Raw genomic sequence first — 115,343 nt, 5'->3', positions numbered from 1 at the left:
GTGAGAATCTTCTAGCGTGAGGTGACGCTCTTCAGTTGCGACACCTACCACTGCGTAAGGTGCACGCTCGCGCTTACAGATTGCATCGAATGCTTCCATGTTTTCTGGTGCTACTGCAAGAACATAACGCTCCTGAGATTCATTACACCAGATTTCCAGAGGACTCATGCTCAATTCATCATTTGGTACATCACGTAGCTGGAACTTACCGCCACGCTCGCCGTCGTCACAAAGCTCAGGAAGTGCGTTAGAGATACCGCCCGCACCCACATCGTGGATAAACGCGATTGGGTTCTCTTCACCTAGCTGCCAACAACGGTCGATCACTTCCTGACAACGACGCTCCATCTCTGGGTTTTCACGTTGTACTGAAGCGAAGTCCAGATCTTCTGCAGATTGGCCAGACGCCATTGAAGACGCCGCACCGCCACCAAGACCGATATTCATTGCCGGACCACCAAGTACGATTAGGCTCGCACCCACAGGGATCTCTTTCTTCTGTACGTGTTCGTCACGGATGTTACCCATACCACCAGCAATCATGATTGGCTTGTGGTAACCACGCACTTCTTCACCCGCGTGAGAAGTCACTTTCTCTTCGTAGGTACGGAAGTAACCTAATAGGTTTGGGCGACCAAACTCGTTGTTGAATGCCGCGCCGCCTAGTGGGCCTTCAAGCATGATGTCTAATGCGTTTACGATGCGGCCAGGCTTACCGAAGTCTGTTTCCCACGGCTGTTCAAATCCTGGGATACGTAAGTTAGAAGTTGTGAAACCAACCAGACCCGCTTTTGGTTTACCACCGATACCTGTTGCGCCTTCATCTCGGATTTCACCACCAGAACCGGTTGAAGCTCCTGGCCATGGAGAAATAGCGGTTGGGTGGTTGTGCGTCTCTACCTTCATCAAGATGTGTGCATCTTCATGGTGGTAAGTATATTGGCGAGATTTCGGATCTGGGAAGAAACGACCCACTTTAGAGCCCGTCATTACCGCTGCGTTATCTTTGTAAGCAGACAGAACGTGGTCTGGTGTCGTTTCGAATGTATTTTTGATCATCTTAAACAGAGACTTCTCTTGGTCGACGCCATCGATAGTCCAGTCTGCATTAAAGATCTTATGGCGACAGTGCTCTGAGTTTGCCTGAGCAAACATCATCAGCTCGATGTCGTTTGGGTTACGACCTAACTTAGTGAAGTTCTCTACTAAGTAATCAATTTCATCTTCTGCTAGCGCTAAGCCAAGTGAAACGTTTGCTTCTTCAAGCGCAAGACGGCCACCAGCTAAGATATCAACGTAAGCTACTGGCGCTGGCTCTGCCACCGTAAATAGTGCAGAAGCGGCTTCAAGTTCCGTGAACACGGTTTCCATCATACGGTCATGGATTAGCGCTTTCACTGCATCAACTTGAACAGGAGAAAGCTCTGACGTAGCTTCAACGTAGTAAGCCGTACCGCGCTCCAGACGCTTAACATTGTCCAGACCACAGTTAATAGCAATATCGGTAGATTTAGAAGACCAAGGCGAAATAGTGCCAGGACGAGGAGTAACAAGAAGTAGAAGACCTTCAGGCTCATGCTCTTCGATCGTTGGACCGTAAGTCAGCAACTTTTCTAGTTTTTCTAACTCTTGTTCATCAAGGTCAGATTTTAGATCCGCAAAGTGCATAAACTCGGCGTAAATGCCAGTTACAGGCAGATCTTGTTCACGACAAAGTTCCAGTAGTTTATTTACACGAAACTCAGAAAGAGCTGGGGAGCCACGCAAAATTCTCATGTGCTTAGGTCTCTTATGCAATTGATTGAGGTAATATTGGAATAAATTCAGTAACTTATCAGAAAAAATTCGAACTTATACCAATTCCACCTCTCCTTTGCGAGCGCATTATATAGCAATTGTTTTTGTGATGTAACACCAAAAGCAACCGTTTGCGTCAATTTTTTTGTCAATTTTGAGCTCGGCCAAAAGGAAGAAGTGTCTCCGATTACGAATTCCCTGTCTTGCCATGTCTTCTCACTTTGATATAAATGCTCTACTGGATTATGAGATTGTCATTGAATGAAAAAGCATTACTTAAATTACTTTCGCTATTTAGGCTCAATTCTGTTGGCGGCGATCACGCTGACAGGGTGTCAAATCGAGTCAGAACCTAAGAGCGAACTCGAACAAATTCGCGAACGCGGTGTACTGCGTGTCGGGACGCTCAACAATCAGCTTTCTTACTACATTGGCCCAGATGGTCAAGCAGGTTTGGATTATGAACTTGCGCGTGAATTCGCCGATGAACTTGGCGTGAAATTAGAAATGAAACCTGCATACCGCATCTCGAGTCTTTACCCAGCGCTACGTAACGGTGAAATCGACATCATTGCGGCGGGTTTGACCCAATCACCGGAACGCTTGAAAAGCTTCAGACCAGGCCCTGCTTACTACTACGTCAGCCAACAGCTGGTGTATAAAAAAGGCCAGTGGCGCCCACGGAACCTTAAACAGCTTTTAGAAAAACAAGATGAGCTGATTGAGCAAAACGATGGCAATGCCATTATTCAGATCATCGGAGACTCCCACTTTAATCAGACCCTTGCCGATATCAAACAGCAGAATCCTGAGTTTTCTTACCAAGTCGACAATAACTCTGATGTCAACGACCTGCTAAAGAAAGTCGCGACTGGCGAGCTGGCGTTTACTGTGGCCGACTCGGTTGAAGTGCATTTATCTCAGCGTATCTACCCTGATATCGCTTTGGCGTTCGAGTTAACCGAAGACCAACCTATCTCATGGTTCTTGCGCCGCTCACAAGATGAAAGCCTTTACGCCATGCTGATCGAGTTCTTCGGTCAAACTAAACAATCGGGTCAGTTAGCGTCGCTAGAAGAAAAGTACATTGGCCATATCGACACATTTGATTATGTTGATACCCGCGCCTTTATCCGTGCACTGGACTCCAAACTGCCTAAGTGGTCACCACTATTTAAGAAATACTCTGATGAGTTTGATTGGCGCTTAGTGGCGGCATTGGCGTACCAAGAATCACATTGGAACCCGAGAGCCAAATCGCCAACAGGCGTACGCGGTATGATGATGTTGACGCTGCCAACCGCGAAAAGCGTCGGCGTGACCAATCGTTTAAATCCGGAACAGTCGGTCAAAGGCGGCGTTGAATACTTACGACGTATGGTTGAGCGAGTGCCTGACTCTGTTGAAACTCACGAGAAGATCTGGTTTGCGCTTGCCTCATACAACGTCGGTTACGGGCACGTAATGGATGCTCGCCGCCTAACGAAAAAACAAGGTGGTAATCCAGACGCATGGTCTGACGTAAAAGAAAGATTGCCGTTGCTGCGTCAACAGAAATACTTTAGCCAAACGCGTTATGGCTATGCTCGTGGTGATGAAGCGAAAAACTATGTTGAAAACATCCGACGTTATTACCAAAGCATCATCGGACACGTGGAGCAGCAAACTGTCGAGAACAATGACCTCGACAACAGCGATTTCACCGTGATTCAGGTGCCTGATTCTGCCCTTTCAGATGCAGAGTCCACATTTGAAGATGACACAGAGTCAGAATCCGATCCAGAAGAGTAACCTCAGTTAAATCCAAGTGCGTGTCTTTAATTCATCACAAAGAATTTCTGGCACGTACTTGAGTTGCCCACTGACCACCCACAGATAGTGCTAGTATCTAAACGTAGGTTTGCATTTATAAAACAGTAACAATTGGATGCTATAAAACGACAAGTCGTGAACGCTATACGCTGCTCACGATTGTCAAATATAGTCGGTACGTAGTTTCCTAGAGGAGGTTGTTTTATGCGTCGACACAAGATGCCATCAAAACGAGTAAATAAAACTGTTGCTTCAAACCGCCGCAAGCGAAGACTGAGCAACAACAAGAAAAAAGTCATTGCGCGTCACCGCGCGTTCATGCAGTTAATTTCCGAGTAATCCCAGTGAGCAAACATCTAGTTTAGGATGTTTGCTTAAAATCTTACGACTCATTCCCTTGCTCCAACTGCAGCGCCTTTCTTTCCGCCTTCTTTTCTTTTCGACGACGCTTAAAGAAGCTTTGTAACTGTTCTCGGCATTCTTGTTCTAGTAAACCATGTTCCACGTCGGCGTAGTGATAAGCTGCTTGGTGCTCAAACAGGTTCAACACTGTCCCTGCTGCCCCGGCTTTCAAATCAGGTGCGCCAAACACAATCCGTTTCACGCGGCTATGTAGCAAAGCCCCCGCACACATTGGACAAGGTTCTAATGTCACGTACAAAGTGGTATCCAGCAAGCGGTAGTTTTGTAGTACTTCTCCCGCTTTACGTAAGGTTTGAATCTCAGCGTGCGCAGTCGCATCATGCGCACCAATAGAGCGGTTCCACCCTTCAGCAATCACTTCACCATCTTTGACTAATAGTGCTCCTACAGGGACCTCTCCCTCTGATTCTGCGATATGGGCAAGCTCTATCGCTCGGCGCATAAACTGTTCATCTTCTGGAGTAAATGACGATTGTGACAAGGGAGTATCCTAATGCATTTGGAGTAGTTCATTGCCGCTAAGGATAGCCGAAAATGGATCGGAGAAAAACAAAAAGGCCCGCGATAATGCGAGCCTTGAACTTAAAGCGACCAACGGTTACATCGTGTAAGTATAAGGTGCTTGGATGCCTAGTGGGATACCCAGCGCCCAGTAACCTAGCAGGAAGATAGACCAACCAATCAGCATCGCGATTGAGAATGGCATCATCAGTGATGCGAGTGTACCGATACCCGTCGATTTCACGTAGCGTTGGCAGTAAACCACAACCAACGGGAAGAACACCATCAATGGCGAGATGATGTTAGATACTGAATCGCCCACACGATATGCCGCTTGAGACAGTTCCGGCGAGATGCCTACTGCCATTAACATTGGCACTAGGATCGGACCAATCAATGCCCATTTGGCTGATGCAGAGCCGATCAACAGGTTTACCGCCGCTGTCAGCAGAATCATACCAATGATTGTTGCTTCACCTGGCAGATTCATCGCTTTCAAACCTTGTGCGCCGTAGAGCGCCAGCATAGTGCCGATGTTTGACTGAGCAAATGCAGACAAGAACTGAGCACAGAAGAATGCCATTACGATGTAAGCACCCATCGTCGACATTGTATCTGCCATTGCTTTAACGATATCGTTGCTGGTTTTAAATGTGCCAGACACTTTACCGTAAACGTAACCCGGGATAATGAACAGGATAAAGATCAGCGGCACAATCGACTTCATGATCGGCGCTGAGAACGCGGTGATTTCACCTTCTGGAGAGCGCAGAGCTGACGTCTCTGGAATCAGTGCAGCCACTAATGCTGCAATACCCGCTAGCATTGACCAACCCGCGTAACGGAAGGCTTTTGACTCAAGCTCAGTGAAAGAACCCAGATCCGGAGCTTTTTCTGCGTCTTCATCAATTGGCGTGTTCGCTAAGCGTGGTTCGATGATTTTCTCTGTTACATACCAGCCGATAGCCACGATGATGATTGAAGACAGACCAGTAAAGAAGATATTCGCTAATGGGTTTACAACGTATTCAGGATCAAGAACCTGTGCCGCAGTTTGAGTAAAACCAGCCAATAGAGGGTCAATACCCGACGGGATAAAGTTTGCTGAGAAACCACCCGACACACCGGCAAACGCTGCCGCAATACCCGCTAATGGGTGACGACCTGCTGCGTGGAAGATAATACCGCCAAGAGGAATAACCAGAACGTAGCCTGCATCTGCCGCAGTGTGTGATACGATCGCGACAAGAATCAGCATTGGCGTAAGAAGTTTCGCTGGCGTAAAGTTCAGCATCTTCTTGAGACCAGTGGTGATGAAACCTGAAGAATCAGCGACGCCCACACCTAGCATCGCAACCAGTACGATACCGAGAGGGGCAAAACCAGTGAACGTTTTCACCATGTTGGCTAGGAAGCTTGCTAAAGAGTCGCCGGTAAGAAGGTTGTTGATCGCAAGCACATCGCCAGTTCGAGGGTTAACTAAGTCAAACGATACGTTTGAAAGTAGCGCTGACGCGCCCCAAGTGATCAGTAATGCCCAAAAGAACAAAATCGCAGGATCTGGGATCTTGTTACCCGCGCGCTCAATAAAATTTAAAAATCTATCCATACCACTCGGCTTAGTGGCTGGAGTTGTATTTACAGCTTGGTTACTCATCGTAACTCCATAATGTGATGTTGTTGACCTAGACTTTTATGAATTATTATTTCAGTCGTCTTTCAGCCAAACATTCTATTAAAATCACATTATGAAAGCACAGCATTCCAAAGGTTTTTCCATATTTGGAGATATATTTTGCAAAAATACCATTCCGTCACAACAGCACGTAAACAATACCCTTTATGTCTAAAAACAATCTCGATACAAATGTGCAATGTATAGAATAAAGCACTAGCGTACCTCACCACTCTCTTAAGCACTGTTTGTATCCATTAGTTATCAAATTCGCTGTATTTCGATAGCATCGTTTGTAGCCGAACTTTTTGTGTTTGCCCAAACCTATCCTCCCAATAAGCGTCAATCACCACTGTTTTAACCGCACCAGATAAGGTTGTACTCGGTACTGACCAACTCAACGAATACAGTGGATGAGTGGTGTCATTACCATCAACAATGCTGGTATTAAAATCGGCAACCGCAATGCTAGAGGCAGCGGCAGAAGCTCCGCGAGTCCGAAACCACTCCAGTTTTTTTTCTGCTAGGTGCAGAGCTTGGATGCTGTGAGCCGCATAGTCGGCACGCTGCTCAACGTAAGTTTGCAGTTTTATCAATCCTAGTGCGCCAATACCTATCAAAACAAAGGCAATCAGAACCTCAATTAAGCTAAAGCCTTGTTGTTTGGATGCGCCCATAGCGCGATTTGGTTTGACAAGATTATTTCGCATACCAACTCCCCTTTCTCCAACGAGGCACAACATTGGCATTGCGCGAGTTATCAATGATGTCTTTGTTGTATCTAAAGTCTAAGGAGTCAAAAAATACGGCTGCTTGACCATCAGAATCAAAATACTGTCCGCCAGAGACTAAGAAGGCACCATGCTGGTAATAAGAAGCTATGGTGCGGTAACTATCCTCGACAACTGACGGTACGTGGTTCAAATATGCATTTGCCGCTAACTCAGACCAGTCTCCAACTGATGGGGTGTAGGCATAGTTAAAGTGGAATAATACGCCTTTAAACTTATTGGTTGTTGCGCCCGTTGCTGGAGTACCCATCACCGAGAACAAACCATCGTGAACCATAACGGTCACACCATTCGTCCCCTGCGTCGCATTCACCAAATCGTTGTATTCTGTTTGGGTAATTTCACAACTGCCTTCTACCCAGAGATGATGATTTCCACTCAGTATCTGAGTTGTCAGTTGGGTTCCACAGCTAGGTAGGAGTGCACCAGAGCCACCCGCATCCAGAACGGTAAATGTTCCGTTGTCTCGCACTTTGTCGTGGTCCGCTTCTTCTACACCAAAAAATGACTCAAACGGCTTCAGATGCGTATTCTGTGGGAAGTCTTTTCCTGCACCTGCACCACCTGTCGCAGATGACAAATAGTTGTTGGTCGCAGTGTTGGCACAATCAAGACTGCTCGGGTTGGAGAAGTCAGCAAAAGGCGAATCACCGTGAACAACGCCTTTGTTGTCGACCACTGAATAGTAGAATCGGTTTTTATAGGTTAAAGCAATGCACTCCCAACCGTCGGTGCCCAAAGCGCCGGGGTCTGGAGTCGAGAATGTGGCACTGGAGCGAAAATAGACATCAGCACTGGATTGCATCGCCCCATACCCCAAATTACCACCCATTTGGATCTCTTTTTTCAGCGATGCAAAACCAACGTCAGCCTTGACCATATATCCCGCTGCGGTTGCCTCAAATGAAGGAACGACCGCTAAGCCCGAACCACAATCTGTCACTGTTGCGGGAATCGATTTGATGGGCTTAAATTGCGCCCAACCACATTCCAATGCGCCTTCCGCTAGCCAGTGCTGTTGTCTACTTGTGACTTCATTTTGCGCTCGTTTAATTTGATAAAAGACATTGCGGTAAGAAGTTAAAACGATCACTAGCGAGGCAGCGAGCAACAAACAGGTCACCAATAGCGCAGCCACGCCGGCTTGATACTTTCTCATTGCCAATTCCTGTGTTTGATTTCAACGCTCATCGTTTGGTTGACTAAAGCGTTGTTGGTTAGCTGAGCGGTCATCGAGACAGTCGTCACCGCGCTACTCACCTTACCCCCCCCTACCGAATGGGTTACAGCTGAGAACGCGGTAACGTCGATTTGCTTAGGGTCAAAAACAGAAAAACACACTCCGTGGTAACCCGAATCTGCAGCCGAAGCGACCAACATCGGCGAAGACTGAGTTTTTTCGCATATCTTCAGAGAACTCGCGCTACCTGAAACCGGAGCATGTCGATAGACGACACTGCGCAAGCTTGCAGAACCAGATGACGCAATACGGTAAATGTACCCCAACATGTCCGGTGAGTTTTGTACGTGAATGGTGTCAGTTGCGCCGGAGAGCTTTAATGATCCTGTGTCGACACCATCATATCCCGCTCTCTGGGCGTCCTCTTTTATCTGTTGTAACGTACCCGCCATGTTCTGCAGCAATAACAATTCCTGACCACGTTTGCTTGCCGTACGTTGTGACGAAATAAACAGCGAGCCGATAATGCCAATCGCAATCACGCCGATCACCGAAGCGATCATAAATTCAATCAACGATGCACCTTTCTGCTTTTTAGCAAGCTGGGTAACCATAGCGGCTTCCCCCTTCTCCACAGACTACAATACGACTCGCCCCATACGATGATTTAAGAACCAGCTCTTCGCTACTGTCGTCTGCCGGATGAAACGAAATGGAACCTCCGGTGATCTTCCCACGTACGCCATCAAGCTTTATTTGGTCTGAAGCGTAGTTAGGAGCAACGCTAATGTTGATATAAGGTGAGCCAGAAAAGACCTTAAATGTGGTCCCCACTCCTGGGGCATCCGCATCTGTCAAAACAATCCGCCACGAGCCGGTGGAATCCGGGTTAGTCGGCATCTCAATATGTGCCCACAAATCTTGATTGCGAAATACCGCTTCTGATTTTGCTTGGTGGAGAAACGTCTGCAAGGAGCTTGCTAACTGGGTCATTTTTGTTTGCCCCGACAAAGCTGAAAAGCTCGGGACAGCAAACGCCATCATCGCTGTGAGAACGACGATAGTGATGAGTAATTCCAATAGAGTAAACCCGCGAGGCATTTCCCAAATTCCTTTGAAAACAATGTGATTTATACGAATCCGCTTGCACCGATGCTATCAGCTACCAAAAATAGATTGACGGCAGAGGTGGAACAAATGGAAATGATTCGAAAAATTAGATGCAAAAGAATGACTTGCAATGAGAAAGGTATGAGTCTGATCGAAATAATGATCGCAGTAGTGATACTCGGAATCCTTGCGGCGATCGCACTACCGAGCTACACCGCATATGTAGTAGAGGGACACAGAAGCCAAGCGCTCGCTGACATGGCAAAAATACAACTTAAGTTAGAAGAAAATTATAACGCGGGCTATTCAGCGACAGGCATCATATCTGGCGGTGTTTGTATAATCTGCGACAGTGATACGGACCGATACGCGATGAGTCTTACCACCACCTCCACGGGCTACACGATCACAGCGACACCGCAGTCAACCAAAGGGCAAAACAGCGATAAGTGTGACGGTACAAGTTACACCAGCCTGACCTTAACTCAAACAGGCGAAGGAACACCATCAGCGTGTTGGAAATAACAGATTAAACCGATCAAAAAAGCCTGCATTACTGCAGGCTTTTTTATTGAACTCAGACCGAACTTAGCTGGTTAGGTCATCAAAGAACTTCTTCACGCCGTTAAAGAAACCTTCAGACTTTGGCTTGTGCTTCGTTGCCGCTTCGCCGCCACAAGATTCTTCAAACTCTTTCAGTAAGTCTTTTTGACGAGAGCTTAGGTTCACTGGCGTTTCAACAACCAATTTAACGATTAAGTCGCCGATACCGCCACCACGAACGCCTTTCACGCCTTTGCCACGCATACGGAACATACGGCCAGTTTGCGTTTCAGAAGGCACTTTCAGGTTTACACGACCATCGAGTGTCGGGACTTCAACTTCCCCACCCAGAGCTGCCATTGCAAAACTTACTGGAACTTCACAGTACAGGTTGTTTCCGTCACGTTCGAAGATATGGTGGTCTTTCACGTGTACCTGAACATATAGGTCACCGGCTGGTGCGCCCATTTCGCCGGCTTCACCTTCGCCAGATAGACGAATACGGTCACCAGTATCCACGCCCGCAGGGATCTTAACGTTAAGTGTTTTGGTTTTCTGCTTACGACCTTGACCATGACACACATTACATGGGTCTTTAATGATCTTACCTTTACCATGACAGGTAGGACAGGTCTGCTGAACAGCAAAGAAACCTTGGCGCATCTGCACTTGGCCGTGACCATGACAGGTACCACAAGTTTCCGCTGACGTGCCTTTCTTCGCGCCGCTACCGTCACAGCTATCACAGTGAACCAGTGTTGGTACTTCGATTTCTTTTGACACACCGCGAACGGCTTCTTCAAGCGTCAGTTCCATGTTGTAACGCAGGTCTGCTCCGCGTTGTGCGCGGGCATGACCGCCGCCACGACGACCGCCGCCGAAGATATCACCAAATACATCGCCAAAGATGTCACCGAAATCAGCGCTGCCACCACCGAAGCCGCCACCGCCCATACCGCCTTGTTCAAAGGCTGCGTGACCGTATTGGTCGTACGCGGCTTTCTTCTGAGGGTCGGTTAGGATTTCGTACGCTTCTTTTACTTCTTTAAACTTATCCGCAGCAGATTCATCACCCTGGTTACGGTCCGGGTGGAATTTCATTGCAAGGCGTTTGTACGCCTTCTTGATATCGCGCTCTGATGCATCACGGCTTACGCCTAATACTTCGTAAAAATCACGTTTTGACATGTTCTTCGTCACCAATGTAGTACTGCAAACGGCCACTGCCGCTTGGTGTTTGTATCGTTTTAGGTAAAGGCTTTCATCAGAAAAGCGCTTAGCTAGAAAGACATTCTTATCTACAAACATGCGGGCGTTAGAGTTACCTCAAACGCCCGCAAAGAGATTCCAATAAGGAGCTTCAACCCGAGTAGACGTTTCAGTCTACTCGGCAATTGAATTACTTCTTATCGTCTTTAACTTCTTCAAACTCTGCGTCTACAACATCGTCTTGTGCAGACTCTTGTTGAGCGCCAGCTTCAGCACCTTGTTGTGCTTGAGCTTGTTGCTGAGCGATTTCCATTAGCTTTTGAGCAGCAGTCATTAGAGCTTGAACTTTTGCATCAATCGCTTCTTTGTCTTCGCCTTTACGAGCTTCTTCAAGTTCTGTAATTGCAGCTTCGATCTTCTCTTTCTCGTCCGCTGGAAGAGCATCACCTGCTTCTTCGATTTGCTTACGAGTACCGTGGATCATTTGGTCAGCTTGGTTACGTGCAGCTGCTAGCTCTTCGAACTTCTTGTCCGCTTCTTTGTTAGCTTCTGCTTCTTGAACCATTTTCTCGATTTCATCGTCGCTTAGACCGCCAGATGCCTGGATAGTGATCTTCTGCTCTTTACCAGTCTGCTTGTCTTTCGCTGATACGTGTAGGATACCGTCCGCATCAAGGTCGAAAGTGACTTCAATTTGTGGCATGCCACGTGGTGCAGGCTGGATGCCTTCTAGGTTGAATTGACCTAGAGACTTGTTGTACATCGCTTGCTTACGCTCACCTTGTAGAACGTGGATAGTTACCGCGCTCTGGTTGTCTTCTGCAGTAGAGAAAACTTGGTTCGCTTTAGTTGGGATCGTTGTGTTCTTCTCAACTAGCTTAGTCATTACGCCACCCATTGTCTCGATACCTAGAGACAGTGGAGTTACGTCTAGTAGTAGAACGTCTTTAACTTCACCAGCAAGTACACCACCCTGAACTGCAGCACCCATTGCTACTGCTTCGTCTGGGTTCACGTCACGACGCGCTTCTTTACCAAAGAACTCAGCTACTTTCGCTTGAACCATAGGCATACGAGTCTGACCACCCACTAGGATTACGTCAGTGATGTCGTTTACTGATAGATCAGCGTCAGCTAGAGCAACTTTTAGTGGCTCAAGAGAACGTTGTACTAGGTCTTCAACTAGAGATTCTAGTTTCGCACGAGTCACTTTTACGTTCATGTGCTTAGGACCAGTCGCATCTGCAGTCACGTAAGGTAGGTTTACGTCTGTTTGCGAAGTAGAAGAAAGCTCGATTTTCGCTTTTTCTGCTGCTTCTTTAACACGCTGCATTGCTAGTGGATCGTTCTTAAGATCGATACCTTGTTCTTTCTTGAACTCTTCAACCAAGTAGTTGATTAGACGGTTATCAAAGTCTTCACCACCTAGGTGAGTGTCACCGTTAGTTGCTAGTACTTCGAACGTTTTCTCGCCTTCAACTTCGTCAATCTCGATGATTGAGATATCGAATGTACCACCACCAAGGTCGTAAACAGCGATAGTGCGGTCACCGCCTTTCTTGTCTAGGCCGTAAGCCAGCGCTGCCGCTGTTGGTTCGTTGATGATACGTTTAACTTCTAGACCTGCAATACGGCCAGCATCTTTAGTTGCTTGACGCTGAGCATCGTTAAAGTAAGCAGGAACTGTGATAACTGCGCCAGTTACTTCCTCACCAAGGAAGTCTTCAGCAGTTTTCTTCATTTTCTTAAGTACTTCAGCAGAAACCTGAGGAGCAGCCATTTTTTGGCCTTTCGCTTCTACCCATGCATCACCGTTGTCTGCCTTAACGATTTTGTAAGGCATGATTTCGATGTCACGCTGAACTTCTTCGTCTTCGAAACGACGACCGATTAGACGCTTAATTGCAAATAGCGTGTTTTCTGGGTTTGTTACTGCTTGACGTTTTGCAGGCTGACCTACTAGCGTCTCACCATCTGTGTATGCAATAACTGATGCTGTTGTACGCTCACCTTCCGCATTTTCGATTACGCGTGGTTTGTCACCGTCTAGTACGGCAACACAAGAGTTAGTAGTACCTAAGTCAATACCAATGATTTTACCCATCAGGCTATCTCCGAATAAATTCTATTTTCGTTTTGCTATATCCCCTATGTGGGGATGGAGAATCGGGTTTCAACCCTTGCTCACAAACAAAAATAATTATGTTTGCTTCTCTATGCCCCATAGATAAGGGCGTCGAATAGGTTTTCAAGGGACAAAGTAAAAAAAAACGCATTTTTTTCTTTAAACCCATCGTATGTGTCAATTTATGGGGACTAAAATGGCTAGTTCAATTTGAACAAGGTTATTTATGACCAATGAAAAAGCGAGACACTTGGCCTCGCTTTTAAACTACTAGTGAAAGAATAAGTCGCTTACGCGTTTGCTTGCGCTGGCTTTGCCTCGACTTCGGTTTCCACTTCCGCTTTATCAATTTCGCCTTCGGTTTTCGCTACGATTGTGTTCACCGCTGTATCGCCTACCACGTTTGACGAGGTACAGAACATATCGTTAATACGGTCAACCGCAGCAACAATCGCCAAACCTTCTGGTGGTAGACCGAGTTGGTGAAGCAACACACCGACCATAACGATACCGCCGCCCGGAACGCCACCCGCACCAACCGATAGCAGTAGGATAGTTAGACCAAGAGTAAATACATCCGCTGAGTTAATTGGTTGACCAAATGCGTTCGCGACAAAAATTGTTGCTAGCGTAATGTAAATAGAGACACCAGACATGTTCATTGTTGCGCCAAGTGGCACACCGAAACCCGCCACCGACTTAGACACTTTCAGCTTGTCTGTCAGCGTACGCATGGTTACTGGAATAGTTGCGTTAGAGCTTGCCGTCGATAACGAGAACAAGATCTGTTCACGAGTTGCACGCAAGAAAGTTTTTGGAGAAGTACCTGTTGCTAGGCCTACCGCTGTTGGGTAGAACACGAAAATCCAGAACACCAACATGGCAATAACCAATGCGACGTAGCCAGCTACTGACAGTAGCGTGTGCGCATCAAGCGTTGCACCCAACTGAATCATCAGCGCAAGAACACCGTATGGTGCTAGGCTCATCACAAGGCCCACCAGCTTCATCATGATCTCATTCGCCATCTTAAAGGTACGAATGGCAGGACCACCACGAGAATCAAGCGCTTGAATCGCTAGACCAGTCAAAATCGCCATAAAGATGATTTGTAACATGTCGCCGTTGGCAAATGCTTGGACAGGGTTGCTAGGTACGATGTTAACCACTAGAGAGAAAATATCTGGGGTTTCAGTCGTTGTCAGTTGAATCGACTCTGAAATTGTCCCTGCCAGATGCGCGTCAGCACCCGGTTGAACAATCATGCCGATAGTTAACGCTGCAGTGATGGCGATGATGGTGTTGATAATGTAAAGAGCAAAAGTTTTTCCACCAAGACGACCAAATGCAGTGATGTCTTTTAGATCAACAATACCGCAGACGATAGATACGTAAACCAGAGGCACAACCAATAGTTTGATCAGTGATACAAACATACCACCTACCCCTTCTGCCGCACCTAGTAAGTACGTATCAAAAATCGCAATACCGCTAAATAAGTACTGAATCGCGGTACCGATGAGTAAGCCAGCAAATAGACCGACAAAAATCTTACTCGAAAGCGATTTATCCATGCCTCAATCTCCAAAATGTTGTGTTAGATATTTATAGTTTTGTAGCTTATCTACCTAGAATCTTCGGCAGACACCACGCACAATACACAAAAAAATTACAAATCAAAGCATTTATTTACAATAATGTTACATATATCGTATTGGAAACTTATTTTCAAAATAAACTCATAGGGAAACTTTTTCCCCAAACCAACGCCTTATACCGAACCTAATAAACTGGTCTGACAGGATCAAAAAAAGAGAGGCTTTTGGCCTCTCTTTTACAAAATTTGAACGGGTTGTCGTCAGTTGCTTATTTAGCAACCATCACCATTGCAGGACGAATCACACGACCATTCAGCTCGTAACCTTTTTGCATCACGAACATCACAGTGTTTGATTCGTGATCTGGGCTCTCTTGAATTGACATCGCTTGGTGCAATTCTGGGTTGAAAGTTTCACCTTCTGGGTTGATTTCTTTCAGACCAAACTTCGCCAGCGTATCAACGAAAGTTTTGTGAGTCAGTTCCACACCTTCCAGAATTGGCTTCACCGCTTCAACTTCACTATCTGCTGCTTGAATCGCACGTTCTAAGTTATCGATAACCGGAAGAAGCTCTTCAGCAAATTTGTTTAGTGCGTATTTACGCGCTTTGTCGATCTCTTGCTCGGTACGACGACGCATGTTCTCAACTTCTGCCTTCGCACGAAGAACAGAGTCTTGCTGTTCTTGCACTTTTGCTTCGCTGGTCAGCAGTGCCGCTTCTAGTTGAGCAATTTTAGCGTCTTTCTCATCGCCAATTTCTTCAAGTTCAGCTTCTGCTTCTTGTGCAGCTGCTTCCACCTTCTCAGCTTCCTCGATGATTTGATCTAGCTCTTCTTCAGTAACTTTGTTTTCTTCGTTGCTCATGATATCTCCAGAATTCAACTATATTTGGCTCCCAGCAAATCACATTTATCGCGCTGGGGGACACAAAAATTCGCATAAATAGCTAACTTGCCATTATTATGGGGATGAAGATTATTGATTCAAGCCTATTTAGTGCGGAAAACCTATGAAAAAACCTTTTGAAGTGATCGCCATCATTGGTAAACCACGAGATCAGCAGGCAATTCAGACTCACAGGGAGCTTTATACCTGGCTAAAGTCTGAAGGTTATCAGGTTTTTATCGACGATAGATTGATCGAGATTCTAGACGATGTTCCTCAGGAAGATTTTGCTAGCCTGATCCAATTGGGCAAAGTCGCAGATTTGGCGATCGTCGTCGGCGGCGATGGCAATATGCTCGGCGCGGCACGAGTGCTTTCACGCTTTAATGTCTCTGTTATCGGCGTAAACCGTGGCAATTTAGGTTTCTTAACCGACCTTAACCCAGAAGACTTTCAATCTGCACTCGAAGCGGTATTAAAAGGTGAGTTTATCGAAGAGCAACGCTTTCTACTCGAAGCAGAAGTTCACCGTCACGGCCAAGTGAAAAGCCACAACGCAGCGTTAAATGAGGCCGTTTTGCACCCAGGTCAAGTCGCACACATGATCGAGTTCGAAGTCTACATTGACGACAGCTTTGCGTTTTCCTTGCGAGCAGACGGCATCATTGTGTCCACGCCGACAGGTTCTACCGCTTATTCGCTCTCGGGTGGCGGTCCCATTCTATCACCTAGCCTAAACGCAATTTCGCTCGTACCGATGTTCCCGCATACGCTGTCGAGCCGTCCATTGGTTGTTGATAGTAAACGCCGTATTAAATTGATTGTCTCGCCAGACAACCGTGGCACGCAAGAAATCAGTTGTGACGGACAAGTCTCGTTACCTGTGTCACCGGGCGACGAGGTTCACATCTATCAAAGTCCAAATGTTTTGAAGCTGATCCACCCTAAAGACTATAGCTACTACCATGTGTTAAGAAACAAGCTTGGCTGGTCTAGCCGTTTGTTTTAACTCTCAAAAGAGATTCGAGATCCCAAGGTTGATGCACAAACATCAACCTTTTTTATTGCCTACGCCCTACCAACCTTTGCCTGCCCCTTGTGACCAATATATCCTCCTTGTTATTTAAAAGACGCTCTACCAGCGACAATTTGAACCCAGCCACAAAAATTTTCACCGCCATCTTTACTGTATAAAGAAACAGTATATACTGCACTTATATACAGTATTGTTCATTTAAACAGGTACAACAAAATGCTGGCTCATCTAAGTGTTAATAATTTTGCTATTGTTAAATCTCTACAGCTGGAGCTATCTCAGGGCATGACCACCATTACGGGTGAAACGGGTGCAGGTAAATCTATCGCCATCGACGCACTTGGTTTATGTCTTGGCGGACGCGCAGAAGCCAGCATGGTACGCCAAGGGGAAGAAAAAACCGAAGTCAGTGCGGCTTTCTCCCTCGATAACAATATTCACGCAACACGTTGGCTAGAAGACAACGACCTATTGGATGGCAGTGACTGCATCCTACGTCGAATTGTCAGCAAAGAAGGCCGCTCAAGAGCCTTTATCAACGGCAGCCCAGTGCCTTTGTCTCAGTTAAAAGCACTTGGGCAATTGCTGATCAATATCCACGGTCAGCATGCTCACCACCATTTGATGAAATCGGAATATCAAATGGCCATGCTTGATCAATATGCTGGTCATACTAACTTGCTAAAAAGTACCCGCAACGCTTATCAAAGTTGGCGTCAAGCCGACAATAACCTTAAGCAGCTAAAAGAGAATAGCGCGGCGAATCTTGCGCAAAAGCAGTTGCTCGAATACCAAATTAAAGAGCTCAACGAGCTATCACTTGGTGAGGAAGAATATGCAGAGCTTGAACAAGAGCACAAACGGCTGTCCAACAGTGGCGAACTCGCCTCTACCTGCCAACAAGCGATCGAGCTTATTTACGAAGGCGAAGAAGTTAATGCGCTTGGTATTTTGCAATCAGCCAATCACTCCTTAATTCAATTGGCTGAGTTGGATGAAAGATTAGCTGAGCTACCAAACATGATGGCAGAGGCAATCATCCAAATAGAAGAAGCCAACAGTGAGCTAAGAAGTTACTTAGACAGTATTGACGTTGACCCCGCTCGAATGGCTTACGTGGAAGAGCGTTTTTCCAAAGTAATGTCGATCGCAAGAAAGCACCATGTGTTACCCGATGAGCTATATCAGCACCATCAAGACCTGTTAGCACAAATAGAAGCCTTGGATTGTTCAGACGAGCGCCTTGGTGAGTTAGAACAAGATGTAGAAGCAAAATATCAGGCGTTCTTGAATGCAGCAGAGAAGCTGCACAAGTCGCGCTGCCGCTATGCAAAAGAGTTAAACAAGCTGATCACCGAAAGCATGCACGAATTGAGCATGGAAAAAGCTAAGTTCTGTATTGAAGTGGAAAATCAAGGGACTCACCCTTCACCGCTGGGTATGGATGACGTCTGCTTTGTTGTATCGACTAACCCGGGTCAACCGATGCAACCGATCGCTAAGGTCGCCTCTGGTGGTGAACTGTCTCGAATCTCACTTGCTATCCAAGTGATCACTGCACAGAAAGTTGACACACCAAGCCTGATCTTTGATGAAGTCGATGTCGGTATCAGTGGCCCAACAGCCGCGGTTGTCGGTAAGATGCTGCGTAAACTGGGTGAGTCGACTCAAGTACTGTGTGTCACTCACTTGCCTCAAGTTGCAGGTTGTGGTCATCAGCAACTGTTTGTTGCCAAACAAACCAAAGCGGGCAAAACAGAAACACAAATGAACAGACTCGATAACGACCAACGCGTTTCGGAGCTCGCTCGCCTGCTGGGTGGTAGTCAAATTACCGAATCCACCTTGGCCAATGCACGCGAACTGCTTATCGCCGCCTAAGCTTCTCGAGATAAAGTCGAGTTAAAATCACTTTCTGAACGGTTTTTAACTCGACTTTGCAACTTAATTCAAAATTCGCAGTCTCAATCAATTCAAAACATCACGAGCTTTTTACATTAACGCTCAGCTTGTTTATTATCGGCAAAGATTTAAAAATACCTGAACAAGAATTTAAGTATGCAACTAACAAAGTGGCTTATCGCAGTGCCTCTGGCTATGTCTACTCTGACAGGCTGCTCATTGCTCGAAAAATTGGTTTATCGCATCGATATCAATCAAGGCAACTACATCGAACAAGAAGCAGTTGATACCCTGAAATTCGGTATGACAAAAGAGCAAGTACGTTATGTAATGGGCTCACCTATGCTGGTTGAAAATGGCTACCCTGATACGTGGTACTACATTTACCACCGCACAGAAGGTCATAACGACCCAGAACAGAAGAATCTCATTGTAAACTTCAACAGCAATGGTCAATTAGTTGAGGTTTCTGGTGACTACCAGCCTAGTGCCGAGTTTTTCGAAAGCATCAACTAAGCCTGGCTTAGTCACGGCAATAACGTATTACAGCTGAACACACAAACAAAAAGCCCATCACCTGATGGGCTTTTTCTATTTTTAATCCTAACGTTATTTACGTAGCGGATTCTTCTTACCGCCAGTGACAGGGTCTGCCGCCCCAGCCGCTTTGGCTTGCTCTGCTCGTTTGCGGCGAATCTCTTTCGGATCAGCCAGCAACGGTCGGTAAATTTCGATCCGGTCTTTGTCTCTCACCGTCGCGTCCAGTTTCACGTTACGGCTAAAGACCCCAACCTTGTTCTTCTTCAGGTCGATCTCAGGGTATTGTTCCAACACACCTGATTGTTTGATGATCTCTTCAACCGACATTTCTTTGTTCACGACTAACGTGAATACTCGTTGCTCGTCTGGAAGCGCATACACCACTTCGACATGAATCATGTCAGATTCAATACTCATGACACTAATACACCTGTTTTGCGCGTTGAGTAAACGCATTCACCATGTTGTTGGTGAGCTCGTTAAAAATCTTGCCGAAGGCCATTTCAATCATCTTGCTAGAGAACTCAAACTCCAGTTTTAGTTCTACTTTACACGCTTGCTCATCTAACGCAGTAAAGAACCAACCGCCTTTAAGCATTTTGAACGGACCGTCGACGAGGTTCATCACAATCGACTCGCCTGGGCTAAGTTCGTTAGAGGTTGTAAAAGTTTTGCTGATGCCCGCTTTTGAAACATCAACAGAAGCAACCATTGCACCTGTACTCGACTCCAGAACGCGCGAGCCTGAACATCCAGGTAAAAATTCTGGATAGCTGGCGACATCATTGACCAGATTGTACATCTGCTCTGCACTAAACGATACCAAGGCAGAACGGCTGACTTGCTTCATATTGACTCCTAAATAGCAACTGCTTGAACCTCAAGCTGAATGCAATTTTACTTTTATTTGCACTCAGCGCAAATAAAGGGATTTCATAACGTCATGACTGACCGTATAATGCAGCCATTATGGCAAAGAAAAAATCCAAACAAAAAGCGGGTAGCAATACCATCGCGCTAAACAAAAAAGCTCGCCACGAGTATTTTATCGAAGATGAAATCGAAGCTGGCATGGAGCTACAAGGGTGGGAAGTGAAAGCCCTTCGCCAAGGTAAAGCCAATATTTCTGAAAGTTACGTATTTATGCGTGACGGTGAAGCCTTTGTGAGTGGCATGACAATCACTCCTCTAAATCAGGCATCGACACACGTAGTCGCGAATCCGACACGCGTGCGTAAACTACTTATGAGCCGTCGTGAGCTCGACAACTTGTTAGGTCGCATCAACCGTGAAGGTATGACGCTAACAGCTCTTTCCCTGTACTGGTCTCGCTCTTGGGTGAAGATAAAAATTGGTGTAGCGAAAGGTAAGAAACTGCACGACAAACGTACAGACATTAAAGATCGAGATTGGCAACGTCAGAAAGCTCGCGTAATGAAGAGCAACAACCTGCGTTAATCTTAACCACTTAGACGCATAGTACTAGACAGCGTAGTCTTTTCTGATACTATGCCGTTAATACCTTTGGGGCTGATTTAGGATTCGACGGGAATTTTGAAGTCCAAGGTGCATGCCGAGGTGCGGTAGGCCTCGTTAACAAACCGCAAAAAAATAGTCGCAAACGACGAAAACTACGCACTAGCAGCTTAATAACCTGCCAAGAGCTCTCTCGCCCTAGCTTCCGCACGTAAGACGGGGACCAACGAGGGATCAAACCCAAACGCGCTAGCCCGGATTCTCCCGCCTGAGAGATGAACGGCGAATTATAATTCAGGATAGCCATTCATTAGCGTGTCGGTTCGCAGGTGGGTGGTGAATTTAAAGATCGACTAAGCATGTAGTACCAAAGATGAATGGTTTTCGGACGCGGGTTCAACTCCCGCCAGCTCCACCAAACGTTTGGAAAGGGCAATAACTCTTTGAGTTATTGCCCTTTTTGTATTTTGTCCCTCAATAACTTGGTTGTTAGTACTAAAACAAGGTACTAAACTAAATCAGGTTACTCGCCTTTCCGATATCTACTTCCTTGCGAACAACGCTATTTATTTGAAAGCATATCAGCAATATAAAGGCTAACTCAAAGAGTTAGCCTTTATTTAGTCTCTTCTATTTTCCGTAAACCTTATTGCTCAAGGTAGCGCTGGGCGGCTTCCTTGCCCATATATTTAGCTAACGTTTTCAGCGGTACTTGTTTCAAGTTCACCACAATCAAACCGTCCAGCGCGTGATTAAAGGCAGGGTCCACGTTAAAACACACCAGTTTCCCCTTCATGCCTAAATACTGGCGCAGCAATACTGGTAGGCCAGGGCCTTTTTCCAAACGCGAAATCACTTTAGATAGCGCTGAAACACTGGCTAATGCCGAGAGCAAATTTTTGTGCCAAAAAGGCGATGTACTTGTTTTTAATGGTGTAGTGGGTGTCACTAATAGCGCTTTTTCTTGATCGTAATGATGAATCGAAAGCGTGGCCGCCATCAGTTGTCTAGCCACTGAACTGTAGTCATTACTGATACTGACAGGGCCAAACAAATGGGTGTATTGAGGATGTTGCGACACAAACGCAGCGATGCCTTTCCACAAGAGCAGCAAAGCATTCAAGCTGCGCTGGTATTTGATTGCAACAACTGAGCGTCCCAGTTCAATACTTTTATCCAGCGTATTGAGAAATGCTTCGTCGTATTGAAACAAGCTTCGCGAATAGAGCCCATCAAGGCCTTTATCTATGGTAAGTTCATCCACCAGCCCTAATCGATAAGCCCCTACCAACTCGCCTTCACTGTGATTCCAAACAAACAATTGTCGATAACTGGCATCAAAGGGATCCAAATCGCACGCCAAGCCACTGCCCTCTCCCACTTCTCGAAAACTTTCTTCTCGAACTCGGCCAATTTCCCTGAGCATATTAGGGATCGCTGTCGATTCCACGCAGTAGACGGCGTAGTCACCTTGCTCTAGTAGTAACGCGTTTGAAGGCAGAGCCGCCAGATCGCGCTCCAACAAAGCTTTCTCAACCGGTTGGATGAGCGGTTGCGTGTACACTGGCGAGCAAAAGGCAAACGGTGGATCTTGCTCTGCGCCCATGAGATACGTATTGAGCCGTAAGTAATGGACAATATCTCGCTCATGTTCAAACTCTTTCACCTCGGAATAAGGAATGGGATTTCCGATCGAAATGGCGATCGTAGAAGTACTCTTGTTCAGCAACTCTCGACCAAGTAAAGCGGTGCGCAGCAGAGGGTGTACTTTTCCTGCTTTGTAAAACAGCGCACTATTTTGGCCATTGATGTAAATGGGGATTGTCGTGGCTTTGGCGCGAGTGACAAACTTCGCCACCGATTGGCTCCATTCAATATCGGATAGGGTTTCACTCCCCTCTCGATAGGTGGAAACTTCTCCGGCAGGAAAGACAATCAACACGCCTCCTTGCGCCAAATGACGATGAGCTTCTCGCACGGCGTTGGCATTCGTACGCATTGCACTGCGTCCAGCAAAAACATCGATGCCGATAAACAAGTCATCAATTTCAGGCAAACGCTTGAGCAGTTGATTGGCCAGCACCTTCACATCTGAACGCACTGCGCCGACCAAGTCAGCTAAGATTACACCTTCAATTGCCCCAAGCGGATGATTGGCCACGATCACAACAGGTCCTTGCTCAGGAATGTGCGTGACTAAGCCCTGCTCGACACGATAATCAATATTCAGCGCAGAGAGGGTATAGCTCATAAATTCAAAACTGCTTTGAGTGTTCGGACGAGCTTGATAAAAGCCATCAAGCTTTGCTAAACCTGTCATCCACTCAACCAGTGATTCTCCCAAGCCAAAAGGCGTATGTCTGGGTAATCGAAATGGACTGGTTAACATACTTCTCTCTCCACGCGCGTTAAAACCAACATCAAGCGACTATCACTTCAGCATCGCTGGCCAATTCGCATCGGCTTGTGTGATGTGTCGCTGCGGTGCTTCGTCCCACCATTGCTTAATTTTTTGGTCGTAATTGAGGTAAAGCTTGCCATCAACAATCGCCCAGTATTGTGGGTCTCCCGGAGCAAAATCGCTCTTTTCGGAAACGGCCCAAGCACAATAACCGCCGTATTGAGGGGCGTATTTCTCTGGATTAGCGAGAAACAAATCAAGATGCGCTTGCGATGCAAACAACCAATCTGCACCTTTGTATTGCGTTTTGAATTTGGCCTCTCCTTTCACTGGCTTGTTTTGTGTGAAGTAAGCAACGGTGTCATACCCATCCAAAGCCTTGTTGCTAAAAAAGCCCGTGTAGATTTCATCAGCGGCATAGCTCGTCGCGCTCACCAGCATCAATAAAACAGCAAACCATTTTTTCATTGTGAGCTCCTTACTCAATGATCATTTGCCGCTGCAGCGGCAGGATTAATGTGATAACCGTGTTCCTCGAGTGCGCGTTCTGAAAGCTGTAAAACAGGCAACCCAGGGAGATAACTCATGCGCTTGTGCTGACGATTGACGCTGATCGCGGTGAAGCTCACGGTATGCGCGTCTTCTCGTACCATGCACGGGGAGAGATGCGGCTCTTTTGCCTCAAAGGCACGATGAAATGCCAACAGAGACTCGCGCGTTTTCTCTTTTGCTGTGCATTCACGGTAAAGTTGCTGACGATAATGCTGCACAGCATCGAAATGCACAGCGGAAGAAAACAGCGGACTATCTACAGGAAAGATCCGTAGTGTTTCCCCATTCCATTCAAATGCCATGACATCACCAAAACGCGCCGTCAACGATGGTTCAAACGCCAGCAAAGTAAAAGGCGCTAAGCGTTTCAACTGAATGGTTCGAAACACTTTCACAATGTCCCCAACTCGCTGATGGGGCGAAAGATGACGCAACAATAAACCGCGACTAACCAACTCCCCGGCAGGCACCTTTCCTTGATAGTAATTAAGCAGACACAAGGAAAGCCCATGCTCATTGAGCGAGATCCAACTGCCTCGTCCTTTGGGATCAATCGGCATGAGAACCGATGTTTGTTGAATGCAAACTTGCTGAGGGGGCAACGCCAGTGGCCTTGCCTTTTGCTCATCACGATTAAAAAACAGTTGATAGCCATCAGGCTCTATAAGCCAAGTCACCGAACACATGCTATTCGCCTCGGATGTAAGTCGCGGTGGCTGGTGCAATGCCAAACGCGCTATTGGTTTCAACTTGCATCACCTGCGCCGCCACTTTGGCCATAGCGAAATGATGATTGGCGTGTAGCGCCGCGAAAGCCAACTCTCGCTCAAGGGTTGATTGCATCTCTGCAATCCGTGTTTGATAGAGTGTCACTTCACTGGTCACGGAGACTTTCATCACTGCCGCTTCGTCGCTCAAATTCCCTAGCCACGTCGTGAGTTGCGCGATTTCTGCTTGCGCCTGTTCGATAGAGTGCTCAACAGCGTGACCACGGCGACGTTGGTTGTAGTCAATCTCTTCGCTGGCTAAGCGAATAGCATGAAAAATATCTAACCAATGACGAAAATGTTCTCCAATACTGCTGCTTACGTAAGGGGCCGCGGGTGTCACATAATGACGATCTTCAATATCGAGTAAAAACTGCTGTGCTTGTTCAAGTGTTTCTAAACACCCCTGCACAACCGCGGGATAACTCATCACCATTCTGGCTTGTTGGTTGTCTGATTTGGCAATCATTAACATAAGGAAATTCCTAACAATGGGGGCTAATCGGTAGCGGGATACTGACGAACTAATTGACGCTCAGTTTGCCAAGCGCGAAGCAATTCACGGATTTTCGGCGTTCGGTGGCCCAGTTTTTTCTGTTGGGCTCCAATTTGGAAAAGCAGTCGGTATTGCAAAAGCAACGTAGAAAAGATCTCCAGCAAAGGCGTTTCACTGTCCCAAATATGGGCAGCCTCACTGCTGGCACCATTCACTTCCAAAATGGTGAAATTTTCTCCAGCCATAAACTGTTCAATGTCTGCGAACTTGATATCCAGCCGTCCATAATGAAAGCCGTTGAAATCATCAAAAATGGCATCTAAACGCTGAGTCAGCTCAGGGGTGATGTATTGGTTACCATTGCGAAATATCGAACCGCGACTGTGGCTTCCCGCAAACGCTAGCTGTACTTCTTCACCAGCGCTAGGCACCCAATCCAACTTGTTGCTGTGCCTTGGGAAATACAAATGCGTCAACTTACCTGCTCGAGGCGAGTCTTCAATTAATGCTTTCAGTGTTCGCTGACCATCACCCACCACCGATGGCGCGTACTTCAGCGTGATCGAAATAATCCGCCCCTGCTTTTCTTGTGGATGACGAACGTAAAACACCCCCGCCTCTGCCGAAAAAGGCGCTTTTTGCTGCAACAGAAACCGCGCTTGCTGCGGAAAAGTGTGCAAATATTGACGGAGTTGCGGTTCGGTTTCGATAAGCTTCACGCCCGCACCACGGCAGCCAAGATCGGGTTTTGCCACCAAGGGATAAGTCAATCCGGCATCAAGCAGCGATTGCTCGATCTCGACCAACAGAGTCTCAATATCCTGCCCATGCTTGCTGACGGTGATGAAAGGAGAAATCCAGCGCTGCGCCTCTTTGCCCGCTAAGGTCAAAATATCATGCTTGGACTCCCCCACCATGCCGCTGAGATGTATGGCGGGATTCGCAATTAATGGCAGCGTGATGTCTCGATGCCACAAACCTTGCACGACACTCTGAACCACCACCGGAGTATAAAAAAACCAGCTCGGCAGAAATTCATAAGGCGAAATCTCACGTTTGGGTGATTGACTTAACAACGGCATGCCCGCATTCACTCGGCCTTGCTCAATCATTTCAATGGCTCGATTCATGTTGATATTTTTCCTTTTGACCAAGACTGGCTCACTACACGATTCATAACGGTCAGCAGTAAAAATGCGCCTAACACCCACCACCAAAGCCACGAGCTTTGTGCCAAGAAAGCTTGACTACCTAACCAGTACACCGACCCAAACACGCCTCCGACCCAGAGCGCGCTGGCGAGCATGACCGCCAACAAAAAAACACGCATCGGCACCAGGCAATAGCCACTTAGGGTGTAACCTAAGGTGCGCAATCCAGGGATAAAGCGAATCACAAACAAACTCACAAAAGCCTTACTTTGAATACGCCCTCTCACCTGGCGAAACGCTTTATGCTTGAGCGTGTGATAACGCAAAAAACGAACACTATGACCATATTTGCCCAACCAATAGAGCGCTAAATCGCCAGTAGTAATACCGACAAAAATGGCAACGATGGCAACCAAAGAAGGGAGGTAACCTTCCACGGCTAACCCTGCGGCCAGCACGATGGCAAGATCTTCCAAGAGATAGGAAATCAGCACGATGCCAATAAACAGCCACAGCGGCGAGCTCAGATGTAAGCTCAATATTTCTTGGATACAGGCGGCCAACATTTCCCCTCCATGAAGTCAAATGTCATATTTGAAATGCATACGCTGCTTGAATAGACCGGAAGTGGATGAAAAAAATTACGCATTGAAGAGAAATACACTAATGATAAGGCAGAGTGAGGTCGGCAGTTTTGCTCTGCTAACCATTTATCAATAGCTTAATGAAGGAATCGACGAGGCAATTTTGCGCGAACAGAGCACAGTACTGCTAGTGCTCGCATCTTCACACTAGTTGAGTATAATGTCGCCTTCGTTTTGAACCGCACGGCGCGGGCTCGGATAACGCAGCACATCGGTCTCTCGTGACCAATTCTGAGGAAGTAACATTGAACACGCTTTATCTTTCTGCCCTAGAGCAAAAAGACATTGATCAAGCCAAAGAGATTCTCGCCAGCGGTGAGCTCGTGGCGATCCCCACTGAAACGGTTTACGGCTTAGCCGCAGATGCCACCAATCCAGACGCTGTGAAAAAGATATTTGCCGCGAAAGGAAGACCAGCCGATCACCCTTTGATTGTGCATATTGGCCGTGTGGAGCAATTGACCGATTGGGCGATCGATATTCCTGAAGAAGCGTATACTTTGGCACAAGCCTACTGGCCTGGCCCCGTTACCTTGCTGTTGAAAAAAGCGCCTCATGTTACTCCTGTGGTTACGGGTGGCTTAGACACCATTGGCATTCGTATGCCTGCGCATGATGTGTTCAGTACGCTGCTACAATCTTCCGGTATGGCGGTCGCGGCTCCTTCGGCAAACCCATATAAAAAGCTCAGCCCGACTTCCGCCGAGCATGTTTTGAACTCTCTGGGTGGTAAGATCGCAGCAGTATTGGATGGTGGTGATTGTGCCCACGGTTTGGAGTCAACCATTATCGACCTGACGCAAAAGCCATTTCGAATTCTACGCACCGGACCGATTACCGCGGCGCAATTGTCAGAAACTCTGGGAGAGGAAGTGCTGTCTCCGAAAGCCCACTCGGTTGCCGTACCGGGCAATGTGACCAGTCACTACCAGCCGAATACCAAAGTCCGTTTGGTGGATGCTGAGAACTTGCCAGAGACTAACGGTAACAAAATTGCGTACCTGCACCTAACGGCTATAGCGGCAAACGCCGAGTTTACCGCCAAGCAGATGCCCAGCGACGTCGCGCAGTACTCGCACGACCTCTACCGCTCACTAGACGACGCGGACAAATTGCAATGTGACGAGATTTGGGTAGAGCGCCCACCGGTCACTGAAGAGTGGTTTGCGGTGCACGACCGTTTGAATCGCGCTCAGTCAAAAATCTAATATAAAAAAACAAAAAGCCGGGAGACATTTGCTCCCGGCTTTTCGTTTTCGTGACTTAAACTAGCATTCGTTTTCAGCGTAGATTTCCACTCGGTTACGCCCACTGCGTTTTGCTTGCAATAACGCGTGATCCGCTTGCTTCACCACTTGTTCGTAATTGTCTGAGCCTTGATTCGTCGATACACCGATACTCACAGTCAGTACTAAGTCCTCGGCAACGTGTGAAAAATCACTTTGCTCGATGCGTTGCCTCAAAGCATCAAAGTAGTCATAGACATATTTGCCGTTGTACATGATGGTAAATTCTTCACCGCCCCAACGAGCCACTTTGGACCTATCCCCAACGTACTCGGCTAAAGTCTCAGCTATTGCGACCACCGCCTTGTCACCAATAATATGCGAGTACCTATCATTGATTTTTTTGAAGTAATCGATATCCAAAATCGCAACATAGAACTCTTCTCTATTACTTCGAGCACGGTTAAACGTCTCATTGAGATGGATATCGAAAGCGCGCCGGTTGGGTAATCGGCTCAACGCGTCTTCTTTCGAAAGTCGCTCATAATCTTTAGCTTGTTTTCTCAGCTCTTTGGTTTGAGCTTCCACCAGCGCTTTTAGTTTATGTTCGTTCTTTTCAAGCTTGTGGATTCTAAAGCGCACCAGCAAAGCAATCGCAAATATGATAACGACGAATGTCGCCAGTCTAACATCGAGCCGCTGCCAAAAATGCGGCGCCACCGTAAAGCGGTATAAGGGTTTGTTGTCTTGCCATTCGCTGTATGGGTAGCGAGCGCTTAGCATCAATTGGTAGTCACCCGGAGGTAGGTTGGTGTATTCCGCTATCGTCGCGTTGCCCCGGTACACCCAGTCGCTATCAAATCCTTGCAGTTTGGTTCGATATTGCAGGCGATCGGGCATCACAAAACCCAAGCCGACATAATCAAACACTACACGATGCGTTCCTGCGGGCGCCTGCCCTAATTCATCTCGGTTAACATTTTGCGAATCAAACGATACCGATTCCAGCACCACCGGAAAGCGGTACTGGCTAGCGCTAGTCAAACGCTCTGAGTTAATCGCTGCGACACCATTAGCGGTAGCAAAATACAGCGTCCCATCTTGAGTTTTTACTGCCGCCGGATTTGAGCCGCCGTTGGCTTGGCTACTCGCCATTCCATCGTTTTGATCATAGTGTTCAAATTCAATTGGCGTCGTGTCGCCGTCTGCTATCTGATGGGCGGCTTGGTAGCTTATTCGCCAAATTCCTCGGTTACTCGTCAACCAGAAATAGCCTTTATCGTCTTTTACCACTTGGAAAAACTTATCAATTGGTAATCCTTGAGGACGACCAACTAATGCCATTTCACCGTTACTTTGTCGATAGCGAATGATTCCACGGTCTGTCGCGATCCAGACAAAACCCGCTTCGACATAGAAGCCGAATGCGTACTGCGCTTGTTCTAGTTCCGCTAAATTAAGTGAGACAAATTGCTCACCGTCAAAATAGCTAACGCCGGTACCCGTTCCGACCCATATGTTGCCAAACTCGTCTTCGGTAAGAGACATCACGTAACTGCCATTTAACCCGCCTTGCTCGTTGGTGAAATGGTCGATTATGTTGTCTGGGGAAACTCGTACCAACCCAACAGGTGTACCGAACCAAAGATTCCCTTTGCTGTCTTGCAAAATAGCTCTGACTTCATTCACCGGTAAACCATTGCGTTGATCGAACTCTGGCGTTAGTTCACCGTCGTGATAACGCAGCACACCGTGTTGGTATGTGCCGACCAGAATTTGCTTTGATTGCATGGCAGCAAGACTGAGTACCGAAATCGAATCTGAAATCACTTCTGCGCTGTAGCCAGTTTGACTATTCACTACGCTTAGGCCATTGCTACTGCCTACCAGTAGGTGCTGCGCGTCCAAATCCAACACACTGCGAACATAGTTACCAGCTAACCCCTGACGAGTGGTGATCGCGACGACTGGCGCTTCTCGCAAACGTATTACGCCACCATTGGTTCCGATCCAAATCCCGCCTTCCATATCTTGAAACCAAGAGATAATGCGGTTGTTTGGTAGCCCCTTACTGGCGTCAAAAAACTCTAGGCCAACCTGACTGTATCGAGCGACACCATTGTTTACCGTGCCGATCCACACGCAACCTGAGCTATCTTCTTCAATTACGGTTACACTGATATTGCGTAACGCACTATCAATTTCATTTAAACTTTGCCCGTCCCAACGCCAAGCACCATTGTCTGTGCCCAGTAATAAGTCACCGTTGTTCGCTCTCGATAAGTACTGCACGCGCTTAAACTCTGGGGTGGTAATCAATTCAGGCGTCATACCTTGTAAGCGATACAAACCTTGTTCTGTCGCCACCAAGATCTTTCCTGAGCGACCTTGAGTGATCCGAAAAGCAGTCAGATCCTGCAACAACCACTGCTCTTGGTCGTATTCGCCGTCACCAAGATAAGGTCGATAAACTAGCCCTTTGTCCTGAATCGCTAGCCAGAGGTTTTTGTTTTCATCCTGATATATATGATTCACCAAGCTCGGTGCGGCATCTTGCCCAAACCACGTCGCCCCTTGTCTTAAGGTAAAACTGCCACGCGCGCCACCGACCCAAAGGCGATTCCCTTGCTCGGCGGTTAAGGCACGAGAGCCAGAATCAAGCATGTAGGTCGTACGGCTGCGGTCAAATAACTTAAACTCCAATCCATTGTATCGAGCGACCCCTTCCCACGTCGCGAACCACAGGTAACCATCTTCCGTTTGAGCAATTGCATTAACGCTGTTATGTGGCAAACCGTTGTTCGAGTTCCAAGTTTCGATGAAGTAGTCAGAAAGAAGGGTTGGCTGAGCTGATGATTGGGTTGGTATGAAGAACGCAGCGACAAATAACAATCGCCAAGGCAGCGACTGCAACCACAGTTTTATTTTCATTTAAAGTCACTTTCTCCGGCTGAAATGAGAAGAGTAGAAAGCCAATTTCATATTGATTAGGTGAATATAATTTATCTGTGATACAGCAACAACGTTTGACGTATGCAATTCACTATCTAGTAAATATCTACTCACACTAATGTGATTAAAGCCTCATTTATTGTGCAATCCAAAGAATATACCTGTGTAATTATTAACCTTTATGTGATCTTGGTTCATGACTTATCTGCAACGGAGAATCTAAGATTCATCGGTTATTTTTACAGAACGGCTCCCCTCTCCCATTTCTTGTTTGCCAGTTGTGTTAGAGATAATAGTCAATGAGTTAAAGCACATCAGGAAGGCAATATGGAAGTCATCCACCACGGCGGTAAAGACACCGTTACAGGCTCATGCCATGAACTACGAGCAGGTAGACAAACGATTTTGATCGACTGCGGATTGTTTCAAGGTATTGACGATAGACCACTCGAAATCGACTTCACCACTAGCCTGATTGACGCCCTGCTGCTCACGCATACCCATATCGATCATATTGGTCGCTTGCCTTGGCTGATCTCCTCCGGATTTAACCAACCTATCTATTGCAGCGCGGCAACGTCCGAACTCGTACCTTTGATGCTCGAAGACGGTTTGAAAATACAGCAAGGTTTAACTTCACGTGAAGCCGCGCACGTTATTAAAAGCATCACCAAGCTGATTCATGCCAAGAGTTATGGAGAATGGTTTGCCCTGCCCTCAAAGATTTCTGAGCAACCACAATCTGACACGCTTTACGCGCGGTTCCAGCCAGCCGGGCATATCTTAGGGTCCGCTTACGTTGAGATTCGCTTGCCGAACCAAGAGATCGTTGTGTTTTCTGGCGACTTAGGTCCGAGTAACACTCCACTACTACCCGATCCTGTCTCTCCTCAGCGGGCGGATTATTTGTACATTGAGTCCACCTACGGGGATGCGGAACACGAAGACATTGCCGCACGAGCAGAACGACTAAAAGCCATCATTGACCGTTCATTAGCAGACGGAGGCACGATCTTGATTCCCGCGTTCAGTGTCGGCAGAACACAAGAGCTGCTATTTGATATTGAACAGCTGGTGTTCACTCACCAACTCGACGCCAATTTGCCGATCATACTCGACTCACCAATGGCGCAAAAAGTGACCGAGTCATACCGGCACTTCAAACAACTGTGGGGACAAGAAGCCAAGCAGCGCTTGAGTATGAAGCGCCATCCTTTGGCCTTTGAGCAGTGTGTCACAGTTGACGACCATCGCAGCCACTTAAAGTTGGTCAATCGTTTGAAATCAACTGGGGAAGCGGCGATCGTGGTGGCCGCTTCGGGGATGTGCCAGGGTGGACGGATTATGGATTACCTCAAGGCATTGCTGCCAGACGAGCGAACCGATTTGTTGATTGCTGGTTATCAAGCTGAGGGGACGTTAGGTAAAGAGCTCCAATCAGGAGCCATGTTGGTCGAAATCGACAATGAAGAAGCGGAAGTTAACGCCCGAATCCATACGATGTCTGGCTACTCTGCACATGCAGATAAACACGACTTACTGCGCTTTATTCAAGGCATCGCAGATAAGCCTAAAGCCATCCATTTGATCCACGGAGAGCCTGAAACCCAGCAACGTTTTGCCGCAGAGCTCGGTCAGCTTGGCTATCACGTAGAAGAGTAAATTGTGAAGAAACGATCCTGCCGATATTCAATATGAATATCGGCAGAAACACGGAGTTAGATTACCACTTCGCTTCGTTCATATGCACTTGTGCGCCAAGCTCTAAGCTAAAATCGGAATCGAGTTCGGGATAGTAGTCACTCATCGCATCGATGAGTGCCGCGCTGTTTTTACTGCTGCTTTTTGCCGAAACAAAACGCTCAATCCAAGTGTGTGTGAAGCTGATATTGCTCGCATCCAACTTGCCTGAAGCTGTCATATGTCCTGGCACAACAAATTTAGGTTTAAGCGCCTGCATCTCTTCCAGTTGCGCCAACCAAGCATTCACTTCCGCATCACTTTGAGTGTCCGCCATCCAAACATGCATCCCTTCAACAATGCCAACGTTACCTAAAATTGCTTTTTCACTCGGTACCCATAAGTACGGTCGATGTGCCAGCACACCTTGTGTGCCACGAATTTCGATTTTCGCGTCATCCACCATCAAACTATTTGCTTTTAGTACCTCAGGCAGTTTTGGGTTTTGCGGCGCGTTTAGACCCATTTTCGGTCCCCAAAAACTGATTTTATTTTCTAGTTTTTTGGCGATCGCTTCACGTACTGCAGCGGTGGTTACCACGTGTGCTTCAGGGAAAATCTCCAGCAATTGTGACACGCCAAAGTAGTAGTCTGGATCCGCTTGACTAATAAAAATCGTTTTTAGAGGTTTACCGGCATCAAGCACTTTTGCCGCAATGCGCAGCGCGTCAGCGCGAGTAAAGCCCGTATCGATCAACAGACTTTCTGTCTCACCGACCACCAGCGTCGAGGTAACGTTAAAGCTGTGTTCATCCGCGTTATAGACGTCAAAGGTTAAATCCGTTTTCGCCATCGCCGCAGTAGAGGTCGCCATTAGTAAAGCAAGTGTCGTTAGCGCTTTCATTTCTTAATTCCTAATCATGTTGTGTTCTTTAAGCACATACTAGTATCTGGATTTATTTCGAAAAAGAGCCTATTGTTTTCATCATTATTTCATAATTCGAACATATCTATGGACAGACTCACTGCGGTCAAGGTGCTGCTCGATGTGGCACAGACCGAGAGCTTCACTGCGACATCAGAGCGCTTAGACATATCTCGGCCTATGGTGACCCGAAACGTCGAAGCGGTTGAAAACTGGCTTGGCGCGCGGCTGTTACAGCGCACAACACGTAAGGTGTCGTTGACCAACGTCGGCGAGCAAATGTTGCCGGAGTTACAACGTTGGGTGGAACAAGCCCTGCAGATTGAAGAGAACCTGATGCCAAAACAAAGTCTGCAAGGTTTCGTTCGTATTTCGGTCAGTATGTCGTTTGGCTTTTCGATGTTGATGCCGGCGTTGCAACAATTCCGCCAGCAATATCCAGGCGTCAAGATCGATATCGACGCGCAAGACCGAGCTGTCGACATGGTCAGCGAACGCATTGATTTGGCGATTCGTACTACCAATGATCCAAACCCTGCGTTGGTCGGCCGCTGCTTTGCGATTTGTCATTCAAAGCTGGTGGCGTCGCCTGAGTACCTAGCGTCAAACCCAGAGATCAGCCACCCAACAGATTTAACCAGTCACAGCTGTTTGGGCTACAAAAACTTTGGTCGCCATATCTGGCAACTAACCCAAGGTGAACAAAAGCACGACGTGGAAGTGTCGTGTGATGTCAGCGCCAACGAAGCAACGGTACTACTGCACGGCGCGATTGCCGGGCTGGGCGTTTCTATGCAACCGGAATATTTGGCTGATGAAAAAATTGCACGCGGTGAACTCAACTGGGTATTGCCCGATTGGCAACTTACCAGCTTAAAAATGTATCTGCTCTATCCATCGCGAAAACACTTAGCTCATCCAGTCCGAGCACTGATCGACTTTCTCGTCCAATATTTTAAGGTGGATTAAGAATCTGTTTTGTTTGTGTTAGGCTAATTTTAATGCTGTAAAAAATGGAACACGGTTATGGATAACAACACACCTAAACTCTCACTTAGAACAATCGAAGCCAGTGATTATCCCGAGCTTGCTGAGCTCATGGACTTGGTGTTTCACGATGTAGGTGGCTCTTGGCCACGAATGACCATTATGGATTTGATCCACCAGTTTCCCGATGGACAAATCTGCATTGAAGATAATGGTAAAATTGTTGGCGCAGCGCTGACGATCAAAGTTGATTACAACCGCTTCTCTCTACCCCATGTCTACACCGACATCATTACCGAAAACAACGTCATTCAAAACCAAGTGACCGGTGATGCGATGTACGGACTGGATGTTTTCGTTCACCCAGATTACCGCGGTTTGCGCTTGGGTCGACGCCTGTACGATGCGCGTAAAGAGCTGTGTCGTAGCAAAAACTTCAAAGCGATTCTCGCTGGCGGACGTATTCCTAATTACCATAAACACGCCGACAAACTCAGCGTGACCGAATACATTGAGAAAGTAAAACGCCGCGAGTTACACGATCCGATTTTGTCTTTCCAGCTTGCTAACGACTTTGACGTCAAGCGCTTGATGCGCGGTTACCTGCCAGAAGACGACTCATCACAAGGCTACGCGACGCTGCTGGAGTGGGATAACTTCTTCTATGAAGAAGACATCACCTCAGTTCACGATATCGAAAAAACATTGGTGCGCATCGGTGTTGTCCAGTGGCAAATGCGTGCGATGCACAACCTGGATGATTTAATGGACCAAGCCGAGTTCTTTGTTTCATCACTCTCCAACTACAAAGCCGACTTTGCCCTGTTTCCGGAGTTCTTCAACGCGCCACTGATGGGAATGAAAAACGGCCAAAACTCGGTAGAAGCGATCCGCTTTTTGGCCGAATTTAGCGAAGACATCAAAAATCGCTTCTCGCAGATGGCGGTGACCTACAACATCAATATCATCGCGGGCAGCGTGCCGGTGTTTGAAGACGGGAAGTTATATAACGTCTCTTACCTGTTGCAGCGTGATGGCAGTATTGATGCGCAGTACAAAATCCACATCACACCTCACGAACGAAGAGATTGGGTGATCGACGGCGGTGACAATGTCAAAGTCTTCGACACCGATGCAGGTCGTGTCGGTATCCTAATTTGTTACGATAGCGAGTTCCCCGAACTTGGGCGTATGATGGCGGAGCAAGATGTGCAAATCATCTTTGTACCGTTTTGGACCGATACCAAAAACGGCTATCAACGGGTTCGAATCTGCTCTCAAGCACGCGCAATTGAAAACGAATGTTATGTCGCGATTGGAGGAAGCGTCGGCAACTTGCCACGCGTAGACAACGTCGATATTCAATACGCGCAATCGGCGGTATTTTCTCCGTCAGATATCTATTTCCCACACGATTCAACGCTCACGGAAGCCAGCGCCAATACTGAGATGATCATCTTTGCCGATGTCGACCTGACCAAACTAAAACAGCTCAATACTGAAGGGTCGGTCACCAACCTAAAACATCGTCGAAAAGATATTTACGGAGAGTTCATCCGCTCAGATAGCTCGGAGTGAACGAGAAAATAAAAGCACATCGCCAGCCTTTGAGGCTGGCGATGTTATTAGTGCTATAGACTAGATTTAAGCGCTCAACGCTTGCTCTAGGTCAGCAATAATATCGTCAATGTGCTCGATGCCCACCGACAAACGAATCATCTCTGGCGATACACCCGCTTGATGCTGTTCAGCTTCGCTTAGCTGACGGTGAGTGGTTGATGCAGGGTGACAAGCCAATGACTTCGCATCCCCAATGTTCACAAGACGTTTAAAGATCTGCAGCGCATCGTAGAAACGTACGCCAGCGTCATAACCGCCTTTCAAACCAAACGACAAGATCGCAGAAGGCTTACCCTTCATATATTTTTCTGCCAACGGATAGTGCTCTGAAGATGGCAAACCAGCGTAGCTTACCCAGCTGACGTTATCGTGTCCGCTGAGGTATTCCGCCACTTTCTGTGCGTTCTCAGTGTGTCTTTCCATACGCAGCGATAACGTCTCCAACCCTTGCATCAGCATAAACGCGTTCATTGGAGAGAGCGCTGCGCCAGTGTTTCGTAGTGGCACGGTACGCGCGCGACCAATAAATGCCGCTTCACCAAACGCTTCGGTGTACACCACCCCGTGATAAGACGGTTCAGGTTGGTTGAAAACAGGGAAACGGTCTTTGTGTTGTGCCCACGGGAACTTACCCGAATCGACGATCACTCCGCCCAGTGTTGTACCATGACCGCCAACGTATTTGGTCAATGAATGCACCACGATATCGGCACCAAACTCAATCGGCTTGCATAATACTGGCGTCGCAACCGTATTATCTACGATCACAGGCACACCTTGCGCATGCGCTAGTTCAGCCACGCGTTCTAAGTCGATGATGTTGCCTGCCGGGTTACCGATACTTTCACAGTAAACCGCTTTAGTGTTTTCATCGATAAGCTCAGCCAAACTCTCTGGTTTATCGTCTTTGGCAAATTTCACCTCGATGCCTTGATTCGGCAACATATGCGCAAACAAAGTGTAAGTGCCACCATAGAGTTGCGGAGTCGAGACGATGTTGTCCCCCGCCTGCGCCAAAGTCAGGATTGCGTAGTTGATCGCCGCGCTACCTGCACTCACCACCAAACCAGCGATACCGCCTTCTAACGCTGCCATACGCTTTTCCAGCACGTCGTTGGTCGGATTCATAATGCGGGTGTAGATATTGCCCGGGACTTCGAGGTTAAACAGGTCAGCGCCGTGTTGGGCATTGTCAAACTCGTAAGCCACGGTTTGATAGATCGGTGTTGCTACGGCTTTGGTTGTTGGGTCGGTTTCGTAACCAAAGTGGATTGATAAAGTCTCGTCTTTCATTCGCTTTCCTTGCTTATTATATGCGGGTCATTGAACTGTTACGCCTATCCAGGCTCGCTATGAGCTTGCGAGATGCGCGCACGAATCTCTCGACACTATCACAACCAAATTCCATTTAATTGGACATACAGCACTAAAATCAGTCGATTTATTCACCAAGTGTATCAAAGCGCCGCTCCACCTGATGGCACGTCGCACAGTTTGCCGTTCCACAAGTCGCATCTACTTTGGCGCTTGTTTATACTGCCACCTCGACTTGCCAACCTGATTTAGCTAACTATGAGTGCGCCTGTTTATTCTTCGTCTATTTATGACTTCTCTCAATTAAACCCAACGGGAGAAGAGTCAGCTCTCGCTGCGTTTATCAATGAGTTTTCGACAAATGAGCAAGCAAAATGGCGCAAGACAGTCGCATTGTTGCAGGAGCAATTGCAGCAGCTTCCGCATCTATCGGGCAGCTTGTTGTTGAACCTTGAAACGCCAAGTCTAAATACGCGCTGTGATGCGGTGATTCTTTATCGTGGGCTGGTGTTTGTCGTTTGTCTCGATGTAGATGCGAGCGATTACTCTGTTGAGCCGATCGAACAGACGCACGACAAAGCACTCGGTTTTAAACAGCATCATCCAACCTGCGCGGATAAGTTTATTGTTCCGGTTTTGCTTGCTACTGCCGCGCAACCACAAGGCTCGGCGATTCATGTCTCTGAAGACCTCGTTGCCGATACCATGTGCGACACGGGAGCGCATTTAGCGCTGTTAATCGAGCATTTTGCCAACCAATATAAAGCCGATGAAATTACGCTGAAGGATTGGGGACAAGTCAGCTAACACAGACAAACCTCTCTGAAAAAACAACAAAACCAATTGCAATCAATTAGTTAAACAGAATTAAAATTAACCACATAAAGCTACCCATCTGGATAGACCATTTAAACCGTGAGCTTAATGTATACTTCGGCGCAGTTTTAGCTACGTGATTGAAAATATGTTCCTGACACCGTACTTTTCGCAAGACAACGACCAGTTCCAATTTACCCGCCAACAAGCAAGCCATTTTGCTAAAAAAGTAGCGGGTGACTTTAACCCTATCCACGATGAAGACAGCAAACGCTTTTGTGTGCCTGGTGACCTACTGTTTGCCGTATTGCTAAGCAAAGAAGGCATTAGCAAGAAAATGCGTTTTGATTTCTCGGGCATGGTTAACGACGGGATTGCGTTGTCAGTTGAGAACAAATGCGACAAAGAAAGTGCGCTGGTTGATGCGAATAACAAAGAGTATTTGCACATGTCTCGCGAAGGTGAAGTGAGCCACGATGCGGCGTTCATCGAGCACGTTGTGACTAACTACGTCAAGTTTTCTGGCATGAACTTTCCACACATCATGGTTCCCCTAATGGAAGAACAGCAGATGATGATCAACTGCCAACGTCCGTTAGTGATTTACGAAAGCATGGAAGTGGAGTTTACTCGCTTTGACCTCACACACCCTGAAGTAGAATTTACTGGTGCAAGCTTTGACGTTGAAGGTAAACGCGGTGTAGTCACAATGAACTTCGCGTTTAAAGAACAGGGCGAAGTGATTGGTAAAGGCGTTAAGCGTATGGTCGCAAGTGGACTAAAACCTTATGACCAAAGCGCGGTAGACGATCTGGTTGAGCGTTTCCACGCGCGCAAAGACGCTTTTATGCAGCAGTTTAAAAACGTGGCCTAACGCAGAATAGACAAAAAAACAGCCCGCAAATGCGGGCTGTTTTTTTATCCTTCGCGTTGGATTAACCGGCTTTTAGTACACTCTGTTCTCTTAGCCAGTGTTTGAATAGTCGGGTATGTGGGTTGTCCACATGAGTAATAATAAAATATCCGGCATTCGCTTTGATTGGATTTAGCGGCGCGACCAAACGATTTTGCTCCACTTCATTACCAAGCAGTGCCATCCGCGCAAGCGCGATCCCTACCCCAGCCTCAGCGGCAGACATTGCCATATCGGTTCGGTTAAAGAAGTGTCCCTGATTGGTATTAAAGTCAAGCTCATGCTGTGACGCCCAGTAAAGCCACTCGTAATCTTTAGGTGCTCCGTGCCACGGCATCGCATCATGTAGCAATGTCGTCTTCTGCCACGTTGCATGATTCTCTGCCAAGTCAGGAAATTGAGCGTAGTAGCTCGGACTCATCACGGGCAGTAAAGACTCTTCCATCAACAACTCAGCCTCAGCAAACTTGTAGGGAATGGGGCCATAATCTATCGCGATATCGAAGTCACGGTTCTCGCTGTCTACTAGCGCACCTTCGGCAAAAGTATGGATCTGAATATCCGGATATTGCTTTTGAAAATTCTCCAGCCTCGGCACCAACCACTTAAAAGCCAGTGATGGCGTCAGCTTCAAACGAATTTCTTTGCTGTCCGATACACGGGTAAGCTGATAGACATTTTCTTCGATAGCAACCAGATGGTGGTGGACCGAATCCACCAGCTTCTGGCCTCGCTCGGTTAAACGAATCCCGCGCGCGTGTCGTTCAAATACAGTAAAACCTAACCTGTCTTCAATTGCTTGCAACTGTTGACTCACTGCGCCGGTGGTCAGATTGAGTTCTCTCGCCGCACTGGTAAGGCTGTGGTGACGCGAAACAATACAAATAAGGTTAATGCCATGGAGTAATGCAGATTTCATATAGCTTTTAATTTTTCTAAACAGTGATATTAATTTATATCTATTGTTAACCAGATGTAAATCAATCATGCTTGGCAAAATTTCAAAAGTGTGGAGCTTATTGTGAAAGTTGTCGTATTAGGAAGCGGTGTTGTTGGATTAACCAGTGCTTGGTACTTGCGCCAAGCTGGATGTGAAGTAACTGTGATTGATCGCCAGTCACGTGCAGCGGAAGAAACAAGTTTCGCAAACGCTGGTCAGATCTCGTACGGCTACTCTTCGCCGTGGGCAGCGCCAGGCATTCCAACCAAAGCGTTGAAGTGGCTATTGGAAGAGCACGCTCCACTAAAAATTAAACCATCTCTAAGCCCTGAGCTAATGAGCTGGGCGACAAAGATGCTGTTCAACTGTCAACTAGACAAGTACCGCATTAACAAAGCTCGTATGTTAACCATTGCTAACCGCAGCCGAGAGTGTTTAGCTGAGTTAAACCAAAAGCATAATCTTCAATACCAAGGTCGTAAACAAGGTACGTTGCAGATCTTCCGTGATGAAAAGCAGTTGAAAGCGGTAGAGAAAGACATGGCGCTGCTTGAAGAAAGCGGCACACGTTTCCGTCTACTGGATGCGAAAGAGTGTCTAACTCAAGAGCCGGGTCTTGCTAATATTCAGGGTAACCTTGTTGGTGGCCTGCACTTACCTGATGATGAAACAGGTGACTGTTACTTGTTCTGTCAGCACCTTCAAGCATTAGCAGAAGAAGCGGGCGTTGAGTTCTTGTTTGATACGTCAGTGAAGAACCTTAAGCAGCAAAACGGTCGCATCATCGGGGCAGAAACGGATAAAGGTTTGATCGAAGGCGATACGTTTGTGGTTGCAATGGGCAGCTATTCGAAGCATCTGATGGATTCATTGGGTATCGATATCCCTGTTTATCCAGTAAAAGGTTACTCACTAACCTTACCGGTTATCAACGAAGCGTTTGCGCCTCAGTCAACTATCATGGATGAGACTTACAAGGTTGCCGTGACTCGCTTTGACCAGCGTATCCGAGTAGCAGGTACAGCAGAATTAGCGGGCTTTGACGCCGCGTTACCAGATAAGCGTCTGGCAACACTTAACCATGTCGTCAGTAACCTGTTCCCTGGCGGTGTAGATCTGTCTCAAGCGGATTACTGGACAGGCTTCCGTCCTATGACACCAGACGGTACACCAATTATCGGTGCGACACCAATCAGCAACCTGTTCACCAACACGGGTCACGGTACACTAGGTTGGACAATGGCGTGTGGTTCTGCGGAGATTTTGACCGACGTAGTGACACAACAAAACAAACAATACGAAGAACTAAACGCGTTTAGATACCAAAAATAGTAGTAATCGCTAAAGCAAATCGTATAAATAGCATACAAAAGTTTAAATAATAGATAGCGCTGTACATATAATGCGCTATCTATTCACTCAAATTAACTAGATATCCAAGCATTTCCCCTCTGCATCCCACAAATAACTCCGTGTTTTTACATTTCTCTAGCATTCTGTGTCTCAGTTCACGCAAATCAATTAAAAAGCATAAATTCATTAACAGGCGCGTTACAAAAAGGTTAATATTCTGCTCATAAAACAATCATTACAAACACAACAGGGAAAATACTTATGCAGTCTTTAGTTGATTTTCTGAATGGAATCATATGGAGCCCGGTACTGATTTATCTGTGCCTAGGCGCCGGTTTGTTCTACTCAATCATGACTCGTTTCGTTCAAGTTCGTCATTTCACTGAGATGTGGCGTCTACTTCTTTCAGGCAAAAGCTCATCGAAAGGTATCTCATCGTTCCAGGCTCTAGCGGTTTCGCTTTCTGGTCGTGTGGGTACTGGTAACATCGCAGGTGTTGCAGCGGCTATCGGTTTCGGTGGTCCAGGTGCAGTATTCTGGATGTGGGTAGTGGCGTTCTTCGGGGCTGCAACTGCATACGCAGAATCGACACTGGCGCAGATCTACAAAGAAGAAGACAACGGCGAATTCCGTGGTGGTCCAGCTTACTACATTGAAAAAGCGATGGGTCAAACTTGGTACGCTTGGGTTTTCGCTATCGCGACTATCTTTGCTTGTGGTTTCCTACTACCTGGCGTTCAGTCAAACAGTATCGGTAACGCAGTAGAAGCAGCATTTGGCTCTGGCGCGATGATTGAAACAGCACTGGGTACGTTCAGTTTCGCTAAAATCTTTACTGGCACTGTTATCTCCGTCATTCTAGCGTTCATCATCTTTGGTGGTGTTAAGCGTATCGCGAGCTTCACACAGATCGTGGTACCTTTCATGGCGCTGGCTTACATCATCACTGCATTCGTTATCATCCTACTAAACATCAGTGAAGTACCACGCGTCTTCTCAATGATCGTTGGTGATGCATTCACACCAATGGCGGGCTTCGGTGCTGCTATCGGTTGGGGTGTTAAACGTGGTGTTTACTCAAACGAAGCTGGTCAAGGTACTGGTCCTCACGCGGCAGCAGCAGCAAGCGTTGATCATCCAGCACAACAAGGCCTAGTTCAGTCTTTCTCTATCTACATCGATACGCTATTAGTTTGTTCTGCGACAGCGTTCATGATCATCATCACTGGTGCGTACAACGTACACGGTGCTGAAGGTTTCCTAGTTCAGAACGTAGCAGCGGACATCGCAGCAAACGGCCCTGTGTTTACACAGATGGCTATCGAGAGTGCAATGCCAGGTATCGGTAAGCCGTTTATCGCTATCGCACTGTTCTTCTTCGCTTTCACAACCATTCTGGCTTACTACTACATCGCGGAAACAAACGTGGCTTACATCCGTCGTTTCGTGAAAGTAAACGGTCTGATGTTCCTACTGAAAATCGCACTTATCGCAGTCGTATTCTACGGCACAGTGAAGACGGCAAACCTAGCGTGGGCTATGGGTGATGTGGGCGTTGGTCTGATGGCTTGGTTGAACATCATTGGTATTCTGATCATCTTCTTCATGTCTAAACCAGCACTGAAAGCGCTGAAAGACTACGAAGAGCAGCAAAAACAAGGTGTGGAAGAGTACACGTTCAACCCTGTTAAACTTGGCATCAAAGGCGCTGACTACTGGGAAGACAAATACCGTCGTAAGACAGGTAAGCAGCCAGAAGCAGAGGCCGAGTCAAAACCTGTAGAGCAACCGTCACTCTAAGCTGATTTGACCTACAACGTCAGTTACTAGGCAACAAATATAAGAAAAGCAGTGACCCACTCTAATTAAAACTATGGGTATCAAAAAGGGTTAGCCAACTGGCTAACCCTTTTTTTAATGCTCAATTATTTAGTCGGATAAACCTGATTCCAGTCTTTTGCCATATCGACCACTAGCCAACCTTTTTGAGTCGCCTCATCTAAGCCTTTATCCAATTGCCCTATGCCAGGCCCGCGGTCATATTTCCATTCGCGCTGAGCATCCGTATGGTGAACATACAAGGCTAAACGTGCACCGTCTCCGGATGCTGTCCACTGCAACATCTGTAAATCACCATCAGAGTTGCCAAACGAGGCAATTGGACGTTTACCTATGAGTTGATAGATCTGCTGCGGCTTCGCGGCTTTGTCATCTACCACTTCGATGCCTGCGGTTCGCTTAACCTGATATTTTCCATCCTCGTTAACAAATTCTGTTGAGAAACGAGTTCCTATGATGCGCTCTGACGGAATACCGTATACATCCGACGCCCAGGCGCGCATAAAGCTATTACCGCCGCCAGAGACGATAAAGTTCTTAAATTGGTTTTCGTCTAAGTAATCCAGTAGCTCCAACATCGGCTGAAAAACCATATCCGTGTATGGCATTCCTGTCACCGGGTGTTTTGATGTTGCGATCCACGCTTTGACGGTCTCGGTAAACTCATCGCTACTCATACCAGTATGGGTTTCTTTAATAATGGTTAACACATCGTCCGCGGTTAGCTTATCAAACTGTCCATTGAGCACTAGAGCGTACGGTTTTTTGTTACTCCACTCAGGGTGTTGCTTCGCTTGCGCCTTTACTTGATCTAGCGCAAACAAAGCCTGAAAGAACATAGGCTTCTCTGACCATAGCGTTCCATCATTATCAAACGTGGCGATGCGATCAGCCGGAGCGACATAGTTTGGTGAACTACTGTCGGTGACATCGTTCACAAAGCGGATGATCTGTTGTTTAACTTGACCATCATTCCACGATGGTAACGGGTCGCTTGTTTGTGCCAACACTGGTAAAGACAGGCTGGCGACAACTAGGGCGAATGCTGTCATGATATTTTTTTTCATCGATGAGTCACTCTTAAACTAAGGGAGAAGTCATATTGGATGATCGCGAAGCAAAAAAATCACAATCAATCACAACAAGCACAAAATAAGTCGTTTCCTACGGAATCCATTCACTTATAGAAAAGGCGAACGCAAGGTTCGCCTTTTCTATAATTCAATTTGTGTTTCAGTTGCTGGTTTGTACATTAAGCTTTTCATCATCAGTCGGACGTTTAGCCCAATAGCCCGCCAGTAATGAGCCGGATAGGTTATGCCAAACAGAGAAAATCGTCCCAGCCACTGCTGATGCGGGCGTGAAAAACTTCATCGCCAATGCAGTCGCTAATCCTGAATTTTGCAAACCGACCTCAAGCGCCACTGTGCGGCTGATGGTGTGATTAAAACCAAGCCAACGGCTGATCCAGTATCCTGACGCCAAACCGATACCGTTATGCAGCACCACAGCGAGGGCGACGATTGGACCAATACTCGCTAACTGCTTCGCATTCAGCGCAACAACGATAGCGATGATCAACACGATAGCCAACATAGAGACCAGTGGCAAAATAGGCTCTAGCTTTTCGGTTACTCGGTGCATAAAGACATTCAACAGCAAACCAACACCAACCGGCAGCAAAACAATCTTGATTAAGCTCATCAGCATTCCCATCACTGGTACATCAATATGTTGCCCTGCAAGAAGCTGGACTAGAAACGGTGTTAACACCACACCGCAAAGCGTAGATATCGACGTCATAGTAATCGACAACGCGACATCACCTTTCGCCAAGTAACAGATGACGTTGGACGCGGTACCACCCGCAACACTGCCAACCAACACCATACCAACGGTAAGCACTGGGTCGAACGCTAATAGCATACTAATCAGTAATGCGGCACTCGGCATGACGCTAAACTGCAGTACCAGTCCGATACCCACTGCTTTTTTATTGCTGAGCACATTGAGAAAATCTTTCGGTCTTAGCGTTAAACCCATTGCCAGCATAATGATCGTCAATAAAGGGACGATCTGGCTTTTCAGGTCAACAAACGTTGCGGGAGAGAAGTAAGCGAAGGCTGAGAATAACGCCGCCCATAAAGGAAAGAGTTGAGTAATTGTCCTTAACATAGTGATACATTCCGTTTTTGTATTTCAGTTATATTTCTTGCTCCAAGCTCTAACCTACCCCACTCAACGTAATATATACAATCGTATTTATATCAAAATATTCATGTTCTCAATGAAGCTACGCTATTGTGCGTGTACAACATTGGCTTCAACTCACCAAACGATAGATACAAAAAAGGCCGGCACTTGGCCGACCTCTTAACAAGGTGGTTGAATTAAGCTACGACTGCAGTTTCAACTTGGCGAGTCACTTTCGCAGTACCAACTGGCAATACAGTACGACCGTATTCATTGTTTAGTACCTGTGCCATTGCGAAGTAAATTGCGCTCGCACCACAGAAGATACCCTCGATACCCGCGATAGTGCCGATAAACTCACTGCCTGTGAAGTCACGAGCAGCCAGCAGGAAGAACAATACCGTTAGCGAACCAAACACGATTTGTTTTGCGGTTGGGTAGCATAGAGAGCCGATGAACATGAAGCCGGTGAAAATACCCCAAAGCGCTAAGTACCAGCCCATGAAGTTTGCTGGGCTAGCAGGAAGGCCCATGTTAGGCATTACGATAACACCCACTAGGGTCAGCCAAAACAGGCCGTAAGAAGTAAACGCAGTTGTACCGAATGTGTCACCACGTTTGAAGCACATCATACCGACAAGAACTTGGCCAAGACCACCGTAGAAAATTCCCATTGCTAGAATCATTGAATCAATTGGGAAAAAGCCTGCATTGTGGATGTTTAGCAGGATTGTGGTCATCCCGAAGCCCATTAGGCCTAATGGAGCTGGGTTTGCCAATTTCGTTGACATTTTGCGCACCTTTAAAAAAAGTTAATAAAAATTACGCGCGAAGTTTAATGAAGCAACACCTAAACACAAATGCGTTTTTTCACAAACTAAGTTTGCACTTTTACTCTCAAACCCTTAGCACTGTGGTGAAGCTTTGTTCAACGTTTAAATTTTGGAAAAATACACGTCACTGTCACGAGTAGGATGTAAGCCGAATGCCAATGATTTACTAAAACCATCTGTGCAACTTACGCATAATCGCTAAGCGACTGAATAACGTATAAAAGCGGCAACAAAGCGTGAGATAGATTACATAACTTCTTTTATTCATCGTTAACTCATCACGATTTCAAGACCAATTCACTAAATAGTCAGCAACATACGCACTTCTGTGCTTAAATTTCTATACTGATGAACAAAATGGGTAATAGTCGATTGAAATTATTGAATTTTGGACAAGTAAGATGGCACTTCAACAAGGCTTATGAGGCCATTTTGCGCTATCTAATTCAAACTCACTCGATAAGAAAGCTGCTGTGTAGCTTCATGGTTAGCGTGCTTTGCTATGCCCCTACTTACTCTCATGCCGATGAGCACAATGTGCTAATCCTCAATTCCTACCACAGCAGTTTTCCTTGGACAGATAACCTGGTTAACACCATTAAAAATGAACTTGCAAAATCAGGCTATCACTCCATTGATATCGAGTTTATGGACACCAAAGAGTATGGTTTTGGTGAAGAATATATTCAGCGCTTAAGAAGTGACTATGGCTACAAGTTTAAAGGCAAAGAGCTCAGTTTGGTCATTACTACCGATGATAATGCACTTAACTTTGTTCGCAGGTTTCACGATGAAATTTTCAAAAACAGTCCGGTTGTTTTTGTCGGTATAAATAATATTGCATTAGCCGAGGTATTGGACCGCAATTTGTTTACCGGTGTTTTTGAAGTTGAACCCTTTGTCGAAAATATCGACTTGATATTGGAAACCAACCCTAAAGTAAAAAAAATCCTGCTTATTTTTGACAAGACGCCAACCGGTGAAGCTCGTTGGGATACGATATCAACAACCTTCGAGCAATACCCTAATATCACCTTTGAACGTATATACGGTAATGAGACGCTGGGTGATTTAGAAAACTATGTAAACAATCTGTCTGATGACACCGGAATTATCTTCGGCTCTTACTACAGCGATGCGTCCAACCGCTATGTGTCACTTGCAGAAGGGGCTAACCGAATCAGTACCGCATCAAGCCAACCTGTCTATGCCATGCACGAGCAATTGATCGATTACGGCGTGACGGGAGGCAAAGTGATTAACGCCAAGAAGTCGGGACTGCTAGCGGCAAACCAAGCCATTCAGATACTCAAAGGCACCCCAACCGCCGAGATTAGCATGATCAAAGAAGATATCGGCAGCTATATTTTTCGCTATGACCGACTGGTCAAATACAACATTTCACCGTCAACACTGCCCTCTTCTTCTCATATTATTGGTCAACCTTTTAATCCATGGGAAGAGTATTGGCTACAAATATCAATTACTAGCATATTATTGACTGTACTACTGATTACTAATGTCGCCTTATTTAAAAACATCAGGAAAAGAGAAAGTATTCAGAAGCAGCTTGAGAAAACCAATTTACTGTTAGACAGAGAAGCCAATATTGACACTCTCACGGGGATGAGAAATCGATTCAATTTAGAAGCTTGGTTGAAGTCGATAAAATACGAATCAAGTGACTATATTTTGGTTTATATCGATATCGACCAGTTTAAGTTGATTAATGATTACTACGGTCATAAAACGGGCGATAGCATCGTCAGCCAAGTAGCAGAGAGATTGGAACAAAAACTCCCTCATGCCAAAAACGTCTATCGGATTGGTGGTGACGAATTTTGCATTGTCTTTTCAGCCGATGAACAAGACTCAGATGAGGTTTCTTCGTCGATCATCAACTGCTTTAGCCGACCTTATTATGTGGAAGACGAGGCCAGCGTAAAAGTCACTGTCAGTGGCGGGATGGTTCACACAGCTCAGCTCAGTGACTCATCCGATTCTCTCAAATACACTGACATTGCGCTTTATCAGGCGAAAAACGAGGGCGGAAACAAGATCCTGCCTTATGTTCAAGAATATGACTCGAATGTCGCACAACTCAACAATGCCAGCGCACATGTTCAAAAGTTGATCCGAGAACAACGAGACTTTGGCTTTTATGTCCAACCGATTGTCGAAATGAAAACACGACAAACAGTGGGCTACGAAATGTTGCTCAGACTCACCTATGACGATGGTTCTAGCGTACCTCCGCCCCTTGTTGTACGAGCATGTGAATTGACCGGAGCCATACATACGCTCACCGTTGAAACCTTTAAAGCGGCCTGTCGTTTCCTTGCCATGTCAGATCCAAACACCTTCCTGACCATCAACCTCAGTCATGCTCAGCTTATGGTGATCGACGTGTTAGATGAATTGGAGCTTCAATTTAGAACAAGCGGCCAAGATGTTAATCGACTCATCATTGAAATTACCGAAGACAAATTCCTCGAAGAACCCGCGTTTATCGACACCCTCAACGAGTTTAAAGCGAGAAATATTCGTTTAGCGCTGGATGATTTTGGCAGCGGTTATTCCTCTTTGTCTTGTTTGAAGAGTATCCCTTTGTACATTTCAAAGCTGGATAAACGCTTTGTCACGCACCAAGCCTACTCTAAAGAATCCATGACCCATCTATGTCATTTATGTTCTAGCCTAGGTTTGAGAGTGCTGGCTGAAGGTATCGAAGATCTCAGTGACTATGAACTGTGTCTTCAATCGGGTGTTGAATTAGGTCAGGGATACTATTTCTCTCGCCCAATCCCATTCGAACAAGCCGTAGGGCTCTCTTCATCCCTCGCATCAACAGCACCTTAATTGCTCACACAACAAAAAAGCAAAGCCCGTGGGAGCGGACTTTGCTTAATGGATTTCGTGAGGCTCAATTACACGTTGATTGGCTACTCAAACATTGAGTCTCAACATGAGTTATTGGCAGGATATCTCATCCCAAAACCAGTTCGATTGAGTCGGGCTTTCCCATACCCCAGGTCCATTCTTAGCAACAAAACACTTACCGTTGTAAGTAACTTTATCTCCGTCGGCGACTTGAGTCTCACCCGGCTGCCACTGAATGAATGTACCAGTATCCGGATTTGGCGTTGGGTCAGGCTCTGGTGTCGGTTCTGGATCAGGCGTTGGTTCCGGAGTTGGCTCAGGCGTAGGCTCGCTTGGCGTTCCTGCGATCAACTCCCATGGTCCACCTAAGCTCGGCTCATGTCCTTGAGTCCACCATTTCGCTTGATACGTCGCTCCTTGGTATGTCACTTCTTCTCCACCCGTGTATATCTTGTTGGCATCCCATTCGTTACCCGTGCCGCCGCCCGTATCTGGGTCGACAGGGTCGAGTTGGTCAACAACTCGAACTTCTGGCCAACTCGCGTGCGATTCATACAAGTTAGTCACACACTTCTCGTAATCCCCCGGAACCAGTGCAGAATACGCGGTCTGGAAGCCGACTAGTTCACACTCAAACGAGTAGCCACCCGGACGGTCTGCGTAATATTTCCAGTTTCCATCCCAGTTGGTGTAGAGCACATCGGTTGCGCCATTTAAGTTAAGGCTTCCGTAAGGGGTTTGCTGCCAACAGGTGTTCTTTTCGTCGGACTCGATAGGGATTTGATAGTGTGAAGATAGCCCTTCCCAGTAGCGGATCCGGTTGACTGGTTGACCTTTGTCTTTGTTCTGCTCACCGCACTCGATCCCACCGTTGATGATATTAATCGTGGTACCAAAGCCGTAACCAATACCAGCGTCAATTTCACGTTGTGACGGCACCCAAGTGCGGTCAATAACATGTAGCATCGCTGGTTTCGGAGCTTGTGGAGTTAAGAAGAACCAAATAGCAGAAGCCAGATTCAGCCAAGAGTCGGCCACCAAACCAGGATTGTTCAGTAGTACGGTAGCATCACCGTCAAACATCACTTCAGAGAAGGCGCCATAGTTAAAGTGATAAGAAAGCTGTTTCGCGCCACGGCCAAAATAGCCCTGTCCAGCGGCACATGGCCATTTTTTGTTTTGCCAATCGTTCTGTCCACAACCCGTGGTGTAACCCGCTTGACCTTCTGACCAGCCCATTTCACGCACGTGAACCAAAGCTTGCTGCCACTCTTCCAACGCAAGCGGATTGTCAGACACGTTGTCTTTCGAAATGTGCCCACCAGTTTCCTGCGCAAAGTGCGCAAACGCAGTCACAATAGAACGCTTACAAATCGCGTCGGAGTCACGTCCATCGGTGTACTCGGCACAAAATGCTGGGAACTTGCCGATCGCTCGTAAAAATCGAGTGTACGTGTATTCCGGAGCAGCCATGTGAGTCAGAAAATCCCATTCTGCTTGAGGGAAAACTTTCTCTGCTCGCTTGACATTATCTGGATTGGTTGCGCTGCCGGGCTCTATAGCTTCCACCAAGGTATTTGGCGCGGTACGGAGCGCTTGCGACCATATTTGATACATAGGGTCAGCAGTTTTTTGCTGTTCGGCCGCTTCTATATCTGCCCGTGAAACAACATAACCAGTTGGGTTAAGCGGATCGGGTTGGATGTTCATCGTCGCCCAAGCCGTTGGAGCCGCAGTTAGCATCGCTAAAGCGGTTACATAACTTCTTCTCATCATCTTTTAAGTCCTTGTGTTAAAAGCAATCAAAGGGTAGATAAAGGGGACTGAAGAATCACGACAGGTTCGGTTTGCGAACGTCAACTTGCGAGTGAGTGTAAGTTTGCTACGCACATTGAAACTCACGTGTTACAAAAACTGTTTATCCGCTTCAAAAATGACAACCGTGGAATACAGAAAAAATCCCATATTGCAGTTGCTAAATTCTGGCATAAAAAAACCAGCCCGAAGGCTGGTTTTATCAATCATGTTCGAAGCAGATTATTCCCACTCGATTGTCGCTGGTGGCTTACCAGAAATATCGTAAACAACACGTGAAATGCCGTCAACTTCGTTGATAATTCGGTTAGATACCTTACCTAAGAAGTCGTACGGTAGATGTGCCCAATGCGCTGTCATAAAGTCGATGGTTTCAACGGCACGCAGTGATACAACCCAGTCGTACTTACGGCCATCGCCCATTACACCGACAGAACGAACTGGTAGGAATACCGTGAACGCTTGAGATACTTTGTCGTATAGGTCTGCTGCGTGAAGCTCTTCAATAAAGATAGCATCAGCACGACGTAGCAAGTCACAGTATTCTTTCTTGATTTCGCCAAGAACACGAACACCTAGACCAGGACCTGGGAATGGGTGGCGGTAAAGCATGTTGTACGGAAGACCGAGCTCTAGACCAATCTTACGAACTTCATCTTTAAATAGCTCACGTAGTGGCTCAACTAGACCCATTTCCATATCGTCAGGTAGACCGCCCACGTTGTGGTGTGATTTGATCACGTGCGCTTTACCCGTTTTAGATGCTGCAGACTCGATTACGTCTGGGTAGATAGTACCCTGAGCTAGCCATTTCGCGTTTTTCAGCTTCTTCGATTCTTCATCGAATACGTCTACGAACACGTGGCCGATAGTCTTACGTTTTTCTTCTGGGTCAGACTTGCCTTTTAGTGCTTCAAGGAAACGCTCTTCTGCATCAACTTTGATGATGTTTAGGCCGAACTTGTCGCCAAACATATCCATTACTTGCTGACCTTCGTTTAGACGAAGCAGACCGTTATCGACGAATACACACGTTAGCTTGTCGCCAATCGCGCGGTGAACCAGCATAGCAACAACGGATGAATCCACACCGCCAGATAGACCTAGGATAACTTCATCGTCGCCCACTTGCTCTTTAATGCGAGCAACGGCGTCTTCGATGATAGATTCCGATGTCCATAGACGTTCACAACCACATACGCCAAGAACAAAGTTCTCTAGCATTTGTAGGCCTTGTTTTGTGTGCGTTACTTCTGGGTGGAACTGAACGCCGTAGTATTTCTTCTCTTCGTTCGCCATCGCAGCGTAAGGACATGTGTCAGTCTCACCAACTTTTACGAAGTCTGCTGGGATTTCTACTACTTTGTCACCGTGGCTCATCCAAACATCTTGAATCGCTTCAAGATCTTTAAACAGTGAAGATTCGCCAGAAACTTTAACTTGTGCGTAGCCAAACTCACGCTCGTTTGAGCCTGCTACTTTACCACCTAGCTGCTCTGCCATGGTCTGCATGCCGTAACATACGCCAAAAACAGGAACACCTGAGTCAAATACATATTGAGGTGCGCGTGGAGAGTTCTCTTCCGTTACGCTTTCAGGGCCACCAGATAGGATGATGCCATCTGGGTTGAATTCGCGAATATCCGCTTCTTCTACATCCCAGCTCCATAGTTCACAGTAAACGCCGATTTCACGTACGCGGCGCGCAACTAATTGAGTGTACTGAGAACCGAAGTCCAAGATCAGAATACGTTGGTCATGGATATTTTTAGTCATTTTGAGCAGTCTTTTTTAGGCTAAGTGATTAAAACCGAGGCGAGTGTACTCGCCTCTTCTTAATGCTTCAAGGAAAAAGCAAACGTTTACGTTAGGCTATTAGTTACCTAGACGGTAGTTTGGTGCTTCCTTAGTGATCTGAACGTCGTGTACGTGAGATTCTTGCATACCCGCGCCAGAGATACGTACAAATTCAGCTTTAGTACGCATATCTTCGATAGTTGCAGAACCTGTTAGGCCCATGCTTGAGCGTAGACCACCCATTTGTTGGTGTACGATCTCTTTTAGGCGGCCTTTGTATGCGATACGACCTTCGATGCCTTCAGGAACAAGCTTGTCTGCTGCGTTATCAGACTGGAAGTAACGGTCAGAAGAACCTTGAGACATCGCGCCCAGAGAACCCATGCCACGGTAAGCTTTGTAAGAACGGCCGTTGTAAAGAATCACTTCACCCGGAGCTTCTTCTGTACCAGCAAACATAGAACCAACCATCACACATGATGCACCAGCAACGATTGCTTTACAGATATCGCCAGAGAAACGGATACCACCGTCGGCAATAACTGGAATGCCGTATTCGTTCGCTACTTCAGCCGCATCTGCGATTGCTGTGATTTGAGGTACACCCACACCCGTTACGATACGAGTAGTACAGATAGAACCAGGGCCGATACCCACTTTCACTGCGCTTACGCCAGCTTCGATAAGTGCTCTTGCACCAGCACCTGTTGCGACGTTACCGCCGATGATGTCTAGATCTGGGTGAGCCGCACGAGTTTCACGAATACGCTGTAGAACGCCTTCAGAGTGACCGTGAGAAGAGTCGATAAGTAGTACGTCGACGCCTGCTTCAACAAGTGCCGCAACACGCTCTTCGTTACCCGCACCAGCGCCAACTGCTGCGCCAACACGTAGACGACCACGATCATCTTTACATGCGTTTGGTTTACGTTCTGCTTTATGGAAGTCTTTTGCCGTGATCATACCGGTTAGTTTGAACTCGTCGTTCACTACCAGTACTTTTTCAACGCGCGCTTCGTGCATTTTCTCTTGAACTTCTTCGCGAGTTGCACCTTCGTTTACAGAAGCCAGACGCTCTTTAGGCGTCATTACTGCAGATACTTTCTTAGATAGGTCAGTCACAAAGCGTACGTCACGGCCAGTGATGATACCGACCAGTTCGTTGTGCTCTGTTACTACAGGGAAGCCTGCAAAACCGTGCTTTTCAGTCAGAGCGACTACGTCAGCGATGGTTGCGTCTGGGTTCACTGTCACAGGGTCTGATACAACACCCGCTTCGAAACTCTTTACTTTACGAACTTCGGCAGCCTGTTGATCAATAGACATGTTCTTGTGGATAAAGCCAATGCCACCCTCTTGCGCTAGCGCGATAGCTAGACGAGCTTCAGTAACGGTATCCATAGATGCCGAAATCATTGGGATGTTTAGGGTGATGTTCTTAGTCAACTGAGTGCGAAGATCAGCTGTGTTTGGGAGAACGGTGGAGTGTGCTGGCACAAGTAGTACGTCATCGAATGTCAGCGCTTCTTTGGCAATTCTTAGCATTTGCAATATCTCACAATTAGAGGAGTAAAAGAACAATCCAAAGTCTCATCGTTTCGCATAATGAGGGCAGCGAGTGTTTGTTCACAAGCTACATTTGGATTAGATATTGCGGTGGGATTATACGGTTAACGCAATCGCTTGACTACAAGTTTTTTAATTTTTTTCTTGCATTTACCCCCTTGCTATGTATTATATTGCCGCTAATTTCCATACCTATGTCCGCGAGATTAGCTGTGCCATCTCAGACCAACCAAAACATCTTCACCGTCTCACGTCTTAACGCAGAAGTCCGTCTGTTACTTGAAAATGAAATGGGTATTGTTTGGTTGATTGGCGAAATTTCTAACTTCTCAGCTCCCGTATCAGGACACTGGTATTTCACGCTTAAAGATTCCCGCGCTCAAGTTAAATGTGCCATGTTCCGTGGCAATAACCGTCGTGTGACTTTCAAACCGACAAATGGCAACCAAGTTATCGTTAAAGCTCGTCTCTCTTTGTATGAGCCACGCGGTGATTACCAATTGATCATCGAAAGCATGCAACCTGAGGGGGATGGTCGTCTACAGCAAGAGTTCGAAGAACTTAAAATGAAGCTGGCGGCGGAAGGACTGTTTGCTCAAACCAGCAAACAAACCCTACCCGAGCACCCGAAATGTGTCGGTGTCATCACTTCAAAAACCGGCGCAGCGCTGCACGATATTTTGGATGTACTCAAGCGTCGAGACCCATCGCTTCCAGTTGTCATCTATCCAACGACGGTTCAAGGGGATGCGGCGGCAATTGAAATCGCTCAAGCGATTGGGCGTGCAAACAGCCGTAACGAGTGTGATGTGCTCATTGTTGGCCGTGGCGGAGGCTCATTAGAAGATCTTTGGTGCTTTAACAATGAGATCGTCGCACGAACAATTGCAGCCAGCCAAATACCCATTATCAGTGCGGTAGGACATGAAATCGACGTCACTATCGCCGATTTCGTTGCTGATATGCGCGCGCCAACACCGTCGGCAGCCGCAGAATTAGTCAGCAGAGATAACAGCCATAAAGAGCAGGCGTTTGTTGCGCGTCAGCAAAAGCTGATGAGTGCCATGCGCTATTACCTCAGTCAACAGAGCAAGCTATCTACCTCGCTAACTCACCGTTTGGAGAGGCAACATCCTAGCCATCAACTGCAACGCCAAAGCCAACAACTTGATGAGTTACAACTGCGCTTACAACGTTCGATGGATCATTTTATTGCTTCGCGTTTACAGAAAGTCGAACGTCAGCAATACAAACTCCAGTTGCACTCGCCAGTAAAACGACTCAACCAACAAAAATCATCGTTACAGTATTTAGAACAAAAACTGCTTGATGCAATGGATAGAAAGCTGCTCAATACCAGACACCAACTCGCGTTGGCAGCAGAAAAACTCGATACAGTGAGCCCACTTGCAACCCTAAAACGCGGTTACTCAATTACACAAAACCAATCAGGCAAAGTGATTACCAAAGCGAGTGACACCAAAACGGGTGACACCTTGGTCACCCGCTTATCTGAAGGCGAAATCCGCTCAACCGTCGTTTAGTCTACGAGTTTGTGAAACTCAAAGCGGACCCGAGACTTAGACTTGAGTTCGTTACAGCTATTACAAAAGTAGTTCGCCGCTCCGCACGCTTGTAATTTCTCTAACTCTGCATCGCAATCTGGGCAAAAACCGACCTTTTTAAAGTCTCCCGCGCATTGATGACAATGGTATTGGCCCGTCCACTCCAGCTCTACGCGACAATCAGGGCATGTGTTTTCGTTCATTATTCTACTCAAAACTGATTAAATTAGCTTTATCTAAAGTAAAGTCTATCCAATATCCTCACTATGACTTCTGTCATAGTTTTTGCTGTCAGTAATTCATTCATGGCAACCAACAGGTATGATAATCATGATCAAAGCAAGATCATCGGTAATTTCCCTCTTGATCAGCGATCTGCCCCTAAAAGAACATTTATATAACCACACACCGAAAGCATAAGTTACATATCCTGTCTTTGAATTTTAAACGACACAAAAAACTAATAACGAATTAAAAATCAAACTTTACGATATTTAATAAAAAGATCATCTCAAAATACGGCCGAGTTACAATTGCGTGTAATTCGAATTTTCACTCGCTGTCGTTCCAATTGTAGCCCTTACCACTCAAGAGGTTTCAATGTGTGGGCGTCGATAGATACGTGTCGGTCTTCCGACCTTCCCATGCTCTAAGAAGGCGATCAACTCTCCGTCCTCTACCGCTTTATCCAGATAGCGACGCGCGGTACTTTTGCTGATACCAAAGCTCTTAGCAATCGAACTCACGGTCATTTCAACATTGGCATGATGGAACTGGTCAACGATTTGCTTCAGCGTATAAGCGTCTGTGGCCGTCGATTTTTGTTGCATTCTCTGGCTATGGAATAAAGTATCGACAGCGCCCTGAGCGAGCTTACAACCTTGAGTCAATGTTTGTTGCATCATGCAGTACTTATCTAAGCTTTCTGCAAGTCGGCTGTAGTCCAGCGGTTTCACTAGATAATCCAGTGCGCCGTATCTAAGCGCATTTTGTACTGTCGTCACATCATTAGCTGCCGTGACCAAAATACATTGGGGCTTCTTAGGACTGCTCAAAAGCTCCAACAAAAACTCAACCCCGAGCCCATCTGGCAAATAGTTATCGACCACCAACAAGTCGACATGGGTAATCGCGAGTAATTCACGCGCGTTTGCCAAGTTCACCGCGATACCTAATACCTGAAAGCGTGGGTCTTTCTCGATAAAGTGCGCATGAAGCGCGGCAATATCCCGGTCGTCTTCAATAATTAATACCTTAAACATCGCCTTCCTTAGTGAAATATACTGTAAATGATGTTTCCTCTTGGTCACTATCTAATTCGATATGCCCACCGACTGATTCAACAATCGACTGAACCAAATGCATACCGATGCCGTGATCATGGAAATCGTCTTTGGTGGTGTAACCCAACTGACACAAGACTTCCAAACTGACATTGATCGCCGGGCCGTTATTGGCAACCGACAACACGCGCTCAGTGGTGGTGTCGTACATCGCGATACGGATCAGACCATGCTGTGTTTTTTCCAAGACTTCGATGCTGTTACTGATCAAGTTGCCAAACAGCGAACTCAGCAGTTCTTCATCCATTTTGCTCGGCAGCGCACTCCACCCCTGTAACTCGGCAAGGTCAACATCAATCCCCTTTTCCGCCGCTTTACCGACATTGGCGAGGATTAACCCAGAGATCAATGGTAAGGATTGCAACTGCTTAACGCTGTCCACATTCGCTTGGTTGGTTTTCGCTTGTGATAACACCAGACTCAACGCTTGTTCGACGTGGCCCAGTTGCAGCAAACCCGCGAGTGAAGAGAGCTTATTCTGGTACTCGTGCCGAGTCACCCGTACCGATTCAAGGTACTGGCTGACTTGGCTAATCTTATTGGAAAGCAACTGCAGTTCCTGTTGGGTACGCAGACTGAATACCGCTCCGGCTTGTTGGCTATCCTGATTGCGTAGTGTCACCCGAGTGACAACGAGGCTGCGTCCGTTCACTCGAACCAAACGGTCAATGTAGTCTTCCCCATGCAGAGAAAATGCCCCTTCGTCATGAATAAAATTCGCAAGGGGTTCAGGCAGAACCAAAGCTTGTTTAATACCAAGCAACCATTTTGCCGAGTCATTAATTAAGTAAAGTTGTTGGTTGCTGTTGACCGCCATTAGTCCCTCGTGCGCCGCTTGAAGTACGCCTTGATTCGTTTTGAGCGCTTGATTGAGCTGCCATGGCTCCAAGTGTTGCATCTTATCTCGCACGTACTCGGAGAATCGCCAAGCAACCAAACCAGAAATGGCCATACTCAGCGCAGCAAATAGCAGTAATGGCGATAGCGTTTCGTGGTTAACGACGGCGATCGACTGCTTGAGATAGCCGACTTTTATCATGCCGATAATCTCTCCCGACGAGCCAAACAATGGTGAGATATAGCGCACCGATGGTCCCAATGAACCGACACCGTGAGACAAATACGCTTCGCCAGTGGTCAGTGCTCTCTCAATATCACCGCCAACCACAGGTAAGCCGATACGCCCCTCAACTGGGTGTGCTAAGCGAATGCCGTTATTGTCACTGACGGTAATAAAGTCCGCGTCTGTTTCTTGTTGCAGCACACGCACAATACGACTGACATCTTCACTGCTTTTTCTTTCTACCGCATCAAGCAAAGAGGAGAGTTTCGCTAACTGTTGAGATTGCACTTGCGCGCGTAACGCGACTTGTTCAGATAACACCTGATTCAGTCTTTGTGTGCTGACCATCCACCAGCCGATGGAGCTCAACATCAATGCACCGCATAACAGCAACGTCAGGTGCATTGTAAAAGAGTGGGGGAAAATTCGTGGCGCCATAGCTTTGTCTGTCGAAAACCGTGAGTAGCTAGAATACGTTGTTCCTAAGTGCAATTCAGCCCAGCTTGCCGCGAAATTGAAAAAGATCCCGTTAGTGACGTTTATGATTTTAATTATTTTAATGCGCCTAATCGCAGGCCTGTTACATGCGATATTTGCACTGCTTTTCAATGTCATTGACTCACCAGCTCAATGCCAAGAGTTTTTGATTTAACACAGGTTTAAGCGCTATTTATCGAGATAAGTTGGCAAAAAATCCACGGAGGTTTCTATGCTAACTTCAACCAACATACGATTACTTTCATTAGTCGTTATCGGGGTGATCCTTTGGTTCAGCCCCATCCCTGAAGGACTATCAGAGCAAGCTTGGCACATGATGACTATCTTTGTCGTCACAGTACTGAGTTTGATTATTGCACCACTACCACTTGGTGCGATGGCTTTGATGGGCCTGACTGCGGCTACGTTACTTGATGTACTGCCAATCAAAACGGCACTAACCGGGTTTGCCCATCCAACTATCTGGATGATTGCCGCGGCGTTCTTTATTTCGCGTGGCTTTATTAGTACAGGTTTTGGGCGTCGCGTCGGTTACTGGTTTATTTCTAAACTTGGTAACAGCTCATTAGGTTTGGCTTACGGCCTAGTGTTGACAGATTTACTTTTTGCCCCAGCGACGCCGAGTACGACAGCGCGTTGTGGCGGGATTATTTCTCCTCTTTTCCGCTCTGTGGCGAGCGCTTACGACTCTGATCCAGAGAAAGGCACCGAAAACAAAATTGGCGCGTTCTTGGTTCAGTGTATCTTCCAATGTAACGCGATCACCTGTGCGATGTTCTTGACCTCGATGGCGGGTAACCCGTTAGCCGCTAACTTTGCTAAAGAGCAAGGCGTTGAGATCACTTGGGGCGCTTGGGCGCTAGCCGCGATTGTTCCTGGGGTGGTGTGTTTGTTCTTGATCCCGTTGGTGATGTACCTCGTCTTCCCGCCAGAGCTGAAAAAGACACCTGAGATGCGTTTAATCGCGCGCCAGAAACTGTCAGAAATGGGCGCAATGACGCGTGATGAATGGATGGTATGTATTACCTTCATCGGCATGGTCAGCTTATGGGTACTTGGTCCAACATTAGGAATTCACTCAACCGTTACTGCACTATTGGGCTTAGTATTCCTGCTTATCACCCGAACCATCACTTGGGATGCGGTGCTACAAGAAAAAGAAGCGTGGCACACCATTACTTGGTTTGCGGTGTTAGTGATGATGGCAGCGCAACTGAACAAACTGGGCTTTATCGGCTGGTTTGGTGACATGATCGGCAGCTCGCTTTCTGGCTATGGTTGGCTCACCACCTTGGCAATCTTGCTACTCGTTTACTACTACAGCCACTATATGATGGCGAGTGCGATGGCACACATCAGCGCGATGTACTCCGCTTTCTTAGCTATCGCTATCGCAGCGGGCGCACCTCCAATGCTGGCTGCTATTGTGCTTGGTATCTTTAGTAATCTATACATGTCGACCACGCACTACTCGTCAGGCCCTGCTCCAATTCTGTTTGGCGCTGGCTTCCACACCTTACAGAACTGGTGGAAGATTGGCTTTGTCTTCTCACTGATCGTGATTCCGGTATTCTTCTTTATCGGTGGCGCTTGGTGGAAAATGCTGGGTATGTGGTAATCCAGATGCAAAAAAGCCCGCAGAGTGCGGGCTTTTTACTTCTCGTCGATTGACGTCGTCGTGACTCTTATTTCGCTGAGACTTTTACTTCGCCTTCACTAAGGTCAACATTTCAATATTCTGCTCATTGACCGCTTTTAGTTGAACCTGAATTCGCACATATTCATCTAAACTTGAGGCGTGTGTACCACCGCAAGGAATCACCGCAGGCTCACCTTCCCCCAAATCACACTGCCAGTAACGTGAATCCGTTAACGCTTCCCCGTGGCATTCGACATGAATTGCCCCGCCCAAAGCTAACCACGCTTCGACTTGTTGGTTCACCTTTAGCTCGATATCAGCTAGGTTTTGTAGCAAGTCAGCGCTATTAAGGCCACGTTTTCGCAGCGTTTTGCCTAATCGGTAACTATCAAGACACTGGTCTGGTGTCACAAAACTGGTCACTTGCGCGTAGCTGTTGAAATCATAATTCCCATGAGGGTCTTTACGATCTGCGTCTTTTCGCCAATAGCCGTTTTGATTGAGTACTTTATTCAGCGCAAGGTAAGCAATATGCCCAGCACTGTGCCCTCGGCTGAGTGACTGTTGATAAGCTTTATCCACTTCCAACGTCACCACTTGCTCAACCGATAGGCTTGGTGAATCCTCAGCTAAGCAGTGCACGACTACAAACACCCAACCTGGTTGATCACGCTTTACTGGGATCTCTTGTCCTACGTACAGGTCACCGCTGGCAAGTTCGACGGCCCCGACTTGGCAATCGATAAGCACTTCACCATTCAACCAGCCTTTATCTGCCGGATGATCTGGCCAAATGTGACTAACGGGATGAAACGGAGTTTGGTCAGTAACGACATAGACACACTGTTCAGTTTGGCTAATATGCTGAACTTGCGCTTCCAACTTCCACGTGTTGTGGCAAAACTGAGTGATGGTAGGGGTAATTTTCATACTTCAAAACTCTCAGTGACAAAAAAGCGCCAATAGATAACTATGGCGCTTTTGTTCAATCAAGGGATTGGTTATTTCTTGCGATTTTTCACCATGCTCATTAAGCGTTTGCGTTTACGCTCTTGAGACAGAGTCATCTTGTTTGTTTTATTTTCAAACGGGTTATCGCTGCTCTGGAAGTTGATACGGATTGGCGTACCCATGATCTCCAAAGATTTACGGTAGTAGTTCATCAGGTAACGTTTGTACGAATCAGGCAGTTCGTTTACCTGGTTACCGTGGATAACCACGATCGGTGGATTGTAACCACCTGCGTGCGCGTACTTAAGCTTCACACGACGACCACGAATCAATGGTGGCTGGTGATCTTCTGTCGCCATCTTCATGATACGAGTCAGAACGGAAGTACCTACGCGTGTTGTCGCTGATTTGTACGCTTCTTGAACCGATTCGAACAAGTGGCCAACGCCGGTACCGTGCAATGCAGAAATGAAGTGAATACGAGCAAAGTCAACAAAGCCGAGACGACGGTCTAGCTCTTTCTTCACTTGCTCTTTTACGTCTGTATCCAAACCATCCCATTTGTTCACTGCGATAACAATCGAGCGACCTGCGTTAAGTGCAAAACCTAATAGGCTTAGGTCTTGGTCTGAGATGTTTTCACGTGCATCGATTACAACGAGTACAACGTTCGCATCTTCAATCGCTTTCAGTGTTTTAACTACTGAGAACTTTTCAACCGTTTCGTTGATGCGTTTACGACGACGAACACCCGCGGTATCAATTAGTACGTACTCACGACCATCACGCTCCATTGGGATGTAGATTGAGTCACGCGTTGTACCCGGCATATCGTACACAACCACACGCTCTTCACCCAAAATACGGTTAGTCAGGGTTGATTTACCCACGTTTGGACGACCGATGATAGCTAGCTTGATTGGCTGATCCTGAAGGCGCTTAAACTCGGCTTCCGCTTCTTCTTCGGTGTAGTCCAGCTTCTCTTCTTCTTCGTCGATAAAATCAGTAAGGTCTTCGATTTCACCTTGCGCTTCTTCAGCCATTTTTTCTGCAAATGGGTTTAACGCACGGTCAATCAGCGCACCAACACCACGGCCGTGAGCCGCAGCGATTTGGTACATGTTTTCCACGCCCAATTGCCAAAAATCTGCTGATGCCGCATCCGCATCGATACCATCAACTTTGTTTACCACCAACATTGATGGTTTTTCAATTTTACGCAGGTGGTTTGAAATCGCGATGTCCGCGGGTGTTAGACCAGCACGGCCATCCACCATAAACAGCACAACATCAGCTTCGTCAATCGCCGCAAGCGATTGTTCTGCCATTTTTGTTTCCACACCTTCTTCGGTGCCGTCGATACCACCTGTATCGATAACGATAAATTCGTGTTCACCAAGTTTCGCTTGGCCGTATTTACGGTCACGAGTTAAGCCAGGGAAGTCCGCAACCAAAGCGTCACGCGTACGAGTTAATCGGTTAAATAACGTTGATTTACCAACGTTTGGACGCCCAACCAGAGCAACAACAGGTACCATAATAACCTCTACAATATTCTTTCTTATGTAGTTATAGGTAATGACTTGTCGGCTGACCAGTGTTTACCTATAACTACAGATTAAACTTATCTTTTCTCAATAAAACGGCTCCCAACTGTTACCAGCTAGGAGCCGAATGTGAATTGTATCACACGATTACTCGTTGATCGTCAGTTTCTTTACATTGCCATCACGGGTCGTTAATACGTAACCACCCGGCACTACAACTGGTGGAACCGCAAAGCCGCTGCTATCCACTTCTTGCTTAGCGACAAACTCACCGCTACTCGGGTCAAGCCAGTACAAGTAACCTTCGCTGTCACCGACGACAACGTAACCATCAATCACAGCAGGAGCTGTCACTAAGCGGTGCTCTAGTTTGTCGTTGCTCCAAAGCTCGGTACCACTGCGTGCATCAAATGCGACTAAATGGTCTTTTTCGGTGACGATAAACAGACGTCGAGCATCGCTCGCGATGTTGGTCGCCGACGAGTGGTTACGTTTCCAAACTGGTTTGCCTGAACGCAAGTCGATCGCCGTTAACTGACCGTTGAAGCCGATGATGTATAACGTACCACCAAGGATCAATGGCGAAGCGTCAACGTCTACAAGGCGGTCGATTTCAGTCGCGCCTTGAGGAAGACCGATAGGTTGTTGCCAAATCAATTGACCACGTTCGACAATCGCCGCCGCTAGACGACCATTAGCCGTTCCCCAGAACACGCCACCGGACATAGCGACTGGAGAGCTGCTGCCGCGTAGCGTCAAGTTAGGCACTTCAGTACTAATGGTCCACTTTTGCGTTCCGTCTTGTTGGTCAAGTGCCAGCAAGCTGCCTTTGTCGGTGTGGACAATTACCAGGTTATTGTCGGTAGCTGGTGCAGACAATACTTCGCCATCGACATCAACACGCCAGTTCAACTCGCCAGTTTCTTCGTTAAGAGCCAGTACCTGACCGTTCTCGCTGCCGATAAAGATTTGGCTGTAGCCAGCGGTTAGTCCGCCAGACAGTCGCGCCGACACTTCTTCTTCAACGTCTTGTTCCCAAATCAGTTTACCTGTTTCAGGATCAAGCGCTTTCACTTCACCGTCACGACTGGCGACAAACACTTTTCCGTAAGCATACGCTGGCGTCAGCTTCGAATAGTAGTTTGACACACCATCACCGACTGAAGCACTCCATAAGGTTTTTGGGGAGAATTCACTATCTACCTGAGGCACTGGAGCCATGATGATGGTGTCTTCTTCACCCGCACAACCTGCGAGTACTCCTGCACATATTGCAATTGCCAGCGCTTTTTTCAGCATTTCCTTCATGCTTATCGCCCTTACTTGGCTAGATCATCCAGCTTCATTTGAAGCGTTTGGCTAGCATCACCGCTTTGCTGTGCTTCAGTGTAAGCCGCGTATGCTGCTTGAGCGTCGCCTTTACGCAATAAAATATCACCGCGTAATTCAGCTACGCGACCAGCCCAGCTTTCATCTGCGATAGCAGAAAGCTCATTGATTGCTGCATCAAACTCACCTTGCTCCGCTTTTAGACGAGCAAGACGGTAGTGAATCACGGCTGAAACGGCTTGGTCATCCGTTGCCGATTGCGCCCACTCTAGTTGAGCAAGCGCTTCGTCAAGATTACCTGCTTCTACTTGGACTTTTGCTAATTGCAGCGCTGCCAGTACTGAGTATTGAGAGTCTTTATTCGCATCGATAAAGCTTTGAACGTTCGCTTCTGCTTCTGCGCCACTTGCAGCGATTTGTTGTACCACTGCCGTGTAGCTTTCAGACGCGGCTTCTTGAGCCGATGCAACAGAATCTTGGTAGTAGCGCCAGCCAAGCAAGCCACCAATACCAACAACGGCACCTAAGATCACCGCTTTACCGTTCTCTTTCCACCAGTCTTTGATCGCTTCTACTTGTTGTTCTTCAGTATCGTAGAGTTCCACTTCCTGTCCTCTTAAAATCTAAAAAAGTGGCGATATGTCATCGCCACTTCCAAATATGTTACTTAAACCAATTCTGCGAGTTTCGCAGTAACGTCAGCTTGGCTGTAGGTTTCTTGCGTGCCACCGATTAGGTCTTTCAATACCACGGTGCCATCTGCAACTTCGTTCTCGCCAAGTACTAGTGCGACTGCAGCACCAACTTTGTCTGCGCGCTTGAATTGCTTCTTGAAGTTACCGCCACCAAAGTGGTTCATTACACGTAGGCCCGGTACTTGTTCGCGTAGCTGCTCAGCTAGCTTCATACCCGCCATCATGGTGCCTTCACCTGCTGTCACCATGTAAACGTCAACGCTGCGACGAACATCAGTCAGCTCTAGTGTTTCTAGCATCAGCACCAAACGCTCTAGACCCATTGCAAAACCGACTGCTGGTGTTGCTTTACCGCCTAGCTGTTCAACCAGACCATCGTAACGACCACCACCACAAACGGTACCTTGAGCACCGAGGCTTTCAGTAATCCATTCAAATACAGTGCGGTTGTAGTAATCCAAGCCACGAACTAAACGTTCATTCACTGTGTATTCGATACCAGCAGCGTCAAGAAGTTCACACAAACCAGCAAAATGTTGTTTAGATTCATCACCTAAGTAGTCAGATAAGCGAGGCGCATCACCTAAAACCGCTTGGATGTCTGGGTTCTTGGTATCCAATACACGTAGCGGGTTGGTGTGCATGCGACGTTTGCAGTCGTCATCCAAGATATCCATGTGCTGTTCTAGGAACTCGATCAACGCGGTGCGGTAGTTTGCACGGTCTTCTAGAGATCCGATTGAGTTCAATTCAAGGCGAACGTGCTTATCGATGCCCAGCTCACGCCATAGGCGCGCCGTCATCATAATAAGTTCTGCGTCAACGTCTGGGCCATTTAGACCAAAGACTTCCACACCACATTGGTGGAATTGACGGTAACGGCCTTTTTGCGGACGCTCGTGACGGAACATTGGGCCCATGTACCACAGACGCTGCTCTTGGTTGTATAGCAAGCCATTTTCGATACCTGAACGAACACAACCCGCTGTACCTTCTGGGCGCAGCGTTAAGCTATCACCGTTACGGTCTTCGAACGTGTACATTTCTTTTTCGACAACGTCGGTTACTTCACCGATTGCACGACTGAATAGATGAGTCATTTCAACGATTGGCATACGCACTTCATTGTAACCGTATGCGCTGATTACGTGTTTCACTGTGTTCTCTAGCTTTTGCCACAGTGGAGATTGAGTTGGGAGGCAGTCGTTCATGCCTCGAATTGCTTGAATAGTTTTTGCCACGATAGTTACCGTAATCTTCGTTGAATTTATTTAATCTTGAACTTTAACGTTAATGCGGTTTTGCTCGTCCATTAGCGCCGCTTTTGCACGAATCTTCGCTTCTAGCTGACTAACAAGGTCATCGTTGTCAAAACGCTCTTTCTGACGTTTACCGTCTTCGTAAAAAGCGCTCTTCTTGTTACTGCCTGCTAGACCTAAATGCGACACTTCTGCTTCACCTGGACCGTTGACCACACAACCGATGATTGAAACATCCATTGGCGTAATAATGTCTTCTAGGCGCTCTTCTAGTGCGTTAACCGTACCAATCACATCAAACTCCTGACGCGAACAGCTCGGACAAGCAATAAAGTTGATGCCGCGAGAGCGGATTCTTAGCGATTTAAGAATATCAAAACCGACTTTGATCTCTTCAACAGGATTTGCTGCTAGAGAGATACGCAGCGTATCACCAATACCTTCCGCCAAAAGCATACCCAGACCGACCGACGACTTCACCGCACCCGCTCGAGCACCACCCGCTTCGGTGATACCTAAGTGTAGAGGTTGGTCGATTTTCTTCGCCAGCAAACGATATGAGTCTACGGCAAGGAAAACATCTGAGGCTTTCACGCTGACTTTGAACTGGTCAAAGTTAAGACGGTCAAGAATATCCACATGACGCATCGCCGATTCCACCAACGCTTCTGGCGTTGGCTCTCCGTATTTCATCTGAATGTCTTTCTCTAACGAGCCGCCATTCACACCGATACGGATTGGGATGTTCTTATCACGAGCGCAATCAACCACCGCACGGATACGGTCTTCTTTACCGATATTGCCCGGGTTTATACGCAAACAATCGACACCATATTCCGCCACTTTCAGCGCAATGCGGTAGTCAAAGTGAATATCAGCAACTAACGGAATGTTGACTTGCTGCTTGATTAGCTTGAATGCTTCCGCCGCTTCCATGGTTGGAACCGACACGCGCACGATATCTGCGCCAACATTCTCGAGCGCTTTAATTTGTGCAACAGTCGCTGCTACGTCTGTTGTTCTGGTGTTTGTCATTGACTGCACCGCTATCGGTGCACCATCACCAATAGGCACATCGCCCACGTAGATACGAGTCGATGGGCGACGTTTGATAGGAGATTCGTGTTGCATAGTAATGTCTAAGGTAAGGTGAATCTTGCTACTTTGCCTGAAGTATACCCAGAAAGGTCGACAGGTTCACTTGATAATGTCATTGAAACGTTTTCTGGCGCGCCTAAAATCACTTTATATGGCAGTTGACCCGCCAATTCGAGGCTTTGTCCGGCTTTTTTCACACCAGTTGAAAGAGTGTTGCCCAGATCGTCTTTGACCGAAATCCAGCAATCACCGTTGAAAGTGATCTTTAGTGTATTGCTCGCACTGGTAGGTTCTGCGGAGACAGGTTCTTCTGCCGGACTGTCGTTTAGCGCTTCTTCGCCCGTCATCGGCTCTTCTGCCTCAACGCCCTTCTTTTCTTGTTCTTCAGTTGTGGCTTCCGCTTGAGGTTCGACGTCAAGAGGCGCCTCTGCTTCTAAAGTGGTGAAATCATGCTCAGCAGGTTGCTCCGCCAACTGCTCATCACTTAACTGTTGTTCGATCTCTTGTTCTTGCTCGGTTGACGAGGTGAGGTCTTCAACCGCAGTCTCTTGGTTTTGCCACCACCACAATGAAGAAATCCCGATAATGACAATGACAATACCCCAAGTCAGCGTCATTATGCGGCTGTCGTGTTTTTCTCGGTTGGTTTTACGCGAGAAACTTTTCATCTCTTGTGCTTCTGGTTCTACGGTTTTTTCTTCGCTGGAGTAGGCTTTCAGTACCGTGTTTACGTCCATACCAACCACTTTGGCGTATGAACGAAGGTAACCTTTGGTGAAAGTGGCGACTTGATCAGAAGCAAATTGGTTGTTCTCGATACTTTGAATAATCGAAACGCGCAGACGCAGACGGTCAGCGATTTGTTTTTGGCTTAGGCCTAGTTGCTCTCGTTTATGTTTTAATAAGGTACCGGCTTGTACCAGATTGGTTTGTTCTTCTGGTGCTGTAATCTCTTTGTCAGCTGTCATGTCTTAACTTATCTCTCGACTGAATGAGTGGGTTGCACATCACTTTTTTTATTCGTTATGGGTAGCAATGTCGTGGACGTACTCAAATACTTATTCGTTTGGAAACAGACTCCAAATCAACGTGCGTGCTACTAAATGCAGAGTGAATTCTCTAGAACGCTAACTTTTCATTCTAATAGATATCAAAGATGAAACAACATAGAAGAAGTGCATAATTTACAGACAGCTCAAGGTTTTTCCTTAAATTGACATAATATCGCGGCACATCTCGGTGATATCTCCAATTTTATCGTCCTAACGACGATAAAAAAGCCAGAGCATTGCTCTGGCTTTTTTATGTAAATATTTGCTTATACCGCTTTCACGGCGATGGTGTCGCCTTTCGCTGCTTTGAGCATTGCGGTACGTTTTGTTCGGTCAATTACATCACCAACCAACTGACCACATGCCGCGTCAATGTCGTCTCCACGAGTCTTACGCACCGTCACTGTATGTTCGTATTGCATCAGTGTTTTCTGGAAACGATCGATGCGCGAGTTGCTTGGTTTTTTGTAAGGCGAACCTGGGTACGGGTTAAACGGAATCAAGTTTATCTTACAAGGAGTGTCTTTCATTAGCTCTGCCAATTCACGCGCATGGTCCATATCGTCGTTGACGTGGTCAAGCAGGACATACTCTACCGTTACTTTACCGCGGTTAGCATTTGAAGACGCGATATAACGACGAACTGACGCCAAGAAGTCTTGGATATCCCAACGGTCGTTGATTGGCATGATTTCACTACGTAACTTATCGTTAGGCGCGTGTAGTGAAATAGCCAGTGCTACGTCGATTTTGCCCGTCATTTGGTCAAGGCCAGAAACGACACCAGAGGTAGAAACGGTTACGCGACGCTTAGAAAGACCAAAACCAAGATCATCCAGCATGATTTCTAATGCAGGGATCAGGTTCTTCATGTTCAGTAGAGGCTCACCCATACCCATCATTACCACGTTGGTAATTGGACGACGACCAGTCTCTTTCTGTAGACCGATTTCACGCGCAGCACGCCATACCTGACCAATGATTTCAGAGACTTTAAGGTTACGGTTAAAACCTTGTTGCGCCGTTGAGCAGAATTTACATTCCAGCGCACAACCTACCTGCGAAGAAACACATAGCGTTGCACGGTCATCTTCTGGGATGTAGACCGTTTCAACGTCTTGGTCGCCCACTTTCATCGCCCATTTGATCGTACCGTCAGAAGAATGCTGAGCTTCGGCAACCGTCGGTGCTTTGATTTCGCACGAGTGCAGTAACTTCTCACGCAACTTCTTATTGAGGTTGGTCATGTTGTTAAAGTCATCAACACCGAAATGGTAGATCCACTTCATTACCTGATCTGCACGGAACGCTTTTTCACCTAACTCTTCAGCGAAAAACTGACGCATACCCTTGCGATCAAAGTCGAGTAGATTGATTTTTTCAGTGGTCATGTGGCCTCTCAAACGACGGAACATAGATTAAGGGCGCGAATTGTACAGCCTTTACGCAGTGACAACAAGAGCAGCAAGTCCCTTGATTTATTAAGGCATTAATAAATCGTGTGATTAAATTTCATACAGCAATTAACGCGGCGTAAAATCGGCATAAAAAATGGCTCACTGATGAGCCATTTAGATAATTTGGATAGAGTTTATAGACATGGTTACAGCGCGGTCTGTTGTTTGATTTGCTCGACAATCGCCTTTAATCCATTGCCTCGAGACGGGCTTAAATGCGCGATCAACCCGAGTTGTTCAAAGTATTCATCGATATTGAACGTCTGGATTTCGTGACTCGACTTCCCTTCATACGCCGCCATTACCAAAGCGATTAACCCGCGCACGATACGAGCGTCAGAATCCGCGCAAAAATGCCAGTGACCGTTCACTTGTTCGCTCACTAGCCACACTTGGCTTTCACATCCAGACACGGTTACCTGCTCAGACTTCAGCTCTTCCGGCATCTGAGGCAGCTTTTTCCCCCACTGAATCACTTGGCGGTAACGGTCTTCCCAACCTTTAAAGTTTTGCATGGTGGAAACAATCGTCTCTGCGGTGATCTCTTGACCAAATGGAGAAATAGGGAAAGATGACATAACACGCTCCAAATCAATGTGGCAATCAGCGTAACGCGCGCTTCAACGCCTACTTGCTGTACTTCTGAATGAGTTTTTCAACGATGCGCGATACCGCGACAAAACCGAAAGTGGCGGTGACAACGGTCGCCGCACCAAAGCCACTCGCACAGTCCATGCGTTTTGGTCCTTCTGCCGTCGACTTAACGCCGCACACGCTGCCATCAGGCTGCGGGTATTTAAGTTGCTCAGTCGAGAAGACGCAATCAATACCAAACTTGCGCTGTGGGTTCTTGGGAAAATTATGATGACGACGTAAGGTGTCTTTGATTTTCTTCGCCAACGGATCCTGAATGGTTTTGGTCAGGTCCGCCACTTGGATTTGTGTCGGGTCAACCTGACCACCTGCACCGCCAGTGGTAATCACTTTGATTTTATTACTGCGACAATACGCCAGCAAAGAAGCTTTTGCTTTCACGCTGTCAATTGCATCCAACACGTAGTCAAACTCTTTGCTGAGGTACTCGTGTTGATTGTCTGGTGTAATGAAATCATCAATCAGGTTCACTTTACACTCAGGATTAATCAGTTTAACGCGTTCGGCCATCACTTCAATTTTGCTTTGCCCAACCGTACCAGACATCGCGTGGATTTGGCGGTTGATATTGGTCACGCACACGTCGTCCATGTCGATCAGCGTTAACTCGCCAATACCAGTACGCGCCAGCGCTTCCACAGCCCAAGAACCCACACCACCTATGCCAATCACACAAACGTGAGCTCCGCGAAGGATTTCAACTTCGCTGTTACCGTATAGACGACGCGTGCCGCCAAAACGTTGGTTGTAGTTGTCAGAAGCCGGAGTGTCGAGTTCGCGCATGGTGCTAGTTTTCCGCCAAAATATCGTGATACAAAAATAAAGAGTGCGTTTTATACGCACTCTTTATTAAAAAGTCTAGGTCAGAGGGTTATTGTAGCTTTTCTGGTGGCAATGCCCAAGGCGCTTGCGTACTTGAGTTGTCTAAGCCCAGTTTCCAAACTCGACCAAAGTGCTTGTAATGGCCAGCCTCAGTTCCCGCTCGTGGCCCCATACCGTGGTAAAGGTCTAGATGGTTTTGCTTAACTGCGCCACCCGTATCTAAGACGATCAGCAGACGTAACTGGTGCGCGCCACTCCAACTACCATCCGCGTTTAGTAATGGCACTTCAGCAAGAATTGGCGTCCCCATCGGCAGAATCGAACGGTCTCCCGCGACAGACGCCATTGGCACCAACGGAATCCCCGCAGAACCCGTCACTGGCGCATCGGCTTGCGGATTAAAGAAGACGTAAGAGGGGTTTTGCTCTAGCAGTTCGCGCACCGTCTCTTCATCGTTCGCCAACACCCATTCTTTGATGGCTTTCATCGACATGTTTTCACGTGCGACCAGCTCCCGCTCGATCAACACTTTACCGATACTGATGTACGCTTTGTTGTTCTTACCGCCGTAGGCAAAATACTCCAGCGTGTCGTCATCTTCAAAATGCACAAAGCCGCTGCCCTGCACTTCCATCAAAAACGGATCAATCATATTCGCTGCGTAACCCAACTCTAGACCTTGACCTTCAAGGGCGCCGGCGTAGATTTGCGCGCGTGTTGGACAGTCTGAACTGCAACTCGGTTTACGGTACAAAGGGTATTTGAAGGTTTCATTTGGCTCGTGGCGTAGCTCGATAACCGGAGAGAAATAGCCAGTGAACAGCACATTACCTTTCTTGTCGCCACCACCAAGTTGCGCAGCCTGAATATCAAAGTTGGCGAGTTCGCTTGGATCGCCACTTTGCAGCACCCATTCATTGAGCTTGGCATACAAGGGCTGATACATCGCCGCCATTGACGACGACTTATTTACCACTTGCTCAGCTTGCTTTTGAAACTCAGTAAAGTCTCGCGGTTTATCCGATTCAACAACTGCAGTTTTATTCAAAATGGCGTTGAACTCTCCATCAAGATATTGTTGAGCACGATCGGTCGGTTGTGCACAGCCAAAAAGTAAAGTGGCTGCGGCGATTGGAAGATATTTTTTGAACACAGATTTCATTCCTTTCCAGCAATCTGCTCAGGATGACAAACTCAAAGGAATAGCGCAACGAGAGAGACGTTAACGAATGTTATTTTTGAATTTCTCTGACAATCGATACACAGGTTGGTAGTGAGACTCGGAGATCAGCTTCATTTCGCTCATGTTTGCATCTAGCACTTTGAACGTTTTTCGCTCTTCGCCGACTTGAAACTCAACCAACGTCCCATCAAAAGAAAAACGCGTACCTACGTAGCGGCCAGCAATTTTCACGCCCTTGTCACTAAGAGTAAAAGAGTCACCAGAATAACCAGCAACATCTTGCTCAACCCAAGTACCATATAAAGGTTCTTTTGGGTGAATCGCAGCTTGAATGCGTTCGAAGATCGGCATTGATAACGCCACAATTACCGTCGCGATAGCGATAATGCCGGCTTGCATCAGACGCTCAAAGCGCTTCTTCTTGCTTACACTGAGTGCATCGACTTTCTGTTTAACTGTTGCGGTATTGATAAGCTCACCTGTTGATTGAAATCTAAGAACATCACAATGGCGTCACGGCTCAATTGTATTAGTCCATCGTTCATGGCTTGTTTAAATACCACCAGTGACGATACCGAACAATGATCTAAATAAACACTTTGTTCATCAGCATAGAAAAACCACTTGCCGAAAAAAGAATAAAATTGCAATATCTGTAAATATAAATTCATTTTGGATTGTAGCGTGAAGATTAGAAACACAGCATTAGTTAAAGGATTTAGACAGTCTGTTCCTTACGTCAACGCTCACCGCGGAAAAACCATGGTGATCATGATTGGCGGTGAAGCGGTGGCAGACCATAACTTTTCTAACATCATCAGCGATCTCGCCCTGCTGCATAGCCTGGGGGTAAAAATTGTCTTGGTGCACGGCGCGCGACCACAAATTAACACCATACTCGAACAAAACAACTGCGCGACGCCGTACCACAAAGGCGTGCGCATCACCGACGAAACCTCTCTGCAATACGTCATGCAAGCCGCGGGACAGCTACAGCTTTCGATTACCGCCCAGCTTTCTATGAGTCTAAGCAATACGCCAATGGCTGGTACGCAACTTAACGTCGTCAGCGGTAACTTTGTGATATCCCAGCCACTTGGGGTTGATGATGGCGTCGATTACTGCCACAGCGGGCGCATTCGTCGTATTGATGTCGCGGGCATCAACCGTATGCTAGACCAAGGCTCGATTGTATTACTTGGGCCAATCGCCAGCTCAGTGACCGGTGAATCATTTAATTTGTTGTCAGAAGAACTTGCCACTCAAGTCGCCATCAAACTTAAAGCTGACAAACTGATCGGCTTTTGTTCTGAGCAAGGGGTCATCGACGAGCAAGGCAATGCGGTTGCCGAGCTATTCCCTCGAGAAGCAGAGCAGATATTGCAAAAACTGGTCAGTGATTCTGAACTCGCAGGTGACAACTCGTCAGGTACATTACGTTTCTTACGCGCGGCGACCACTGCATGCCGTGCAGGTGTTCCTCGCAGCCACTTGGTAAGCTACAAAGTAGACGGCGCACTGATTCAGGAACTGTTCTCACTAGACGGTATCGGTACGCAAATCGTCGAAGCCAGTGCAGAGCAAGTTCGCCTCGCGGACATCGACGACATCGGTGGTATTTTGGATTTGATTCGCCCGCTCGAAGAACAAGGCATTCTGGTCAGACGCTCTCGTGAGCAGTTGGAGCAAGAAATCCATCAGTTCACCATCATTGAGAAAGACGGCTTGATCATTGGCTGTGCGGCGCTTTACCCCTACGTGCAGGACAAGATGGCTGAAATGGCCTGCGTGGCGATTCATCCAGAATACCGCGACGGAAACCGAGGGTTGTTGCTGCTTAATCATATGAAGCTGCAATCAAAAGCACAGGGATTGAAGTATCTGTTTGTGCTGACGACCCACAGTTTGCACTGGTTCAGAGAACAAGGTTTCCACGAGATGGGAGTCAACTTCCTGCCATCGCAAAAGCAAAATTTCTACAACTACCAGCGAAAATCAAAGGTACTCGCGATTGAACTTTGATCAATCAAAAGTATGAAATTTATCGTCTCAGTACGTTATTTGGTTAACTTGATGAAATTTCTTACTCGAATGCCCTTTATTTCATATCATCTCTTGGTTAAAATTTAGGCTCCCGCTTCGGGAGCCTATTGGACTTATCTCCGCTTAATCTTTTGATTAAGTCGCACGGATTGCTTGAGACTGAAACAACGTCATTAAGAGCAACACTCGATGAAACCCATCAAAACTATAATTTGTAACTCGGTTCAGAGCTTTTGGGATATGGCCGACAACCAATTGCTAGAAGGGCTAGATGTTCACTGCGTATTTCCAGTGACCGAAGGATTGAAGGCATTTATTCTTAACTATCAGGAAAAATACCAAATCCGCAGTATCTCATTTACCACATCACTTTGAATCCAACAGCAAACCAGGGATGGTTATGCACTTCCCCATCTCCACTCATTATTTAACTAACAGTAGTTAATTAACTGCGCGACAATCGACTGACCAAACCACTGGCTCGTTCCGTTTTTACTTTAATCCCACGCTTCACAACTCGATCATCGACATACAAACTCAAACGGTGTTTAGCGCGCGTGATACCTGTGTAAATCAATTCTCGCGTCAGTATCGGGGTAAAGTCAGGCGGCAAAATCATCAAGGTATGACGAAACTCACTACCTTGTGATTTATGAATCGTCATCGCGTAGGCGGTTTCATGCTCCGGCACTCGGCTTGGTAGTACCGACTTCACACTGCCATCAGGCAATTCAAAGAACACCTTTAATTTACCCTCACCTTCGACTTCATCGCGAATACAAATGCCGATATCACCGTTGTATAGACCCAACGCATGGTCGTTACGCGTGACCATCACAGGCCGGCCGTGGTACCAGATCTCATCCTGAACTTGGATTAATTTACGCGCCGCGAGCGCTTTTTCGATCCGCAAGTTAAGCCCTGCCACGCCAAAATCCCCCTCGCGCACCGCACACAGCAGACGACATTGTGCAAAGGCGTCTAGCGCGGCTTTTGCTCGACGCTCAATCTGTTCCGGTTCACCGCTGTCTGGATCTATCTCGGCTTGTGAGGCGCGTTTTAGGTAAGGCGCATATTCGCTCACCAACGACTGAATCAACTGGTTGTAATGTTGGCTGTCGATTGGAAACTTCGCAATGTCACTAAAATCTTTGTTCCAGACATTATCGACGTTTTGCGCCGAACCTGAGTTAACCGCTTTAGCCAGTTGTCCGATACCGGAGCGCGCATCGAAACGATAACTTTTTTGCAGCATACACAGACTATCGGCGATGGTCGTACTTTGACTATTTCCTTGTGCAAGGCTTTGATAACCCGTCAATTGTGCAACCAGAGCACCTTGCTGAGCGCTGTAACCAAACTGATTAAACGAGCAAATATCGCCTAACACTGCCCCCGCTTCCACTGACGCCAACTGATCTTTATCGCCAAGCAGAATTAAACGAGCCTGCTTTGGCAGCGCGTCGACCAACTTGTACATCATAGGTAAATCAACCATCGACGCTTCGTCGACCACCAAAATATCTAGGTGCAACGGATTATCATGGTTGTGTCTGAATTCCGCACTGTTTGGAATGGCGCCTAATAAGCGGTGAATTGTGCTCGCATCAGTCGGGATCACTTGTTTTAGCTCTGGCGAAACCGGAAGCTGGTCGATCGCTTTACCAATCGATTCGGTTAGCCTTGCTGCCGCTTTACCAGTAGGTGCCACCAGCTTGATGGTTGGCAGTTCACCCAGCTGTTTCGCCTGTTCAATCAAGGCCGCAAGCAGTTTGGTTACCGTCGTCGTTTTACCCGTACCCGGACCACCGGAGATCACCGCAAAGCGTTTGCTCAACGCAATCGCGGCCGCAACTTTTTGCCAGTTGACACACGCAGACAACGGCACCAGTTGGTCCAACACTGACAGTTGTTCGATTTTTGCCACCCCTTGGAGCTTTTGGCCTATCGTAGACCAATCCAAATTTTCGTCGTCCACAACGTCTAAATGGTCACACACCAAACGCTGTAAAACGACCGGAGTTAGTTTTGCTTCTTGTTCTAATTTCTTAATGTCTTCAAATAGATAGCGATAGTTTCTCGCAAACAAGTGCGCAAGCAGTTGTGAGAGTTTTTGCACCTCATCAGGCTTTAGGATCATGGGTATCCCAAAGCTATTTAATCGCTCAGCTAGGGCAATTTCATAGTGCCAGTATCGGTGTAGATAGAGCCGCTCACCGTCAAACATCAAAGGTAACGCTTCCCCCTGTTGACCAACCAAAGACGAAGCCGTGAGTAATTCACGCCAACTAATCAAAATGAGCTGTTGGTTCAGTTCAAGCGCAGCATCGCCAAACAACCCAAGTTTGGCGGCCAGATCAACCGGTTGCCCTTGCGAGTCATGCAATGGCAAACAGATATGACCTTTGCCCAGTTCACTGCTGACTACACCTGCGATAAACGCTAATGCTTGGTCTTGTGATTGCGCTAAGATAAAGCGCGCAAATTGGTAATCAAGCTGACGAATTGAACCTTTCTCTGCCAGTTGTTTTAGTTTCTCTACCAAGTTCTGCATGATCAAATCAACTCCATCTGACCAGAACTGTTGTGTCTAGTATCGATGTTTTGTCCGTCAATTAAGCGGTCCATATCTTGTAAAAACTCCAAGCTAGGTTTGGCCGAGAAGATACCGTGCTCACTTTCACCATCCATACCACGTAGGAATAGATAGTAAACACCGCCAAAATGTTGCTGATAATCGTAATTAGGTAAACGGCTGCGTAAGAAGCGATGCAACGCTAACGCGTAGATTTGATATTGCAGGTCGTATCTGTGCTCAGCCATCGCTGATTTCAGCGCCTCGCCGTGATAGTGACTGACGTCATCGCCTAAATAGTTCGACTTCCAGTCCAAGACAAAATACTGACCATTGTGTTCAAACACTAAGTCGATAAAGCCCTTGAGCATGCCGTGTACGGTTTGAAAACCAAGGTCACCGGCTTTGGCTGATAATGGGTCATGACGTTGAATTACGCGATTGAGCGCCGGAGCCGCCAGCACTTCTATCGGTAACAAAAACTCCATTTCAACTAAGCGTTGTGATGGTTGCTTGTGGTTGAGTGTTAACTTCTTACCGTCGAGTGGTGTTGCTAGCACCGTATCGATCAGCCGCTGTAAGACGGGTAGCCATTCTTCTTCCAACTGTTCACTTTCCATTAGCGCCAGAATCACTTGCGTGTTTTCCTCGCTCGTCGCGGGTTGCGTAAACTCAACTTCTTCAAACAAGCTGTGCAGGAACGTACCCGGTCTTGCACCTCGTGGAAACGTGAAAATCGATCTTTCTGGCTCAAGCAATTCTTCTTGGTCTTGCTCACCAGACGAGTCGACGTCCAAACGCATTAAGTCCGTCAGCGCATCATCGCCATACGTCGAGTGCCCTTGCTTAACCAAGCCAGAATAACTGGTGATTCGCCAACTTCGGTCGATATCACTTTGTAACTCGCGCGCACGCAACGATTGTGTTTGTGATTGGTTGGCAACAAACGGCGTCTGGTGTGGCTCAGGTAAATCAGCCAACGCGACACAATCAAGCTGCTCAACCTGTTTCTGAATAGCGAGGGTTAAGTCGTTGATGCCACCTTCTTGACCATTTTGCAGCAAGTAGCCCATCGCACTGCGGTGCACACCAGTTGGCTCTTTGCTTGAACGCCCATTGCGAATCGGCGCAGCGCCGATAAAACAGCCGTAGACCGCACGGGTCAGCGCCACATAGATTAAGCGTAAATCTTCCGCAAGACGTTCTTTGTCCGCTTGCTTGAGTGAGTCACCCTGCCCGCTGATGTCCAGCACAGTGCGGTCACTTTCTGCATCGTAGTATTTCGCTTCACTCGCTTCTCGGTAACTGAGCACAAACGGCAACATCACCAAGTCATATTCGAGACCTTTCGATTTGTGAATCGTGACAATTTGCACCAAGTTCCGCTCAGATTCCAAACGCTGGATCTCGTCCTCACTGCCACCCAAGCCGTTTTCCGCGTCACTGATCGACTGTGCCAGCCAACGCAACAGACCATGGTCGCTATCGAGCTCAATACTCGCCTGCTGCAACAGTTCACCGATGTGCATTAAGTCGGTCAAGGTGCGCTCACCGCTTTGCTCTTCAAGTAATCGTTCAGCGATATGACGCTTGCTGATCACACTGCGCAGCATCGGCAACACACCGCGCTGAGTCCAAAGTTTACGGTACTCCTTGAACTCGTTAATCGCGTTTTCCCACTCATTTTCATCATTATTGAGCTTATCGAGTGTGCCAGCATCAAGGGCAAACAGTTCAGAAGCCAAACTGGCACGTAACGCGCGGTCATTTTCCGGCGTCAGCACCGCTTGCAATAGTCGCTGTAAGTCCTGTGCAACCGTGGAGGTAAACACACTGTCTCGGTTTGAGAGATAGACGCTGGCAATACCTTGTTTCGCCAACGCTTCTTTGATCATCCGTCCTTCGTTACCCGTTCTGACCAACACCGCAATGTCACCCGCTTGGATAACCTGTTTACCTTTACCGGTTTCAAAGTAGGCTTGTTCTTGTTGTGCGGCGCTAAGAATCGCGTGGATTTGGTCTGCACTCGCTTGCGCCATCGCGTTTAAATAATCGCCTTTAGCAAGCGGTTTGTCATCGGCGTCCTGCAGCCAATACGTTAACGCAGGTTGCTTTTGACCACCGATGGTCCAAATGCGTTGTTCGGCATTCGGACTGTAGTTGACCGGGGTAAACGGGATGTCTTGGTCATAGATAAATGGGCTGTCAGGCAACGCAAACACCTGATTCACCGCCGAGACCATTTCGGCACTCGAACGCCAGTTAGTTCCAAGCGTAAAATGAGAAGAGACCTGCTTGCGCGCTTTAATGTAGGTAAAAATATCTGCGCCGCGAAAGCCATAGATCGCCTGTTTAGGGTCGCCGATCATAAACAAGCCGCATTCCGGATTATGCAGATAAATGCGGCTAAAAATACTGTATTGCAGTGGATCGGTATCCTGAAATTCATCGATCATCGCCACCGGATAAAGTGAGCGAATACGCTCTGCCAATAGCATTGATTCATCGCTATCAATCGAAGCAGAGAGGTTAGTCAGTAGGTCATCAAATGATAGCCACTGTTTCTGCTGCTTTGCTTGAGCAAGCATGTCGCGACAATGTTCGATCGCATGAGCCAGAATCGGCGCTTTAAGTGAAATTGGCTGGGCAAGGAAGGTTTCAATCTCCGCAAACACCGGATGTGTAGGCGGCGTGCCTTTCGGCGTTTTTTCGACCAGCACGTTTTGCGCAAACTTCTCCAGCTTATCCGGATAGTCGTAGCCGCTGGTTTCACTCACCGCCCATTCGTTCACCGCGTCAAGCCACGCAGGCAAAGACTTTTTGCTATAGCTGCGCTTGTTTACGTCTGACTCACTGATCAGCGTGAGGTAGTCGTCTTGGCTTTCACGCCATGCAACTTTCAACTGGTTGATACGCGCTAAGTTGGCTTGGTGCAGATCAGCCAAGCTGCCTTTCATTGCTTCGACCGTCAGTTTCAGCGGTGCGCCCGTGAGATATCCGCTGATATCACCCAGCAGATCAGACGGTGCAGACCAAATTCGGCGCACTTCACCCGCAAGATGGATCGGTAACGGATAGAAGTTACGTCGCCAGTAGTCTGCGACAATTTGCGCTTTGAGGTGGCTTTCGTCGGTAACGAACTCGTTATTAAAGCGGCTACCAGACTCAAACGCATTTTGCGTTAGCATACGTTGGCAGAAACCGTGAATGGTATACACCGCGGCTTCGTCCATTTGTCTTTCGGCTTGAAGCAGTATTTCCGCCGCTTGCTTGTGGTCGACAATCTCTTCCAGCAACGGCGCGATGACTGGGTCATCACTTTTGCCTCGCGAAAAAGCAAGTCTTGCAGCGTGGATACGCGCGCGGATACGGTCACGTAACTCGGCGGTCGCGGCCTCGGTAAACGTCACGACAAGGATCTGGTCGACCGTCAACGGCACCCGATGTTTTGTTTCAGGACTGCCATGACCCAATAGCAAACGGAGGTATAAACCAGCAATGGTGAAGGTCTTGCCTGTGCCCGCCGATGCTTCGATCAAACGCGCTCCGTGCAATGGAAAAGTCATAGTATTTAGCGTTGTCGCTACTGACGTTGCTGTCATAAATATCTAGCCTTTAAAACAAAAAGTCGGAATGCCAATGTGATCCTGACTTAAAAATGCAAATTATTAGTAAAACTGCTTGGTATATAAGATCTTAATGAGATCTGCCTCACGGCAGAACGCTATACGAACCGCTAGTATCCACCGCACGCGTTGAGCAGCAAAGCGCTGCAAGATACCAACCGAATCATGGTCCCTCTGACCTGTGGCCGTACAGCGAACGCCCTACACAATAATGATTTACTGGCGGCCACTTAATTTCCCGATTTGACCTTCACGACGATTCCATATCTTCGAGCGTTTTCGCCGCCATTCTTGGTGCTTGGATCACTAACGCCGCCAGAGTGCGAACCTGTGCCGCTAGCTCTTCATTCCACGTTGGCCAAATGCGTGCAATATACGCGTTGTTACCTTCGCCATTCACCATGTAACCATCGTTAAATGTGTCTGCCATTTTCTTCAACGATTTTTCTTCATCATCGACCCAGTTACCGCGGCTAAAACCCGCTTCAACGCTCGCGAGTGCGGTTTTAGGGAAATAGGCCAAAGGCTGCGTCATCCCTTGATAAAACAAACGTACCAACTCAGCCAACAACGACTTAGCTTGTGACACGTCGTCAATCGGTGGGTAAACAAGGTGAACCACGCCCTCTTTGCGGTCATAACCGATAAGATGGGTTCGCTTCGCTTGCTTCATCGCACACATCGCAAGGTGGTCAATCCAAGCGGCCAGATAATCTTGCGCGCGAATAGACCCGCTACGAAAACGAATCAGACCAGAGGCATAGTGCTGGGTTAACCAACCAGTCAAATGGATCGGTTTGCTTTCACCAAGCACGTCAAAAGTCAGTTTTACTTCTAAGTCATCTCCTTGGGATTGGCACAGCCAAGTCAGCTTCTCTACCAGCTCTTGCGTTTGCACGCGGTTAGTTTCGAATTCGATATCACCAAACGCACCTACAGGCAGTTTGCCCTGCGCTCGTTGCTGCTCAACAAACTGGGAAATGATCGCTTGAGTATCGGTTTGCCCCGCCAGTTGCTGCCCTAGCAAGGTGGTGAGCAAGCTATCGCGCATCTGATAGCTTTCTAGCCCGCCCAGAACAAACGGTTCGTCATCTTCCATTACTGGCAATGGTGGTTCAAACACCACCTTTAGGCGTCGATTGAAGAAGTACTGCACAGGCAAACGCCAGAATCGTTGCAACTCAACCAAATCGAGCTCCAACGGATAAGTCGCACCGTCAAGGTAATCACTCAACTGACGATTAAATTCGCCACCGCCTTGTCCTTGTCGATTCGCCGCCGGTAACCACTCTTTGGCATAGCTGGCTTGCTCACCGACAAAGGCATCAACAGAAAACGGCACCATCGGATGGTGGTGAATCAAAGCGTTCAGCAGTTGGTCACCGGAGTCGTCACAAGGCAGCGCTTCATCCCCCGCTAAACAATAGTTCTGGTGGCAATATTCCATTAACTCTGACACCAATACCGACGGAACTCGCTCGGTATTGTCTTGTATCGAACGGCCAACGTAGCTGATGTATAAGGTTTGCTGCGCCGATAACATCGCTTCTAAGAAAAGGTAGCGGTCATCATCTCGGCGTGAGCGGTCACCAGGTTTCGCGCGACCGTTCATTAAATCAAACCCTTCTGGCGGTACAGAGCGCGGATAGATCCCGTCATTCATACCCAGCAAACACACTGTTTTGAATGGGATTGAGCGCATTGGCATCAAGGTACAGAAGTTGACTTGTCCGGCGAGGAAACGCTGACTCACCCTCGTACCAGACAGCTTGTTTTGTAGATATTGGCTGATGATCGATGGCGTCAGTGGTTGCTCAAACGCCGCATCGGTAAGCTGCTCTTTGAGCGCCGCCAAGGTATCGCGGATCGATTTAAGCGCCGCTTCGCCTTCTAACTCGACGGTAAAAAAGTCATCCAATAAGTGGGTTAGCACTTCCCGCCAACTGTCGATGGATTGTGTGCGAGCCAGTTTAGTGCGGTAGCTATCAATGGTTTCGATAAAGTGTGCTAGCTTACCCGCTAGCTCTGCGCCCATGCCCTGCACTTCATTAAACGGAGAGATCGTGCCAGAGGCTGAAGCAAACAGCCCCGCAGATTCTGGCATCGCATAACCCAATAACATGCGCTGAATACCAAATTGCCAGGTATTCTGCACCGTTTCAGGCAGATCAAATTCGCGTCCGGTTGATGCGTTCAGTCCCCAGCGAATGCCAGACTCTTCAACCCACTGTTTGGCTTGGATGAAATCGTCTTCACTCAACGCAAAACGCGCCAAGATCGCCGGTGTTTCCAATAGTTCTAGCAGCTCTGAGGCCAAACAACGAGTGTTCGGTAGGCTGACCAACTGCATAAACGCATTCAAGATTGGGCTTTCTTGATCTGCCGTGCGGTCCGAGATCGAATAAGGAATAAAACGTTCCCCCGGCGCATTACCGAATACGGCTTGGATAGCCGGGCTGTAGGCATTGATGTCGGCAACCATGACGATGATATCGCGCGGCTTAAGCGTTGGGTCAGCGTCAAACATCGCCAAGAGTTGGTCGTGCAGCACTTCGACTTCACGCATTGGACTATGACAAGCGTGTAGAGACAGCGAGCGATCGGTAGCCAAAACGACTTGTTTGTGCTGGCTGGTTTCTAGCGCTTGGTCGTCTTGGTGTTCCTCTAGGTTAAGGATATCGGCTTGCAGTTGATGGAGCAGCGAATCGCGCTCAACATCGACAAAAGCTTCTATTTCGTGGGACTCCAGTTGCGACAACAAATACATATTGTCTCGGCCAAGTTTGCCCATTGACGCCAACAAACTGTTGCCAACCACGTTGGTATGAAGCTCGTCAGAGAGATTGTCTTCGAGGCTACCTTTTAGCTGGGTACTTTCCCCATCTTGCTCTGAATGGTCTTGTTGCCACACTAGATGTTTGCGGTGCTGAGCCGCCAATCGCGCAAGGTATTTTCTATCGCGCACTTCACCCCAGTAATAACGACATGGGTTAGTGAACATTAAATGCACATCAATATGTTCACCAATGGCTTTCAATGCGTCCATGTAGCGCGGCGGCAGTGAGGTGATACCAAAAACAAACAAACGCTTTGGCAGGTGTTCAAAACTGCCACTGTGATTATCGAGCATTTCGATAAAGTGCTGGTACAAATTAGCACGATGATACGGTGACTGGTCGAGGGCAACCGTATGATCATAAAGCGCCTGCCAAAGTAGCGGTTGCCACGGATGCTCATCCTCAAGCTCAGCCACGCTTTGCCCTGCTTCCCACGCAGCAATCCATTCCGGACGATACACCAAGTAACCATCAAAAATATCGGCAATTTTTTCCGCCAATTGGTACAACTTACTGACATCAGGGTCATTGTCCAAGTAACGGTTGAGCGCGGCGAACTCTGGCAGTTCCAACATGCTCGGCAAGATCGTCATCAACTTCCACGTCATCGCTTCTTTGTTGAAAGCGCTGCGTTTTGGCACATCGGGAAGCACTTCGGTAAACATGTTCCAGATAAAGGTCGCAGGCAGAGGAAATTCGATGTTTGCAGCCACACCAAACTCTTTCGCCAACTCCATTTTTAACCACTGAGACATACCCGGGCTTTGCACCAGAATTTGCTCCGCTTCGAACGGATTTTCGAGTGGATTGAGACGAATCAGCTCAACTAACAGCGACTTGAGAATATCAACTTGGTTGGAGTGGTAAACAGTAAACAAAAGGAATGCACCGAGCGCCAATTTAAACTGAGAGCTAGCTTAGCACAGGGAAAATTTTTCCTGCAGCAATCTTGAGACTCGGGGTAACAAAAGGTTAGCTAATACACAAACTGGTCACGAAACATCTAAATTTAAACATGTAAGCGAAATCTTACACTTCAGTGTGCAGTGTGATTTACGTCGCAATATTCCGAAATAAAAAACACTGTTTTATACTCCGGAACTGATATTAATATAAGTAAAAAAACGTATGTTTCGCAAAGTTACTTCTAACAGCGCTTGGCTAGTTGCCTTTTTTGCTTGCTTTGTCCCTTACTTGGCAATAGCTTGCTATCCCTTTTTACTGTCAAGCAACCAAGCTGAACCTCTGACGTTATTGCAGGGTTACTACCTGCTCTCAACCCAATACGCATGGCTGGGCTTGATTGCTGTGCCATTCATGCTATTGAGTTTGCTATTTTCTGTTCTGCCACCACGCTGGTTTAAAGGTGTGGTTATTGCTATCGCGATCTTTATGTTGGTGATGCTTAAGGTCGATATTTTAGTCTTCCAGCAATACAAACTACACATCAACGCACTGATGATTCGGATGTTCTTTGAGGGCGCCGACGAAGTCTTTGGGATCTCTTGGATGAGCTGGCTGATTTTTATCAGCGAGGTGGCGCTATTGATCGTTGGCTTGGCGTGTACTGTCTGGCTGAGTACTAGATTGCTTTATAGCCGAGCTAAGTTCGTCCTGATTGGTGTGTGGTTCGCATTGTTGCTTAGTACCCAAGCCGTGCACGCGTACAAAAATGCGTTATACGACGATGAAGTCAGTCAATTTTCCAATAACTGGCCGCTTTACTACCCACTCACCGCACGCAAATTTATCTACAAATATCAGTTGGTGGATGAGAGTATCGCGTCGAAAAATCGCGTTGAGTTGACCAACGTTGAAAGCAGCGCGCTCAACTACCCGCTAGAGCCAGTGAATGTGGTTGCCAAAAACAAACAACCCAATGTTTTGTTCATCCTGATCGATGCGTGGCGCTACAGCGATGTGACGCCAGACGTGATGCCTAACGTCAGCCAGTTTATTGGCAAAACCTCTAACTTCACCCAACACATGAGCGGCGGTAACTCAACGCAAGCGGGCATATTCAGCTTGTTCTACAGTTTGCCTGCGACCTATTGGGACAGTTTTCATGCTAGCCAAACCTCTCCGGTATTCATCAATAGCCTGCAACAACAAGGCTACCGAATGGGAATCTTTGGCTCTGCACCACTGATCAGCCCACCGCTGTCACGGACGGTATTTAAGAATGTGAAAAATCTGACCTTGCAACGTGGTGGCGACAGCAAATCTCAGCGCGATCAAGAAATCACCGACGAGTTTGTTCAGTTCCAGAATGAGCAAAGCGATCAGCCTTACTTCAGTTTCTTGTTTTACGATGCGGCTCATGGTACCGATTTCCCTGAGCCCGACTTTGCCAAGTTCAAGCCTTACTGGGAACGTGTTGACCATATCCTACTCAACAATGAATTTGACGCATCGCTGTACCACAATCGATATAAAAATTCGCTCTACTACATTGATAGCTTGATCGAAGAGGTACTGGAAAACGTCGATTTGGACAATACTATCGTGGTGATAACTTCCGATCACGGTGAAGAATTCAACGATCACAAGATGAACTATTGGGGACATTCGGGTAACTACAGCGACACGCAGGTTAAAGTGCCGCTGTATGTCTATCTACCCGACCAACAACCAGGGCAAATCGACTATCGCACCACCCATTACGATATCGTGCCGACGCTGATGAACATGCTGTTTGATGTCGATACCGATACCTCTTCTTACAGTATCGGTTACGATCTGTTTGACGATAGCGAGTCTCGCGACTGGTTTATCGCTGGCAGTTACTACAACTACGCTCTGGTAGGGAAAGAAACAATGCTGGTGGTTAACCCCGGCGGTCATTCACAGCAATTTGATAGTCAATTGCAAGTCGATAATGATCGACCAGTCCCGGTTGATGTCATTCGTTCAGCCTTGCGCGATATGTCCCGTTTCTATCACCGATAACCTCATAAATCTCTACAAAGCACCCCGGCACCATTCTCGCTGGGGTGTCTTTTTTTAATTCACCACTTTCACTCTCGCACTCCTCCCCTTCACTCTGAGTTCTTTCTGGACGAATAAGCAAATTGCTACAACACTTAATCACAACGTTTAACACTTATTAATCCGAAATTTAAATCGCTTTGGATATGACCTTGCCGAGATGTCGTGTGCTCTATCATCGAGACTGACCCCGCACAGGGACAGTTACCGAGCTCAATATGCGCTCAACCACACTCGAAACCTTTGATGGTAAAGATATTGTGGTTCCAAACGAAAAGTTCATCTCCAGCTCGTTTACCAACTGGACGCACAAAAACACCAAACAGCGCAATCGGGTCGGAGGTGACCTATTGCTAATCATTCTCGAAACGCTGCAAAACAATGGCATCGAGATTCCATTCCCACAACGCGATATTCGGGTGGTGTCTACTGGCGATGGCGAGGAATTTGCCAAGAAACCTTAAATACTGGAGCAACAAAAAAGCCCCTTGAAGTCACTCAAGGGGCTCGATTGAGAACGGATATTAAGCGTGGTGCGCGGTCATTAAACGCGGTTTGACCAACAGATGATTGATGTACTGCAGTGCAACATAACCCACCACAAGCGTCGCAACCACTAACTCAATACCCGCCAACCCACGCACTTGCGCGATATAGTGCTCGGCTAGTCCGTGCGTTTCCATCCAGTTCGCCATTTTAAATAGCGCCGTCGCACCAATCACCATCGGAAAGGTAAACGCCGCATAACCTGGACTGAATCGTAGTCTCAGCAGTTTGAAAAACGCCAAGTAGATAATCGCCGTCATCAACACTGCAATACCAAACAGCAACGCAATTACGACCGGAGACGGCGTGCTGACAACGGTTAGATACCCCGCCAGTGAAAGGCTTGCTGGCGCTGCCATGATCGCCATCGTCGGTTTCGCCGCGTCAGGGATCTCATGAGTAAACATAAAGCGATAAATCATCATAGGTAACATGACGGCGTACGAACACATGCCAAATACCAACGCGCCATGGGCGATCGGCACTAGCACTGGATTGCCCGAAAACGACACGTCCGCGACGATAATGCCCACCGGAGGGACGAACCAACTTGGCACCATATGATGCAATTCAAAATCTTGCACACGGTGGTAAACAAAGCTCAGCAAAAACACAATATGCAGAGCAATCGCAATCAACCAAAGCACATCACCTGCAACTGAGTAAAAATGCCCAAGTGAGTTCGACACCACCATGGTCGCCATCGCAAACGTCGGCACAACACTGCCGACAACAGGGTGAGCAAGGTCCTCTCTTAGCAAGTGGTTATGCAGCAAAAATTTTGCCGCTAGTACCACCAGCAACACACTCGCGATCCCAGCACTCATCCACTGTCCGTAGCCATGTAACTCAATCGCATTCTCCCAACTCCAGCCCAAGCTGGCGATACCAAGCGCTAACCCCGCCATTGGGGTGGGTGCTGCCATTACTTTTGCTTTTGTTTTCTGAATCATCGTGACCTCACAGACAGACTCACTCTCAATGTCAGCGATATTACGCTTGCACTTCGTTCTAATATATCTAATTATTTAAAACAAACGTTCAGTAATACTAAACATCATATTATGGCCAGCAATATCTCACTTAAGCAGCTACGGGTGTTTATCGCGATCACCCAACACGACACGCTTACTTCCGCATCGGAAGCCTTGTTTCTTTCCAAAGCAGCAGTGAGTATGTCGCTCGCCGAGCTGGAAAAGCAGATCGGTCACTCTTTGTTTGACCGGGTCAATAACCGATTAATTCTCAATCAGGAAGGACAAAAGCTTCTGCCTCTCGCCGATGAACTGATCGAGCGCGCAGAGAACATCGAACAGCTGTTTGAGGGTGACCAAACGCTTGTCGGTGCGTTGCGAATTGGCGCCAGTGACACCATTGGTAACCAAGTCGCGCCTTATTTGTTAAGCGATTTCAGAAATCACACCGGACACAAATCGCAGAGCCTATTCATTTCCAACTCGGCATTGATTTGTGAAAAGTTGGTCGATTACGAGCTCGATATTGCGCTTATTGAAGGCAAAACTCTGCACCCACAGTTGATTTCGCAACAATTTAGCGAAGATGAGATGTGCGTGATTTGCTCGCCGTCATCTCCGTTAGCGACTCAACAAAGCTTTACCATCGGCCATTTAGAAAACAGCGATTGGATTTTGCGCGAAGCAGGTTCGGGATCGAGAGAGTTTTTCCTCCGCGCGATCGCCCCTCGTATCGAGCAGTGGCAAGAAGCGTTTCAGCTCAACACAACCGAGGCGCTGATCAACTGTGTATCGGCGGGATTAGGACTAGGCTGCTTATCCAAACTCGCCGCTGAACCAGCACTAAAAGATGGCCGCGTAGTGGAACTCAAATTGCCGCTGGATATGAAACGTCGCTATTGGTTACTGGTACACAAAGAGAAATACCAAAGCCCTTTATTGAAAAGCTTTATCGAATTCTGTGACCAGTGGAGTAAAGAGTAACCACCTAGTTCGCATATCCTAGGGGTTGTCTGGACTTAATTGGTCAAAAACTGTATAAACAGACAGTAATTACTTGGGCAAATTTAACTAGAGGACCAACCATGGCTGTAATCGTCAAGTACGTGGTAGAACGCAATGGAGAAGAGAAAATGACTTTTACCTCTAAAGCGGAAGCTGACGCATACGATAAAATGCTTGATATGGCGGACGAGCTATTTGAGCTACTAGGTAAAAGTGAACTGCTGGAAGACGAAGGCAAGCAAGAAGACTTGGCTATGTTCCTGGCACAAAACAAAGAAGAAGTGCTGTACGCTCTGGGCGCAAAACGCAAACCTGCACCAAAAAAAGCAAAAGTGGCTGCGGTTGATAAAGAAGAGCCAGAAGCTCAAGAAGACGCGGCATAAGCACCCAAACCAGCCAATCAGAAAACCTCAGCCATTGCTGAGGTTTTTTCTATTTAGGGAAAAGCGAAACCGTTATCTTTACCCTAATTGCACCATTTCAAACAGGCTAAAATACCTCTATTCCCCCACTCGAGAGCAGTCAAATGAACTACCACATTGAAGTTTGTATCGACAACTTAGAATCCCTACACAACGCAATATCTGGCGGTGCGACGCGTATCGAGCTGTGCTCGTCTCTGTCGTTAGGCGGATTGACGCCAAGCTTTGGCCTAATGAAAACAGCCGCCGAGATCGCAACCGTGCCTGTTTACGCCATGATTCGACCGCGCCAAGGGGATTTTCTCTACGACCAAGATGACATTGATTCAATGCTGTATGACATCGAAGCGGCCGCAGAAGCAGGACTACAAGGAGTTGTGTTTGGCGTTCTAAAAGCCAATGGTGACGTTGATCTCCACTTAGCTCAGCAATTGCTAGAGAGAGCAAAGTTATACGGACTGGGCGTGACTTTTCACCGCGCTATCGACCAGTGCAGAAACGTAGAACAAGCGCTGGAAGCGATTATTGGCCTAGGTTGCGAACGAGTATTAACTTCTGGCTTAGCGGCGAATGTCGAACAAGGTGCTGATACATTGGCCAAGATGGTCAAACAAGCGGACGGACGAATTGCGATCATGGCTGGCGCAGGACTTAACGCCAGCAATGTCGCTAAACTGGTTGAACAAACTGGCGTGCGGGAAGTGCATCTGTCAGGAAAAACCATCCGTCCAAGCAAAATGAAGCTGATAGCCGAAAGCGCAAAAATGGGCGCGCAGGACGTCGATGATTTTGCGATTCCGGTTACGAATTCACACGCTATTCGTCAGATCGTTGAGGCTCTCAGTTCTTAACTTCGAGATACATCTTTGCACTCTCGCGATGCTAGCATATTGATTACAGAGACCAATAGTTAGCCATCTCACAAGGACCACAGTATGGGCAACGGAAAGCTGGATAAAAAGTTCTATCGCAAAGAGCTAGAACGCTTGCAAGTCGAGTTAGTGAAACTGCAAGAATGGGTAAAACGTGACGGACTCAAAGTCGTCGTGATTTTTGAAGGTCGAGATGCCGCTGGCAAAGGTGGCGTCATCAAACGCATCACCGAGAAACTCAACCCTCGTGTCTGCCGCGTCGCAGCCCTGCCCGCCCCAACGGAAAAAGAGAAGACCCAATGGTACTTCCAGCGCTATGTGGCACATTTACCTTCCGCCGGAGAAATCGTATTGTTTGACCGCAGTTGGTATAACCGCGCTGGGGTCGAAAAAGTGATGAGCTTTTGCAACGAAGACGAATACGAAGAGTTTCTCCGCTCTTGTCCAGAGTTCGAACGCATGCTGCAGCGCTCCGGCATCATCCTGATCAAATACTGGTTTTCCGTTTCCGACGAAGAGCAAGAACAGCGCTTTCTGGACCGCATCAACACTCCGCTAAAACGATGGAAATTCAGCCCGATGGATTTGGAATCACGCAACCGCTGGGTGGAATATTCAGAAGCCAAAGACAAGATGTTTCTGCACACTGATTCGAAACATTGCCCGTGGTGGGTTGTACCCTCTGATGATAAAAAGCGCGCACGGCTAAACTGCATCAGCCATTTGTTGAGCCAGATTGATTATCAGGAAGTGGATTACCCACCGATTGAGCTACCCGAGTTGAATAAAGCAGGCTATATCCGCCCGCCCGTCGAAGAACAAACCTTTGTCCCGCAGAAATATTAGTAAGTATTACTTCAACGCGTCATCGATACTCTGCTCACCGAGGTGGCGAACGTCTTTGCCTTTGACGAAGTAGATGATGTATTCACAGATGTTTTGGCAGCGATCACCGACTCGTTCAATGGCGCGCGCTGACCACATGACCTGTAGGATATTGGGAATGTTTTTCGGGTCTTCCATCATGTAGGTCATCAACTGACGGATCACCGCTTCGTATTCGGCATCGATTTTGTCGTCTAACTTGTACACTTCTGCCGCCGCATCTACGTCCATACGCGCAAAGGCATCCAGCACTTGGTGCAGCATAGTAATAGCCTGACGGCACAAAGGCTCGAGCGAAACCTGAAACTGGCACTCTTTAGAAGAAGGACTTTCGATCGCCACATACGCCATCTTAGTCGCGACATCACCGATTCGTTCAAGGTCGGTAATGGTTTTGATGATCGCCATGATCAAACGTAAATCTTTCGCCGTCGGCTGCCGCTTAGCGATAATGCGGGTACAAGCTTCGTCGATAGAGACTTCCATCGCGTTGACTTTATGGTCGTCGCGCACCACTTTTCTTGCCAGCTCAATGTCCTCTTTGTTCAACGCCTGCATAGCGAATGACAATTGCTGCTCAACCAAACCACCCATGGTTAATACATGGGTACGGATCGACTCGAGCTCGACATTAAACTGACCTGAAATATGACGACCAAAATTCATGAAATGTCTCTAACTCCCTTAGTTTTCTTAACCGTATCTACCAGTAATGTAGTCTTCGGTCTGCTTTTTCAATGGTGAAGTAAAAATAGAGTCGGTATCTGAGTACTCTATCAACTTACCCATATGAATAAACGCCGTGTGATCGCTCACCCTCGCCGCTTGCTGCATGTTATGCGTAACGATAACTACAGTATATTTGGTTTTCAGATCATTGATCAGTTCTTCAATGGTCAAGGTTGAGATTGGGTCCAACGCCGACGTCGGTTCATCAAGCAATAGCACCTCTGGTTCAATTGCAATCGCGCGAGCAATCACCAAACGTTGCTGCTGACCACCAGACAAACCAAACGCATTTTCGTGCAGTCGGTCTTTGACTTCATCCCAAAGCGCCGCAGAGCGTAACGAACGTTCCACCGCATCATCCAACACTCGGCTATTCTTAATCCCTTGCAAACGCAGTCCGTAAACCACATTTTCATAAATCGATTTTGGGAATGGATTTGGCCTTTGGAAAACCATCCCGACTCGGCGGCGCAGCGTCGCGACATCCACTTCCGGATGGTAGACATTTTTATTGTGCAGCTTAACCTTGCCTTCCACTCGGCAACCTTCGACCAGATCGTTCATACGATTGATGCAGCGTAGCAACGTCGATTTACCACAACCCGACGGGCCGATAAACGCCGTTACCTGACCTTTGGGGATTCGCATCGAGATATCGGTCAACGCTTGGGCGTTTTGATAGAACAAATTAAGCTCTTCGATGGCAATTGCCGTTTGCTCATCGCTTAAGTTGTTCACATCTAACGGGGCTGGATACCCCAGTGTTTGATCTACTGAAAACATCTTTAATCTTGTCCCAAGGTTCGATATTTTTCGCGCAAATTGTTGCGGATGCTAATGGCGGTCAGGTTCAATCCAATGATCACCGTAACGAGCAAAAATGACGTGGCATAAACCAGTGGCCTTGCACTTTCAATATTAGTGGTTTGGAAGCCAACATCATAGACATGAAAGCCTAAGTGCATAAATTTACGCTCTAGGTGTAAGAACGGGAACTGGCTATCGACTGGTAAGCTCGAGGCTAGTTTCACCACGCCCACCAGCATCAGCGGTGCTACTTCACCGGCGGCACGTGCAACCGCAAGAATCAATCCAGTGATGATCGCCGGACTCGCCATCGGCAACACAATGCGCCACATGGTTTCAAACTGCGTTGCGCCTAATGCCAGCGAGCCGTGACGAACCGAACTAGGAATACGTGTTAAGCCTTCTTCCGTCGCGACAATCACGACCGGCAGCGTCAGAACTGCCAGCGTCAACGCGGACCACAATAGCCCCGGGGTGCCAAATGTCGGCGCAGGTAAGCGTTCTTCGTAAAACAGCGCGTCAATCGAACCACCTAAGGTGTAAACGAAAAAGCCTAAGCCGAATACCCCGTAGACAATGGATGGTACGCCCGCCAAGTTAATCACCGCGACGCGAATGATACGGGTGAAAGCGTTGTTCTTGGCGTACTCGTGCAGATAAATCGCCGCAATCACACCGAGAGGCATCACGATGATCGACATGATCAACACCATCAATACGGTGCCAAACATCGCCGGGAATACACCACCTTCTGAGTTTGACTCGCGCGGGTCTTGAGATAGGAACTTCCAACCTTGCTTGCCCCAATGGATCAACTTTTCACCTAACGACATTTGGTTTGGATACCAAATATCTAATGCGTAATTGAGCGGGATTTTGTGCACATCTCCGTACATGTCTTGAATCAGCAAACCTTGTTGCTCAAGTTGACGGCGTAAGTCATCCAAACGTGACTCCATTTCAGTCAACTGCTCACTAATGATTGCCGATTGGCTATCGAAACGAGTCATAAACGCTTGGTCCAGCGTGCCGTTGAGTTCTCTCTTACGTTGTTCTAGTCTCAGCTTTTCCGCTTGTGCACTTAACACACGAATCTGTTTGCTCACCAGTTTATCAATATCACTGCGCACCGAATCGGCAAACGCCAAGCCAAGTTGCATCTGCTGCTGGTAGTCTTTGACGACTGAGCCATCTTCTAAGTAGTAACTTTGGGGCACACCGTAGAAGTCGCCTCCTCGTGTACGCTCGACCACCGCCCAACCCTGCGGTTTACTGCGCTTCAACACATCAATTTCTAAAATAGAGACAAAGTCCGCCGGATAGATGTCTCGGTTGGCAACCTTGATGCTAAGACGTTTGACTAAGCCTTTCTCTTGCACCTCTTTCGGCAGTTCGATATTCATTTCTTCAAGGTGGCTGGTTTGAACATACTCTTCTGCGTAAAGCTGACCAACCAATACTTTTCCTTGTTCAGTTTGCCACTGATACAAAGGCGCGGGCCAAAAATATGATAGTCCTTTCCAACCGATAAGCAGCAGCAAACCTAATACGGATAACAGACTGATACTGACCGCACCGCCGGTTAACCATATCCATGGAGAGCCTGATTTGAGCCACTTAAACACGGCTATCTATTCCTTCTATAACTTGCTTAAAGCGCACGATATTTTTCTCTTAATCTTTGTCTTACCCACTCCGCGACTGAGTTTACCGCAAAGGTAAACACCAACAGTATCAGCGCCGCGAGGAATAAAATTCGGTAATGCGAACTGCCGACTTCCGACTCCGGCATTTCCACCGCGATGGTGGCCGACAAGGTGCGCATCCCTTCAAGGATGTTCCAATCCATCACTGGAGTGTTCCCTGTCGCCATCAGCACAATCATCGTTTCCCCCACCGCGCGGCCAAGTCCCATCATGATCGCGGAAAAAATACCTGGGCTTGCGGTCAGTAGCACCACGTGAATCAAGGTTTGCCATTGAGTGGCACCAAGTGCCAATGAACCATCAGACAAGTGTTTCGGAACCGAGAAAATCGCATCTTCGGCGATGGTGAATATGGTCGGTATTACGGCAAAACCCATCGCGAAACCGACCACTAACGCGTTGCGCTGGTCAAAGTCGATACCTTGCTCTGCAAGGAATACACGGACATCACCCGCAAACAACCACTGCTCGATTGCACCACTTTGCGATAAAATCGCGCTGACAAATAACACGATGACTGGCATTAGGATCACTGCGTGCCAACCATTGGCAAAACGACTTACCCAATTACGCGGAAGCTTATGCCACGCCAATCCCACCAACACGATCAGCAGTGGTAAAAACAGCATCAGGCTGACCACGGCGGCAAGATGTCGCTCAACAATCGGCGCAAACCACAACCCCGCTAAGAAGCCGATGATTACCGTGGGCAGCGCTTCCATCAGTTCAATCGAAGGTTTCACCACACGGCGCATTTTCGGTGTCATAAAGTACGCAGTGTAAATCGCGCCCAACACCGCGATAGGTACGGCAAATAACATTGCAAACGCAGCCGCTTTCAAGGTACCAAATGCGATTGGTACTAAGCTGAATTTCGCCTCAAACGAATCGTTGGCAGAGGTTGTCTGCCAAACGTAAGCCGGTTCTGGGTAGCTTTCATACCAGACCTTTTGCCACAGCGACGACAATGAAATTTCGGGAAACGGATTATTGATTTTCGCTAACGACAGCGTCGATGATGACAACGCAATTAAGAACTTTTCATTGTTCGACATCGCCGCCAATTGCGGTGCTTTCTCATAGGCCCGATTGAAGATCACTAGCTTTTCACTGGTGGTGTAATGACTCTGTACCGTGCCATTAATGTAGAAACTGTAGAAGCCCTTGCGGTACGTATCTGGCAATAAGAATTGCAGCGCCGACGCGAGCTTAAACTCACGAATATGAGTCAGTTTTCGCTCACCGCCGTTGAGTACGTCAAACCATTGCGAGACTAATCCGTCGCGATGGCTAACCAGTAACGAGTATGCGCCCGACAACAACTGGATATCGCTCACGACGTGTTTTTCTTCACCTAGACTTAGATCGACAATTTCACGAACAACAAAACGTTGCTGCGCTTTCTTCGCCACGACTAACTCTGAACCGGTACGTAGGTAAAGCGTATTGCCGTCTGGTGTTAAAATCAGTTGCTCTAAACCTGTAAACGGCTGATTAAAGGTGTAGCTGAGTGTTGAGTCTGCTTGGTCTTGCCACACCACTTTAACGCGCCCGTCTTGATAGTAGCCCGCTAAGGTAATCTGCTCGTCATAAGCAAAAGCAAACTGCTTTAAGTCGCTCTCGCCCTTGAGACTAAGTGGTACTGTTTGCTGTTCAACAGCAGGAGAAAACGCGCGTTTTTGCCCCTTCAGAGTGCTGGTCATTTCTGGTCGAAATAGCGTGACCTCACCGGATGGATTGGCAAAAGCAAACCAACCTTGAGCGGCAACACTTTTCGCAAACAAGCTGTAGTCACCCGAGATTTGCACGCTATGTGTTGGCTGAGTAGCGAGGCTATTGAGTTGCCAAAAATCGACGGAACCTTGCTGGGAAATCAAATAAGCATGCTCACCGTAATCATCCACGCCCAACGCGACTGGCTGCGAGACATTCACACTTTGTTTAGCGATATTTGGCGTCAGTTGCGCGTCGGAAAACAACGGCAGAACCATCATCGCAAGATAGACAAAAATCAGCACCAAAGCTGCTAAAACACCGACACCACCAGTCGATACCGCAAACCGAACCAAACGATCTTTAATCAATCGCTTTCGATCACGCTCACGTAATGAAAATTCGGCTTTGGCCATTTGTCTCACTTACTTAAATTAACCCAAATGTATAATATGTCGATTAGGTGACAATTATATTACAAATCCCATTAAACCGCTGAAAACAATGCAATAAAGAATTGCCATAAAAGTGTCATATAAAGATCTTAATTTGCTACGCTTGTAGGACAAATCAGTCCTTCATTTTCGTCAGTTACGTTAGGAAGATAAGACCATGAGCGCAGAGAAGCTGTATATCGAGAAGGAACTAAGCTGGTTGTCATTCAACGAGCGGGTGCTACAAGAAGCAGCCGATAAAAGTGTTCCTCTCATCGAGCGCATTCGTTTTTTAGGTATATTTTCCAATAATTTAGATGAATTTTACAAAGTCCGTTTTGCCGACGTAAAACGCCGCATCCTGATTAGCCAAGAACGTGGTGGCAACGATAATTCCAAGCACTTACTGAAAAAAATGCAGACCAAAGCGCTTAGATTGAATGAAAGCTTTGACGAACTCTACGCCGAGCTGATCCGTGAAATGGCACGGCGACGAATTTTTCTAGTTAACGAAACCCAACTCAGCGAAGCGCAACAAAAGTGGGTAAAAAAATATTTTACCAGTGAAGTTCTCCCGCATATCACCCCGTTGCTGCTGCATGACGATATCGACGTCCTGCAATTCTTAAAAGACGAGTATGCTTACATTGCGGTCGATATTAAAAATCAAGAGCAAAGCCAATACGCGCTGATCGAAATACCGACCGACCACCTGCCTCGTTTTGTGATGGTTCCGGAGCAAAAAGGCAAGCGCCGTAAAACCATTATTCTGCTCGATAACATTATCCGCTACTGCTTGGATGAACTGTTCCGCGGTTTCTTCGATTTTGAAGAGCTTCACGGTTATGCAATGAAGATGACACGTGACGCGGAATACGACTTAAGCCACGAGGTTGAACACAGCTTACTGGAACAGATGTCGGAAGGTTTAAGCCAGCGTTTAACCGCAATGCCAGTGCGCTTTGTTTATCAGCGCGACATGCCTCCTGAAATGCTGGCGTTGCTGTGTGAAAAGCTGCAAATTTCCAACTATGACAGCCTGATCCCTGGCGCACGCTACCACAACTTCAAAGACTTCATCGGTTTTCCCAATGTCGGTCGTGACTATCTAGAAAATAAACCTCTGCCACCGATGAAATGTGCCGATTTTGAAGGCTACGCCAACAAATTTGACGCGATCAGAGCGCAAGATATTCTGCTCTACTATCCGTATCACACCTTTGACCACATCAGTGAGTTGGTAAGACAAGCCTCGTTCGACCCGAAAGTACTGAGCATCAAAATCAATATCTATCGCGTGGCGAAGAACTCGCGCTTGATGAACTCTCTGATCGACGCGGTTCACAATGGCAAGCAAGTGACCGTGGTTGTCGAGCTACAAGCGCGCTTTGACGAAGAGGCAAATATCGAGTGGTCTCGAGTCCTGACCGAAGCTGGCGTGCACGTCATCTTTGGCGCACCGGGGCTTAAGATCCACTCCAAATTACTGTTGATTAGCCGAAAAGAAGACGAAGAAGTGGTCAGCTACGCCCATATAGGTACTGGTAACTTTCACGAGAAAACCGCGCGTATTTACACCGACTTCTCATTGCTGACCGCCGACCCAGATTTGACTGACGAAGTACGTAATGTATTTGGCTACATTGAAAACCCTTACCGTCCGGTGCGCTTCAACCATTTATTGGTTTCGCCGCGTAACTCACGTAAGCAGCTTTACCGTTTGATCGACAACGAAATCGCCAACGCCAAGCTAGGCAAAAAAGCGTCGATTACACTCAAAGTGAATAACTTAGTCGACCGAGGTTTAATCAACAAGCTGTATGGCGCCAGCACCTTTGGTGTCGAGATAAAAATGATCATTCGCGGCATGTGCTCCCTGGTTCCTGGCGTGGAAGGGGTGAGCGACAATATTCAGATCATCAGTATTGTCGACCGATTCTTGGAACATCCTCGCGTACTGATCACCCACAACGACGGTGACCCACAAGTTTATATCTCTTCCGCTGACTGGATGACGCGTAACATCGACTACCGGATTGAAGTGACCGCCCCTGTGCGTGACGAACGTCTAAAACAGCGCATTATTGATATCATTAATATCCACTTTACCGATACAGTGAAGGCACGCTGGATCGATAAAGAAATGAGCAACACTTATGTTCCGCGCGGAAACCGCAAGAAAGTCCGTTCGCAGATTGCTATTTACGACTATCTTAAAAATGTAGAAAGACAAACCAAAAAACGTAAAGAACAGCCTATATATGAAGAATCAATCCCCGCAGATTCGAGACGTAGCCGCGATTGATCTCGGCTCCAATAGTTTCCACATGGTGGTGGCGAAAGTCGTCGACCAAGACTTACAACTCGTCAGCCGCCACAAACAGCGCGTTCGTCTTGCGTCGGGTTTAGACAGCCAGAAAAACCTCGATAACGCCTCTATTGAACGTGGATTAGAAGTGCTGGCGATGTTTGCCGAGCGTCTGCAGGGATTCGAAGAAGACAACATCCGTATCGCTGCGACCCATACTTTACGTCAGGCAAACAATGCTCATATCTTTTTGCAGCGCGCTCAAGAAGTGCTGCCATTTCCAATTGAAATCATTCCCGGCGTAGAAGAAGCGCGTTTGATTTATCTCGGCGTTGCCCACACTCAGCCCGAGTCCGATTCTAAACTGGTGGTCGATATCGGTGGTGGAAGTACCGAAATGATCATCGGAAAAGGGTTTGAACCCGAGCTGATAAACAGCAAGCAAATGGGCTGCGTGAGTTACACCAATCGTTATTTTGCCAACGGCAAACTGTCGAAAAAGAACTTTGCCAACGCCACACTCGCGGCAGAGCAAAAGCTTGAATCAATCGCCCATCGCTACCGTAAAAAAGGGTGGGAAATCGCTTTTGGCTCGTCGGGTACCATCAAAGCTATCCGGGAAGTTCTGATTGGCTTAGGCTTTGAAGACGGTTTAATCAACGCCAAGCGCCTGGATAAACTGGTCGAGAAACTGTGCGAATGGCAAACCATCGACGATATCGAACTTGCTGGCTTAACGCCGGAGCGGAAACCCGTGTTTGCCGCTGGTGTAGCTATCCTGTCAGCAATTATCAAAGACCTGAAAATCAGTGAGATGCACTTCTCCGAAGGTGCATTACGCGAAGGTCTGTTGTTTGAAATGGAAGATGCATTTAAGCGTTCTGACATCCGCATGCGTACCACGGAAAACCTCGCTAGCAAACACCTAGTCGACCTAGAGCACGCAGCAAAAATCAAAGGCCAAGCTCAGGAGTTTTTTCAGCAAGTCCATTCTGATTTGAGCATCAAGAAAAGCTCTGAATTATCTGATCTGCTGGAATGGAGTGCGCTCCTGCACGAAGTCGGGCTCAACATCAGCTTGCAGGCATTTCATCGACATTCTGCTTACATCCTACGCCACACTTATATGCCCGGCTTCAACCGCGAGCAGCAGCGTGTATTAGCGATGTTGGTCCGTTTTCAACGTAAATCGCTCAAACTGAATGAAATGGAAGAGTTTTCTCTCTACAAGAAAAAGCACATCATCGGTCTGATCCGCGTCTTACGTCTTGCGATACTGGTCAACGGTCAGCGTAACGATGATCCGTTACCACCGCTGTCATTAACCGTCGACGGTGATAAATGGACACTCACTTCGGGTGAATCAGATTGGTTAGAGCACAGCAAATTGCTCCACGCGGATTTGCTCACCGAGCAGGAATATTGGCACAACGCGGGCTGGGAACTCGATTTCTAACTTCAGACTGCCAAGCATTATCGGCGCAGAGCAAGCTTACTCTGCGCTTAACAACCCAACTTTTTGCAGCTCCTGGCGGGCAATATCCGCCGAAATGGGAATGTAACCGTCTTTCTCGACTTGCTCTTGTCCCTGAGCAGAAAAGATGTAGCGAATAAACTCGCTCGCCACCGGAGAAAGCGGCTTAGAAGGATGTTTATTCACGTATACATATAAGTAGCGTGATAGTGGGTACTTACCTGACAAGATGTTTTCTTTACTTGCTTCGATGTACTCGCTGCCTTGCTTAGCGACAGGCAACAGCTTCACCCCCGAGACTTTATACCCTACCCCGGAATAGCCAATGGTGTTTACTGCTGAAGCCACCGACTGGACTACAGAGGCCGAACCTGGTTGTTCGTTAACGCTATTTTTGAAATCACCGCCACACAGCGCATTGTTCTTAAAGTAACCATACGTACCAGATACCGAGTTACGACCAAACAACTGAATACTGCGTTTGGCCCACTGATAGTCCAAACCGAGTTCTGACCAAGTAGAAATAGATTGAGTCGCACCGCAGCGCAATGTGGTGGAAAAGATACTGTCTAGCTGCTGGAAATTGATGCCTTTGATTGGATTATCACGATGGACAAAAATGCCAATTGCGTCAATGGCCACGCGCAACTCGGTCGGCTTATAGCCGTGTTCACGCTCAAACGCTTCTATTTCACGATTGCGCATCGGACGGCTCATTGGTCCAAATTGCGCGGTTCTTTCGGTGAGTGCTGGTGGAGCGGTTGACGACCCTGAAGCTTGCACCTGAGCATTCACACTCGGGTACATCTGTTTGAACTCTTCAAACCATAGTGTCGTCATGCCAGCCAAGGTATCAGAGCCGACACTGGTCAACGTACCGGTAATGCCGTGCACCTTGTGATAATCGGGAATGGCTTCTGCATGCGCAGTAAAGCTGAATAACGTCGCGGATAAAATCGTAGTGAGCACTAACTTCATTAGTACACCACTAAACGTTTTGGCAATACGAACGAAAACTTGCTGCCTACGCCCACTTGGCTCTGGATGTTGAGGTGTGAGTCGTGGTGCGTCAGGGCGTGCTTAACGATCGCCAGACCAAGACCGCTACCGCCAGTGTCGCGCGAGCGCGCTTTATCGACGCGGTAGAAACGTTCGGTCAAACGGTGTAAGTGCTGAGGTTCAATACCATCGCCACTGTCTTGCACTTCTAAGCAAGCACCTTGCGGGGTTTTATACCAACGCACGTTAATCTCCGCGCCAGCAGGTGTGTACTTAACCGCGTTGTAAACCAAGTTGGAAATCGCACTGCGCAGTTGGTCTTCATCCCCCAGCACACGTAGCTTTTCATCCACTTCAAACTTAAGTTTGTGTTCTTGGTCGCCACTCAAGCTGGCAGCTTCTTTTTCTAGCACTTCCAGCATCGCGGGCACATTAACCACTTCATCGAGTTCGTGCATCGGCGCGGCTTCAATTTTGGATAAGGTGAGCAGTTGGTTGACCAGACTATTCATGCGATTTAGCTGCTCGGTCATCACCCCGTGCGCTTTGCTCCACATTGGACCGACGACCATATCCGGGTCTTCGGTCATTTCCAGATAACCTTGTAATACCGTCATCGGCGTACGTAATTCATGCGAAACGTTGGCAAAGAAGTTACGGCGCATGCCTTCCAACTGTTTAAGCTGGCTGACGTCACGCACCACCATCAGGTGTTCACCTTCTGTGTACGGCACAATACGCAGTTCCAGCATACGCTCGACGTTAAGTGGAGAGCGCATTTCCAACGGTTCAGAAAAGTCTTGTTTGTTTAGGTATTTGATAAAATCAGGGGTGCGGATCAGGTTAGAGATCGGCTGACCGGAATCATCAGGCCATTTAAAGCCTAATAGGTGCTGAGCGAGTCGGTTGCACCACACAATGTTGCCTTCACCACGGAAGACCACAACTGCATCGGGTAACGATTCCGCACCGTTACGGAAACGGCGGATGAGGTTGGTTAACTCTTTACGTTTTTTACGTTGGCGTTGTTGCAGGCGGTAGATGCCGTTGAACAACGACTCCCAGTTACCAGTACCAGACGGTGGTGTTAGGCGCTTTTCGTCCCATAGCCACGCCGACAATCGCATTTGATTGTGCAGGTGCCAAACAAGTTGAATCACCGTCGCTGCCAGCAGCAACCACGGCATGTAGCCGAATATCCACCCGACTACTATCCAGGGAGTGTAAAAAAAAGCCAGCTCCCAGGCTAGCTTCTTCCAAGTTAACCGTTCTACCACTTACCTCTCCAATATGTACCAATGAGTTCCGCCCACAAGAGTTAGGCGGAGTTGCTCTAACTAGGTACTATGATTTCGTTGAAAAACGATACCCTGCGCCACGTACTGTCTGAATCAGTTTATCGTGGCCTGCATTTTCTAGCGCTTTGCGTAGGCGACGAATATGCACGTCGACCGTACGATCCTCAACGTATACGTTGGTGCCCCAAACGTTGTTAAGTAGCTGCTCACGGCTGTAAACGCGTTCTTGGTGAGTCATAAAGAAATGCAGCATTTTGAATTCTGTCGGCCCCATATCCAACGGCTGGTCATTCGCGGTCACGCGATGAGAAACAGGGTCGAGCCTTAAGCCTTGAACATCAATGACATCTTCTAGCGCGGTTGGCGTCACTCGGCGAATTACCGCTTTCAGGCGTGCCACCAGCTCTTTTGGAGAAAATGGTTTGGTGATGTAGTCGTCCGCGCCCACTTCTAGGCCGCGAACTTTGTCTTCTTCTTCACCACGAGCCGTCAGCATTACCACTGGGATATTGCGTGTGAGCTCTTCACGTTTCATGTGTTTGATAAAGTTGATACCACTACCACCAGGTAGCATCCAATCTAGCAGAACAAGATCTGGGAAGGGTTCAGCCAGTTTAGTTACCGCAGTATCGTAATCTTCTGCCTCTACCGCTTGGTAACCCTTTTGTTCAAGAACAAAGCAAAGCATTTCACGGATTGGAGCTTCGTCTTCAACAACTAGAATCCTTCTAGACATAATTGAATAACCTTATGTTAGTTAAATTATTTTAGGCCGCATCAGGCCTCTGCAACGATAAGCATTATTACGAGCAATTATGACACTTTTGTGACCTTTGCAAACAAATTTTCATATAACTTTCATCCCACTATTGTGTATTTGCGTTAAGACAAGGGCATAAAAAGCCTTTATGATTAGCAGCTAAGTCTAGGTATAGAGAAAGAGTATGTGGTTTAAAAATTGTCTGGTTTACCGATTTAACCGTGATATCGAATTCAATGCAGACCAACTAGAAAAGCAACTTCAAGAGTTTCGCTTTACGCCGTGTGGCAGTCAGGATAAACAGAAGTTTGGCTGGGTGACCGCGATGGGTAAACACGGCGATATGATGACGCACGTGTCTGAAAACCGCATCCTGATCTGCGCTAAAAAAGAAGAGAAGATGCTGCCAGCATCGGTGATCAAAGAGTCTCTCAACGCAAAAGTCGATGCGATGGAAGCGCAAGAAGGTCGTCCTCTAAAGAAAAAAGAGAAAGACAATCTAAAAGAAGACATCGTGATGGATTTGCTGCCACGCGCGTTTAGCCGCAGCAACCACACTTATGTTCTGATTCTGCCGAAAGAAGGCTTTATTCTGGTTGACGCAAGCAGCTTCAAGAAAGCGGAAGACGTTTTGGCGTTACTACGAAAAACGATGGGTAGTCTGCCAGTCGTACCAGCGATTCCAGAACAAGCGATTGAAACCACACTGACCGAATGGGTCAAAACGGGTAACACGCCAGTTGGCATGCAGATGCTAGACGAAGCCGAGCTGAAATCGGTGCTGGAAGAAGGTGGTGTGATCCGTTGTAAGAAACAAGAACTTACCGCAGATGAAATCCGCAGCCATATCGAAGCCGACAAAGTAGTGACGAAGCTTGCGCTTTGGTGGCAAGAGCGTATCGAGTTTATTCTCGCAGAAGACGGCAGCATCAAGCGCCTGAAATTCTCTGATGACCTAAAAGATCAAAATGATGATATCCCGCGTGAAGACCAAGCAGCACGCTTTGACGCCGATTTCTCGTTGATGTGTGGTGAACTGAGTGCATTCCTACCAAGTCTGTACGAATCACTGGGCGGCTTGCCTCACCCGAACGCTTAATTGTTTATTGATACGCCCTCGTCACTGAGGGCGTTTTTATTTGCATCGCACGTGACAACCTACAGCCGTTCACCACAAATAACTCCCCTTCAAACCTGACATTTATCCCTTCAAAAAACAAAATCGACTTTCCCTAGTCACAGGTCACAATTTGACGTAAAATTTGCGCCCCTATTCCATCTGGTGGAATAGCCCTGACTTGAGATCAGACTAAGAGAATTACACATGACAACTGAGAAAGCATTCGTACCTGAGCTACTGTCACCGGCAGGTAGCCTTAAAAACATGCGTTACGCATTTGCCTACGGCGCAGACGCGGTATACGCAGGCCAACCTCGCTACAGCCTTCGCGTACGTAACAACGAGTTCAACCACGAAAACCTAAAAATCGGTATCGATGAAGCACACGCTCTAGGTAAAAAACTGTACGTGGTATGTAACATCCAACCGCACAACTCCAAGCTAAAAACCTTCATTCGCGACCTTAAACCGGTCGTAGAAATGGGCCCAGACGCACTGATCATGTCTGACCCTGGCCTAATCATGATGGTTCGTGAAGCTTTCCCTGAGATGCCAATTCACCTGTCAGTACAGGCGAACGCGGTAAACTGGGCAACAGTCAAATTCTGGGCTGCAAACGGCGTTGAGCGCGTAATCGTATCTCGTGAGCTTTCTCTGGAAGAAATCGAAGAAATTCGCGAGCACTGTCCTGAAACCGAACTCGAAGTATTCGTTCACGGTGCTCTATGCATGGCCTACTCTGGTCGCTGCCTACTGTCTGGTTACATCAACAAACGTGACCCTAACCAAGGTACATGTACTAACGCATGTCGTTGGGAATACAAAGTTGAAGAAGGCAAAGAAAACGACGCTGGCGACATCGTTGAGAAGTTTGACCCTGCTGAAGCGCAGCCTGTTGAAGTTCAAGACGAGCGCCCTGAAACCACTATCGGTCGTGGCAAACCAACAGATGAAGTGGTTCTTCTTTCTGAAGCTCACCGTCCAGAAGAAAAGATGGCAGCTTACGAAGACGAGCACGGCACTTACATCATGAACTCAAAAGACCTACGTGCGGTTCAGCACGTTGAGCGTCTCACCAAGATGGGTGTTCACTCGCTGAAAATCGAAGGCCGTACTAAGTCTTTCTACTACTGTGCACGTACTGCTCAAGTTTACCGTAAAGCGATCGACGACGCAGTTGCAGGCAAGCCATTCGATGAAAACCTAATGGGCACGCTAGAAAGCCTAGCCCACCGTGGTTACACCGAAGGTTTCCTACGCCGTCACACACACGATGCGTACCAAAACTACGACTACGGTTACTCAGTATCTGACGCACAACAGTTCGTTGGTGAATTCACTGGCAAACGTCGTGGCGACATGGCAGAAGTAGAAGTGAAAAACAAATTCGTTGTCGGTGACAGCCTAGAACTAATGACGCCAAAAGGTAACGTTGTCTTCACACTAGAAGCAATGGAAAACCGCAAGTCAGAGTCAATTGAAGATGCGAAAGGCAACGGTCACTTTGTATTTATTCCAGTTCCAGAAGATATGGATCTAGAATACGGCCTTCTAATGCGCAACCTAAACGCAGGTCAGGATACCCGTAACCCGACAGGTAAATAAGCATGGCTCTGCTGATCACTGATAAGTGCATTAACTGTGATATGTGTGACCCAGAGTGTCCTAACGGTGCAATCTCAATGGGTGACACAATCTTTGAAATTGACCCGGACTTATGTACCGAATGTAAAGGTCACTACGACAAACCAACCTGTCAGTCGGTTTGTCCAATTACCAAGTGCATTATCACTGACCCGAATCATATTGAAACCGAAGAAGAGTTACTTGAGAAATTCGTAATAATTCAAGGTTTAGCTTAAAAATTAGAAGGTCCAACTTAATCATCAAGTTGGACCTTTTTTTAACCCGACTTTTCAATAGGATAGATATTACAAAACAGCTCTTTCTCGAAATGGTACTCAAGACGCTCTCGCCAGTTCTTTGCTTGGGTTATCGGAATTAAATAATAGTTCTCCCGCCCCGTATCGGTGACAAATGCGAAACCGTGTTGCATCAACTCATAATGCACATCGTTTACAAACCCGAGATCAAGTCTCTGCCTTCCCGTCAATTGATTGATATCTTCGCGAGTTATTGATATGCCAGTAGTTTCACCGCTAAATCTATGCCTCAACCACTCAGCAAATTCTTTTGCACAAATCATCGTCATGGTCTTGTCCTTAATCAACGCTCTGGCAGGTTGCCGTCCACTGCACCCACCACTTCGCCTATCTATGTTGTACAGAGAGATTACTTAACCAACTCAATAAAAAATGTCTAAACCGATAATTTCCACGCTTCCATCCCATATCTCGACATCAGATAAAAGATTATTAAAGAACTAGATAAAAATTCTTATTTATCAGCAATCTAATTTCGATACATTTAAAATAAGCTGGATCGTTATTTATAGTTATATTAATCACTGTAGACACTAGCGTGATGTTTCTCCAGTTTCATACTTGATACTGTTCTGAAAAAGATGTTGGTCGCATCAGTCAGCGAATAGACTTAACTTTGTGTCTCAGGAAGCAGCATTTCACACTGCGCAGGCATGATTTTAGGTGGCTTTTTCTTCGGTTTTACCGCCGCGACTTCGGGTTCGTCGACTTTAGGTTTTGGTCGCCAACTCGCCAGTTCATAGCCACAACCATCCCCTTTGGGAGGAGCGGCTTGAGGTTGACATACCTTACTGCCTTGAGGGCATTTGAGGCGTACGTGCATGTGGTAGTGGTGGCCCCACCAAGGGCGGACTTTTCTCAGCCAAGCTCGATCGTCGGAATTTTCACTGTTACACAACTTCTCTTTGATCACCGGGTGAACAAAGATTCTCGCCACTGCTGGGTCACTGGCTGCGCGTTTGATCAGTTGAAAATGGCGCGAGTCCCAATTCTGTTTTTGCAACCGGTACTGTTCGATATCGACTACGCTGATCGCTCTGGGCTGGCTCAATTGCTGTTCAGATAATCTTTCATCCGCCAGTTTCAACCAGATATCGATATCCAATCCGGTTTGGTGACTGGAATGACCGCTTGAAAAGCGTCCACCACGCGGCAGGGAAATATCCCCCACCAGCAAATTTGTCTGCAGTTGATGGGCAGAAAATTCACCAAGGCGCTGAATAAAGCTGACCGAATTAGGGTGGCCGAAATATCGCTGTCGTTCACTGCGTAAGACTTGGTAGCCAATCCCTTCCAGTGGCAGTGCAGATGCACCGGAAAGGCATCCATTGGCGTAACTGCCTATCGATTGAGGTGAGTGATGAGAGGGAGAAACAACATGTTCCCACACGCTGGCAAGAACGGAGGGAGCAACGATCAATAACGATAAGAAAGATAGGTAACGGAGACTAACTGCAGATATCTTTCTCATCGGTGGAGTCCTAATTAATAATGTTCGCCATTATCATAGTAGCTGGTCGCGTTAAGGGCGGTGAAAATAACCGCAACATCGACATCTTCGCCGATCATTCCGCGCACTTGCTGAGTGATAAGCTTAGCGACTTTATCTTGCGTCTCTTGCCCACGGTCGAACCATAGCACTTCAACAAATGGATAAGCCGGACTTACTTCGCCTTCATGGTAAAAGGTGGTGTAAACATATTCGAAGGTGAAATCTTCGCGTGGACAGTCCATCAAAGGCTGAAGAACATCAATCAGAGATTTAGACAACGGCTGAACCGTCTGTGGTTCTACAGCTCGAAAACGTAAATGCGGCATAACTTGCTTCCTTTTTTATCTGTCGAGCTATGATACCAAGTTAAACTATGATGTCTTGTTTACTGTGTATTAACTTGTTACTCGCGCGCACATTTTGTGCTGCTCACAATGAGTGTAGTGTATTGGCGACATGGTTGTGCTTCAGATAAAACAAAGCCGCTGACAGGCAGCGGCTTTGTATCAGATGAACGAGGCTTAAGGCATCTCGTCGAATTCTGCACCTTCTTTATCTACTTGAGGTGGCATCAAATGTTCTTTGGTAATACCCAGTTTCAGAGCCAGTGCCGAAGCCACGTAGATCGAAGAGTAAGTACCCACTGTGATACCCAGTAGAAGCGCGGTCGCAAAACCGTGAATCATCGCACCGCCTTGAGTAAACAGCGCAATAACTACGAATAAAGTGGTCGCAGAGGTGATCAATGTACGGCTCAATGTTTGAGTGATTGAGTTGTTCATGATTTCTGCTGGCTCACCTTTACGCATCTTACGGAAATTTTCACGGATACGGTCGAAGACAACGATGGTATCGTTGAGCGAGTAACCGACAACCGTCAACAGTGCCGCAACGATGGTTAAGTCCACTTCGATTTGCATCAAAGAGAAGATACCCAAAGTGATGATAACGTCGTGCGCCAGTGCTAATACCGCACCCGCGGCTAAGCGCCACTCGAATCGAACCGATACGTAGATAAGAATACAGATCAGAGAAACGAGAATCGCAAGACCGCCCGCTTCTGTTAGCTCGTCACCAACGTTTGGACCAACGAACTCGATACGACGCATTTCTACGTTTTCGCCCGTACCTTGTTTGATAGCAGCGATGATCTGGTTACCCAGCGTTTCACCAGCAATATCTTCACGAGGACGAAGACGAACCATAACCTCACGCGCTGAACCAAAATTCTGTACCGTCGCATCACCAAAGCCTTCCGCTTCTAGTGATGAGCGGATTCGCTCTAGGTTCGCAGGCTGTTCAAAGCCAACTTCGATCAGCGTACCACCGGTAAAATCCAGACCCCAGTTCAACCATTTGGTAGAAAGTGTGAAGATAGCCGCACCGATCATCACAAGAGACAATACGAACGCGACTTTCGACCAACGCATAAAGTCGATCGTTTTTTCTGCTTTTAGAATTTGAAACATGACTAATTCCCAGCCTTAGATCGACAGTTTGTTTACACGTTTTCCGCCATAAAGCAGGTTCACGACACAACGTGTACCAATAATGGCTGTAAACATAGAAGTTAAGATACCGATAGACAACGTTACCGCGAAGCCTTTGATCGCACCTGTACCGACAGCGAATAGAATAATCGCTGTGATAAGGGTGGTGATGTTCGCATCGGCGATAGTGCTGAACGCGTTCGCGTAACCTTGGTGAATCGCTTGTTGCGGATTACGTCCGTCACGCAGCTCTTCACGAATACGCTCGAAGATCAGTACGTTGGCATCGACCGCCATACCGACCGTCAAAACGATACCCGCAATACCCGGTAGCGTCATTGTCGCGCCTGGGATCATCGACATCACACCGATGATTAACACTAGGTTCGCCATCAACGCCATGTTGGCGATAAAACCAAACTTACGGTAGTAAAGCAGAGTGAACAGCATAACTGCCACCATACCCCAGATACACGCCTGAATACCCATATCGATATTCTGTTGACCCATAGATGGACCAATGGTGCGCTCTTCTACAATCGAAATCGGCGCAATCAATGCACCCGCACGAAGTAGCAGTGCTAGGTTGTGCGCTTCTGCTGCAGAGTCGATACCTGTGATACGGAAGTTGCGGCCAAGCGCTGACTGAATCGTCGCTTGGTTAATCACTTCTTCGTGCTTAGTCAGAATCACTTTACCTTCAGGAGTACGACGACCACTGTCTTTGTACTCGGCAAATACCGTAGCCATTAGCTTGCCAATATTCTTCTTAGAGAATGCTGACATCTTGCTGCCACCTTCGCTATCTAGCGAAATATTTACCTGTGGACGGCCGTATTCATCAACACTTGAGCTTGCATCCGTGATGCTAGAACCACCAAGAATGACACGCTTTTTCAGTACCACTGGGCGGCCATCGCGGTCTAGCTTAATTTCGCTACCCGCTGGCGCGCGGCCACTGGCAGCAGCAGAAAGATCGGCTTTTGAGTCAACTTCGCGGAATTCAAGCGTTGCGGTTGCACCAAGAATTTCTTTCGCACGAGCCGTGTCCTGAACGCCAGGTAGTTCAACAACAATACGGCTTGCGCCCTGACGTTGAACCAAAGGTTCGGCAACACCCAATTCGTTCACACGGTTACGTAGAATCGTGATGTTCTGCTCAACCGCGTAGTTACGAATTTCAGTTAGACGTTGCTCGGTAAACGATGCTTTCAGCGCGAAACGGCTATCTGAACCCGTTTCTGTAAACAGCATATCTGGATGATTTTTTTCCAGTACGCTTTTCGCTTGCGCAAGTTGCTCTTCGTTACGAAGCACCACTTCAACAGCGTCTTTGCCTGACGGACGAATCGAGCGATAACGAATCTTCTCTTCACGCAGTTCACTACGGAAGGCTTCTTCTTGCTGACCAACCAGTTTTTCCATCGCAGCGTCCATATCCACTTCCATCAAGAAGTGAACACCACCACGTAGGTCAAGGCCAAGTTTCATTGGCGCAGCGCCAATAGACTCAAGCCAGTCAGGAGTAGAAGGTGCTAGGTTCAGCGCAACGATAGTGTCGCGACCTAGAGCTTCGTTAATAATGTCGCGGGCACTAATCTGAGTATCAGTGTCGTTGAAACGAACAAGAATGGATCCATTTTCAAGAGCAATGGATTTATGAGATAAGCCCTGCTTATTGAGAGCTTGAGTGACAGTATCCAGCGTTGACATATCTACAGAGGCGCCACGCGCCCCTGTAACTTGAATAGCCGGATCTTCACCGTAAATGTTCGGAAGTGCATACAATGCTGCAATGGCAATGGTAAACACCACCATCAAGTACTTCCACAATGGATAGCGGTTTAACACAGCGAGGATCCTTTAGCTGTTTTATAGAGACTTCAGCGTACCCTTTGGTAGCACTGCAGTAACGAAGTCTTTCTTGATCACTACTTCGTTGTTGGTGTTCAGCTCGATAGTGATGAAGTCGTTGTCTTCTGCGATCTTAGTGATTTTACCAACTAGACCACCGCTAGTTAGAACTTCGTCACCTTTGCCCATAGAAGCCATTAGGTTTTTGTGCTCTTTTACACGCTTAGCTTGTGGACGGTAGATCATGAAGTAGAAGATCACCGCAAACATACCTAGCATGATAATCATTTCAAAACCGCCACCTGCTGGTGCGCCTTCTGCTGCTGCATGAGCTTGAGAGATAAACATTAAAACGTCCTCATTATTTTATTATTAATAATCCAAATGGGGCTTTCGCGATTGAGAATCAAGAGAGAGTGTTTTTATTAGAGATCACACTCTCAAAAATCACGCGCGTCTGCCTAATTTATTAGCAAAAGCCTTTGGCAAAATACCAAAGGCTTTAAATCTACTATTGTTCTTTTGCTAGTGGTGGCACTTCTCGGTCACGACGAGCATAGAACTCTTCAACGAACTGTTCGAAACGGTCTTCGTCAATCGCCTTGCGGATGCTTTCCATCAGACGCTGGTAGTAGCGTAAGTTATGGATAGTATTCAAACGCGCACCCAGAATTTCGTTACAACGCTCTAGGTGGTGCAAGTACGACTTGCTGTAGTTTTGACAAGTGTAACAGTCACAGTGTGGATCTAGTGGCGTCGTATCGGTTTTATGTTTCGCATTACGGATCTTGATCACACCACCAGTCACAAACAGGTGACCATTACGCGCGTTACGTGTTGGCATTACACAGTCGAACATATCGATACCGCGGCGAACACCTTCGACCAAGTCTTCAGGTTTACCTACCCCCATCAAGTAGCGCGGCTTGTCTTCTGGAAGTTGAGGACAAGTGTGCTCTAGGATACGGTGCATGTCTTCTTTTGGTTCACCAACTGCCAGACCACCCACTGCGTAACCGTCAAAGCCGATTTCAGTCAGACCTTTAACCGACACATCACGCAGGTCTTCGTAAACACCACCTTGAACGATACCAAATAGGTTGTTCGGGTTTTCTAGTTTATCGAAGTGGTCGCGAGAACGTTGTGCCCAACGTAGTGACATTTCCATCGATTTCTTTGCTTCGTCGTGTGTCGCTGGGTATGGCGTACACTCGTCGAAGATCATTACGATGTCTGAACCTAGGTCTTTTTGAATTTCCATCGACTTTTCAGCGTCCATGAAAATCTTGTCACCGTTCACAGGGTTGCGGAAATGCACACCTTGCTCTGTGATAGTACGCATTTTACCTAAGCTGAATACTTGGAAACCGCCTGAATCGGTCAAGATAGGACCTTGCCAGTTCATAAAATCGTGCAGGTCACCGTGCATTTTCATCACTTCTTGACCAGGACGTAGCCATAGGTGGAATGTGTTACCAAGAAGAATCTCAGCACCCGTGCCTTTTACTTCTTCTGGTGTCATACCTTTAACGGTACCGTAAGTACCCACTGGCATGAACGCCGGTGTTTGAACAGTGCCACGTTCAAAAGTCAGTTGACCACGACGTGCAACACCATCTTTTTTCTTCAGTTCAAATTTTAACTTCACGAAGCCTCCGATTGTCAGAGAAACAGTCTGACGATGTGTTTAGGGCTTAACCCTACTTTAAGGAGCGGTCGCTTTTCCGTGCGAGAGACAAAGCGGCGCTTCCGCTTTGCTTCCTAGCTTACTGCTAGCACTCGTAAATCTATTTTTAACTATGCCGTTTTCTTCTTGATGAACATTGAATCGCCATATGAGAAGAAACGGTATTTATTTTCCACCGCATGCTTGTAAGCATTCATGGTGTTCTCGTATCCAGCGAATGCGCTCACGAGCATGATCAGCGTCGATTCTGGCAAATGGAAATTGGTAATCAAACAATCCACCAATTGGTACTCGTAACCCGGGAAGATAAAGATCTCGGTATCCCCAAAGAATGGCTTCAGTTCAGTACCTTTCTTCAACGCGTCTTGCGCGGCACTTTCCAGTGAACGTACTGACGTCGTACCGACGGCGATAATGCGGCCGCCGCGCTGTTTGGTCGTATTAATAGCATCCACAACCTCTTGCGGTACTTCGACGTATTCCGCATGCATGTGGTGGTCGTCGATATTGTCAACTTTCACTGGCTGGAAGGTACCTGCACCAACGTGCAACGTAACATAAGCGAATTCAGCACCTTTTGCTTTGATCTGTTCTAAAAGAACGTCATCAAAGTGCAGACCTGCTGTCGGCGCCGCAACTGCACCTGGCTTCTGGTTGTATACCGTTTGGTAACGCTCTTTATCGGCGTCTTCATCCGGACGATCGATATATGGAGGAAGCGGCATGTGGCCGATCTCTTCCAAAATTTCCAGTACTGTTTTCCCTGCGTTGAACTTAAGTTCAAACAGCGCATCATGGCGAGCCACCATCTCAGCTGAGTACTCATCGTTGTCACCAACAATGATGGTCGAACCCGGCTTTGGCGATTTTGAGCAGCGTACGTGCGCAAGGATGCTCTTGTCATCCAGCATGCGTTCAACCAGCACTTCCAGTTTGCCACCTGACTCTTTGCGACCAAACATACGCGCAGGGATCACTCGAGTGTTGTTAAAGACAACCAAGTCTCCAGGCTGTACTTGACTCAATACGTCAGTGAAGGTGCCGTCAACTAACTCGCCTGTATTGCCGTCAAGTTGCAGCAATCGGCTCGCGGTACGCTCAGGTTGAGGGTAACGAGCAATGAGTTCGTCTGGCAGGTCAAAGTGGAAATCTGATACTTGCATGTGCCTAATCTTTTACTGTGGTCTCTATCGGGAATAAAGCGCGTTTTTTCGCAGCCGACTAGTATATGTCGGACCGTAGCAATAGCAAGAAAAGAGATGTGAATTATTGTAATCCAAGTACTTAAAAAACGTAAAATCGTATCGCGTCATGGCAAGATATTCAGCAAGGTCAAATATACGGTAAATATTTCGCATCTAGTAACAAAAACCTGCTCAGCTCTCAAACTCTATGAGTAAAAATTACTATATTAAAAGAGGACAAGATAATAACTCAGGAGGCTGCCATGATTAAGGTCGAAGACATGATGACGCGTAATCCTCACACGCTGCTTCGCTCCAATAATCTCGCCGATGCCAAGAACATAATGCAAGAATTCGACATTCGCCACGTGCCGATTGTCGACGCAGAAAAAAGGCTGCTTGGCGTGGTTTCTCACCGTGATGTACTTGCTGCGCAAGAGTCGAGTTTGCAAAAGCTACCAGAAAGCAGCTCTTACACGCTGAATACGCCGCTACAAGATGTGATGAAAACGGGTGTCATGTCAGTTGCGCCACAAGCGGGGCTAAAAGAGAGCGCTTTGTACATGCAAAAACACAAAGTGGGCTGTTTACCTGTGGTAGAGAAAGACCACTTGGTTGGCATCATCACTGACAGCGACTTCGTCACCATCGCGATCAACCTGCTTGAGTTACAAGAAGAAGCTGAGCCTGAAGAGCTCGATTAAATAACTCGCTATTTCTATTGCAATTCTCGGTTTCAGGCGAGCTGCATCCAACGTGCAATAAGCCTGAACCCTGCCCTGCCGCATACCCTCTTCCTTACCCGAGGAAAAGGCGCCTCTATCTAGTGTTACCACGAACCGCCAACAATCGCTTTAACCTATTGTAAAAACACGAGATTAGTTCACGTCTTACCCAAACTGTTATAAATAAAACCATCAACGTAGCGTACAGCATCTAAACTAACAAAAATACCAATAAACACGAATCACATAACAATAATCAGTTAACACATTTACTCGTAGCTAGTTTTCCGGGGAGCGATTATGAGTCTTAAAAAACTACTAACCATGGGGTTTGGAGCGATTCTCGCCCTGATTCTCACCATTTCGGTTATCTCATCGTGGCGTTTCTATCAGTCAAATGAAGGGTTTCAAACTTACCGAGGACTCGC

General features: G+C 47.3%; 95 protein-coding genes, 1 other RNA gene and 1 pseudogene (2 of these 97 cut by a window edge). 34 read left to right on the top strand and 63 right to left on the bottom strand.

All coding sequences use genetic code 11. The features are described 5' to 3' along the window. Positions 1-1,776, bottom strand: partial view of a phosphoribosylformylglycinamidine synthase gene (purL, locus tag HCZ42_RS07625; protein WP_167420125.1) — the 5' portion only. 2,118 nt of this gene lie to the left of the window's left edge; 1,776 of the gene's 3,894 nt are visible here — the first part of the coding sequence; its start codon is at positions 1,774-1,776; its stop codon lies off the left edge, out of view. Positions 1,777-2,058: 282 nt separating this feature from the next. Here purL and mltF point away from each other — a divergent pair, with 282 nt between their 5' ends. Beyond that, positions 2,059-3,588, top strand: a complete 1,530-nt coding sequence (gene mltF / locus HCZ42_RS07620; protein WP_167420124.1) for a membrane-bound lytic murein transglycosylase MltF — start codon at positions 2,059-2,061, stop codon at positions 3,586-3,588. 225 nt (positions 3,589-3,813) lie between these two features. Beyond that, positions 3,814-3,948, top strand: coding sequence for a hypothetical protein (locus tag HCZ42_RS22025; protein WP_303047954.1), 135 nt, complete (start codon positions 3,814-3,816; stop codon positions 3,946-3,948). Between the two features lie 43 nt (positions 3,949-3,991). On the opposite strand, the gene tadA is transcribed toward HCZ42_RS22025, so the two are convergent. The 6 genes from tadA to HCZ42_RS07590 form a co-directional block, all read right to left on the bottom strand. Next, positions 3,992-4,513 (bottom strand): tRNA adenosine(34) deaminase TadA, encoded by a 522-nt coding sequence (gene tadA, locus HCZ42_RS07615; protein WP_167420123.1) that lies wholly within the window; start codon positions 4,511-4,513, stop codon positions 3,992-3,994. Positions 4,514-4,630: 117 nt separating this feature from the next. Continuing rightward, positions 4,631-6,190 (bottom strand): AbgT family transporter, encoded by a 1,560-nt coding sequence (locus HCZ42_RS07610; RefSeq protein ID WP_167420122.1) that lies wholly within the window; start codon positions 6,188-6,190, stop codon positions 4,631-4,633. A 275-nt stretch (positions 6,191-6,465) separates the two neighbouring features. Next, complete coding sequence (locus HCZ42_RS07605; protein ID WP_167420164.1) at positions 6,466-6,885, bottom strand: type IV pilus modification PilV family protein; 420 nt, start codon at positions 6,883-6,885, stop codon at positions 6,466-6,468. Positions 6,886-6,907: 22 nt separating this feature from the next. Beyond that, positions 6,908-8,158, bottom strand: coding sequence for a hypothetical protein (locus HCZ42_RS07600; protein WP_167420121.1), 1,251 nt, complete (start codon positions 8,156-8,158; stop codon positions 6,908-6,910). After that, complete coding sequence (locus HCZ42_RS07595) at positions 8,155-8,793, bottom strand: PilW family protein (RefSeq protein ID WP_167420120.1); 639 nt, start codon at positions 8,791-8,793, stop codon at positions 8,155-8,157. The genes HCZ42_RS07600 and HCZ42_RS07595 overlap by 4 nt, the downstream gene beginning before the upstream one ends. Then, positions 8,774-9,280 (bottom strand): GspH/FimT family pseudopilin, encoded by a 507-nt coding sequence (locus HCZ42_RS07590; RefSeq protein WP_167420119.1) that lies wholly within the window; start codon positions 9,278-9,280, stop codon positions 8,774-8,776. Before HCZ42_RS07590 ends, HCZ42_RS07595 begins: the two co-directional genes overlap by 20 nt. A gap of 96 nt (positions 9,281-9,376) precedes the next feature. Here HCZ42_RS07590 and HCZ42_RS07585 point away from each other — a divergent pair, with 96 nt between their 5' ends. Continuing rightward, positions 9,377-9,814, top strand: a complete 438-nt coding sequence (locus HCZ42_RS07585; protein ID WP_167420118.1) for a type IV pilin protein — start codon at positions 9,377-9,379, stop codon at positions 9,812-9,814. A gap of 63 nt (positions 9,815-9,877) precedes the next feature. Here HCZ42_RS07585 and dnaJ read toward each other — a convergent pair whose 3' ends face one another. From dnaJ to grpE, 4 genes are all read right to left on the bottom strand, one after another. After that, positions 9,878-11,020 carry a molecular chaperone DnaJ gene (gene dnaJ, locus HCZ42_RS07580; RefSeq protein ID WP_167420163.1) on the bottom strand — a complete coding sequence of 381 codons (1,143 nt, stop codon included), beginning with the start codon at positions 11,018-11,020 and terminating at the stop codon, positions 9,878-9,880. A 211-nt stretch (positions 11,021-11,231) separates the two neighbouring features. Continuing rightward, positions 11,232-13,145: a molecular chaperone DnaK gene (gene dnaK, locus HCZ42_RS07575; protein WP_167420117.1), complete on the bottom strand. Its 1,914-nt coding sequence runs from the start codon at positions 13,143-13,145 to the stop codon at positions 11,232-11,234. A gap of 311 nt (positions 13,146-13,456) precedes the next feature. Beyond that, on the bottom strand, positions 13,457-14,740 hold the full coding sequence (locus tag HCZ42_RS07570) for a dicarboxylate/amino acid:cation symporter (protein ID WP_167420116.1): 1,284 nt from the start codon (positions 14,738-14,740) through the stop codon (positions 13,457-13,459). Positions 14,741-15,032: 292 nt separating this feature from the next. After that, positions 15,033-15,629 (bottom strand): nucleotide exchange factor GrpE, encoded by a 597-nt coding sequence (gene grpE / locus HCZ42_RS07565; protein WP_167420115.1) that lies wholly within the window; start codon positions 15,627-15,629, stop codon positions 15,033-15,035. A gap of 145 nt (positions 15,630-15,774) precedes the next feature. Here grpE and nadK point away from each other — a divergent pair, with 145 nt between their 5' ends. The 3 genes from nadK to bamE all read left to right on the top strand — a co-directional run bounded on the left by nadK (position 15,775) and on the right by bamE (position 19,104). Then, a complete protein-coding gene (nadK, locus tag HCZ42_RS07560; RefSeq protein WP_167420114.1) occupies positions 15,775-16,659 on the top strand; it encodes an NAD(+) kinase in 885 nt (294 codons plus the stop codon). Between the two features lie 243 nt (positions 16,660-16,902). Next, on the top strand, positions 16,903-18,567 hold the full coding sequence (gene recN / locus HCZ42_RS07555; RefSeq protein WP_167420113.1) for a DNA repair protein RecN: 1,665 nt from the start codon (positions 16,903-16,905) through the stop codon (positions 18,565-18,567). A gap of 177 nt (positions 18,568-18,744) precedes the next feature. Next, on the top strand, positions 18,745-19,104 hold the full coding sequence (bamE, locus tag HCZ42_RS07550) for an outer membrane protein assembly factor BamE (RefSeq protein WP_167420112.1): 360 nt from the start codon (positions 18,745-18,747) through the stop codon (positions 19,102-19,104). A gap of 93 nt (positions 19,105-19,197) precedes the next feature. Here the strand turns inward: bamE and HCZ42_RS07545 are convergent, their stop codons facing one another. Further along, entirely contained in the window at positions 19,198-19,545 is a 348-nt protein-coding gene (locus HCZ42_RS07545; protein WP_053409593.1) for an RnfH family protein, read from the bottom strand. Positions 19,546-19,549: 4 nt separating this feature from the next. Then, positions 19,550-19,978 (bottom strand): SRPBCC family protein, encoded by a 429-nt coding sequence (locus tag HCZ42_RS07540; protein WP_053409594.1) that lies wholly within the window; start codon positions 19,976-19,978, stop codon positions 19,550-19,552. A 119-nt stretch (positions 19,979-20,097) separates the two neighbouring features. Between HCZ42_RS07540 and smpB the strand changes: the two genes are divergently transcribed. Then, on the top strand, positions 20,098-20,586 hold the full coding sequence (smpB, locus tag HCZ42_RS07535) for an SsrA-binding protein SmpB (RefSeq protein WP_053409595.1): 489 nt from the start codon (positions 20,098-20,100) through the stop codon (positions 20,584-20,586). A 68-nt stretch (positions 20,587-20,654) separates the two neighbouring features. Next, positions 20,655-21,022: a transfer-messenger RNA gene (ssrA, locus tag HCZ42_RS07530) on the top strand. A 228-nt stretch (positions 21,023-21,250) separates the two neighbouring features. On the opposite strand, the gene HCZ42_RS07525 is transcribed toward ssrA, so the two are convergent. From HCZ42_RS07525 to HCZ42_RS07500, 6 genes are read right to left on the bottom strand one after another with little or no spacing between them, the layout of a single operon-like run. Next, entirely contained in the window at positions 21,251-22,993 is a 1,743-nt protein-coding gene (locus HCZ42_RS07525; protein WP_167420111.1) for a lysophospholipid acyltransferase family protein, read from the bottom strand. A gap of 42 nt (positions 22,994-23,035) precedes the next feature. Then, entirely contained in the window at positions 23,036-23,473 is a 438-nt protein-coding gene (locus HCZ42_RS07520) for a YHS domain-containing (seleno)protein (RefSeq protein ID WP_011078502.1), read from the bottom strand. A gap of 14 nt (positions 23,474-23,487) precedes the next feature. Further along, complete coding sequence (locus tag HCZ42_RS07515) at positions 23,488-24,243, bottom strand: NRDE family protein (protein ID WP_167420110.1); 756 nt, start codon at positions 24,241-24,243, stop codon at positions 23,488-23,490. Between the two features lies 1 nt (position 24,244). Further along, the gene (locus tag HCZ42_RS07510; protein WP_167420109.1) at positions 24,245-24,799 is read right to left on the bottom strand and encodes a hypothetical protein; all 555 of its coding nucleotides are present in this window, start codon (positions 24,797-24,799) and stop codon (positions 24,245-24,247) included. Positions 24,800-24,822: 23 nt separating this feature from the next. Then, positions 24,823-25,950: a D-alanine--D-alanine ligase gene (locus HCZ42_RS07505; protein ID WP_167420108.1), complete on the bottom strand. Its 1,128-nt coding sequence runs from the start codon at positions 25,948-25,950 to the stop codon at positions 24,823-24,825. Then, on the bottom strand, positions 25,947-26,534 hold the full coding sequence (locus HCZ42_RS07500) for a DedA family protein (protein WP_439848989.1): 588 nt from the start codon (positions 26,532-26,534) through the stop codon (positions 25,947-25,949). Before HCZ42_RS07500 ends, HCZ42_RS07505 begins: the two co-directional genes overlap by 4 nt. Before the next feature lie 326 nt (positions 26,535-26,860). Here HCZ42_RS07500 and HCZ42_RS07495 point away from each other — a divergent pair, with 326 nt between their 5' ends. After that, positions 26,861-27,823, top strand: coding sequence for an L-threonylcarbamoyladenylate synthase (locus HCZ42_RS07495; protein ID WP_167420106.1), 963 nt, complete (start codon positions 26,861-26,863; stop codon positions 27,821-27,823). A 60-nt stretch (positions 27,824-27,883) separates the two neighbouring features. On the opposite strand, the gene HCZ42_RS07490 is transcribed toward HCZ42_RS07495, so the two are convergent. After that, entirely contained in the window at positions 27,884-30,772 is a 2,889-nt protein-coding gene (locus tag HCZ42_RS07490; RefSeq protein WP_167420105.1) for a ligand-binding sensor domain-containing diguanylate cyclase, read from the bottom strand. A 348-nt stretch (positions 30,773-31,120) separates the two neighbouring features. On the opposite strand from HCZ42_RS07490, the gene HCZ42_RS07485 reads away from it, so the two are divergent. Next, positions 31,121-32,455 carry an MBL fold metallo-hydrolase RNA specificity domain-containing protein gene (locus HCZ42_RS07485; protein WP_167420104.1) on the top strand — a complete coding sequence of 445 codons (1,335 nt, stop codon included), beginning with the start codon at positions 31,121-31,123 and terminating at the stop codon, positions 32,453-32,455. A gap of 61 nt (positions 32,456-32,516) precedes the next feature. On the opposite strand, the gene HCZ42_RS07480 is transcribed toward HCZ42_RS07485, so the two are convergent. Continuing rightward, positions 32,517-33,377: an MBL fold metallo-hydrolase gene (locus HCZ42_RS07480; protein WP_167420103.1), complete on the bottom strand. Its 861-nt coding sequence runs from the start codon at positions 33,375-33,377 to the stop codon at positions 32,517-32,519. Between the two features lie 108 nt (positions 33,378-33,485). Between HCZ42_RS07480 and HCZ42_RS07475 the strand changes: the two genes are divergently transcribed. Both HCZ42_RS07475 and HCZ42_RS07470 read left to right on the top strand, forming a co-directional pair. Then, a complete protein-coding gene (locus HCZ42_RS07475) occupies positions 33,486-34,367 on the top strand; it encodes a LysR family transcriptional regulator (RefSeq protein WP_167420102.1) in 882 nt (293 codons plus the stop codon). A 57-nt stretch (positions 34,368-34,424) separates the two neighbouring features. Then, positions 34,425-35,963, top strand: a complete 1,539-nt coding sequence (locus HCZ42_RS07470; protein ID WP_167420101.1) for a bifunctional GNAT family N-acetyltransferase/carbon-nitrogen hydrolase family protein — start codon at positions 34,425-34,427, stop codon at positions 35,961-35,963. Positions 35,964-36,029: 66 nt separating this feature from the next. On the opposite strand, the gene HCZ42_RS07465 is transcribed toward HCZ42_RS07470, so the two are convergent. Beyond that, complete coding sequence (locus HCZ42_RS07465; RefSeq protein ID WP_167420100.1) at positions 36,030-37,298, bottom strand: O-acetylhomoserine aminocarboxypropyltransferase/cysteine synthase family protein; 1,269 nt, start codon at positions 37,296-37,298, stop codon at positions 36,030-36,032. A gap of 279 nt (positions 37,299-37,577) precedes the next feature. Between HCZ42_RS07465 and HCZ42_RS07460 the strand changes: the two genes are divergently transcribed. Beyond that, positions 37,578-38,126: a hypothetical protein gene (locus HCZ42_RS07460; protein WP_167420099.1), complete on the top strand. Its 549-nt coding sequence runs from the start codon at positions 37,578-37,580 to the stop codon at positions 38,124-38,126. Between the two features lie 157 nt (positions 38,127-38,283). Next, positions 38,284-39,009, top strand: a complete 726-nt coding sequence (locus HCZ42_RS07455) for a DUF3581 domain-containing protein (protein WP_167420098.1) — start codon at positions 38,284-38,286, stop codon at positions 39,007-39,009. 61 nt (positions 39,010-39,070) lie between these two features. On the opposite strand, the gene HCZ42_RS07450 is transcribed toward HCZ42_RS07455, so the two are convergent. Further along, a complete protein-coding gene (locus HCZ42_RS07450) occupies positions 39,071-39,967 on the bottom strand; it encodes a LysR substrate-binding domain-containing protein (protein ID WP_167420097.1) in 897 nt (298 codons plus the stop codon). A 102-nt stretch (positions 39,968-40,069) separates the two neighbouring features. Here HCZ42_RS07450 and HCZ42_RS07445 point away from each other — a divergent pair, with 102 nt between their 5' ends. Continuing rightward, positions 40,070-41,320, top strand: coding sequence for a D-amino acid dehydrogenase (locus tag HCZ42_RS07445; RefSeq protein ID WP_167420096.1), 1,251 nt, complete (start codon positions 40,070-40,072; stop codon positions 41,318-41,320). A gap of 282 nt (positions 41,321-41,602) precedes the next feature. Next, positions 41,603-43,141 (top strand): alanine/glycine:cation symporter family protein, encoded by a 1,539-nt coding sequence (locus tag HCZ42_RS07440; RefSeq protein WP_167420095.1) that lies wholly within the window; start codon positions 41,603-41,605, stop codon positions 43,139-43,141. 125 nt (positions 43,142-43,266) lie between these two features. On the opposite strand, the gene HCZ42_RS07435 is transcribed toward HCZ42_RS07440, so the two are convergent. The 3 genes from HCZ42_RS07435 to HCZ42_RS07425 form a co-directional block, all read right to left on the bottom strand. After that, positions 43,267-44,247, bottom strand: a complete 981-nt coding sequence (locus tag HCZ42_RS07435; RefSeq protein ID WP_167420094.1) for an HAD family hydrolase — start codon at positions 44,245-44,247, stop codon at positions 43,267-43,269. A gap of 166 nt (positions 44,248-44,413) precedes the next feature. Next, positions 44,414-45,355, bottom strand: a complete 942-nt coding sequence (locus HCZ42_RS07430) for a bile acid:sodium symporter family protein (protein WP_167420093.1) — start codon at positions 45,353-45,355, stop codon at positions 44,414-44,416. A gap of 215 nt (positions 45,356-45,570) precedes the next feature. Next, positions 45,571-46,164, bottom strand: coding sequence for an acetate uptake transporter (locus tag HCZ42_RS07425; RefSeq protein ID WP_167420092.1), 594 nt, complete (start codon positions 46,162-46,164; stop codon positions 45,571-45,573). 525 nt (positions 46,165-46,689) lie between these two features. On the opposite strand from HCZ42_RS07425, the gene HCZ42_RS07420 reads away from it, so the two are divergent. Next, positions 46,690-49,065: an ABC transporter substrate binding protein gene (locus tag HCZ42_RS07420; protein WP_167420091.1), complete on the top strand. Its 2,376-nt coding sequence runs from the start codon at positions 46,690-46,692 to the stop codon at positions 49,063-49,065. 111 nt (positions 49,066-49,176) lie between these two features. Here HCZ42_RS07420 and HCZ42_RS07415 read toward each other — a convergent pair whose 3' ends face one another. The 3 genes from HCZ42_RS07415 to guaB all read right to left on the bottom strand — a co-directional run bounded on the left by HCZ42_RS07415 (position 49,177) and on the right by guaB (position 54,243). Continuing rightward, the gene (locus HCZ42_RS07415) at positions 49,177-50,862 is read right to left on the bottom strand and encodes a glycoside hydrolase family 19 protein (protein WP_167420090.1); all 1,686 of its coding nucleotides are present in this window, start codon (positions 50,860-50,862) and stop codon (positions 49,177-49,179) included. Positions 50,863-51,123: 261 nt separating this feature from the next. Next, a complete protein-coding gene (gene guaA, locus HCZ42_RS07410; RefSeq protein ID WP_167420089.1) occupies positions 51,124-52,677 on the bottom strand; it encodes a glutamine-hydrolyzing GMP synthase in 1,554 nt (517 codons plus the stop codon). 99 nt (positions 52,678-52,776) lie between these two features. Beyond that, positions 52,777-54,243, bottom strand: coding sequence for an IMP dehydrogenase (gene guaB, locus HCZ42_RS07405; RefSeq protein ID WP_167420088.1), 1,467 nt, complete (start codon positions 54,241-54,243; stop codon positions 52,777-52,779). Between the two features lie 233 nt (positions 54,244-54,476). On the opposite strand from guaB, the gene xseA reads away from it, so the two are divergent. Next, complete coding sequence (gene xseA / locus HCZ42_RS07400) at positions 54,477-55,808, top strand: exodeoxyribonuclease VII large subunit (protein ID WP_167420087.1); 1,332 nt, start codon at positions 54,477-54,479, stop codon at positions 55,806-55,808. Here xseA and HCZ42_RS07395 read toward each other — a convergent pair. The 3 genes from HCZ42_RS07395 to HCZ42_RS07385 form a co-directional block, all read right to left on the bottom strand. Next, positions 55,805-56,032 carry a zinc ribbon domain-containing protein gene (locus HCZ42_RS07395; protein ID WP_167420086.1) on the bottom strand — a complete coding sequence of 76 codons (228 nt, stop codon included), beginning with the start codon at positions 56,030-56,032 and terminating at the stop codon, positions 55,805-55,807. The genes xseA and HCZ42_RS07395 overlap by 4 nt on opposite strands. A gap of 384 nt (positions 56,033-56,416) precedes the next feature. Continuing rightward, positions 56,417-57,091, bottom strand: a complete 675-nt coding sequence (locus HCZ42_RS07390; protein ID WP_167420085.1) for a response regulator — start codon at positions 57,089-57,091, stop codon at positions 56,417-56,419. Continuing rightward, positions 57,084-58,607, bottom strand: a complete 1,524-nt coding sequence (locus tag HCZ42_RS07385) for an ATP-binding protein (RefSeq protein WP_254868909.1) — start codon at positions 58,605-58,607, stop codon at positions 57,084-57,086. Before HCZ42_RS07385 ends, HCZ42_RS07390 begins: the two co-directional genes overlap by 8 nt. A gap of 337 nt (positions 58,608-58,944) precedes the next feature. Here HCZ42_RS07385 and HCZ42_RS07380 point away from each other — a divergent pair, with 337 nt between their 5' ends. Continuing rightward, complete coding sequence (locus HCZ42_RS07380) at positions 58,945-60,351, top strand: anion permease (RefSeq protein ID WP_167420083.1); 1,407 nt, start codon at positions 58,945-58,947, stop codon at positions 60,349-60,351. 84 nt (positions 60,352-60,435) lie between these two features. Here the strand turns inward: HCZ42_RS07380 and HCZ42_RS07375 are convergent, their stop codons facing one another. The 12 genes from HCZ42_RS07375 to HCZ42_RS07320 all read right to left on the bottom strand — a co-directional run bounded on the left by HCZ42_RS07375 (position 60,436) and on the right by HCZ42_RS07320 (position 72,818). Continuing rightward, positions 60,436-61,302: an alanyl-tRNA editing protein gene (locus HCZ42_RS07375; RefSeq protein ID WP_167420082.1), complete on the bottom strand. Its 867-nt coding sequence runs from the start codon at positions 61,300-61,302 to the stop codon at positions 60,436-60,438. Positions 61,303-61,373: 71 nt separating this feature from the next. Next, a complete protein-coding gene (gene der, locus HCZ42_RS07370; protein ID WP_053409627.1) occupies positions 61,374-62,861 on the bottom strand; it encodes a ribosome biogenesis GTPase Der in 1,488 nt (495 codons plus the stop codon). Between the two features lie 156 nt (positions 62,862-63,017). Further along, the gene (gene bamB, locus HCZ42_RS07365; RefSeq protein WP_167420081.1) at positions 63,018-64,178 is read right to left on the bottom strand and encodes an outer membrane protein assembly factor BamB; all 1,161 of its coding nucleotides are present in this window, start codon (positions 64,176-64,178) and stop codon (positions 63,018-63,020) included. An 11-nt stretch (positions 64,179-64,189) separates the two neighbouring features. Beyond that, positions 64,190-64,804, bottom strand: coding sequence for a YfgM family protein (locus HCZ42_RS07360; RefSeq protein WP_167420080.1), 615 nt, complete (start codon positions 64,802-64,804; stop codon positions 64,190-64,192). A gap of 62 nt (positions 64,805-64,866) precedes the next feature. Next, positions 64,867-66,135, bottom strand: coding sequence for a histidine--tRNA ligase (gene hisS, locus HCZ42_RS07355; protein ID WP_167420079.1), 1,269 nt, complete (start codon positions 66,133-66,135; stop codon positions 64,867-64,869). 30 nt (positions 66,136-66,165) lie between these two features. After that, a complete protein-coding gene (gene ispG / locus HCZ42_RS07350) occupies positions 66,166-67,284 on the bottom strand; it encodes a flavodoxin-dependent (E)-4-hydroxy-3-methylbut-2-enyl-diphosphate synthase (protein ID WP_053409631.1) in 1,119 nt (372 codons plus the stop codon). 8 nt (positions 67,285-67,292) lie between these two features. Continuing rightward, complete coding sequence (locus tag HCZ42_RS07345) at positions 67,293-68,219, bottom strand: RodZ domain-containing protein (protein WP_167420078.1); 927 nt, start codon at positions 68,217-68,219, stop codon at positions 67,293-67,295. Between the two features lie 350 nt (positions 68,220-68,569). Beyond that, the gene (locus HCZ42_RS07340; RefSeq protein WP_167420077.1) at positions 68,570-69,694 is read right to left on the bottom strand and encodes a bifunctional tRNA (adenosine(37)-C2)-methyltransferase TrmG/ribosomal RNA large subunit methyltransferase RlmN; all 1,125 of its coding nucleotides are present in this window, start codon (positions 69,692-69,694) and stop codon (positions 68,570-68,572) included. Positions 69,695-69,906: 212 nt separating this feature from the next. After that, entirely contained in the window at positions 69,907-70,338 is a 432-nt protein-coding gene (gene csdE / locus HCZ42_RS07335; RefSeq protein ID WP_167420076.1) for a cysteine desulfurase sulfur acceptor subunit CsdE, read from the bottom strand. 49 nt (positions 70,339-70,387) lie between these two features. Beyond that, a complete protein-coding gene (gene tcdA, locus HCZ42_RS07330) occupies positions 70,388-71,197 on the bottom strand; it encodes a tRNA cyclic N6-threonylcarbamoyladenosine(37) synthase TcdA (RefSeq protein ID WP_167420075.1) in 810 nt (269 codons plus the stop codon). 88 nt (positions 71,198-71,285) lie between these two features. Next, complete coding sequence (mltA, locus tag HCZ42_RS07325; RefSeq protein WP_167420074.1) at positions 71,286-72,389, bottom strand: murein transglycosylase A; 1,104 nt, start codon at positions 72,387-72,389, stop codon at positions 71,286-71,288. A gap of 69 nt (positions 72,390-72,458) precedes the next feature. Beyond that, complete coding sequence (locus HCZ42_RS07320; protein WP_167420073.1) at positions 72,459-72,818, bottom strand: DUF2850 domain-containing protein; 360 nt, start codon at positions 72,816-72,818, stop codon at positions 72,459-72,461. 285 nt (positions 72,819-73,103) lie between these two features. Between HCZ42_RS07320 and argA the strand changes: the two genes are divergently transcribed. Both argA and HCZ42_RS07310 read left to right on the top strand, forming a co-directional pair. Then, positions 73,104-74,441, top strand: a complete 1,338-nt coding sequence (argA, locus tag HCZ42_RS07315; protein WP_167420072.1) for an amino-acid N-acetyltransferase — start codon at positions 73,104-73,106, stop codon at positions 74,439-74,441. A 210-nt stretch (positions 74,442-74,651) separates the two neighbouring features. Next, positions 74,652-74,837, top strand: coding sequence for a hypothetical protein (locus HCZ42_RS07310; protein WP_167419998.1), 186 nt, complete (start codon positions 74,652-74,654; stop codon positions 74,835-74,837). Positions 74,838-74,907: 70 nt separating this feature from the next. On the opposite strand, the gene recD is transcribed toward HCZ42_RS07310, so the two are convergent. From recD to recC, 3 genes are all read right to left on the bottom strand, one after another. After that, positions 74,908-77,016 (bottom strand): exodeoxyribonuclease V subunit alpha, encoded by a 2,109-nt coding sequence (gene recD / locus HCZ42_RS07305; protein WP_167420071.1) that lies wholly within the window; start codon positions 77,014-77,016, stop codon positions 74,908-74,910. A 2-nt stretch (positions 77,017-77,018) separates the two neighbouring features. Next, a complete protein-coding gene (gene recB / locus HCZ42_RS07300) occupies positions 77,019-80,639 on the bottom strand; it encodes an exodeoxyribonuclease V subunit beta (RefSeq protein ID WP_167420070.1) in 3,621 nt (1,206 codons plus the stop codon). Between the two features lie 274 nt (positions 80,640-80,913). Continuing rightward, entirely contained in the window at positions 80,914-84,378 is a 3,465-nt protein-coding gene (gene recC / locus HCZ42_RS07295; RefSeq protein ID WP_167420069.1) for an exodeoxyribonuclease V subunit gamma, read from the bottom strand. 250 nt (positions 84,379-84,628) lie between these two features. On the opposite strand from recC, the gene HCZ42_RS07290 reads away from it, so the two are divergent. After that, entirely contained in the window at positions 84,629-86,449 is a 1,821-nt protein-coding gene (locus tag HCZ42_RS07290; RefSeq protein WP_167420068.1) for a DUF3413 domain-containing protein, read from the top strand. A 245-nt stretch (positions 86,450-86,694) separates the two neighbouring features. After that, positions 86,695-86,952 (top strand): annotated as a pseudogene (locus HCZ42_RS07285) (mechanosensitive ion channel domain-containing protein); the annotation flags it as partial. Between the two features lie 60 nt (positions 86,953-87,012). Here HCZ42_RS07285 and HCZ42_RS07280 read toward each other — a convergent pair. Beyond that, a complete protein-coding gene (locus tag HCZ42_RS07280) occupies positions 87,013-87,987 on the bottom strand; it encodes a TDT family transporter (protein WP_167420067.1) in 975 nt (324 codons plus the stop codon). Positions 87,988-88,098: 111 nt separating this feature from the next. On the opposite strand from HCZ42_RS07280, the gene HCZ42_RS07275 reads away from it, so the two are divergent. The 4 genes from HCZ42_RS07275 to ppk2 all read left to right on the top strand — a co-directional run bounded on the left by HCZ42_RS07275 (position 88,099) and on the right by ppk2 (position 91,153). Then, positions 88,099-88,992 carry a LysR substrate-binding domain-containing protein gene (locus tag HCZ42_RS07275; protein WP_167420066.1) on the top strand — a complete coding sequence of 298 codons (894 nt, stop codon included), beginning with the start codon at positions 88,099-88,101 and terminating at the stop codon, positions 88,990-88,992. 101 nt (positions 88,993-89,093) lie between these two features. Next, on the top strand, positions 89,094-89,396 hold the full coding sequence (locus HCZ42_RS07270; protein WP_053409646.1) for a YebG family protein: 303 nt from the start codon (positions 89,094-89,096) through the stop codon (positions 89,394-89,396). Positions 89,397-89,539: 143 nt separating this feature from the next. Beyond that, positions 89,540-90,286, top strand: coding sequence for a copper homeostasis protein CutC (locus HCZ42_RS07265; protein WP_167420065.1), 747 nt, complete (start codon positions 89,540-89,542; stop codon positions 90,284-90,286). A gap of 84 nt (positions 90,287-90,370) precedes the next feature. Further along, on the top strand, positions 90,371-91,153 hold the full coding sequence (ppk2, locus tag HCZ42_RS07260) for a polyphosphate kinase 2 (protein WP_167420064.1): 783 nt from the start codon (positions 90,371-90,373) through the stop codon (positions 91,151-91,153). A gap of 6 nt (positions 91,154-91,159) precedes the next feature. On the opposite strand, the gene phoU is transcribed toward ppk2, so the two are convergent. From phoU to HCZ42_RS07240, 4 genes are read right to left on the bottom strand one after another with little or no spacing between them, the layout of a single operon-like run. Further along, on the bottom strand, positions 91,160-91,858 hold the full coding sequence (gene phoU / locus HCZ42_RS07255; protein WP_167420063.1) for a phosphate signaling complex protein PhoU: 699 nt from the start codon (positions 91,856-91,858) through the stop codon (positions 91,160-91,162). Positions 91,859-91,885: 27 nt separating this feature from the next. Continuing rightward, positions 91,886-92,704, bottom strand: a complete 819-nt coding sequence (gene pstB / locus HCZ42_RS07250) for a phosphate ABC transporter ATP-binding protein PstB (protein WP_167420062.1) — start codon at positions 92,702-92,704, stop codon at positions 91,886-91,888. Between the two features lie 2 nt (positions 92,705-92,706). After that, positions 92,707-94,353: a phosphate ABC transporter permease PstA gene (pstA, locus tag HCZ42_RS07245; RefSeq protein ID WP_167420061.1), complete on the bottom strand. Its 1,647-nt coding sequence runs from the start codon at positions 94,351-94,353 to the stop codon at positions 92,707-92,709. Between the two features lie 26 nt (positions 94,354-94,379). Beyond that, positions 94,380-96,563: an ABC transporter permease subunit gene (locus tag HCZ42_RS07240; protein ID WP_167420060.1), complete on the bottom strand. Its 2,184-nt coding sequence runs from the start codon at positions 96,561-96,563 to the stop codon at positions 94,380-94,382. A 196-nt stretch (positions 96,564-96,759) separates the two neighbouring features. Here HCZ42_RS07240 and ppk1 point away from each other — a divergent pair, with 196 nt between their 5' ends. Together ppk1 and ppx are read left to right on the top strand one after the other, a co-directional pair. Beyond that, the gene (ppk1, locus tag HCZ42_RS07235; protein ID WP_167420059.1) at positions 96,760-98,886 is read left to right on the top strand and encodes a polyphosphate kinase 1; all 2,127 of its coding nucleotides are present in this window, start codon (positions 96,760-96,762) and stop codon (positions 98,884-98,886) included. Continuing rightward, complete coding sequence (gene ppx / locus HCZ42_RS07230; RefSeq protein WP_167420058.1) at positions 98,843-100,345, top strand: exopolyphosphatase; 1,503 nt, start codon at positions 98,843-98,845, stop codon at positions 100,343-100,345. The genes ppk1 and ppx overlap by 44 nt, the downstream gene beginning before the upstream one ends. 36 nt (positions 100,346-100,381) lie before the next feature. On the opposite strand, the gene HCZ42_RS07225 is transcribed toward ppx, so the two are convergent. The 3 genes from HCZ42_RS07225 to phoB all read right to left on the bottom strand — a co-directional run bounded on the left by HCZ42_RS07225 (position 100,382) and on the right by phoB (position 103,396). Continuing rightward, the gene (locus HCZ42_RS07225; protein ID WP_167420057.1) at positions 100,382-101,341 is read right to left on the bottom strand and encodes a PstS family phosphate ABC transporter substrate-binding protein; all 960 of its coding nucleotides are present in this window, start codon (positions 101,339-101,341) and stop codon (positions 100,382-100,384) included. Then, a complete protein-coding gene (phoR, locus tag HCZ42_RS07220) occupies positions 101,341-102,639 on the bottom strand; it encodes a phosphate regulon sensor histidine kinase PhoR (protein ID WP_167420056.1) in 1,299 nt (432 codons plus the stop codon). Before phoR ends, HCZ42_RS07225 begins: the two co-directional genes overlap by 1 nt. Positions 102,640-102,706: 67 nt before the next feature. Further along, positions 102,707-103,396: a phosphate regulon transcriptional regulator PhoB gene (gene phoB, locus HCZ42_RS07215; protein ID WP_167420055.1), complete on the bottom strand. Its 690-nt coding sequence runs from the start codon at positions 103,394-103,396 to the stop codon at positions 102,707-102,709. Between the two features lie 208 nt (positions 103,397-103,604). On the opposite strand from phoB, the gene rdgC reads away from it, so the two are divergent. From rdgC to HCZ42_RS07200, 3 genes are all read left to right on the top strand, one after another. Further along, positions 103,605-104,519, top strand: coding sequence for a recombination-associated protein RdgC (gene rdgC / locus HCZ42_RS07210; protein ID WP_167420054.1), 915 nt, complete (start codon positions 103,605-103,607; stop codon positions 104,517-104,519). A 225-nt stretch (positions 104,520-104,744) separates the two neighbouring features. Then, positions 104,745-106,145, top strand: coding sequence for a prephenate-dependent tRNA uridine(34) hydroxylase TrhP (gene trhP / locus HCZ42_RS07205; protein ID WP_053409660.1), 1,401 nt, complete (start codon positions 104,745-104,747; stop codon positions 106,143-106,145). 2 nt (positions 106,146-106,147) lie between these two features. Further along, positions 106,148-106,402: a YfhL family 4Fe-4S dicluster ferredoxin gene (locus HCZ42_RS07200; RefSeq protein WP_053409661.1), complete on the top strand. Its 255-nt coding sequence runs from the start codon at positions 106,148-106,150 to the stop codon at positions 106,400-106,402. A 41-nt stretch (positions 106,403-106,443) separates the two neighbouring features. Here the strand turns inward: HCZ42_RS07200 and HCZ42_RS07195 are convergent, their stop codons facing one another. From HCZ42_RS07195 to queA, 8 genes are all read right to left on the bottom strand, one after another. Beyond that, the gene (locus tag HCZ42_RS07195) at positions 106,444-106,752 is read right to left on the bottom strand and encodes a hypothetical protein (RefSeq protein WP_167420053.1); all 309 of its coding nucleotides are present in this window, start codon (positions 106,750-106,752) and stop codon (positions 106,444-106,446) included. Between the two features lie 341 nt (positions 106,753-107,093). After that, a complete protein-coding gene (gene mepA / locus HCZ42_RS07190; protein ID WP_167420052.1) occupies positions 107,094-107,954 on the bottom strand; it encodes a penicillin-insensitive murein endopeptidase in 861 nt (286 codons plus the stop codon). A 14-nt stretch (positions 107,955-107,968) separates the two neighbouring features. Continuing rightward, a complete protein-coding gene (locus HCZ42_RS07185) occupies positions 107,969-108,301 on the bottom strand; it encodes a DUF1904 domain-containing protein (RefSeq protein WP_167420051.1) in 333 nt (110 codons plus the stop codon). A 195-nt stretch (positions 108,302-108,496) separates the two neighbouring features. Further along, a complete protein-coding gene (gene secF, locus HCZ42_RS07180) occupies positions 108,497-109,444 on the bottom strand; it encodes a protein translocase subunit SecF (RefSeq protein ID WP_167420050.1) in 948 nt (315 codons plus the stop codon). Between the two features lie 15 nt (positions 109,445-109,459). Then, on the bottom strand, positions 109,460-111,316 hold the full coding sequence (gene secD, locus HCZ42_RS07175) for a protein translocase subunit SecD (RefSeq protein ID WP_167420049.1): 1,857 nt from the start codon (positions 111,314-111,316) through the stop codon (positions 109,460-109,462). A 21-nt stretch (positions 111,317-111,337) separates the two neighbouring features. Then, entirely contained in the window at positions 111,338-111,667 is a 330-nt protein-coding gene (gene yajC, locus HCZ42_RS07170; RefSeq protein ID WP_053409666.1) for a preprotein translocase subunit YajC, read from the bottom strand. A 163-nt stretch (positions 111,668-111,830) separates the two neighbouring features. Then, positions 111,831-112,967: a tRNA guanosine(34) transglycosylase Tgt gene (gene tgt, locus HCZ42_RS07165; protein ID WP_167420048.1), complete on the bottom strand. Its 1,137-nt coding sequence runs from the start codon at positions 112,965-112,967 to the stop codon at positions 111,831-111,833. Positions 112,968-113,116: 149 nt separating this feature from the next. Further along, positions 113,117-114,169, bottom strand: a complete 1,053-nt coding sequence (queA, locus tag HCZ42_RS07160; protein WP_167420047.1) for a tRNA preQ1(34) S-adenosylmethionine ribosyltransferase-isomerase QueA — start codon at positions 114,167-114,169, stop codon at positions 113,117-113,119. Positions 114,170-114,453: 284 nt separating this feature from the next. On the opposite strand from queA, the gene HCZ42_RS07155 reads away from it, so the two are divergent. Both HCZ42_RS07155 and HCZ42_RS07150 read left to right on the top strand, forming a co-directional pair. Then, entirely contained in the window at positions 114,454-114,894 is a 441-nt protein-coding gene (locus HCZ42_RS07155) for a CBS domain-containing protein (RefSeq protein ID WP_167420046.1), read from the top strand. A 321-nt stretch (positions 114,895-115,215) separates the two neighbouring features. Then, positions 115,216-115,343, top strand: the beginning of a protein-coding gene (locus tag HCZ42_RS07150) for a HAMP domain-containing methyl-accepting chemotaxis protein (protein ID WP_167420045.1). The gene runs 1,813 nt beyond the window's last position; only the first 128 of its 1,941 coding nucleotides appear in the window; it begins with the start codon at positions 115,216-115,218; the stop codon falls past the right edge of the window.

Origin of the sequence: Vibrio hepatarius, assembly GCF_011806575.1 — a bacterium.
In the GTDB taxonomy this organism is placed as follows: Bacteria; Pseudomonadota; Gammaproteobacteria; order Enterobacterales; family Vibrionaceae; genus Vibrio; species Vibrio hepatarius_A.
The sequence above is the reverse complement of the archived record's forward strand: the minus strand, read 5'-3'. Positions and strand labels throughout refer to the sequence as shown.

What these genes read in the sequence shown, in the direction of transcription:
- HCZ42_RS07225 (WP_167420057.1), bottom strand. Translation starts at nt 101,341, where the DNA reads ATGAAGTTAGTGCTCACTACGATTTTATCCGCGACGTTATTCAGCTTT.
- HCZ42_RS07515 (WP_167420110.1), bottom strand. Translation starts at nt 24,243, where the DNA reads ATGTGTTCGGTGACTTGGCTTATAGAGCCTGATGGCTATCAACTGTTT.
- tcdA (WP_167420075.1), bottom strand. Translation starts at nt 71,197, where the DNA reads ATGCGCGAACTCGACACTCCGGCTTCTGACAACTACAACCAACGTTTT.
- HCZ42_RS07240 (WP_167420060.1), bottom strand. Translation starts at nt 96,563, where the DNA reads ATGGCCAAAGCCGAATTTTCATTACGTGAGCGTGATCGAAAGCGATTG.
- HCZ42_RS07380 (WP_167420083.1), top strand. Translation starts at nt 58,945, where the DNA reads ATGCTAACTTCAACCAACATACGATTACTTTCATTAGTCGTTATCGGG.
- mltF (WP_167420124.1), top strand. Translation starts at nt 2,059, where the DNA reads ATGAAAAAGCATTACTTAAATTACTTTCGCTATTTAGGCTCAATTCTG.
- dnaJ (WP_167420163.1), bottom strand. Translation starts at nt 11,020, where the DNA reads ATGTCAAAACGTGATTTTTACGAAGTATTAGGCGTAAGCCGTGATGCA.
- HCZ42_RS07375 (WP_167420082.1), bottom strand. Translation starts at nt 61,302, where the DNA reads ATGAAAATTACCCCTACCATCACTCAGTTTTGCCACAACACGTGGAAG.
- HCZ42_RS07570 (WP_167420116.1), bottom strand. Translation starts at nt 14,740, where the DNA reads ATGGATAAATCGCTTTCGAGTAAGATTTTTGTCGGTCTATTTGCTGGC.
- HCZ42_RS07155 (WP_167420046.1), top strand. Translation starts at nt 114,454, where the DNA reads ATGATTAAGGTCGAAGACATGATGACGCGTAATCCTCACACGCTGCTT.
- HCZ42_RS07610 (WP_167420122.1), bottom strand. Translation starts at nt 6,190, where the DNA reads ATGAGTAACCAAGCTGTAAATACAACTCCAGCCACTAAGCCGAGTGGT.
- bamB (WP_167420081.1), bottom strand. Translation starts at nt 64,178, where the DNA reads ATGAAGGAAATGCTGAAAAAAGCGCTGGCAATTGCAATATGTGCAGGA.
- HCZ42_RS07430 (WP_167420093.1), bottom strand. Translation starts at nt 45,355, where the DNA reads ATGTTAAGGACAATTACTCAACTCTTTCCTTTATGGGCGGCGTTATTC.
- HCZ42_RS07200 (WP_053409661.1), top strand. Translation starts at nt 106,148, where the DNA reads ATGGCTCTGCTGATCACTGATAAGTGCATTAACTGTGATATGTGTGAC.
- yajC (WP_053409666.1), bottom strand. Translation starts at nt 111,667, where the DNA reads ATGTTTATCTCTCAAGCTCATGCAGCAGCAGAAGGCGCACCAGCAGGT.
- HCZ42_RS07195 (WP_167420053.1), bottom strand. Translation starts at nt 106,752, where the DNA reads ATGACGATGATTTGTGCAAAAGAATTTGCTGAGTGGTTGAGGCATAGA.
- rdgC (WP_167420054.1), top strand. Translation starts at nt 103,605, where the DNA reads ATGTGGTTTAAAAATTGTCTGGTTTACCGATTTAACCGTGATATCGAA.
- guaB (WP_167420088.1), bottom strand. Translation starts at nt 54,243, where the DNA reads ATGCTAAGAATTGCCAAAGAAGCGCTGACATTCGATGACGTACTACTT.
- ppx (WP_167420058.1), top strand. Translation starts at nt 98,843, where the DNA reads ATGAAGAATCAATCCCCGCAGATTCGAGACGTAGCCGCGATTGATCTC.
- HCZ42_RS07480 (WP_167420103.1), bottom strand. Translation starts at nt 33,377, where the DNA reads ATGAAAGCGCTAACGACACTTGCTTTACTAATGGCGACCTCTACTGCG.
- HCZ42_RS07510 (WP_167420109.1), bottom strand. Translation starts at nt 24,799, where the DNA reads ATGTTAATGATTGCCAAATCAGACAACCAACAAGCCAGAATGGTGATG.
- phoB (WP_167420055.1), bottom strand. Translation starts at nt 103,396, where the DNA reads ATGTCTAGAAGGATTCTAGTTGTTGAAGACGAAGCTCCAATCCGTGAA.
- phoU (WP_167420063.1), bottom strand. Translation starts at nt 91,858, where the DNA reads ATGAATTTTGGTCGTCATATTTCAGGTCAGTTTAATGTCGAGCTCGAG.
- HCZ42_RS07280 (WP_167420067.1), bottom strand. Translation starts at nt 87,987, where the DNA reads ATGATTCAGAAAACAAAAGCAAAAGTAATGGCAGCACCCACCCCAATG.
- grpE (WP_167420115.1), bottom strand. Translation starts at nt 15,629, where the DNA reads ATGAGCAACGAAGAAAACAAAGTTACTGAAGAAGAGCTAGATCAAATC.
- recB (WP_167420070.1), bottom strand. Translation starts at nt 80,639, where the DNA reads ATGACAGCAACGTCAGTAGCGACAACGCTAAATACTATGACTTTTCCA.
- HCZ42_RS07485 (WP_167420104.1), top strand. Translation starts at nt 31,121, where the DNA reads ATGGAAGTCATCCACCACGGCGGTAAAGACACCGTTACAGGCTCATGC.
- HCZ42_RS07540 (WP_053409594.1), bottom strand. Translation starts at nt 19,978, where the DNA reads ATGAAGCAAGTCAGCCGTTCTGCCTTGGTATCGTTTAGTGCAGAGCAG.
- der (WP_053409627.1), bottom strand. Translation starts at nt 62,861, where the DNA reads ATGGTACCTGTTGTTGCTCTGGTTGGGCGTCCAAACGTTGGTAAATCA.
- HCZ42_RS07265 (WP_167420065.1), top strand. Translation starts at nt 89,540, where the DNA reads ATGAACTACCACATTGAAGTTTGTATCGACAACTTAGAATCCCTACAC.
- HCZ42_RS07545 (WP_053409593.1), bottom strand. Translation starts at nt 19,545, where the DNA reads ATGAGTATTGAATCTGACATGATTCATGTCGAAGTGGTGTATGCGCTT.
- csdE (WP_167420076.1), bottom strand. Translation starts at nt 70,338, where the DNA reads ATGTCATCTTTCCCTATTTCTCCATTTGGTCAAGAGATCACCGCAGAG.
- trhP (WP_053409660.1), top strand. Translation starts at nt 104,745, where the DNA reads ATGACAACTGAGAAAGCATTCGTACCTGAGCTACTGTCACCGGCAGGT.
- HCZ42_RS07385 (WP_254868909.1), bottom strand. Translation starts at nt 58,607, where the DNA reads ATGTTGAGCTCCATCGGCTGGTGGATGGTCAGCACACAAAGACTGAAT.
- HCZ42_RS07435 (WP_167420094.1), bottom strand. Translation starts at nt 44,247, where the DNA reads ATGAAAAAAAATATCATGACAGCATTCGCCCTAGTTGTCGCCAGCCTG.
- HCZ42_RS07270 (WP_053409646.1), top strand. Translation starts at nt 89,094, where the DNA reads ATGGCTGTAATCGTCAAGTACGTGGTAGAACGCAATGGAGAAGAGAAA.
- HCZ42_RS07525 (WP_167420111.1), bottom strand. Translation starts at nt 22,993, where the DNA reads ATGTTAACCAGTCCATTTCGATTACCCAGACATACGCCTTTTGGCTTG.
- mepA (WP_167420052.1), bottom strand. Translation starts at nt 107,954, where the DNA reads ATGAGAAAGATATCTGCAGTTAGTCTCCGTTACCTATCTTTCTTATCG.
- HCZ42_RS07465 (WP_167420100.1), bottom strand. Translation starts at nt 37,298, where the DNA reads ATGAAAGACGAGACTTTATCAATCCACTTTGGTTACGAAACCGACCCA.
- HCZ42_RS07320 (WP_167420073.1), bottom strand. Translation starts at nt 72,818, where the DNA reads ATGCAAGCCGGCATTATCGCTATCGCGACGGTAATTGTGGCGTTATCA.
- ispG (WP_053409631.1), bottom strand. Translation starts at nt 67,284, where the DNA reads ATGCAACACGAATCTCCTATCAAACGTCGCCCATCGACTCGTATCTAC.
- HCZ42_RS07420 (WP_167420091.1), top strand. Translation starts at nt 46,690, where the DNA reads ATGGTTAGCGTGCTTTGCTATGCCCCTACTTACTCTCATGCCGATGAG.
- HCZ42_RS07390 (WP_167420085.1), bottom strand. Translation starts at nt 57,091, where the DNA reads ATGTTTAAGGTATTAATTATTGAAGACGACCGGGATATTGCCGCGCTT.
- HCZ42_RS07475 (WP_167420102.1), top strand. Translation starts at nt 33,486, where the DNA reads ATGGACAGACTCACTGCGGTCAAGGTGCTGCTCGATGTGGCACAGACC.
- HCZ42_RS07395 (WP_167420086.1), bottom strand. Translation starts at nt 56,032, where the DNA reads ATGAACGAAAACACATGCCCTGATTGTCGCGTAGAGCTGGAGTGGACG.
- HCZ42_RS07505 (WP_167420108.1), bottom strand. Translation starts at nt 25,950, where the DNA reads ATGAATCGAGCCATTGAAATGATTGAGCAAGGCCGAGTGAATGCGGGC.
- HCZ42_RS07345 (WP_167420078.1), bottom strand. Translation starts at nt 68,219, where the DNA reads ATGACAGCTGACAAAGAGATTACAGCACCAGAAGAACAAACCAATCTG.
- ppk2 (WP_167420064.1), top strand. Translation starts at nt 90,371, where the DNA reads ATGGGCAACGGAAAGCTGGATAAAAAGTTCTATCGCAAAGAGCTAGAA.
- recN (WP_167420113.1), top strand. Translation starts at nt 16,903, where the DNA reads ATGCTGGCTCATCTAAGTGTTAATAATTTTGCTATTGTTAAATCTCTA.
- pstB (WP_167420062.1), bottom strand. Translation starts at nt 92,704, where the DNA reads ATGTTTTCAGTAGATCAAACACTGGGGTATCCAGCCCCGTTAGATGTG.
- HCZ42_RS22025 (WP_303047954.1), top strand. Translation starts at nt 3,814, where the DNA reads ATGCGTCGACACAAGATGCCATCAAAACGAGTAAATAAAACTGTTGCT.
- recD (WP_167420071.1), bottom strand. Translation starts at nt 77,016, where the DNA reads ATGCAGAACTTGGTAGAGAAACTAAAACAACTGGCAGAGAAAGGTTCA.
- HCZ42_RS07455 (WP_167420098.1), top strand. Translation starts at nt 38,284, where the DNA reads ATGTTCCTGACACCGTACTTTTCGCAAGACAACGACCAGTTCCAATTT.
- HCZ42_RS07440 (WP_167420095.1), top strand. Translation starts at nt 41,603, where the DNA reads ATGCAGTCTTTAGTTGATTTTCTGAATGGAATCATATGGAGCCCGGTA.
- HCZ42_RS07340 (WP_167420077.1), bottom strand. Translation starts at nt 69,694, where the DNA reads ATGACCACTGAAAAAATCAATCTACTCGACTTTGATCGCAAGGGTATG.
- secF (WP_167420050.1), bottom strand. Translation starts at nt 109,444, where the DNA reads ATGTTTCAAATTCTAAAAGCAGAAAAAACGATCGACTTTATGCGTTGG.
- HCZ42_RS07290 (WP_167420068.1), top strand. Translation starts at nt 84,629, where the DNA reads ATGTTTCGCAAAGTTACTTCTAACAGCGCTTGGCTAGTTGCCTTTTTT.
- HCZ42_RS07425 (WP_167420092.1), bottom strand. Translation starts at nt 46,164, where the DNA reads ATGTCAACGAAATTGGCAAACCCAGCTCCATTAGGCCTAATGGGCTTC.
- HCZ42_RS07605 (WP_167420164.1), bottom strand. Translation starts at nt 6,885, where the DNA reads ATGGGCGCATCCAAACAACAAGGCTTTAGCTTAATTGAGGTTCTGATT.
- queA (WP_167420047.1), bottom strand. Translation starts at nt 114,169, where the DNA reads ATGCAAGTATCAGATTTCCACTTTGACCTGCCAGACGAACTCATTGCT.
- HCZ42_RS07590 (WP_167420119.1), bottom strand. Translation starts at nt 9,280, where the DNA reads ATGCCTCGCGGGTTTACTCTATTGGAATTACTCATCACTATCGTCGTT.
- HCZ42_RS07490 (WP_167420105.1), bottom strand. Translation starts at nt 30,772, where the DNA reads ATGAAAATAAAACTGTGGTTGCAGTCGCTGCCTTGGCGATTGTTATTT.
- guaA (WP_167420089.1), bottom strand. Translation starts at nt 52,677, where the DNA reads ATGACTAAAAATATCCATGACCAACGTATTCTGATCTTGGACTTCGGT.
- HCZ42_RS07470 (WP_167420101.1), top strand. Translation starts at nt 34,425, where the DNA reads ATGGATAACAACACACCTAAACTCTCACTTAGAACAATCGAAGCCAGT.
- HCZ42_RS07185 (WP_167420051.1), bottom strand. Translation starts at nt 108,301, where the DNA reads ATGCCGCATTTACGTTTTCGAGCTGTAGAACCACAGACGGTTCAGCCG.
- smpB (WP_053409595.1), top strand. Translation starts at nt 20,098, where the DNA reads ATGGCAAAGAAAAAATCCAAACAAAAAGCGGGTAGCAATACCATCGCG.
- dnaK (WP_167420117.1), bottom strand. Translation starts at nt 13,145, where the DNA reads ATGGGTAAAATCATTGGTATTGACTTAGGTACTACTAACTCTTGTGTT.
- ppk1 (WP_167420059.1), top strand. Translation starts at nt 96,760, where the DNA reads ATGAGCGCAGAGAAGCTGTATATCGAGAAGGAACTAAGCTGGTTGTCA.
- HCZ42_RS07275 (WP_167420066.1), top strand. Translation starts at nt 88,099, where the DNA reads ATGGCCAGCAATATCTCACTTAAGCAGCTACGGGTGTTTATCGCGATC.
- nadK (WP_167420114.1), top strand. Translation starts at nt 15,775, where the DNA reads ATGAAAAAACCTTTTGAAGTGATCGCCATCATTGGTAAACCACGAGAT.
- HCZ42_RS07460 (WP_167420099.1), top strand. Translation starts at nt 37,578, where the DNA reads ATGAGTGCGCCTGTTTATTCTTCGTCTATTTATGACTTCTCTCAATTA.
- HCZ42_RS07595 (WP_167420120.1), bottom strand. Translation starts at nt 8,793, where the DNA reads ATGGTTACCCAGCTTGCTAAAAAGCAGAAAGGTGCATCGTTGATTGAA.
- HCZ42_RS07600 (WP_167420121.1), bottom strand. Translation starts at nt 8,158, where the DNA reads ATGAGAAAGTATCAAGCCGGCGTGGCTGCGCTATTGGTGACCTGTTTG.
- HCZ42_RS07450 (WP_167420097.1), bottom strand. Translation starts at nt 39,967, where the DNA reads ATGAAATCTGCATTACTCCATGGCATTAACCTTATTTGTATTGTTTCG.
- bamE (WP_167420112.1), top strand. Translation starts at nt 18,745, where the DNA reads ATGCAACTAACAAAGTGGCTTATCGCAGTGCCTCTGGCTATGTCTACT.
- HCZ42_RS07520 (WP_011078502.1), bottom strand. Translation starts at nt 23,473, where the DNA reads ATGAAAAAATGGTTTGCTGTTTTATTGATGCTGGTGAGCGCGACGAGC.
- HCZ42_RS07415 (WP_167420090.1), bottom strand. Translation starts at nt 50,862, where the DNA reads ATGATGAGAAGAAGTTATGTAACCGCTTTAGCGATGCTAACTGCGGCT.
- HCZ42_RS07310 (WP_167419998.1), top strand. Translation starts at nt 74,652, where the DNA reads ATGAAACCCATCAAAACTATAATTTGTAACTCGGTTCAGAGCTTTTGG.
- HCZ42_RS07585 (WP_167420118.1), top strand. Translation starts at nt 9,377, where the DNA reads ATGGAAATGATTCGAAAAATTAGATGCAAAAGAATGACTTGCAATGAG.